This window comes from Chitinophaga alhagiae (genome assembly GCF_003568665.1).
GTDB lineage: Bacteria > Bacteroidota > Bacteroidia > Chitinophagales > Chitinophagaceae > Chitinophaga > Chitinophaga alhagiae.
The window spans coordinates 1,152,908-1,268,250 of record NZ_QXMH01000001.1 but is presented as its reverse complement, the minus strand read 5'-3'; the positions used below and the strand labels follow the sequence as shown (position 1 = coordinate 1,268,250).

Genomic DNA, 115,343 nt, shown 5'->3' with positions numbered 1-115,343 from the left:
CTTCTTTTGAGTTCAGTACATCATATGGCCTTGCGGCTACTTCTTTTGCTAACGCCGGTTGCGGACGCAGCGCCCGGAAAGGTTTGATAATTGCCATGATATAGTATTTTCTGTTAAGAGGGGGTAAAAATAAGAAAAGCAGGTATAAAAAAAGGGACGGTCTTTTCGGCCGGCCCTCATATGAAAAATATTTTGCTACTATGCCTTTTTGAGAGAGAAGAATTTCATGGCTTCCACCATTACTTCCACACTTTCTACGGGCAATGCATTGTACAGGGATGCGCGGAAACCGCCAGACAAGCGGTGGCCTTTGATGCCTACGATGTCTTCTTTTTTGCAGAATTTCAGGAATTCTTCTTCCAGTTCGGGTTTGTCTATGGTAAAGGTAACGTTCATTTTGCTGCGGTCTTCCTTTACCACGTTGCCGCGGAAGAGCGGGTTGTGGTCAATTTCGTCATACAGGAGGGCTGCCTTTTTGGTATTGAGTTTTTCAATAGCGGCAAGGCCTCCCTGGCCTTTGAGCCAGCGCAGGGTGAGCATGGAAATGTATACGGCAAATACCGGCGGGGTGTTAAGCATGGAGCCGTTTTCCACGTGCAGCCGGTAATCCAGGATGCTGGGAATTTTACGGGTTACGCTGCCCAGTATGCTTTTGCGCACGGCTACCATGGTGGTGCCCGCGGCGCCCATGTTCTTCTGTGCGCCGGCATAGATGAGGGCGTACTTGTTGAAATCCATCTGGCGGCTGAGAATGTCGCTGCTCATATCTGCGATCAGGGGCACGTCCGTTTCAGGGGTGTGCTGCCACTGGGTACCATAAATGGTATTGTTGGTGGTGATGTGCAGGTATTTGGCTTGCTGGGGTACCGTAAACTGCCTGGGGATGTGATTGTAATTGCTGTCTTTGGAGCTGGCCACAACGTCTACATAACCAAACAGTTTGGCTTCTTTAATGGCTTTGTTGGACCATACGCCGGTGTCTACATATGCCGCTGTTTCCCCGCTGTCAAGCAGGTTCATGGGCACCTGCATGAACTGGGTGGTAGCCCCTCCCTGCAGGTACAATATCTCGTAATCGTCCTCCAGCTGCATCAGTTCCTTTGCAAGACTGCGTGCTTCCTCCATTACGGCTATAAATGGTTCTGTGCGGTGTCCTATTTCCAGTATAGACATGCCCGTACCGTCAAAGTCAATAAGTGCTTTACTGGCTTTGTACAGTACTTCGTTTGGTAATACAGAAGGACCTGCATTAAAATTGTGCACCTTCATGTTGCGATCTAAGTTGAATACGTTTTCTTGTTCCACGTTCTATGGTTTTTCGAAGGAATTGGTAAAAAATCGCGGTCGCATTAAAAAAACCGGAAGGATTGGTCAGTGAGGACAGGTTAAAAAGATAGATAGAAGGCCAAAGATAAACTTTCTTTTGTTATTTCTTAATGGTCCCTCCCAATTATTTTACCAACCCTCCACAGGCTGTCCAGCCGCGTTGCCGCCGCGTGTTCATCATCTGTAATACCCGCCGTTCCCGGCTTTCCCAGGGGCGGTTGGCCGGCGTTCACCCAGGCGGTATACCAGCAGGCGGCCACGGCCTGTATGGATGCGCGCATCCGCCTTTCCACCATATTGCCCAGCAGCCGGTGGTAGGCCTTGGTATAGGCTGCTGAGTAGCTGCGTACCAGCCGGCCTTTCCGCAGTTCGTAGGCAAACCGCCGGTCTGCCGGGAACCGCTGGCTGAGCGCTTTCTCCAGCCGCAGTACCGTATCGGCCGCGGCGGCGCTTTCCCCTATCACCTGCCACACCAGGCCGCGAAAGTCCCTGATATAGGCGGTGCTTCCTACCCAGTAGTCAAACCGCGCGTCTGCCAGCAGTTCCGGGATGCGGGACTCCCACAACCCGTGGATGCCCTGCTGTTCCGTGAACTGCCCGTTGTGGTTGGAGCAGGCGTGGAGCGGTACATGGGCATCGCCCACATAGTGCCCCAGCTCTGCGGACAGCCGCAGGATACGGGCGGTGTTGCGTTCTTCAAAGGCCGTTGTGAGCTGCCGCATTACCCGTTCCAGGTGCCAGGGCAGTACCCCGTAGCGCTCCAGGGTATCTGCGGAAAACCGCTCCACGGCCTCCTGCCAGCGGCGGGGCAGCCCCGGAAAGGGCGGAAGGCCGTAACGGTCGGCGTCCAGGTAATGGCGGGCGCCTTCTTCAGCTATGATATACCGTCGTTTATCCGGCGCCGTGGATTGTTGTACGATATATTCAATATGAGGCTTATATAAAAGCAACATCTCCGGCGGGAGGGCAAACACCGCCAGGCGGTTAATCCGCTCATGGGCAAAAAAGCCCCAGCCCCGTACGTCCGAAAAGGTAAAGATCAGCAGCAGCACTATCACTGCCGGGCGAAACAATGGATACATAGGCAACAAATTGGGCGCAAAGATCGTGCATCATGCGCCTCCGTCTCTCACACCTGAGAGAATTTATTTTGCCGTTTGCGCTGTTTGCGTTTCTGTGATGTTCGTAACCCCGCCAGACACCGCAAACTTCATGGCCTCGCCGGCTGAAATGTTGGTCAGCGGCCGCACTTTTTCCTGCCGTACAATAAAAACCTTGCCCGTAATGGCATAGGCGTGCGGCACATACACCGCCAGGTACCCTTCCAGGCCCAGGCTCCTCACGTTTTCCTGTGTGATGAATCCCATTTCCCACACATCCTCCCCGTACACGTTTACCAGCACCGGGTGGTCAAACTTCTTCTTTTCCCCCACAAAGGCGTCAAACACGTCTTTTACGGAAGAATAGATGTATTTAATAAATGGCGTGCGCTCCAGGATGTGGTCAAACATGTCTATGAGCCGCCCTACAATGAAGGATGAACTGAGATATCCTACAAATGAAATGATTATCAATACAATAGCAAACCCTACCCCCTTGTATTTCAGGAAGTTCATAGGGTGGTCTACCGGCAGGATGTCACGCGGCAGCAGGTTGTCAATGGTGATAAACCCCCAGTACAGCGTAAAGGCGGTAATACCAATCGGCGCCAGAATGAGCAGACCCTGGAAGAAATAACGCAGTATCCGCGATAATAATAGCCTGAACCTCAGTTTTGGAGACATGTGATGTGTGTTGAAAACGCAAAGTTACTGCTTTCACGCCCATTCCCCCGCGCCAAATGATAAATCGGGTTGGTAAGGGACAAAACTGCTGTTTTTTGCGGGCATGACCCCCAAATACACCTGACAAACCGCATTCATCATAAAATCTAAAAAATTCGTACTGGAAACTTTGGCAGTTTAAATAGTTTCCATAGTTTTGTCCGACTATTTACCAGACCACCCCGTTTTAAAACTGATGGAAGTACAAGAACGAATACTTGATACGGCGTTCAACCTGTTCCGGCAATATGGCACCAGGTCTATTACGATGGACGACATTGCCCTCAAGATGGGCATTTCCAAAAAGACCCTGTATGCCCATTTTGCGGACAAGAGTGACCTGGTGGTGAACGTGATGAGCCGCCACCTGAAGCTGATGGAAGACCAATGCAACGAAAGCCGGGTAAACAGTAAAGACGCAATAGAAGAACTGTTTATGGTGATGAAGATGCTGGAAGACAAGCTCAGGAACATGAACCCCGTGGCCATGATGGACCTGCAGAAGTTCCACGCCAAAGCCTTCCAGCTGTTTGAAACACACCGCAATGTGTTCATGCTCCAGACCATCCGCGAAAACCTGGTGCGGGGCATACGGGAAGGGCTTTACCGCGAAGACCTGGACCTGGACATCCTCAGCCACTTCCGCGCTGCCTCGTCCATGTTCTGCTTCCAGCCCGAGCTGTTCCCCATGAACGGGTACGATATGACGCGGGTGCAGCGGATACTGCTGGAACACTTCCTCTACGGAGTGGCCAGCCCGAAAGGCTACAAGCAAATTGAAAAATACAAGACGAAAGATTATTCGAAATAAACACACGAACTATGCAGTTTAAATGGAAGCTCATCGCCCTTACGGGAACGATGGTGCAATTTTTAACCTACGCTAGTGCCCAGCAGCAGCCCACAACGGAAACGGCCCGCCTTTCCGCACAGGAGGCGGTAGCCTACGCGCTGACGCATCAGTATGCCGTACGCAACGCCAAACTGGAAGAGCTGTACACAATTGCCCGCAACAAGGAAGTGAGCGGGCTGGCGTTGCCGCAGGTGTCTGCCAGCGGTACCTTTCAGGACAACCCGATCATCCAGAAACAGCTGATCGACGCGTCCAACTTTGACCCCAACGTGCCCAAAGGCACCCTGGTGCCCTTTGCCTTCGGCCTCAAATTCAATGCCGCCGGCACGGTGAATATTAACCAGACACTGTTCGACCCCAGCGTACTGGTGGCCCTCCAGGCCCGGAGAACACTGGAAGACCTGGCCAGGAAAGGGGTGCAGAAGTCAGAGATAGATGTGAAGACCGAAGTATATAAAGCCTACTATAACGTGGTGGCGGCAGACAAGGCGCTGGCCATACTGGACGAGACCACGCAGCGCATCCGCAAAACGCTGGACGAAACCAAAGAGATCTACAAGAACGGCCTGGTGGAAAAGCTGGACGTAGATCGGCTGGTGGTGCAGTACAACAACATCCAGTCCGAAGTAGTGCGCATCCGCAACCTGCGCGAAGTGGGCCTGGCCGCCCTGAAATTCCAGATGGGCATGCCTATGAGGCAGCCGCTGGAGCTGGCAGACTCCCTGGGCAACAACGTGCTCAAAGCAGACATACAGGAAACCACCGGTTTCAATTATAATGACCGCATTGAATACCAGTTGATGCAGGCCCAGAAAAAAACACAGGAGTACAACCTGAAAAGGTACCGCATGGAAGCACTGCCTTCCCTCTCCGCCTTCGGGCAGGGGGGAGCCTCCCGGCAAACCAACAGCTTTGACTTCTTCCAGTCTCAAATGTGGTACGGCTACGTATCCTGGGGCCTCAACCTGAACATTCCCATCTTCTCCGGCATGCAGCGCAGAAGGCGGGTAGACCAGGCCATGATCGACCTGAAACAGGCAGACCTGGAAATTGAGAACATCAAGAACGTAATAGACCTGGACCAGGTGAACTCCGCCACCAACCTGCGCAATAACATCACCACCCTGGAAAACCAGGAAGAGAATATGCAGCTGGCCAAGGACGTACATGCCACCACCATGATCAAATACCGTGAGGGCGTAGGTTCCAGCCTGGAAGTGATCACTGCGGAAACGCAGCTGCTCGAAGCGCAGAACAACTATTTCACGGCCCTGTTCAATGTAATTGTGTCCCGCATTGAATACATGAAAGCATATGGCAAACTCTAATTTTAAAAATCAGCACCCGCCTAAAATCTATCATACAATGAACAAAAAATATTTCATACTCCCCCTCGTAACACTTGTACTGGCTGCCTGCGGCGGCGGTGAAGGGAAACCGGAAGAGCAGATACAGAAAAAGAAACAGGAGATAGCCAAACTGCAGCAGGAGATCAAGGAACTGGAGAAAGCGACTAAAGGCTCGGATACCGCGGTGCAAATGAAAACGGTCAGCATCGCTACCGTTGCAGACACTTTATTTGAGCACTTCATTGATGTACAGGGCGCTGTAGACGCCCGCGAGAACGTGAACGTGTCTCCCCAGGTGCCGGGTGTGATAAAAGCCATTTACGTGCGGGAAGGACAGGCCGTATCAAAAGGCCAGACGCTTGCCCAGGTAGACGATGTGGTGGTGCGCGCAGGCATTGCAGAGCTGCAGACGCAGATAGACCTGGCCAAAACGCTCTTTGAAAGGCAGGCCAACCTCTGGAAACAGAAAATAGGTTCGGAAGTGCAATACCTTAATGCCAAAACCAATGTAGAAGGCCTGGAAAGGAAGATGGCCACTATGAAGGAACAACTGGCGCAGACACGCATTGTGTCTCCCATTAATGGCACGGTAGACGCGGTGATCGCCAGATTGGGCGATGCGGGCGCACCGGGCCAGCCGGCCTTCCGCGTGGTAAACAGCTCCAACCTCCGGGTAGTGGCTAACGTGGCGGAATCTTTTGCGGGTAAGGTGAAAACCGGCGATGATGTGATCATCAGCTTCCCGGATATCAACAAAGAGATCAGGACAAAGATCGGGTTTGCCGCCAAGGTAATTGACCCGCTGAGCCGCACCATCAGGGTGGAAGTGCCGCTGAAACCTTCCGGAGACGTACGCCCGAACATGATAGCGCATATAAGGATAGTGGATTATAAAGCCAAGAATGCTATTGTAGTGCCGGTGAGAGTGATCCAGTATTCCATGGGCAACCCCTATGTGCTCACCGTAAAAGGAGATGGCGGCAAATTGCAGGCAGTGCGCAAGGAAATAGAAATGGGCCGTACGTATAACGACCAGGCAGAGATCAAATCAGGTTTACAGGCGGGAGACAGGATCATCACCGCAGGGTTCCAGGGCGTGAACGACAATGACATGGTGAAACTGTAAGCATCCACTTTTAAAAAACTACCCGATGAAGGACTTAGAAAAAGAGTTTAAACCCACCAGTTGGGCAATTGATAACAAGGTCAGCATTTATGTGGCCACGCTTATCATTTGCGTGATGGGTATACTGAAATATAATTCCATGCCGAAGGAGCAGTTTCCCGAGGTGGTGTTCCCGCAGTTCTATATCAGCACTATTAATGACGGCACATCGCCGGAAGATATGGAAACGCTGGTAACAAAGCCGCTGGAGAAAAAACTGAAATCCATTTCCGGTGTGAAGGAAATAAAAAGCACTTCCATACAGGACTTCTCCTCTATCATCATTGAGTTCAACCCGGATAAAGACATGATGGAGGCCAGGATGGAAGTGCGCGAGAAAGTGGATGAAGCGAAGGTTGACCTTCCCCAGAACCTCACGGAAGAACCGCGCATCACAAAAATAGACGTGTCCCAGATACCCATCATGAACGTGAACATGAGCGGTGATTTTGACCTGCAGACGCTGAAGAAGTATGCGGATGAAATGCAGGACAGGATAGAGGCGCTTGGAGAGATCACCCGCGTGGAAATTGTAGGCGCGCTGGACAGGGAGATCCATATTGACCTGGACAAATTCAAGATGGACGCTGCCAGGATCAGTTTTGAAGATGTGATGATGGCAGTGCGGAGTGAAAACAAGACCACCTCCGCCGGCCTTGTGACCATGGACGGGCAGAAACGCTCCCTCAGTGTAAAAGGGGAATATAAAGATCCTCTCAAGCTGAGAGACCTCGTTATTCGCGGCAGTTCCGGCGCGGTAGTGTACCTCCGTGACATCGCGGATGTGAAAGACAGCCATAAAGAACAGGAAAGCTACGCACGCCTGAACGGTAAAAGCGTGATCACGCTGAATGTGATCAAACAGAGCGGGCAGAACCTCATCAACGCGTCTGACAAGATCTTCCAGATCGTGGAAGATATGAAAGCCAATTACCTGCCCAAAGGGCTGGATGTGACCATTACGGCAGACCAGTCAGAGTCTACCCGTGTTACGCTGCATGACCTGATCAACACCATCATCATCGGCTTCCTGCTGGTAACCATTGTGCTCATGTTCTTCATGGGCGCCGTGAACGCCATCTTTGTGGCGTTGTCCGTTCCCATATCCATGTTCATTGCTTTTACCGTATTGCCGGCCTTCGGCTTTACGCTGAACATGATGGTGCTGTTCTCCTTCCTGCTGGCGCTGGGTATTGTGGTGGATGACGCCATTGTGGTGATCGAGAACGTACACCGTATATTCTATGAACGGAAAGACCTTGGGATTGTGAAGGCCGCCAAAATAGCGGCAGGCGAAGTGTTCCTGCCCGTATTGTCTGGTACCATGACGGTGCTGGCGCCCTTCTTCCCGCTGCTTTTCTGGCCCGGCATCATAGGCAGCTTCATGTACTTCCTGCCGGTAACGCTTATCGTAACGCTTACCGCCTCACTGATAGTGGCATACCTCATCAACCCGGTGTTTGCGGTAGACTTTATGGACCGCCATGAAGGGGAACACCACCCCAAACCCAGGTTCGATAAAAAGTTTGCGATGCTCACCGGCCTGTTCGTATTTATTGCACTTATCGGCTATGCATCCGGCAGCGTGGGTACCGGTAACCTGGTAATGTTCATTTACCTGATGATAGCGCTGGAGCGTTTCTGGCTGGGCGGCGTGGCGCGCAAGTTTCAGTCAAACTTCTGGCCCCGCGTGCAGAACCGCTACAAACGGATATTGAGCTGGTGCATTATCGGCTGGAGGCCGGTGTATATACTGTTGGGTACATTCGGGCTGCTGGTATTCAGTATTATGATCACCGGCATGCGGAACCCGAAAGTGATATTCTTCCCCACTTCCGACCCCAACTTTATCTATGCATACATAGAGCTGCCCATTGGTACAGACCAGAAATACACAGACTCTATTACCCATATTATTGAAGAAAGGATCACAAAAGTGGTAGGCGGCGTCAAGAACCCGCTGGTGAAATCCATTATCTCCAACGTGGCCGTAGGCGCCGGAGACCCGTCGCAGATGGATATGAGCGTCAGCTCCAACAAAGGCAAGGTAACGGTAGCTTTCGTGGAGTTTGCCAAACGTAACGGCCAGTCTACCGTAGAATATCTTGACAAGATCCGCGATGCTGTAAAAGGTGTGCCCGGCGCGGATATTGTGGTAGAACAGGAACAAGGTGGGCCTCCCACGGGTAAACCGATCAATATCGAGATCTCGGGAGATGATTTTGAACTGCTGGCCAGCACGTCAGACCGCCTCAAGCGGTACCTGGACAGTTTGCAGATAGGCGGCGTGGAAGAACTGAAAAGCGACTTCCAGAGCAACAAGCCGGAAATTGTACTGAATATAGACCGGGAGCGGGCCAACCGGGAAGGGATCTCTACCGAACAGATCTCCAACTCGCTGCGCGCCGCGCTCTTCGGGCTGGAAGTGTCCAAGTTCCGTGACCCGGATGATGATTATCCCATCATGATCCGTTTCAAGGAAGACCAGAAAAACAACATCAATACGCTCATAAACCTCAACCTCACCTACCGTGACATGAACATGGGTGGACAGATCCGCCAGGTGCCGCTGAGCGCCGTAGCCGATATCCGCTACTCCAACACTTACGCGGGCATCAAACACATTGATGAAAAGAGGGTGGTAACGCTGTATTCCAACGTGCTTACCGGCTACAACGCCAATGAAGTGGTAATGGCCATCAACGCCGCTGTGCTGGAGTTTGCGCCGCCAGACGGCATCACCGTAAAAATGACGGGGGAGCAGGAAGACCAGGCGGAAACCATGAACTTCCTCCTGCTGGCCATGCTGGGGGCCATTGGCCTCATCTTCATGATCATGGTAACGCAGTTCAACTCCGTAGGCCGCGCGCTTGTGATCTTCCTGGAGATACTGTTCAGCATCATCGGTGTGTTCCTGGGCTTCGCCATCTTTGGCATGGATATCTCCATCGTAATGACCGGTGTAGGCATCATGGCGCTGGCAGGTATTGTGGCCAGGAACGGTATCGTACTGGTAGAGTTTACAGACCTGCTGGTAATGCAGGGTACGCCTATGAACGAAGCCGTGGTGGAAGGAGGCAGAACGCGTATGACGCCGGTATTGCTTACCGCCATAGCCGCCATACTTGGTCTCATTCCGCTGGCGGTGGGCCTCAATATCGACTTCTGGAAGATGTTTGATGAGTTTAACCCGCACCTGTTCTTCGGTGGAGACAACGTGGCCTTCTGGGGGCCCCTGGCCTGGACCATGGTGTTCGGCCTCATTTTCGCCACCTTCCTCACCCTGGTGCTGGTGCCGGTCATGTACTATATGAACAAGCGTTGCATAGACGTGCTGGATTATTACGGCTGGCCGCGCGGGCTCAAATATGTGCCGTTCCTCGTGCTGGTCCTGAAATTGTTCACCAAAAGAGAAGTGATCCGGAAACTGCATGACCCGAACTATATTTCTCCCCGCCCCTATAATTTCTTCAACGGCCAGGCCCATGAAGAAGACAAGGAGCAGGCAAAATCCGCCAAAGGAGTAGTAATGCATTAAATCGTACTGTTTTCTGGTAATAATAAAAGCAAACAGTGTAACAGTTGTAGGTTAACTAGTACCGTCCTGATTCTTCAGGACGGTTTTTTTATATTATTTTTCGGCCGCCCATTCCCGGGCCTTTAAAAAAAGAAACCAATATGCGTTATTTACTTTTCCTGTTATTACCGTTTACCTGCGCCTATGGCCAGGAAAAAGACAATGCCCGTTATACGGATGCCCGTTCACTGATGATCATTGGTAAAGGGCTGCCTACTGATCCTGTATACGTACGGCTGGACGTAGAGCAGACCAAACCGCTTACCCCCGCTGTCAAGGGCCTGAGCAAACACAGCGCCGGCATAGCCGTGCTGTTTGAGACCAATTCCCCGTACATCCGCGCCAAATGGTCGCTGCGGGGCAGAAAGTATTATGCCAACATGACGCCCATTGTACATAGCGGGCTTGACCTTTACGCGCGCAACAAAAGCGGCCAGTGGCAATGGGTAAGCGTTGGCCGCCCGGCGGATAAAGACACGCTCAACAACCAGCTGATGGTAGGAAACATGGACAACAGTATGAAACAGTTCATGCTGTACCTGCCTACCTATAATGAACTGGTAGCGCTCGAGATAGGGGTAGCGCCGGAAGCTACGCTGGCCAGCCCTTCCCGGCCCGGCATAGATACAACCAGGCGGGTAGTGATATACGGTTCCAGCATTCTGCAGGGAGCTTCCGCCAGCCGTGCCGGTATGACCTATCCTTCCATCATCAGCCGCCGCACCGGCTGGGAAGTGGTGAACCTCGGCTTCAGCGGCGCCGGCAAAATGGAGTTCCCCGTAGCGGAGCTGCTGGCCACCATGAAAGCGTCTTGCTTTGTGCTGGACTGCATTCCCAACCCTACTGCAGAAGAGATCAGGGAGCGCGGTTACCCCTTTGTAAAACACCTGCTCACCACGCGCCCGGGAGTACCCGTTTTAATGGTGGAAAGCCGCATTCATGAAACGGGCTACTGGAACCAGCAGGTGGGCGCCAGCACCGCGGAAAAGAACAGGCTGTGGAAAGAAGTGTACGGGCAGCTGAAGAAGGAAGGGTATCAACAACTGTATTACCTGCCGGCCACCAACCTCCTGGGGCATGACCATGAAGGCACCATTGACGGCTCCCATCTTACAGACCTTGGTTTTATGCGGCAGGCGGCGGAGGTACAGCCTTTGCTCGAAAAGCTGATGAAAAAATCCAGAGCGGCCAGATAGCCATTTTATGTAACTTGCCACTATTAAAAACAGCAACAACACCTATGCTTAAAAATCATGAGATCGACTACCATATTCATGGTGAGGAGATGCAAATTGTAGAAATAGAACTGGACCCGCAGGAGAGCGCAGTGGCCGAGAGCGGCAGTTTTATGATGATGGACCAGGAAATCAGGATGGAAACGCTCTTCGGTGACGGCTCCGGGGCACAGCAAGGCTTTTTTGGCAAGCTGATGTCTGCCGGCAAACGCCTGATCACAGGGGAGAGCCTTTTTATAACAGCATTTACCAATGTAGGCCATGGCAAAAAGAAAGTGAGCTTTGCGGCCCCTTACCCCGGCAAGATCATTCCGATGGACCTCCGCCTTTTGGGCGGCAAGGTAATTTGTCAGAAAGACGCATTCCTTTGCGCGGCCAAAGGGGTCACCGTAGGCATCGAGTTCCAGCGGAAGCTGGGTACCGGCATCTTTGGCGGGGAAGGGTTCATCATGCAAAAGCTGGAGGGCGACGGGCTGGCGTTTGTGCACGCCGGCGGCTATGTTATAGAAAAGGAACTGCAGCCCGGTGAAGTGCTGAAGGTAGATACCGGCTGTATTGTGGCCTATACCCAGCAGGTAGACTTTGACGTGGAATTTGTACGGGGCATCAAGAATATGGTGTTCGGGGGCGAAGGGCTGTTTTTTGCCGTGCTGCGCGGTCCCGGCAAGGTATGGATGCAGAGCCTTCCCATCAGCCGCCTGGCCAGCCGTGTACTGGCTTACGGTACTGGCGCCCGGAAGGAAGAAGGCAGCATCCTGGGGGGACTGGGTAACCTGCTGGACGGACGGGAATAAAAAATCAGACAGAAGGCCGGCCTGCAGGGCTTTTCAGGCAAGCCGGCCTCCCTATATTTGTCACAAAATCTTCCGTTTATCCTTTTTTTGCAAATTATTAACGAACAGATTGCTAGTATTGTGTTAATATTGCCCGGAGGCTTAACCAGATACACCGGATTTTTTTGTATATTAGAGTCTGAGAACAGCGGCTGGCACTGTGTGGGTGCCACTACAGTATCAACTGGCGCAGGCGAAAGACATATTTATCCTGGTGCTATGAAATATGAATAAGATTGAAAAACTTACTCATGTAGAAATTCAGGTGAATCCGAGGCAAAAATAATTTCCCAGGTCTTCTAACGGTAGCCCTGAACGCATTCCAAAAACGCAATTGTGACTGGCATGCCAGGTTTTAGGATCAGATCCAGTTAACCAACTACCTTAAATGCCTGTCGAGACGATGAGAAAGCGAGTATATTTCCAGACTTTAAAATTTGTAATGCAGGCTACGCTCATTTATTGTGCTCCTGGAAAAAAGAAGTAAAATCAGTATCAGACAACGGAAGCCGGTATAATTTTTATTGAAAAATGATATATCCTGACGTTATGCAAGGATCGCTCCGGCACCTGAGTATTATAAAACCTAAAAAAAGTAGGTGAATTTCATTTTTATGAAATCATTGAAAAATTCCTTCAACACGCTTTAATCAAGTAAGATGAATTTTGAGAGAAACGAACGCCCCCGAAAGTATTCTCCTGGCTACAGCAGAGACCAGCAAGAACCCAACCAAGACCAGGATGGCGGCAATTCCAAGAAACCCGAATTTGGCAAAGACGAAGACCGTCCTTACACTCCACGCTCTGAAGGCGGCTACACTCCCCGCGAAGGTGGCTACCGTCCGCGCAATGAAGGCGGCTACACGCCCCGGGAAAACAATTTTAACCGTGAAGGTGCTTACAACCGCGAAGGCGGCGGCTATACTCCCCGCAACGAAGGCGGCGGGTACCGTGACCGTGACGGCGGCGGCTACAACCGTGACCGCGACTTCAACCGTGATGGCGGGTACGACCGTGGCGGTGGCGGATACGACCGCGGTGGCGGCGGCTACAACCGTGGCGGCGGCGGGTACGACCGCGGCGGCGGTGGCGGTGGTTATGACCGCGGTGGCGGATACGACCGTGGCGGCGGCTATGACCGCGGCGGTGGTGGCGGTGGCTACAACCGTGGCGGTGGTGGATACGACCGCGGCGGTGGCGGCGGTGGTTACGACCGTGGCGGCGGTGGCGGTGGTTACAACCGCGGCGGTGGCGGCGGCTATGACCGCGGCGGCGGTGGCGGTGGCTACAACCGTGGCGGTGGCGGCGGTGGCTATAACCGCGGTGGCGGTGGCGGCGGCTTTAACCGTGGCGGCAGCCAGGGCCGTGGCCAGGGTGGCCCCAGAGGCGGTAATCGCCCCCCGAAAGTGGATAACAAGATCTATTTCATTGCCCTGCTGCCAACAGCAGAAGTAGGCAAGGAGATCATCAAAATAAAACAAGACTTTGCCGAGCAATACGGCCCGGTATATGCGTTGAAAGTGCTCCCGCACATCACCCTGCAAGTGCCGTTCACCGCAGATCCCAGCCTCGAAAGGGCTTTCTGCGAAGAACTGACGGAGTTTGCCAAAACCCAGGCGCCTTTCGAAGTGTCGCTGAACGGTTTCGGTACCTTCCCCAACAAGCAGAACCGCGTACTGTTCATCAACGTGGAAAAGAGCGAGACCATGAGCGCCATGCACAGGCAGCTGATCAACTTCCTCCGCAAGGAATTTGGATTCAGTACCATGCTGGCCCGCACCGGCTTCACCCCCCACGTGACCGTAGCCTTCAAGGATCTTGAAGACGCCGTGTTCGAAAAGGCATGGCCTGAGTACGAAAACAAGGAATACAAAGCATCCTTCAAAGTCAACAACCTTTATTTCCTGCGCCACAACGGCAAATCCTGGGAAGTACTGCAGAAATGCAAACTGGGCGGTGCCTGATAGAAGGAAATCGGATATTAAGAACCCGGGCCTCATCATGAGCCCGGGTTTTTTATTGGAACGTAGCCGGAGAACCCGGTGTTGCTGCGGCCGGTTGTTTCAAGCTGGTCCCGCAATAATGATGCTGCCAGGCAAAGCAAAAGAAAGCCCAGGCCCTCTTTACAGGCCCGGGCTCATCTATCAAAAGCTGGCAATTTACCGGCTGATACGGTACACACCCTCCTCTTCTTCCGTCACTTTTACATCCACCGCTTTCGAGATCACTTCCAGCAGCTCATGCAAGCCCGGGTTCTCGAAAGTACCGTTAAAATCGATGTTTAAAAGACTGCTGTCTGTAACAACAATACGTACGTTAAAATAATCTTCCATGGCTGTGAATGCCTTGTACAGCGGCACTTTATGGAAAGCCAGGCGGTTCTCCTTCCAGGCCATGAAGTTGGGGTCTGTATTCTGCACCTGCTGTGGGGCCTTGTTGGACCGTAAAATGGCGGTATGGCCGGCAGTGAGCACCAGTGCGCCCTGTTCATCCTTTCCGGAAAAGGCCACCTTGCCCGTTACCACATTCAGTTGAACGGTTTTATGCTCGTACGCCTTGATCACAAAAGAAGTACCCAGCACCCGCGTTTGGGAAGCGCCGGCCTTTACGGTAAAGGGCCGGCCGGCATCTGCGGCAACTTCAAAAAAGGCCTCGCCCTCCAGCGTTACCTGGCGGCTGCTTGTAGCAAAATCTTTATTGTAGCTTAACTGGCTGTGGCGGTTCAGGAATACCTTGCTGCCATCCGGCAGCACCACTTCTTTTTTATCCGTGCCGGCCGCCAGGGTAGTAGTGCCTTGCCCTTTCAGCAGGGCAAACGCCAGGCCGGCGGCGGCCACCACTACAACCGCGGCGGCAGAAAGGCGCCACCAGGTATTGCGCCTGGAAACCACCCGCAGGGGAGCGGGCGCATCCAGCGTGCTGCGCGTAAAGCGTTGCCAGTTAGCCTCCACATCAGGTTCCGGTACGGTCTTGTATGCTTCGGCCGCAAGGCCCCAGGTGTCTTTCAGCGCCTCGTAATATTGCCGGTTGGCAACATCCTGCTGCAGCCAGTCTTCCAACTGTGCCCGTTCTGCGGTAGTGATCTCCCCTTCAATTTCACGGGCAATCAGTGTGTCTATGTGATCGTTGTTCAACATGCTCTTTAATTCAATGACGAATGATTTGGATCTGGTTGATGTGACAGGTTATTCCAGGAATTCCCGGAGGGAAACGCGTAATTTTTTGAGCGCGGTCATCATCTGGTTCTCTACTGTTTTCACAGAGATCTGCAGTGTTTGCGCTATTTCTTTGTAGCTCATTTCTTCATACCTGCTGAGTACGAATATTTCCCGGCATTTCTCCGGCAGGGCATCTACTGCCTGCTGGATACGGGCTTTTGTTTCCTTTACGTGTACCACCGGCGCGGTGGCCACCAGCTCTTCCTGCGCCGGGCTGATCTCCTGCGGGGCGCCGCCCCGGCGTTTGTTCTTGTCTATGTGGTCAAGGGCCATGTTTACCGCCGCGCGGTGCAGGTAGGCCTTGAAGTAGACCTCTCCCAACTGCTCCCGGCGGTTCCATATCTTGATAAATACTTCCTGGGCCAGGTCTTCAGCGGTGGCCATGTCTGGCACCAGGCGGTAAATGGCCTTGCATACCAGCGGGAAGTAGGTTTTGAAGAGCGCCTCCATGAACTGGCGCTCGTCTTCCTGCAATAGTTTTTGTAACCAGGCATTTTCGGGCATGGTACAAAAATAACCTTTACTGTGATTGACAGTGTGGGCATTCATGCCTAGTGCAGCGGGTGACAGTATTCCGGTAGCTTTCATGTAAAATCCGTTCTCCTATAACTTAGATACCTTGCCGGAGCCGCTTACGGAAGTGTTGACCGTAGAGGGCGTTCCTTTATATCGAATGTTGCCGCTGCCCTGGATGCGCGCATCCAGTTTTCCGGTAACCCATATCTGCTGCTCGCCGGAGCCATTGATACGGATGCTGGCGTTGACAGATTGAAGGCCTGCGGCCCCAATATTGCCGCTGCCGTTGATCTCGGACACGTAGTCTCCCGCCGTGCCCTCCAGTTCCAGGTTGCCCGAGCCGTTTACCCAGATGTTCACCTCGTTGGCAGCTACCTTCAGGTCCGCATTGGCGCTGCCGTTGATCTCGTAGCTGAACAGGGTGGTTTTGATGGTGTCTGCGCCGTTGCTGTTAAGCGAGCCGGAGCCGGAAAAAACTATTTTGCGGTATTTTTCACTCTCCACATATACGTGAATGGGTTTGATGCGCTTGAGGTTCACATGGTCGCGGATCTTTACCCGGAGAGTAGCGCCGTTCACAGAGGTTTCTATGAACCGCATCACATTGTCTTCCGCCTCAAGGCGGAGGGGAGCATTGAGGCCTTGTTGGAGGTGTACTTCCAGGGGCCCTTCCAGTACCAGGTCTTCAAACCGGGCCACGGTGCGCTCTTCGGTCACCACCTTGCCGGAGCCGTACAGGTTTTCCCGGGCACAGCCGGTAAGAATAAGTCCGAAAATAGCCAGGAGGCAGAGCAGGAGCCCGGTACAAAGCCCGCTGTAGGTAACGATGGTTTCTTTTTTAGCCGTCATTTTCATGTCAAATTGTTTTAGGGGTCAGCCCGCAATGGGTGACTGGTATACATGAATAACGGCAATGGGAACGGCTACCCCTAGAAAGGGGCAAAAAAAATGAGCCGGTTCCCGACTTGGTGTCGGAAACCGGCTCGATTAACCCCTATGAAAACCAACTATTGCGCTAACTTGATTTCGCCAAGATCGGTGCCTTTACCGTCTTCCACTTTCACATCCGTAATGGTAGCGTCTTTGAAAGGTTCCTTGGCGTCAATAACCACGGTGTAAGTGCCGGCCTTGGCATCAGCGAAAGAGAATGCTCCTTCTGCTATGGGCGCTTTCAGCGTGTCTGTACCAGATACGGCCCAGGCTTCGGTTGCGCCGTCTGCAGGTACTACTTTACCAGTGATGGAACCGCCTTGAAATCCTTTGAAGGCGAAGGCGCCGAAAGCTACGGCCGCCAGTGCTAACAGGCTCATTTTTGTCCTTTTCATAGCATACAATTTTAAAAGGTTTAATAATAAAGAAATGGTTCAAGTAGTGTTTTCCCGATAGTGATCAATTTTAAAGTGTGTATGTTGAAATTGGATTCAGTGTAAATTTTACAATTACCATGCCACAAGCGCCACTCAGCGCTATTTAACATTTCTTTAAAGATCCTTTAACATTCAGGCCTGTACTGGATTTGCTGTTTTAACATTTTCGTGTATTCAGCCCCGTAGTAACCGTTCATCCTGAAATGCTGTTCTTCCGTTTTTATTTCAATATGGGGCGCGCAGCGCTTTTTTCTGCGTGGGGTAGCAGCACAAATATTTTGCCAAAAGAAACAACAGTAGGCGTTTAAAAGCGCTGAAAGTATTACTCACAGGGCATTTGCATATATTTTAAGAAAAGTCTACCAAGTTTGTGTACTTTTGCTCCGGGAAGGCAGCGGAAAGTTCCCTGCCGATTTCCTAATTTTACGGACTGTATTAATATTATATGTATTCATTATAAAGAATCCACCAATGTCCAATAAAACGATTCAACAGATAGAGGATGTAGTGATCAAATTTGCGGGAGACAGCGGGGACGGGATGCAGCTCACTGGCACCCAGTTCTCCAATAACACCGCCCTGATCGGGAACGACCTCAGCACCTTCCCTGACTTTCCAGCCGAGATCCGCGCCCCCCAGGGCACCCTGCCCGGTGTGAGCGGCTTCCAGTTACACTTTTCTTCCAACCGCATATTTACCCCCGGAGACGCCTGTGACGTACTGGTGGCCATGAACGCCGCCGCTCTCAAGGCTAACCTGAAGGGGCTGAAAAAAGGAGGGATCATTATTGCCAATACAGACGGGTTTGATTCCAAAAACCTGCGCCTCGCCAACTACCCTGACGGGGTGAACCCCCTGGAAGACGGCTCCCTGGCCAACTACCAGCTGCACACCATGGACGTGACCAAAATGACCCGGGAGGCCCTGAAAGAGTCTACCCTGGGCATGAAGGAAAAAGACCGGGCCAAGAACATGTTCGTACTGGGTTTCCTTTACTGGCTGTATGACCGGGATATGAGCAGCACGGTGAACTTCCTCACGGACAAATTCGGCAAAAAGCCGGAGATCCTGGAGAGCAACCTGAAGGTGCTGCACGCCGGCTACAATTTTGCGGAGACGGTAGAGGCTTTTTCTACCCGCTTCAAGGTAGAAAAGGCCCGCATGGAACCGGGCACTTACCGGAGCATTACGGGTAACACGGCCCTGGCCTACGGGCTGGTGGCGGCCTCCCAGAAGGCAGACCTGCCCATTTTCCTGGGCACCTATCCCATTACCCCGGCCTCAGACATTTTACATGAGCTGAGCCGGTACAAGAACTTTGGCATCCGTACCTTCCAGGCGGAAGACGAAATAGCGGGCATTACCTCCGCCATTGGCGCCTCCTATGGCGGCCATATGGGGGTTACCACCACCTCCGGCCCGGGCATGGCCCTGAAAGGGGAGGCCATGGGCCTGGCCGTGATGCTGGAAATACCGCTCCTGATAGTAGATATTCAGCGCGGCGGGCCCTCTACTGGCCTGCCCACCAAAACAGAACAGTCAGACCTGCTGCAGGCCTATTATGGCCGCAACGGGGAGTGCCCCATGCCAATTGTGTCAGCCTCCACGCCTTCTGATTGTTTTGACGGCATTTACGAAGCCTTCCGCATTGCGGTAAACCATATGACCCCCGTTATTTTCCTGAGTGACGGTTACATTGCCAACGGCGCAGAGCCCTGGCGCTTCCCGAAGAGCGAAGACCTGACGCCCATTACCGTGAAGTTCAAAAGAGGGCTTGACGAAGGGGAAGAGCAGTTTTTGCCCTACCAGCGGGACGAGAACCTGGTGAGGCCCTGGGCAGTGCCCGGCACCCCTGGCCTGGAGCACCGCATTGGCGGCCTGGAGAAGCAGAACATTACGGGCAACGTGAGCTACGACCCTGAAAACCACCAGCTGATGGTGAAGATCAGGGAAGAAAAGGTGAACAAGATAGCTGACCACATTCCCCTGCAGAAAATTGAAGTAGGCCCTGAAAAAGGCAAGGTGCTGGTACTGGGCTGGGGCTCTACCTACGGCGCCATCAAGAGCGCCGTGCTGGAGCTGCTGGCTGAAGGCCACCAGGTGGCCCATGCCCACATCCGCCATCTGCGCCCCTTCCCCAGGAACCTGGCAGAAATACTCCACAGCTATGACCATGTGCTGATCCCCGAGATCAATAATGGCCAGCTCATCAAGATCATCCGTGACCAGTTCCTGATACCGGCGCAGGGATATAATAAAATTATGGGCGTGCCCATTACCAAGGGAGAACTGGTAGCCCGCATCAAGGAGCTGTTATAGTACCGGTTATCGCAATTTATCCGTAACGGGGCGCGTTGAATAGGAAAGCATACATCGCGTTTCGTTACGGATTTTCGTATATTGCTATACGTAACAGCTGCCGATGCATCATACATCATGCATATAACCCGAAAGCCATACCAACTGAAAAGGATATTGTTTATACTGATACTCCCTTTCCTTGCCGCCACGGAGGCCGCCGGGCAATCCCATACTTTCGAGATACTGTTTGGCAATAACGCCGTAGGCCTGCTTGACGTAAAGCAGGAGCCCGCCGGCGCTTCCCGGCGCATCACCATCCGCAGCCGTGTGCAATCTAAACTGCTTTCGCGGATGGAAACGGATATTGAGGTAGTGTACCAGCATAATGTACTGCACCGCGCCCGGGTTACCCGCATACAGGCCCGCCCCAATGACGATAACCGGGAAACGCTCACGGAAAAAGCAGACAGGGGCTACAATGTGACCCGGAAAGGCGTGCGTGCGCCCTTTCCTGTTCCCCAGATCATCTTTTGCGTAAGTGACCTGTACTTTACGGAACCGAAAGAAGTAAAGGAAGTATACTCGGAAACCCTGGGCCGCTTTTTGCCCATCAAACGCCTGGCAGACGGCCGCTACGCCCTGGGCCTGCCCGAAGGCCGGCAGAATTTTTACACCTACTCAAAGGGCCGCCTGGCGCAGGTAGAGGTGAACCATTCCCTGGGCCGCGCCGTTTTCCGGCTGCTGGAGAAAAAATAAAAGCGGGCATCATCTGCTGACGTGCCCGCTGTATAGACCGGTATCTTGCCGTTTTATATTACCTGCTCAACGATCTGCCCTGTTTTCTTGTCTTTCAGTATCAGCTTGCGGCTGCCGAAGTGGGTCACTTCATCTTTGATAAGATAAAACTGTTCGTTATAGCTGGTCAGCGATTTTTCCTTGTCTGCGCCTTCTTTCCCGCGCCACACTTCCAGTTTTACAGGTTCCCACAGTTTGGATTTGGCAGATCTGTAAGCTGCGTCCAGAACGGCGTTCACCACATAACCGTCGTAAAAGGTTTCCTGTGGCGCTTTGCCGGCTTCTACGGCGTTGAACATATCGGCAAACATATGGTTGTAACCCAGTTCGTTCAGCTCGTCTCCTACGGGAAACAGCCAGCCGGTATTGCTTTCTGCTTTTTCCGCCACGTAATCCGCCCCCTTGCCGGTGGTGAACATATCAAAACCGGTACGCAGGAAGCTGTTGAGCCAGATGGTGCCTTCGGAGCCCATTACCTCGTCCCGGAGGTCCAGGCCGCCCCTGAAGGTCCAGCTCACTTCAAACTGCCCGATGGCGCCGTTCTCATATTTCACCAGGCCAATGGCATGGTCTTCCGCGTCAATGGGTTTCACCTGCGTGTCTGCCCAGCACATCACCTCTATGGGTTTAATGTCTTTGCCGATGAAGCTGCGGGAAATTTCCACGCAATGGCAGCCCAGGTCAAGTATACAACCGCCGCCGGCCTGTTCTTTGTCCCAGAACCATTCGCTGTGGGGGCCAGGGTGCGTCTCGCGCGATTTAGCCCAGAGAATACGGCCCAGGGCGCCGCTTTTTACGCTGGCCAGCGCTTTCAGGAATTTGGGCGTATACACCAGGTCTTCCAGGTAACCGTTAAAAATGCCGGCTTTTTCTACCGCGTCCAGCATACGTTTGGCTTCTTCCGCGTTCCTGCCCAGCGGTTTGGTGCACATTACGGCTTTTTTAGCCTTGCAGCAGGCCAGCACAGCGGCTTCGTGCAGGTTGTTGGGGAGGGAAATGCAAACCATGTCCACGTCAGGGTGGTTAATGGCTTCCTCCATGCTGGTAGTCCAGTGCGCGCAATTATAGTCTGCCGCAAACTTTTTAGCGCTTTCCTCGCGGCGTGAATAGATGCTTACTATTTTGTCCCGGCTGCGCTGTCCCTGTAAAGAATCTGCATAGAACCGCCCAATGAACCCGGAACCCAGCATTGCAATTTTTGCCATAGTCAATTTGTGTTTTATAAGTTTCAGACTGGTTTTTTATCTCTGAATGCCAGCATAAAGTAGATCATTACCGCTGCGGCTATATATACGGGCACCATCCAGATGCTTTGCCACTGGCGCGTGCCGTTCAGTATGTAATAATCCGCCACCATGCCGGAGAACAGGGTGCCTATTACCATGCCAAGGCCGTAAGTGGCAAAAGTAAAAAGGCCCTGCGCGGCGCTTTTGATCTTTTCGCCGGCCCTGTTTTCGGTATACATATATCCTGTTACGAAGAAAAAGTCGTAGCAGATGCCGTGCAGGATGATGCCGGTATACAGCATCCACAGGTTGGCGCCAATGTCCCCGTAGGCAAAACAGATGTAGCGCAATACCCATGCCCCCATGCCCACCAGCAGCATCTTTTTTACGCCGATGCGGCGCAGCAGGAAGGGAATGGCGAGTATGAACAGCGCTTCGGAGATCTGCCCGTAGATCATTTTGCCGGCCGCGTTCTCCATACCGGCCTCATTGAGGTAGAGGTTGGCAAAGCTGTAGTAGAAGCTGAGGGGAATGCAGATGAGCACCGCGGAAATGAAGAACACCACGTAAGACCTGTTCCTGAACAGTACAAATGCCTCCGTGCCCAGCACCTGTGCGGCTGAATCTCCCTTTCCTTTTGGCGGTACGTCCGGCAATGAGAAGCAGAAGAGGCCCAGTAGCGCGGAGGCGCCTGCGGCAATGTAAAAGATGTTGGCGGTTTTTTCAATGGCCAGGTAGCCGATGAGCAGGCCGGCAACGATCCACCCCACAGTGCCGAATGTACGAACGCCGGGGAACTGTTTGCCGGGATCGGCCATCTGGCTGAAGGCCACGCTGTTGCTCAGGGCAATGGTGGGCATATACAGTAGCGAGTACACCAGCACAATGCCGATGAACAGGTATGTATTGCTGGTGAGAGAGGCCAGCAGCAAGGCCGCGGCGCCGGCCAGGTGAAGTACGCCCATAATTTTCTGCGCGGAAAAATACCGGTCTGCTATCATGCCCACAATAAACGGGGAGATCATGGTGGCAATGGCCAGGGCCATGTACGCATAGCTTACCTCCTGGCCGGTGGCCTGCAGGTTGGTGACCATGTATGTATTGACGGTAACGTACCATGCTCCCCAAATGAAGTATTCGAGGAACATCATGAAGGATAATTGAAGTCTTATGCTATTGTTCACGTGGCGAAGGGTTTTGTTTTCAAGATAGCGAAAACAATTTATCCTTTCATCCGTCAGCAACTGATTTTTTAATGCTTACGCGCCGGGTTTTACCAGCGTGCGGTAATATTTGCAAACCGGCCGCAGCCCGCACTCGCCGCATTTGGGATTGCGCGCCACGCAGATATAGCGGCCATGGAGTATGAGCCAGTGATGGGCCACATGCACTTTTTCTTCCGGGATGTATTTGAGCAGTTGCTGCTCCGTTTGCAAAGGCGTTTTGGCGTTGGTGGTCAGCCCCAGCCGGGCGGATACCCTGAAAACGTGCGTATCTACCGCCATGTTGGGTTGCTGGTATACCACGCTGGTAATTACGTTGGCCGTTTTGCGGCCCACGCCCGGCAGCTTTACCAGTTCTGGCACCGTAGCGGGAATTTCTCCATGAAAGTCTTCCATCACCATGTTGGCCATGCCGATCAGGTGCCTGGTTTTATTGTTGGGGTAACTGATGCTTTTGATCAGGGGAAAGAGCTCGTCGAAGGTGGCGTGGCTCAGGGCTTCTACGTTCGGGTAGCGTGCAAAAATGGCGGGCGTGGTCATGTTCACCCGCTTGTCCGTACATTGGGCGGACAATATTACGGCCACCAGCAACTGGTACGGATTATCGTAGATAAGTTCTGTTTCTGCATTGGGGGCATGGTGCTCAAAATAGTCGATTACAAACTGGAACCGTTCTTTTTTCGTCATGCCTGCAAAATAGTAAAACTAACGCTGTTCCTCCTGAACATTCCCTGCATGCTCAAAAATGGCTACCAGGGTGCTGGTACGGGGGGCGTACTGCAGCGTGTCCAATATTTGCAATGTTTGCAGCTCTTCACGCGTCATTTCCTGTTTCTCTTGCATAGTTTTCCCTTGAGGGTCAGTTACAGCACAGTTAGGAGTTGAATAGGGGAGTGTAAAATTGCTCATGCGATTGATTTGTTCGTTTAAACGGAATTTATGTAGATATAACACTTAAATAACGACGAATGACGGGATAGTATTGTTAATTTAAGTCAATTTTTTGGAAAATGCAATTTTTTAACAATTTGCATGGACTTATAGCGGGTTGAGAACCAGTTGTTTATTTATTGGGGGAAGGAAGGGGTACAATAAAGAGGTCTTCATCGTCTTTTTTCATGCGGTATTGCTCCCGGGCAAATTTTTCGAGCTTTTCGGGGCTGGAAAGCAGTTCAAACTGGTCTTGCCGGGCGCGGTCTATCTCTTGCCGGTAAAAGGCCTTCTGGGCCTCCAGCTGGTTTACCTCGGAGTAGAGCTGATATTGGGAGAATGAGTTATGGCGGTCCAAAAATACCAGCCAGGCAAGGAAGAGGGCGCCGCATACAATGTATTTGTTGCGGAGGTAAGAGGGGAGAGTAAAGCGCTTCTTCGTTTCCATGCCCTGCGTTTTAAAGATCCGGGTACCGGCAGGCCGGCACCCGGAAAATGTTGTATTGATTGACCACTAAAAGTTGCGTGGTGATTACTTACCAAATTTAATTGAATTTTTCGGATAAAAAGCGCTGCTATCCAGCAGTTCTTCAATCCTCAGCAACTGGTTGTACTTGGCCATGCGGTCTGTACGGCTGGCGGAACCGGTTTTGATCTGGCCACAGTTGAGGGCCACGGCGAGGTCGGCAATGGTGGTATCTTCCGTTTCGCCGGAGCGGTGGCTCATGATGGACGTATAACCTGCCTTGTGCGCCATGTTCACGGCGTTGATGGTTTCGGTAACGGTACCGATCTGGTTTACCTTGATGAGGATGCTGTTGGCAATGTTTTGCTCAATACCCTGTTTCAGGCGTTTTACATTAGTCACGAACAGGTCGTCTCCCACCAGTTGCACGCTGCTGCCAACGGTTTCGGTGAGTTTTTTCCAGCCGTTCCAGTCGTCTTCCGCCATACCGTCTTCAATAGAGAGGATGGGGTATTTTTTGCACCACTCTGCCCAGTAGGCCACCATTTCGTCGCTGCTGATCACTTTCTGGGAGCTTTTGTAGAATTTGTAGGTGCCGTCCTTGTCGTTATACATTTCGCTGCTGGCGGCATCCAGGGCAATGCCGATCTGGGAGCCTGCCTTGTAGCCGGCGGCCTCAATGGCCTGCAGTACGGTCTCGATGGCCTCTTCGTTGCTCTGGATCTCGGGCGCGAAACCGCCTTCATCACCTACGTTGGTGCTGTAGCCTTTTTTCTTCAGTACGGCTTTCAGGTGGTGGAAAATTTCCACACCCCAGCGGAGGCCTTCAGAGAAGCTCTCGGCGCCAACAGGCATGATCATAAATTCCTGGAAATCTATTTTATTGTCAGCGTGCGCGCCGCCGTTCACAATGTTCATCAGGGGAATGGGCAGGGTGGTAGCGTTTACGCCGCCCAGGTAACGGAACAGGGGGAGGCCAAAGGCTTCCGCAGCGGCTTTGGCTACGGCCATGCTCACCGCCAGGGTAGCGTTGGCGCCCAGTTTGCCTTTATTTTCGGTACCATCCAGTTCAATCAGCAGTTTGTCTACACCCGCCTGGTCGCTGATGTCCCAGCCGATCAGTTCGTCAGCGATCACCTCGTTTACGTTGGTCACCGCCTTGATCACGCCTTTGCCCATGTACACACCTTTATCGCCATCGCGCAGTTCTACGGCCTCGTGCTTGCCCGTGGAGGCACCGGAAGGCACCGCGGCCCGGCCTACATGGCCGTCTTCTGTAGTTACATCAACTTCTACCGTGGGGTTGCCGCGGCTGTCTAAAATCTGTCTGGCATGGATCTCTGAAATGATACTCATGGGTAAATTTTTTTATTGTTAAATCTAGAAAAAGTGAATTTTCAGCCGCCGGCGCCTCTCCGGCTGCGTGTACCACTAGTTTGTCAGCTCCCTGAACACCGCTTCGAGCGACTGCGAATTGCTGTGCAAAGAAAGGATGTTCCGGTTATTATTCAAAGAGAATTGAAGCAGGTTTTTCCGTACGGTTTCCGGTTCGCCCGTATATAACCGCCAAACATGCCCTTCCGCCGCCACGGCGCGGGTTACTCCCGGCAGCTGTTCCAGTTCCCCGGCGGGCACCTCCTCGCTGAACTGGACCTGGATGTAAGCCCCGCCGCCCTGCTGTAGGGCGCTGATGGCATCGTCCGCTATGATCCGGCCCTTGTTGATGATGATCACCCGGCTGCACATGGCCTCTACTTCCTGCATGATATGGGTGGAGAGCATCACGGTTTTATCTTCCCCCAGGCTTTTGATAAGGGCCCTTATTTCTGCCAGCTGGTTGGGGTCAAGGCCGGAAGTGGGCTCGTCCAGGATCAGTACCTCCGGGTTGTGCAGCAGCGCCTGGGCCAGGCCCACACGCTGTTTGTACCCTTTGGAAAGGGCGCCGATCTTTTTGTGCTGTTCCGGCCCCAGCCCGGTGAGGCCTATCATTTCCCGGATGCGGGGACCGGTTTGCCGCCCCAGGCGGTGCATGCCGGCCATAAATTCCAGGAACTCCCTCACGTACATATCCGGGTACAGCGGGTTGGCTTCCGGCAAATACCCTACCCGCCGCCGTACCTCCATGGGGTGTTTGGCCACGTCAAACCCGCACACGCTGGCCTGGCCCTCGCTGGGAGGCAGGTAACCGGTGATGATCTTCATGGTGGTAGATTTGCCGGCGCCATTAGGCCCCAAAAAGCCTGCAATACCGCCTTTCTGCAGCTCAAAAGAGATGCCGTCCACTGCTTTTTGCTGGCCGTACAGCTTGGTGATCTGCGATACGATGATAGACATGGATAGTTTTTGCGGAGACTAAAGTAAGACGAAAAAACAGAAAAAACACGGCCCGTGCCCAGGAAGGCACAGGCCGCTCATAAGGCTTCTGTAATGCAATAAACAGTTGTAGGTTGATATCAGCGTTAAGATGCCTTTGTTATTTAATAGGAAATAGCCGGCTCCAGGTCCTTGGCCTGGCTGATCATTCCTGTAATTTCCGCAAGGGAAGGTACCCTGCCGCTCAGGTTCTTCAGGGCGTTCAGCTCCGTTACCTTGGCATGCAGGTTTTCCGGAACGCGGTTGCGCAATTCCTTTACAGTATCCACACCGGCCGCTTCCAGCAGCTCCGCAAACTGGTCTCCCACCCCGTTGATGCGCATCAGGTCCGCATGGTTCACCCACTTCAGCAGCAGGCTTTCGGGAATGCCGGTAGATTCTGCCAGGCGCTGCCTGCCGGTACGTGTATTGCCGTCTTCCAGCAGCTTGGCCACGGTATCAATACCGATGCCTATCAGCTTGCTGGCATAATTAGGACCAATGCCCTGGATTTCGTGAATCGGGTAGCTCATAACTGTTGTTTTGGTGATCGGAAATTAAGGAAACTCCTTCACCTTTAGCTGAAAAATATGTTAAATGATTGTGTTTCATCGTAATTTTAAACCTTCACAGCATATCAATTACTTTTACAGGATGAAAAGACAGCTCGTTTGGTTGCTATTGATGCCCCAGCTGGTGTTGGGGCAGGCTTTGCCGGAACAACAATACCCAAAAGGATATTTCAGGAACCCGCTGAACGTGCCTATTGAACTGGCCGGCAACTTTGGGGAATTGCGCCCCAATCACTTCCATTCCGGGCTCGACCTCAAGACCCAGCAACGGGAGAACCTGCCGGTACATGCCGCCGCGGAAGGGTATGTAAGCCGGGTAGGCGTTTCGCACCTCGGTTTCGGCAACGTGCTGTACATCACTCACCCTAATGGCTATACGACGGTGTATGCCCACCTCAACCGGTTCTACCCGCTGCTGGATGAATATGTGACCCGCAAGCAGTACGAGCAGGAAAGCTGGGCGGCAGACCTCACCATACCGGAAGGCCTGTTCCCGGTCAAAAAAGGCGAATTTGTAGCCTGGAGCGGCAATACCGGCGGCTCCGCGGGGCCGCACCTGCATTTCGAGATACGAAACACGCAATCTGAAAAGCCGCTGAACCCCATGCTGTTCGGCTTCAATATACCTGACACGCGTGCCCCGGAAATATCCCGCATAGTGGTGTATGACCGCAACCGCAGTTTTTATGAACAAACGCCGGTTGTAGTGCCGGTGAAAAGAACGGCCGCAGGCTACGCAGCCACCCGCCCGGTGGTAAGCGTGCCCACAGACAAGGTGGGGCTGGGTATTTCCGCGCTTGACAGGCAAAGCAATTCCCCCAACCCCAACGGCATTTACGAGGCCATGCTGATACAGGACGGGGAGGTAGACTGCGGCTTCCAGCTGGACAATATCGGTTATGACGAAACCCGTTATCTCAATGCCCATATAGACTATAAAATGAAAAAAGGGGGCGGCCCCTATGTGCAACTGTTGTTTGCGCTGCCGGGCAACCAGCTGGGCATTTACAAGGAAATGATAGGAGACGGCACCATAGACCTTTCTGACAAACAACCGCACCCGGTTACCCTGCGTGTAACGGACGCATACGGCAACAAGTCAGACGTGAAGATCACGTTACAGCAGTCCGGCACCCCGCCCGCCGTACCGGTTTGCGCCAACAAGATGTATACAGAATCCCGGAATATTTTTGAAAATAATGCGGTGGAATTTTACCTGGAAGAAGGATCTTTGTATGACGAAATCTGTTTCCGGTATGTTGAAATTCCCAACGCCACGGCGTATTCCAATACTTACCGGTTACATACGGCGCTGGTGCCGGTGCATTATAACTTCGGGCTGCGCATCAAGCCTGTAAGGCCGGTGCCGGCGGAACTGCAAAATAAAATGGTGATTGTACGGAAAGGAGCGGGAGAAAGCATTTCCGCCGCCGTGTATGAAGACGGCTGGTATAAAGGCACTTTCCGGGACCTGGGTGATTTCTATCTCACCGCAGACACGGTACGGCCCAGGATAACGCCGTTGGGTGGGCTGAAACCCGGCATCAACCTGTCAAAGGCAGGAAAGATGTCTTTTTCCATGAGCGATGCCAGCGGCATCCGGTCATACCGCGCGGAGCTGGACGGGAAATGGCTGCGGTTCTCACGGAGAGGAAATGTGCTCAGCTACAGCTTTGACGAGCACTGCCCCCCCGGTAATCACACGCTGAAGCTGACCGTAACGGATATTGCCAATAATGAAACCACATATACTTTGACGTTTAAACGCTAGAAACCGTGAAGCATCTTAAACCCGGGGACGTTGCTCCCGCCTTTACAGCCAAAGACCAGCATGGCCGAGACACATCGCTGGCCGATTTTTCAGGAAAGAAAGTGATCCTCTATTTTTATCCGCACGACATGACCCCCGGATGCACTACCCAGGCCTGTAACCTCCGGGACCACCACGCGCGTCTCCTCCAAAAAGAGTACGCCGTGATAGGCGTCAGTGAAGACGATGAAAAGAGCCACCGTAAGTTTGCGGCAACATATGATCTGCCTTTCCCGATACTGGTAGATGAAAGCCACTCCATCCTGAACGCTTACGGCGTATGGGGCGAAAAAACCTTTATGGGCCGTACCTACGATGGTACGCACCGTACTACTTTCCTCATTGACGAGAACGGTATCATTGCCCACATCATTGAAAAGCCTGACAATGGAGACCATGCCGCGCAAATACTGGCGCTATGGGAGGGAGATGAGGCGGCGGAACCGTTCCGGAGCGCGCCGGTGGAGGAAGCTCCCGCAGAAGCCGTGAACACGCCGGATGCGGAGGCTATTGAGGAAATTCATGATGTAATGAGCAAAGCGAAGGGGATTGCTACGGCTGCTTCTGAAGAGGCGGCTGAACAGGAAAAAGCTGCGGAGGTAGCGGCATCGAAGAAGGCTGCTGCAAAGAAAAAGACGGCGGTTAAACCTGCTCCTGGAAAGGCCGTGGTCAAAAAAGGAGCGGCTAAAGCGAAGCCGGTAGCAAAAGGATCTGCGGCAAAAGCTGCTCCCAAGAAGGCAGCAGCAAAAAAGACAGCTGTGAAAGCAAAACCTGCTGCAAAGAAAGCAGCGCCTAAAAAGGCCGCGTCCAAGAAAGCTGCTCCCAAGAAGCCAGCAGCGAAAAAAGCCACTCCTAAAAAAGCAGCGGCCAAGAAAGTTGCGGCTAAAGCCAAACCTGTAGCGAAGAAGGCAGCAGCAAAGAAAGCCACTCCTAAAAAAGCAGCGGCCAAGAAAGTTGCGGCTAAAGCCAAACCTGTAGCAAAGAAAGCAGCAGCAAAGAAAGCCACTCCTAAAAAAGCAGCGGCCAAGAAAGTTGCGGCTAAAGCCAAACCTGTAGCAAAGAAAGCAGCAGCGAAAAAAGCCACTCCTAAAAAAGCAGCGGCCAAGAAAGTTGCAGCTAAAGCCAAGCCTGCAGCCCGCAAGGCCGTGCCTAAAGCCAGGTCAAAACGCTGATCATACGTTAACAGGCCACAAAAGCAAAACGGGAAAGAAGACCATCTTCTTTCCCGTTTTTTTATACCGATAATTGTATGCTGCTATCTTTTCTGGCGTTGTTTCTTGAACACCTGGCCGGTTTTGAACTTGTTGCCTTCGGGGCTGCCCACGCGGTCCATGGCGCAACGGAAACCAACGGTGTTGGTGGCCATGTCTTCCTGCATGAAGCGGCGGTTGCCGGGAGAAAGCCAGTATGCACGGTCGTTCCAGCTGCCGCCTTTGATCACTCTTGATTTATCGTTGACCAGGGAGGTGATGCCGTAGCCGTATTCCACCAGGGAGAGAGAGTCACCGTCCAGGTAGTTGATTACGTCCCCTTTCTGGTAGTTGAGGCGGCTGGCAGATTCTTCATCTGTTACGTCACGCATTTTAAGCGCGCCCAGGCTGTCTTTTTCAAATTCTTTTTCTGCGTTCTGGTAAACCGTCTGGAATTTGTTACCGCGGAAGTAGTTGAAGTCGTCACCATCAATGGTGGTAAGCGGCCTGTATACGTCCTGTACCCACTCGCTCACGTTGCCAGACATGTTATAGATACCAAAAGTGTTCGGGAAATAGGATTGTACCGGAGCGGGGATAGACGCACGGTCGTTCAGGCCGCCGGCCATACCCATGTTGTCACCGGAGCCGCGCTTGAAGTTAGCGAGGAACTGGCCTTGCCAGTTACCACGGCGGATATCGCGCAGGCCGCTGTTGTTGGTGCCCCAGGAGTAGATCTGTTTGTTGAGGATCAGCTCTTCACCGCGTTTACCTTCTTTTTTGGAAGGGCTCGGGTTCTGGCCTATGTAGCCCAGCGCCGCATATTCCCATTCCGCTTCTGTGGGCAGGCGGTAGTTAGGCAGCATGATGCCGTCTTCAAACTGCGCGCCGCGGGGAGAACCGTCAGGGTTGCTGAATTGTTTCTTTGAGCTTTTGCTCATTTTGCCGGGAGTACCTTCATAGAGGCCGGCCATGTATGATTTGCTGTCAAAAGTATTATCGTCTGCCTGGTTCATGATGTCTGCCTTGGAAAGCAGCCCTGCGTCCATCAGCAACTTTTCGTTCACACGGTTGGAGCGCCATTTGGCATAGTCCGTAGCCTGCTTCCAGGTTACGCCTACAACCGGGTAATCGTTATAGGCCGGGTGGCGGAAGTAATATTCTACCAGCGGCTCGTTATAAGCCAGTTCGCTACGCCATACCAGGGAGTCGGGCAGGGCGTCGCGGTATACGTCCGGGAAAGATTCGCCGTACATGCGGGTAATCCAGTACAGGTACTCGCGGTAGTTCACGTTGGATACTTCCGTTTCGTCTATATAGAACGAAGATACCGTGATACGGCGGGGTATATTGTTCCAGTCAGACATCACGTCTTGCTCGGTGGCGCCCATGGCAAAGGTGCCGCCCTGCACAAACACAAGGCCCGGCCCGGTAAACTGGTCTTTATTTTTGGCAACGGAAAATCCGCCCATTTTAGGGTCGTTATACGTCCACCCGGTAGCGGACGAGGATTCTTTCTTCTTCCCGAAAAGGCCCCCGTTCTTACACGCCGACATGGACAACATCACACCGGTGCCTACAATCAAGGATAAGGAGGTTAATCTGCGCATGCGATAACAGCTTTTGATCGATACAATTTAGGTATTCAATTAGGTAAACGCAAATGTATGCTTTTTTATTTTATAGCAAAAAAAATTAATCTATAAGCAGGTGGTACATCGGCCCTCCCCCGGTTGCGAAATCAATTGAGATACATTAGGTTTGTATTAAATATACAAATCCTGCCGTCCTGATGACCACCGCCCCCTCCGTTCTTTTCGCTTTGACATGCCTGCTTTGCGGGCTGGGCGAGGCTTTCGGGCAACGGACCTACGCACCCCGCTCCGTATTGGCAGACGGGAACTGGTACAAACTGGCGGTCAGGGAGCCGGGGGTATACCGGGTAGACCTGCCCCTCCTGCAGGCTATGGGCATTTCCACCACCAACCTGGCTGCCGGCTCCCTGCGGGTGTATGGCACCGGGGGGCGCATGTTGCCGGAAGACAACGCCCTGCCCCGCCCAGATGACCTCCCGGAAAATGCCGTTTGGGTGGCAGACGGGGGAGACGGGGTGATGAACGGGGGAGACTACCTGCTCTTTTACGCCGAAGGCCCGCATACCTGGGCCTATACCCCGGAGGGTTTCCGTCATAACAGGCATTTGTATGCGGATTCTGTATGTTATTTCCTGCATGTCAACCCGGGCGGCTTCCGCATCGGGGAAGACCCCGCCGCCGCTCCCCCCGGCCCTCCCGTTACTACCTACAATTACCGCGCTTTTTACGAAAATGACCGCTATAACATGCTCTCCAGCGGAAAAGACTGGCTGGGAGAGGAGCTGAACGCTACCCTGCCGGAAAGGAACTTCACCTTGCCCCTGCCTGCGGGGCTGACAGACGCATATATCCGCATACGGGCCGTGGCCCGCAGTACTGGCGGCTCACAGTTCGAGATAGCCGAGCAGCGGCTGGTACCCCGCCCGGTGAGCGGCAATATTTTTGACGAGTATGCCACTGCCGTAGAGGGTTATTTTCCCTATGCCGGCGGCGCCGCTGTTACCCTCCGGTACCAGGGCAATGCCGCGGCTCGTGGCTGGCTGGACTATATGGAGGTACTGGGCCGCAGCCCCCTGGCCATGCCCGCGGCAGGCATGCTGCCGTTCAGGGATACGCGCTGCACCGGCCCCGCCACCTTCGAGATCGCCAATGCCGCCTCTCAAACCCGGGTGTGGGATGTAACGGACCCGTTGCGGCCACTGCAGCTGAACACGCAGCTGACCGGCAGCACCCTGCGTTTTAACCGCAATTGTAGCGGCCTGCGGGAGTATGTGGCCTTTAATCCGGAAGCGCTGCCCAAGCCGCAATATGTGGGCCGGGTGCCTAACCAGGACCTGCATGGCAGCGCCGTATCCGGCATGCTGATAGTGACCGTTGCTGAATTGCGGACGGAAGCGGAAAAGCTGGCCGCCTGGCATCGCGGCGCCGGGCTGAACGTGGGCGTGGCCATCATGGAAGAGATCTATAACGAGTTCGGTTCCGGCCTGCCAGACCCAACCGCCCTGCGGGATTTTGTGAAAATGCACTATGACCGCAGCGGCCTGCGGTACCTGCTCCTCTTCGGCCGCGCCTCCTTCATGTACAAAGACGCGTCCAACATGGTGCCTACCTGGCAAAGCGCTGCCTCGCTGCATGGCATCAATACCCATATGTCTGATGATTATTTCGGTTTTCTTGACGATAATGACCATATTGGCGGCAACCCCCTGCTGGATGTGGCTATAGGCCGCCTGCCGGTACGCAATGCGGCGGAAGCGGCGGCGGTGGTGAACAAGATCATGCAGTACCATTCTCCTGCGGGGTTTGGGCCATGGCGCAATGAAATGACATTTGTAGCGGATGATGAAGATGGCAACCTCCATTTCGAGGATGCGGAAAAAGTAAGCCGCATCATTGAGCAGGAGCAGCCCCGCTATAACGTTGCCAAATATTACCTGGATGCTTTCCCGCAGGTATCTGGCGCCTCCGGCAGCCGCTACCCCGCTGCAAATGAAGCTATTGACCGCCGCATGTTCAACGGCACGCTGGTGTGGAATTATACCGGCCACGGCAGCTTTTCCCGGCTGGCGGAAGAGGCCGTGCTGGATGAGACCTCGCTTAACGCCTGGAACAATGAGCACCGGCTGCCCTTGCTGGTAACGGCCACGTGCGACTTTGCGCCGTTTGACAACCCACAGTTCCACTCCCTGGGAGAACAGTTGCTCACCCGTGAAAAGGGCGGCGCCATTGCGCTGATGACCACCACCCGCGCCGTGTTTGCCAGTTCCAACCTGGTCATGAACGCCAATTATTTCCGGCTGGCCTTTCAGCCCGGTGCAGGGGGGCGCTTGCCTACGCTGGGAGAGGGGGCCATGATGGCGAAAAATGAAACTTATGCGTCACTCGGGGATATTGTGAACAACCGTAAGTTCCAGCTGCTGGGAGACCCCGCGCTGCTGCTGGCTTTTCCGAAATGGACGGTGTATACCGATTCCCTTAACGGCCGCCCCGCCGGTACAGCAGATACACTGCAGGCCCTGGGGCAATATACGGTGGCCGGCAGCGTGAGGGATGGCGCCGGCAATGTACAGGCCGGTTACAACGGTGTGCTGCACATCACTGTTTTTGACAAACCCGCTACCTACCGCACATTGGGTAATGATCCGGGCAGTACGCCGGCAGATTATCAGCTGCAGGACAGGGCCTTGTTCCGCGGCAGCCAGCCGGTACAGAACGGGCGGTTCCGCTTTACATTCGTGGTACCCAAAGACATAGCCGTTACACCCGGTTCCGGCAAGATCAGCTACTACACCAGCAACGATGTGGAAGACGGCAGCGGCACCTACGCTGGCCTGGCCGTTACCGGCACCGCGCCCAATGCGCCGGCAGATAACCAGGGGCCGCTGATCAGGGCCTGGATGAATGACGAGTCTTTCCGGGACGGCGGCCTGACGGCGGAAGATCCCCTCCTGCTGGTATACCTGCAGGACGAGAGCGGCATCAACGCCACCGGCAACGGCATCGGGCACGATATTGTGGCCGTGCTGGATGACAGTACGCAGTTTTACAACATGAACGAATTTTATACCACCACCCCCGGCAACTTCCGGGAAGGCCGGGTTACCTTCCCGCTGGCGGGCCTGGCCCCCGGCCGGCATACGCTCACCATCCGGGCGTGGGACAGCCATAACAATTCTTCTACCATTAACATCTCGTTTACGGTTGTGCCCAAATCCTCGCTGGCAGTGGAAAAAGTATACAATTACCCCAATCCTTTCCGCGGCCAGACCCGTTTTATGTTCAGCCATAACCAACAAAACACTGATCTTGATGTGCTTATACGTATCTTTACAGCCACCGGCAGGCAGGTAAGCACCATCAAAAGCACAATAAACGAAGCAAACGGCCGTTATTCTGGCATTCCGTGGAACGGAAGGAGCGATTCGGGAGTAAGATTGACCCCTGGCATCTACTTTTATCAGGTTGTAGTCAAGAGCACAGGCAAAGAAAAAGTGTTTGGAGGGAAAATGATATTATTGTAAATTATATATTAAAAATTGTGTAGATTTGAAATGTAATTATGATGTGTTTTTTTTGTACCCCCGTCACTTGTTATTCATAAATTAGGCGTTATTTTTACATTTAGCTATTAAACAAATTTTGCATGTTTTCAAGGATTACGACGGTTGCAATATGCGTGTCTGCCCTATTCCTCAGCCAGCAGTCTTTTGCCCAGCAGGACCCTCCAGACAGAAATGAGCTGGATGGGCGTATGAATACCATTAATACAGCCGTACCCTTTCTTCGTATATCCCCAGACGCTAGAAGCGGTGCCATGGGCGATGCCGGCCTTGCCATTTCGCCGGATGCCAATTCCGTTTACTGGAACCTCTCAAAATTGCCTTTTGCCCCCAAAAAATCGGCAGTGGCCGTTACATACACTCCCTGGCTGAAAGAACTGGTGAATGATGTGTTCCTGGCGCAGTTGGCCGGCTATACCCAGCTGGACGAATTGCAGGCCATTGGCGGTTCTCTCCGTTATTTTTCATTGGGAGACATTGAGTTCCGTGATATCGGCGGTGCGGACAACGGCACCTTCCGCCCCCGTGAATTTGCCATAGACGCCGGTTATGCCCGCAAGCTGAGTGACAACTGGTCTCTGGGTGTGGCATTGCGTTACATCCACTCCAGCCTGGCCACCGGCGTTACGCCAGACCAGCAGACCATACGCCCCGGCCGCGCCGTAGCGGCAGACGTCAGCGGTTTTTATACCAAGGATTTTGAAAAGGATAACGGCGTAATAAACAACTGGAGCTTCGGTTTTGCCATCACCAACATCGGTAACCGTATTTCCTACACGCAATCCGCCCAGAAAGACTTTCTGCCTACTAACCTGGGTCTCGGCACCTCTTATACTATTGGTATAGACGAATACAATAAAGTGACCTTTTCACTGGATGTGAACAAGCTGCTGGTGCCTACGCCCCGGCTGGACAGCACGTATCCTGACAAAAGCATGCTGGAAGGCATGTTCTCCTCCTTTGGCGATGCGCCGGGCGGTTTCAAGGAAGAGCTGCATGAGTTGATGTATTCCCTCGGCGGTGAATACTGGTATAACGACCAGTTTGCCGTGCGCGCCGGTTATTACAACGAGCACAAGACGAAAGGCAACCGCCGTTATTTTACAGCGGGCCTGGGTGTGAAATACAACATTTTCGGGCTGAACTTTTCTTACCTCGTGCCTTCAGGAACGGGTATCCAGCGCAACCCGCTGTCTAACACGCTCCGGTTCACCCTTACATTCGACTTGTCGGGAAATGACGAATAGTACAGTATCTTTGCCATAATAATAAATGCAAGCAACAATAAATCCTCCGGTACCAAGGGAGGATTTATTATTTTAACAGATCGTAATATTTTTTTTAGACTACTATGAGCAAGTTAAGGATCGGATTAGGGGTGGATTTTCACCAACTGGTGCCAGACAGGGACTTTTGGCTGGGCGGCGTGCTGGTGCCGCATCACAAGGGAGCGCTGGGCCACAGCGACGCGGACGTATTGCTGCATGCCATTTGCGATGCCATGCTGGGCGCGGCCGGCCTGGGAGACATTGGTGTACATTTCCCGGATACGGACCAGGCATACAAGAACATAGACAGCAAGATACTGCTGGCCCGCTGCAGTGAGCTGATCGGGGAAAAAGGCTACAGCGTGGTGAACGTGGATTCATCGCTGTGCCTGCAGGCGCCTAAAATAAAGCCGTACGTACCGCAAATGCAGGAGGTTATTGCCCGCCTGCTGGGGCTTACGGTGGAAGAAGTGTCTATCAAGGCCACCACTACGGAAAAACTGGGTTTTGTGGGCCGGGAAGAAGGGGTAGTAGCCTATGCTACCGTACTGCTGGAAAAGCAGTAGCGTTTATTTTTAACTGTTTACCTTTGTTTAAATGGCTGATATACAAGTAAAGATCATTAACCGTTCGGAAAATCCGTTACCGTCTTACGCCACGGCAGACGCCGCTGGCATGGACCTGCGCGCCAACCTGGCCGCGCCGCTCACCCTGCAACCGCTGGAGCGCACACTGGTGCCCACCGGCCTGTTTATGGAGCTGCCTTCCGGCTTTGAGGCGCAGGTACGCCCCCGCAGCGGGCTGGCTATCAAGCAGGGGCTTACCCTGCTGAACACGCCCGGCACGATAGATGCTGATTACAGGGGAGAGATCAAGATCATTCTGATCAATTTGTCTAACGAGCCGCAAACCATCCAGCACGGAGACCGCATTGCGCAGATGGTGATTGCGCCCTTTGTACAGGCAACGCTGGCGGAAGTGCCGGAATTGACAGATACCGTAAGGGGCGCGGGTGGTTTTGGCCATACAGGAAAATCCTGAGTATGCGTTTAACCGTTATCGTTATAACAATTGCTGCTGCCCTGGCGGCCGCGGGCTGTGGAAGCAACCGCAAAGTTGCCTCCGTGCCCGCTGCCGTGCAGCAGCAGGTGCTGGAGCAACGGGCAGACAGCCTGTTCTTTGCCGCCCAGCGCTCCAAAATGTTAGGCGATTATAAAACGGCCATCACCCAGTACTCTGATTACATCCGTCTCAACCGCAGCAATCCCACCGTTTATTATGAGCTGAGCCGCCTCTTCATGGAAGTGCGGAACCCGTCTTACTCCCTGGGTTTTGCCCGCAGGGCCGTACAGCTGGACTCTTCCAACAAGTGGTTCCGCATGGCCCTGGCAGACGCGTATACCATGAACGAAATGTTTGACAGCGCCGCTGTGGTATACGGCCAGTTGAGCCGGCAAAACCCGCAAGACGATGACCTGCTCTTCAACAAGGGCATGTCCCTGTCCAAAGGCCGCCATTTTTCAGAAGCGCTGGAGGTGTTTGACACCATTGAAAGCCGCGTGGGCGTGGTGGAAGACCTCGTTTTCCAGAAGCAGCGCATTTTTATGCGGCTGAATATGGTAGACAAGGCCGCCGCCGAAGTGCGCAAACTCACCCGGCAGGAACCGGGAGAGCTGCGTTACTGGGGCCTGCTGGCGGAGATCTACGAAGCGTCTGAACGCATCCCCGAAGCCAAGGCCGTGTATGACACCATTCTGCAGATGGACCCGTACCACCCGCGCGCCCTGATCGCTATTGCCAATTTTGAAAAGAAGAACGGCAATGAGCCCAAATACAGGGCATTCCTGGTGAAGGCATTCCAGAACAAGGAGTACACCATAGACGAGAAAATATCTTTTGTATACCCGTACCTGCAAATGCTGGAAACAGACACTACCAAGCGGGCGGAAGGGCTGCTGCTCACCGGCCTCATTGTGGAGTCCCATCCCCGGGAAGCCAAGGCCTACGCCCTGCGGGCAGACATGTTCTCGCAGGCAGACCAGCCAGACAGTGCCCTGGTGAACTATAAAAAAGCCATTGCCCTGGATTCTACCCGTTTCAGCGTGTGGTACCAGTTGATGTGGGTGTACTCCCGTACGGAACAGACGGATTCCCTGCTGCGTATAAGCGCGCATGTTACCCGCCAGTTCCCGAAAGAGTTCATGGGCTTTTATTTCAATGGCCTGGCCAATTATTTCAGGCAACGGTACGATACCGCCATCCAGTCTCTCAACACGGCGCTGGCCATTGGCGGGGAAAAACGGTTTGTGGCAGATGTATATGCCTTGCTGGGAGATGCCTACCACGCCAGCGGACTGCATGCCCGCAGTGACAGCAGTTACGATATGGTGCTGACGCTCCGGCCCAAAGACCATATCGTGATGAACAACTACAGCTATTACCTTTCTGTACGCGGAGATAACCTGGAGAAGGCCGAGCAGCTCAGCCGCCGCTCGCTGGAGCTGAAACCGGAAAGTCCTACGTATATGGATACCTACGCCTGGATACTTTTCAGGATGGGCAAATACCAGCAGGCCAGAAGCTGGATAGAGAAAGCGATGCAGTATCCCGAGGCGCAGCAGGACCCGGACGTGCTGGAACATTACGGCGATATTCTTTTCAACCTTAATGAAAAGGATAAAGCCGTAGAATACTGGCAGCTGGCCAAGGCCAGGGGCGCCAACTCACAGGGGCTGGCCCGCAAAATAGCAGAGAAGCGTTATATCAAAAGCCTGGACCGCTGACCACACGGGGGCGGGCCACGAAAATATTACACGTATAATGGAGCAAAAAGCAGTACTACAAATTGTTGCATGTTTATTCAGCCTCGTATTATTTTCATGCCGGGCTACTAAAATAACCCGCGCCACCTTTCCTTCAGACACTACCGGCAGTAGCAAGGATGCGCTTAGCCGGGAAAAGGAAGCGGCCCTCGCCAAAAGCATCCTGGAAAAAGTACGCGCCAACCGTATTGAATACAAGACCTTTTCCGCGGAACTGAGAATGGACTATGACGATGACCGGGGCAAACGCATGAACAACCTGGGCGTTAACATCCGCATGGAATATGACAGCGCTATCTGGATAAGGGTAGCCGGCCCCGCTAATATTGAAGGCGCCCGCATACTGGTTACGAAAGACAGCATCAAGATCGTGAACCGCCTGGAAGGCACCGTTACCCTCCGCAATGTGCAGGAAGGCCAGGAAATGCTCAAGCTCAATATGGACCTGACAACGCTGCAAGACCTGATCGTAGGGAACGCCGTGTTCCTGTCAGACTCCATTTCCAATATTGTGACCACCCAGTCCGTGATCTCTTTTGCTTCCATGCAGCCCACGCTGGTGAGCCTCTTTAATGTTTTTGCGGACGATTATGTGATTCAGCAATGCCGCATTACGGACCGGGACAGCACGGCGGCCAATAACCGTGTGGTAGAGCTGACCTATGGCGCGCACAAGGTGGTAGACGGGCGGAAGATAGCTTTTCAACGAAAAATTTACGTGGAAGACAAAAGCGTGGTCAAAGTGGCGCTGGATTTCAAGAGGATGGAGTTCAACAAACCCCAGTCTTTCCCGTTCCCGGTACCTGACAAGTATACGCGCGAGTAATTGGCCCGGCTGGCAATTTCGTAGTATATTTAACGTTATAAATCATCATTGAACATAAAAAATGCTGCAATTGAAGAAGTTTATCCCTGTTTTATTGATGGCGTTGGTGCTGATGCCGGCTATGCTGCAGGCGCAGAACCAGCCGTCCCGGGAAGAACTGGAACGGCAGAAGCGGGCCATACAAAAACAGATGGATGAAGCGCAAAGCCTGCTGAAGGAGACCCAGAAAACCAGCAAGGAGAGCCTGGGGCAATTGCGCGCGCTCCGTAACAAGATAGACCTGCGCGCCCGCATGATCCGCAATATCAATGAAGAACTGAATTTCATCAATGGGGACATCAACACCGCGCTCCGCGATGTAAAGACCCTGGAAAAAGACCTGGATACCCTCAAGCAGCAATATGCACAACTGATCGTAGCCGCCTATAAAAACCGGAGCAGTTATGCCATGCTCAATTTTGTTTTTTCGGCAGACAGTTTTAACGAGGCCATCCGCCGCTACCAATACCTCAAACAATACCGCGAGTTCCGCAAACGGCAGGCAGACAATATTGTTGAAACGCAAGAGCAGTTGAAACTGAAGGTGAAGAACCTGCAGGAGCAGCGGGAGAAACGTTCCACCGCGCTTAAATCTGAAAAGGACCAGAGGGCTACGCTGGAGAAAGACAGGAAGGAGAAAGACGAAGTGGTGGTCAAGCTGAAAGGCCGCGAAAAGGAACTGTTGCAGGATATTAACGAGAAGAAGAAAGCGCAGAAAAAAGTACAGGACGCCATCCGCCTGGCCATCCGTAAAGAAATAGAAGATGCCCGCCGCAAGGCGGAGGCAGAAGCGCTGGCCAAGAAGAAAGCCGCCGAAGCGGAACGCAAGCGCAGGGAAGAAGAGCGGAAGCGTGCCCTGGCCGCCGCCGCGGAGGCCGCCAAAAACAATCCTACGGCCGCGGTTACGCAGCCACCCCCTCCACCGCCGCCGGCCAGGGAGCCGGAAGTGGCGGCAGAGAAACCCAGCAGGGTGCTGAACGTACTGGAGGCCTCACCTGAGGCAGCCGCGCTGTCAGACAACTTTGAGGCCAACCGCGGCAAATTGCCCTGGCCCGTAGAGTCAGGCATGATCGTGAGCTACTTTGGCCGGCAGAAGAATGCGGACATGGAGCGGATCACCGAAGAAAATGACGGCATTGTATTCGGTACCCGGAAGGGAGGGGCAGTAAGAGCGATATTTGAAGGCACCGTGTCTCGCGTGTTCTCCATCCCCGGCGCCGGTTTTGTAATTATGATGAAACACGGGCAGTATTTCACCAACTATGTAGGTATCCAAAGCCCCAGCGTGCGGGCCGGAGACAAGGTACGCACCGGGCAGGTGATAGGTTCCGCCCGCTCCAACGAAGACGAGTCTATGGGAGTAGTGGAAGTGCAGGTGTACAAAGGCGGCGCTTTGCAGAACGCCAATAACTGGATCAAACTGAGATAAACAGCCAAACGGACAATACATAAAACAGGCTGGCCAATTGCAATTGGCCAGCCTGTTTTATGTATTGTTATCGCTGCGGAACTGTTTACGATCTCACCAGGGCCTGCTGCAGCACGGCGTCGTACAGTGCTTCGTAGCGGGGAATGATATTGTCGATGTGGAAGCGGGAGGCCTGTTCCAGGGCGCCCCTTCGCAGGCGGCTGAGCAGGCTTTCATCTTCCAGCACGCGGATGGCGTGGGCCGCCATCTGGTCAACGTCACCCACCGGGCTGCTGAAACCGGTTACGCCGTCTATATTGATCTCGGGCAGGCCGCCGGCATTGGAAGAAACCACCGGCACCTGTGAGGCCATGGCTTCCAGCGCGGCCAGGCCGAAGCTTTCGTATTCCGATGGCAATAAAAAAAGATCGCTGATAGACATCACGTCTTCCAACTGCTCCTGCTTGCCCACAAACCGCACGTCTTCACAAATGCCCAGGTCCCGGCACATGCATTCTATGGTAGGGCGGTCGGGCCCGTCTCCCACCAGCAGCAGCTTGGCCGGCATGGCGTCACGTACCTGCTTGAACACCTTCACTACGTCGGGCACCCTTTTCACCTTGCGGAAGTTAGACACGTGCAGCAGCACCTTTTCATTATTGGGCGCTATGGCCTTGCGGAAATGCGGCAGGTCACGGCGGGCAAAGCGGGCAGTGTCCACAAAATTGTAGATCACCGAAATGTCTTTTTCAATAGGGAAGTACTTGAAGGTTTCTTCCCGCAGATTTTCAGACACGGCGGTGATGGCGTCTGATTCATTGATGGAAAAGGTCACCACCGGGGCATAGGTTTTATCCTTGCCCACCAGGGTAATGTCTGTGCCGTGCAAAGTAGTGATGAACGGTATATAACGGCCCTGCTTGGCTACTATTTGCTGCGCCATGTATGCGGTAGAGGCATGGGGGATGGCGTAGTGCACATGCAGGAGGTCCAGTTTCTGGTTCAGGATCACATCTACCATGGTGCTGCTCAGTGCGCTTTCATAAGGCGGAAAATCAAACAGCGGGTATGTGGGCACCTGTACTTCGTGATAATAAATGTTGGCGTGAAATGCATTCAGGCGCACCGGTTGCTGGTAAGTGATGAAATGTACCATATGACCTTTATCTGCCAGTGCTTTTCCCAGTTCGGTAGCCAACACACCGCTACCCCCGTAAGTAGGGTAGCAAACTATTCCTATGCGCATCCTTCTAGTGGATTTTATGAAGTGCTAAGGTAAGTAATTTCAAAACACCGGGCTCCCGGCTCTGTCATGCCAGCTTCATTTGGGGCCAGCGGCAGGCCTCCGGGAAGAATATGGCTGGCGTTTCGGCATTACCGGATAACAGACAAATAAAACTCGCCGTCAGTGATCTTCATAGGGGTCCTTTCCGGCATGGCGGTAAAAGCAAGCCCGGAAAAGTACCCCCTGACATGCTTGTCCGTTATTTCCGAGAACCGTACTTCCGCCATATCATCAAACTGGTACCAACTGGCGGGCAAAAGCTGTGCAGTATAGGGCTTCCCGTTCTCATTCAGGAGTGATATCATGACCTGCGGCATTACGGCATTCGTTTTCGGCATGTGTATGCCGTTCCGCAAGTGGTAAACGATGCCTGTTTTATATTGTTCCTTATTTACCAGGAAGAGGGAGAGGATGTTCCGTGTGGGAGCGCTGATGTCAAGCGCGGCGGTCAGGTTGCAATGATAAGCGAGGTTTTCCGCATCGTAGTATAAATGAGCCGAGGTAACCTGGCGGTACTCCTGCTGCAGCCCCTCCGCCTTGAAACGCAGGTAATATTCGGCCGGTTCTGCTCCGGCAGGGTCGCCTTTTTTTGAACAGCCCGCCAGCAGAATGGTAATCAGCAATAAATAATATCTGGTCATAGTCATTCCTTTGTTTTATCCCGCTCGGGCAGTTCCTTGAACTTATCCAGCAATTCGGCCCCTGCCTTGCCCGCCTGGGAGGCCAGGCCCGCTATTTTACTACCTGCCCCTGAAAGCAGTTGCTGCAGCCGCTCGCCATCATCCGTTTTGAACTGATGCAGGGAAGCGGTCTCATTCATGCCGGATACATCAAACTGCATATAAGGCGCCTCTGGAAAACCCATGGTTTTGGCAAAGAACACCGTCGGGATTTTGGACCGCCGGGTATTATATTTCTTCACGGCATGGTTGTACCGTTCCCTTGAATCCTGGATGTTCTGTTCGCACTGCTGAATGCTATCTACCAGGCGGTGATATTGCTCATTGGCTTTCAGGTTGGGGAATTTTTCTGCAATGCCCTGTACGGCCGCCATTACCGCTCCCGTTTGCTGGTAAGAACTGGCCAGGTTGGCGGCCGAAGCATCTTGCGATATTTTCAGCTGCACCAGCTGCTCCCCTTCCTGATAATTCTTTACCACGTCTATGAGCTGGTTGATCAGCGCCAGTTTTTTGCTGATGGCCACCTGGGTGTTAGATGCTTTTTCTCTCACATCCTGGCCGAGTTTCTGGAGGGAGTTGTAAGAAGTGACGGCCACAACGGCAGCCGCTATCAGGAGAAATAATAGAAAAAACATATTCTTGGCGTTTACAGATGTGATATTGCTTCAAAAATGCCTGGCAGGCCTTCGTATCTGTCAAAGAAAGAACTTATTTTAAGGCTCCGGAGCATCATTTACCAACTGCCGGGCCCGGACGATTAACTGTATGCATCTGCGTGAAAAGTGTATCTTTTCTTTATCCCAAACCGTACCTCATGATCAGAAGCGTTTTATTGATAGTGACTATATTATTTGCCGGGAGCGCGGTTGCCCAGAAGCCCCTGGTAGATTCGCTCACCGGCGCGCTGGAGCGTCACCGGGCCGAAGACACGCTTCGTCTTCATCTGCTCAACGAGCTTTCATTTGCATATTACCAGGTAGATCCGGCGCAGGGAGCGGCAATTGCGGGCCAGGCCATTGAATTGGCCGGCAGGCTGCGCCATCCGGCCATGCTGGCCGCCGCATACAATAACAAAGGCACCAACCATTGGGCAATGGGAGAAGACTCCCTTGCCAGGGGAGCCACAGAACGGGCTTTGAACATCCATCTTGAGGCTGGCAACAAGCTCGGCGCCGCAAAAGCACTGAACAACCTGGCGCTCAGCTATTACAACATGTCAGATTTCAGGAAGGCGCTTGAATACCATCAGGAGGCACTGTCTTTATTCACCGGGCTTGAGCACTATGCCGGTATTGCAAACACCTATTCAAACATGGGGGTGGTATACCTTGCCTTGTCAGATTATCCGCAGGCGTTGAAGTACTTCCTGGATGTCGCACGGCAATGGCGTGGGAAAGACAGCGCGGCTACTGCCAATACGCTGGTGAATATCGGGCTTGTATATAAGAACATGAAGGATTATCCACGTGCGCTGCAATATGCCGGTGAAGCGCTTTCGCTTTATGCCAGCGCCGGCAACCGGCAGGGTGAGGCCAATGCCTGCGGTAACCTGGGCACGCTTTACAATGAGCATGGAGACCCGCAAACCGCCTTGCAGTATTATAAGAGAGGGCTGGCACTGAATACCTCTATCGGCAACAAACGGCGCATTGCGAGTGATCTTGTTAATATTGGCACCGTATATCAGGGGATGAACGATAACAGCATGGCGCATGATTACCTGGAAAGAGGGCTGCGGTTGTATGAACAGACAAATGACAGGGAAAATACGGTTTATGCCATGATCAAGCTGGCAGAAACAAACATTGACCTCGGAAATACCGCCGGGGCACGCAGTTCACTGCAAAAGGCCATTCAGCTGGCCAGTGAGGCCTCATCCGTGCAGAACCAGAGCTTTGCCTGGGAAGCCATGAGCAAGGTACTGCAGCAGTCCGGGCAGTATAATGAGGCCCTGCAGGCCTACAAGCGGCACATTGCGCTGCGGGACAGTATTTTCAATTCCGCAAAGGCCAGGTCTGTTATGCATATGCAGATCCAGTTTGAGTTTGAGAAAAAGGAAGCGCTGCTAAAAGCGGCACATGAAAGGGACAATGCACTGGCCCGCGCGGAAGCCCGGCGGCGGAAAGCGATTGAAATTGCCGTGCTGACGGGCCTGTTGTTATTGATAGCCGCCGCTGCCGGCGGGTATGCGCTTTACCGGAAAAGAAGGGACGCGGAAATGCGCGTTAAAATGGCTGACACGGAGATGAAGGCCCTACGCGCGCAAATGAACCCGCATTTCATTTTTAATTCCCTGAATGCCATCAGCGCATTTATCAGCCGGAACGAGCCGCTGCAGGCGGATGATTACCTTGTCAGGTTTTCCGCCGTCATTCGCACAATACTGGAAAACTCGGAGTTTAAAGAAATAACTTTATCAGAAGATCTGCAGGTGCTGGAGCACTATATGAAACTGGAAAGAACGCGCCTCAACGGGGCGTTCGATTATACTGTCCGTATTGATGGAACAATTGATCCGCACAATACCCTGGTTCCGCCCCTGCTGCTGCAGCCTTTTGTGGAGAATAGCATCTGGCATGGCCTTTCAGGCATAGACCGGCAGGGAAGGATACTGATAGATATAAGCCTGCAAAATGGAGGCCTGGTGTGTGTGGTGGAAGACAACGGCCGGGGAAGACAAAGCCGGCAGGCAGCCAATGGGAGAAAGTCCATGGGGATACCCATCACCCGCTCCCGGGTGCGCATCTGGAACAATAGCCGTGGCAAAGCGGACAACATCATCTTTACCGACTTGGAACAGGGAACAAAGGTTATGGTGACAATTCAACTAAAACATAAATTCTGATCATGATAAACGCTATCATTGTGGACGATGAGGCGCACTGCGTGGAAAGGCTTCAAATGTTGCTTGCAACGCATTGCGGGGAAAAAGTGCGGTTGCTTGACAGTTGCAGTTCCATTGTACAGGCAGAACAGCGTATCCTGCAGCTTGCCCCTGAACTGGTTTTTCTTGATGTTCAGCTGGAAGGCCGCACCGGCTTTGAGCTGCTTCAGAAGATAAACGCCCCCAGCCTTCGTGTTATTTTCACCACCGCTTATGAACAGTATGCTGTTACCGCCTTCCGGTTCAGCGCGGTTGATTATCTTCTTAAACCGGTTGGGCCTTCGGAGCTGGTAAACAGTGTAGACAAACTGATCAGCAGCCTGGACCAGCAGGAAGCGGCCCTGAAATACGAAGCGTTGTTCCATAACCTGCAGGCAGGCGCCGGCGGAAAGAAGATAGCGCTTCCCACGCAGGAAGGGCTGGAGTTTGTGAATATCAACGAAGTAGTACGCTGTCAGGCCAGCGGGAACTATACGCAGTTCTTTTTGTCAGACGGGCGGCATCTTATGGTATCCAGAACAATGAAAGAGTTTGAAGAATTGCTGGAAAAGCATAATTTTTTCCGGGTACACTATTCTCACCTGGTCAATCTTGACTACGTTAAAAAGTATAACCGGGGAAAAGGAGGCTATGTGTTGCTGGCGGACAATTCCGAGCTGGAAGTGTCTGTACGGCGGAAGGAGGCTTTTTTGAAGAAGATGGCCGGAGGAAGATGAAAATTGTAATTTTACATCATCAACAATCTATCATCCGTATATGAGAAAACCAATTCTGGCGCTGGCCGCCTGCTGCATGGCGCAATTCGCCTTTGCGCAGCAGGAAGACTCCCTGGCCATCCGCCGCCTCAGCGATGAGATGCTGACCGGCAGCAAAGCATATGATAACCTGCGGGTGCTGACCAAAACCATTGGCGGCCGCCTGGCCGGCTCGCCGCAGATGGTGAAAGCTGAAAAATGGGGAGAGGCCGCCCTGAAAGCCGCCGGGGCAGACAGGGTGTTTACGCAGGAGTGCCAGGTGCCCCACTGGGTACGCGGAGAAAAGGAACAGGCCCGCATCATCAGCAACCGGCGGGACCTTGTGCCCCCGCTGAACGTGCTGGCCCTGGGCAACGCTGTGGGCACCGGCCCCCAGGGCGTTACCGCTCCCGTGCTCGAAGTGCGTTCATTTGAGGAACTGGAGCAGAAAAAAGACCAGGTGAAGGGCAAGATCGTGTTCTACAACTATCCTTTCAATAACAGGTTCGTCAAAACCTTCCAGGCTTATGGCGATGCGGTGCGCTTCCGCTCACAGGGCCCCAGCCGGGCTTCCAAATACGGGGCGGTGGCGGTTATTGTGCGTTCCATGAGCCACAGTACGGATAATCATCCTCATACCGGCTCTACCCGGTACAATGATTCCTTTCCCAAAATAGCCGCCGTAGCCATTGGCTTGCAGGATGCGGACCGCCTCAGCAAAAGAATTGCCGGAGACCGCAGCGCCAGGGTATTTTTGCGCACTACCTGCCAGATGCTGCCAGACACGGTTGGCCACAACATTATCGGGGAGCTGAAAGGCAGCGAGTTCCCGGATGAGTACATTACCGTGGGCGGCCACCTGGACTCGTGGGACGTATGCGAAGGCGCGCATGATGATGGCGCCGGCTGTGTACAGTCCATAGAAATACTCCGCGCCTTCAAAGCCGCCGGCATACGCCCCAAACGTACGCTGCGCGTGGTGCTGTTTGCCAATGAAGAGAACGGCGTGCGCGGCGGCTCCAAATATGCGGAGCTGGCCAAAGCCAACCGGGAAAAACACCTCTTTGCGCTGGAAAGCGACGCCGGCGGCTTTACACCCCGCGGCTTCATCATGGAAATGACGGACGCCCAGCGCAGCAAGGTGAAAAGCTGGCTACCCCTGTTCCTGCCCTATGGTCTCTATGATTTTGACGAAGTGGGCGGCGGCGTGGATATTGGCCCGCTCCGCCGGGAGCTGGGCACGCCCGTGGCAGAACTTTCTCCTGACTCCCAGCGTTATTTTGATTATCACCACGCTGCGTCAGACGTGTTTGAGGCCGTGAACAAAAGAGAACTGGAACTGGGTGCGGCAGGAATGGGCGCATTGGTGTATCTTGTAGATAAATACGGTTTGTAAAACCAACAACACCCAAATGAAAAGATTTGTATTCATCCTTGTGAGCATGCTGCTCCTGATTTTTGCGGCCTTTTTCTTTTACCGCTACTACTTTGTGTTCGGGCGCGGCGCCAAGGCCGGGGAGCTGAATTTTTTTGTGCAGAAAGGGTATGTCTGGAAAACCTATGAAGGACGCCTTATACAGACAGGTTTCAAGCCGCAGAACCTGGGCGGCGTACAGTCTAACGAATTTCAGTTTTCCGTTACGGACGAAAGGATCGCGCAAAAGCTGATGAGCAGCAGCGGCAAGTTCCTGGAGCTGCACTACAGGGAATACCTCGGCGCGCTGCCGTGGCGGGGGTATAGCACCTTTATAGTAGACAGTATTATTTCCGTTACTGACCCCGCTACGGGAAAGCGGGTGGCGTTCTAGACGGTTTGAAGATAACAGGAGGCCGGGCGGTGGTGCGTTGCACCGGCAGCCCGGCTTTTTTATGCCCTCGCTACTCCGCGGCCAGCAAGAATATTGCCGGTCTTTTATGAAGGTCAAACGCCTGTTTCCCCCACTGGGCCACGCTTTGCGTGCGGATGTACTCCGTGGGGGCGGTCAGGTCAGCCGCCACGCATACCTGTGTGGACGGTTTGCAGTTGGCCAGTATGTCTTTCAGCAGCTGGTTGTTGCGGTAAGGCGCTTCAATGAATATCTGCGTTTGCCCTTTCCTGGCGGATGCCGCTTCCAGCTCGCGGATGGCTTTGGCGCGCTCCGGAGGTTTTACAGGCAGGTAACCTGCAAACTGGAAGTGCTGCCCGTTCATGCCGGATGCCATCAGGGCTAGCAGCATGGAATTGGGGCCTACCATGGGTATAACGGTAGCGCCTATACTATGCGCGGTTTTGACCACCAGCTGCCCGGGGTCTGCCACGGCCGGGCAACCCGCCTCGCTGATGATGCCGATGGAATGCCCTTCCTGCAACAGTTGCCGGGCCTTTGCCAGGTCTGGCGGCTCATGCTCGTTCATGGGCAGCAGCTGCAGGCTGTCTATGTCAATGCGCTTGTCCAGCGCTTTGAGGAACCTGCGGGCCGTACGTTCATTTTCCACGTAAAAAATGCGCAGGGTGCGCACGGTATCTGTGATGTAGGCGGGCAGGGAAAACAGGGCGTCCGCGCTGAGCACTGTGGGCACCAGGTATACTTTACCGTACATCGGGCAGCTTTTGTTGTTGTAAGTGAATAGTGGCGGCAATCACGGCGTAGCAGGGGGCCAGTATCCAGCCCGCCACGGGAATGAACATGCCCAGGTAAAATACCACCCCGTTGCCAATGGCCATGCCTTTGTGCTGGCCAATGTAGGTGATGCTCTGCCCCATCGTCCACCGGCGGCGCTCAAAACTGTAGTCCATCATCGAAAACCCGAAATAATAACATTCCACCAGCAGGGCTATCAGCGGCGTGAGCCAGCCCAGTATGGGAATGAAGGCGAGGATGGCAATAATGAGCATGAACACCGTCTGGTACAACAGGTTGCGGAACGAGAGCCTGACGCCGCGCACCACGTCTTTCAGCAATTGGGAAAAACTGAAAGGAAAATCCTTGTTTTGCATAATGGCCTCCGTTTTTTCCGAGAGGTAGGCAAAGAGCGGGGAGCCGATGATCAGGAACAGGTATTTGAAAAAAGAAAAATACATGAGCAGGAACACCATGCGCACCGCAAAGCCCACCAGCAGGAAGAGGAAGTTCACCCAGCCGTTCTGCAGCTCTTCTATCCAGGTTTTGAGGGTAAAGAGGTTCAGCACGTAGTCAATAAAAACACCGGAATACTGCCAAACGAAATAGATGCCCGTTACGAACAGGATGCAATAGATAATGCCGGGAATAATGATCCACTTCCACAAGCGGTGGCGGGAAATGAATTGATGCGCTTTGCCGTAGGATTGCACTGCTCCCAGTACTTCTCTTAATGAAAACAAAGGTTTAGCTTTTTATGTATGACAGAAATAAGGTATGCGGGAGTAAACCTGGAACAACGAATGTAACGCAACTAAATTAATAATATTTTGCAGCATGGCTAAACTTGAACTTGCTTTTTATGAACAGAACGATGTGATGAAGGTATCGAAGGCATTGCTTGGTAAGTTGCTGGTAACGGAAATAGATGGTGTGCGCACGTCCGGCCGCATTGTGGAAACCGAGGCTTATGCGGGCGCTACGGACAAGGCATCGCATGCGTACAACAACCGGCGCACCAGCCGCACGGAAATTATCTATGCCCCCGGCGGCGTGGCGTACGTATACCTTTGTTACGGCATTCATCACCTTTTCAACGTGGTAACGCATGGCAGGGACGTGCCGCATGCCGTGTTGGTACGGGCGCTGGAGCCTTTGGAGGGGCTGGAGCGGATGCTGCTCCGCACCGGTAAAACAAAAATAGACTATACACTGACGGCCGGCCCAGGCAGCCTCACCAAAGCGCTCGGCATCACCACCGGCCTTACGGGCCAGAGCCTGCTGGGCAACACGGTGTGGATAGAAGACGCGCCGGCGCTGCCGCCACGGCAGATTGCCATTGGCACGCGTGTGGGCGTGGCCTATGCCATGGAAGACGCATACCGGCCATACCGGTTCTGGGTCAAAGACAGTAAATGGGTGAGCAAGGGGAAAGGGCTGGTGCAGAAATAACAACGGCCGGCCCGTGCGGCCAACCGTTTTTCAATAAGATATGTTTTGAGGCAGGTCAGAACTTGGGGCAAAGCGTGCCGTTCTTCCTGCTGTCTCCTTTCGTCATAATATAGATCAGTGATAACTCCGTACCCCCGCGGTAGTTGGAGGCGGGTTTAAGGGTAGATACGTTCAGGTCATAGCTCAGGCCGGCTTTAAAGCTCTTGAACTCCAGCCCCAGGTAGGGGTTGATGGCGTCTTTCAGGCGGTACCAGGAGCCGATGTAAAAGATGGTGGGCGCATCCTGCATATCATTCAGCATAAAACCGTAAGCCCCGCCAAAGGTGGTTTCTACCGCCTGGTTCTGGCGCATGTAGTGCGCGCTGATGTGGATGCGGTTGCTGCCATTCACCGGGAAAGAGCCGCCGCCGTGTATGGTATAGCGGTAGCTGAGGCGGTTATTGTCTTGCGTCATGAAAGTTTCCGTAGGCTGCGTGAAGTGGTAGTAAGAAACCCCCAGGTACAGGTTGGAAGATTCTCCTATCAACCCGCTGTACAGCAGCCCCACGTTATAGTCCATGTAAGATATTTTCAGGTTGGTCAGCGTTTCGCCGCTGGGCAGGGCGGGGTCATACCCGTTGTCATTGAACTGCGATTCGAACTGCAGCTTGCTGGGGTCTACTCTTTTCTGCACAAAGGCCGCCTGCAGGCCTACGCCCAGGGTGTGGTTGCCTTCCACGTCCAGCCCCTTGTGATACGCCGTGCTGATGCCCACAAAAGAAGAGTTAAGCGCGCCCGCGCCCGTTTTATCATATAAGCCCAGGATGCCTACGCCCCAGGTATCCGTGTAAGAGATCACGTTTTTGAGAATACCGAAGTCTGCGGATACCGTGCCGGTAACGTAGGGTGAAGCAATGCTGCGCCATTGGGAACGGTAATTGCCCGCCAGGCGGAGATCGCCTGAAAAATAGCCGGTAAATGCAGGATTGAGGGTGAGCGGTGAGGCGAAAAACTGTGTAAAATGAGGGTCCTGCGCTTTAACAGGGCTAAAAGCATACATCAATGCCAATATGGTTAATAGGAGTAGTTTTTTTTTCATCACTTTCAACGGTTAAAGCATATAGGGACACTATATAATATGAAGGTACAAAATTACTATTATATTTCAAATTAAATCTATATAACAAATTGCCGCTACTATAACTGGTTCAGTATGAAGGGCAACCCGGTTTTTCCTGCCTGTGGTAAATAGCGCCTTGCTGATGATAACTATAAAACGTAAAAAAATGGTATTTGTTACTGCTGCACCTTGGTGCCGAAGGCCAGGTCCCCGGCGTCTCCCAGGCCGGGTACAATGTAGCCCTTGGCCGTCAGCTCATCGTCTATGTCTCCCGCCCAGATGCTGATGTTGGCGTCTGCATGGCGCTGTACGTATTCAATGCCGATGGTGCAGGCAATAGCGGTAACAATGTGGATGTGTGCGGGCTTGCCAAATTCCACCAGGTGGTCTATGGTCTTGACCATGGAAGCGCCCGTGGCCAGCATGGGATCAGAGAGGATCAGCACCTGCTCGTCAAGCGGCGGGCAGCTTACATATTCCAGGCTGATCTCGAAAGTACCGTCCCGGTTGTGTTTACGGTAAGCGGAAATGTAGGCATGGTCTGCTTTGTCAAAGTAGTTCACCAATCCCTGGTGGAGGGCCAGGCCGGCGCGCAGTATGGTGGCCAGTATGGGCTGTTGCCTGATTACCCGGCAATTGGCGGTGCCCAGCGGTGTTTGTACTTCGTTATCAACATAAGTGAGCGTTTTGCTGATCTCATAGGCCGCCACTTCCCCCAACCGTTCGAGGTTGCGGCGAAAGCGCATCCTGTCTGTCTGCACTTCAGCATCGCGGATCTCGCTCATCCAGTCGCCCACCAGCGAATTGGTTTCACTTAAGTTGATTATCATAGCCCGGTTACGTTTGTTGCTGCCAAAATAGCATTTTTTCAATTAGGAACGCCCAAATATGCAGTACGATTTGATTACAGCAGTAGTTGCCTTCCCCGCAATTCATTCTATATTTGTTGCATGGTATACAATGTTATAGGTTTAATGTCAGGCAGCTCGCTAGACGGGCTGGACATTGCGTTTGTGGAGCTGAGTGAAGTAGGCGGCGCGTGGACGTACGTGATACGCCAGGCGGAGTGCCGCCCTTATTCCGCAGAGTGGGTGCAGGCGCTGAAGGGGGCTGTAGACCTCCCGGCGCGGGAGTACCAGCTGCTGCATACGGACTACGGCCGCTACATCGGCACGGAGGTAAAGGATTTTATTGCCCGGCACGGGCTGGAACATAAAGTGCATTTCATTTCTTCCCACGGCCATACCACGTTCCACATGCCGGAGCGGCATATGACGGCGCAACTGGGAGACGGCGCGGCCATTGCGGCCGCGGCGGGCCTGCCCGTGATCAGTGACCTGCGGGCCATGGACGTGGCTCTGGGCGGCCAGGGAGCGCCCATTGTGCCCATTGGCGAAAAGCTGCTGCTGGGCGGGTATGACTACTGGCTGAACCTCGGCGGCATTGCCAACCTCTCCGCCAAAGAGAGCGATACCTTCCGCGCCTTTGACGTATGCCCGGCCAACCGGGTGCTGGACGCGCTGGCCGCCGCCCTGGGAAAACCTTACGATGAGAACGGCGCCCTGGCCGCCGGCGGTGTAGCAGACCCGGCGCTGCTGCAGGAGCTGAACGGCCAGCCGTATTATGCCCAGCCCTATCCCAAATCGCTCGCCAACGACTTCGGCACCGAAGTACTGCTGCCGCTGATAAGCCGCTACAGCCTGTCTGTACAAGGCAAGCTCCGCACCTACGTTACCCATATTGCCACCCAGGTAGCCGCTGCCGCGCAGGCCCTGAGCGTATCCAAAGAAGGAGAAAAGAAGCTGCTGGTAACGGGCGGCGGGGCGTTCAACGCGTTTATGGTGCAGTGCATCAGCGAGCAGCTGGCCCCGCTGGGCATTACGGTACTGGTGCCCGATGCGCAGACCGCGGCCTATAAGGAAGCGTTGATCATGGCATTGATAGGCGCCCTCCGCTGGCGCCAGCAGGTGAACGTGCTGGCTTCCGTAACCGGCGCCTCCCGGGATAGTGTGAACGGTACGCTGTGGTTAGGAGAGAGTTAGGTTTTCGAACGTAAACGTATCGCCGTTAAACAATCCCTTGTCGCTGAGCTTGAGGTGAGGGATTACCAGCAGCGCCATAAAAGATAGTGTCATAAAAGGAGCGTCCAGGGTGCTGCCCAGCGCCTTGGCCGCTTTGTCCAGCTCACTGTAGCGGCGCGCGGTGGCATAACCGTCTTCCGCGCTCATCAGGCCCGCTACCGGCAGCGGCAGTACCTCGCTGCCCCGCTGCCCCGTTACGCAAATGCCGCCCTGGCAGCGTATCAGCTCATTAACGGCTTCGCATATACGCTCATCGTTTATGCCCACTGCAATAATATTGTGACTGTCATGCGCCACGGTAGAGGCAATGGCGCCCTGTTTCAAGCCGAAATGCCTGATGAACCCGGTGGCGGGCGCTTCGTTGCGGTACCGGTTCACCACTACTATTTTCAGCACGTCCTGCGCGGGGTCTGCCGCCAGCTGCCCGTTTTGCACCGGCAGCACGGCGGTACTGCTGTTGGTAATGAGCTGCCCTTCCAGTGCTTCGATCACCCGCACAGTAGCGGATGTGCCGCCGGCGGGCACCCGGAAGTCCCCGGGTTTTTTCAGCTCGCAGCTGAACCGGTTCACCGCTGTTACCGGAACAGGTGTTATCAGCGTTTTTCCTGACTCCGCCACCAACTGGCCGTTCACGTAGGTGGCCAGCACGCTGAACGCCTGCAGGTTGTTCACTATTATGAAGTCTGCGGGGTGGCCTGGTTGCAGCAGGCCCACGGGCATGTTGTAATGTTGTACGGGGTTGATGCAGGCGGCCTGCAGTATGTTGTAAAGATCGTAGCCTTTGGCCAGCGCCCGTTTCACCAGCTGGTCAATATGGCCTTCCACCAGGTTGTCCGGATGTTTATCGTCACTGCAGAACATCACCATCTGCGGGTGGCTTTGCAGCAGGGGCGCCAGCGCTTCAAAGTTGCGGGCGGCGCTGCCTTCCCTGACAAGGATGCGCATGCCGTGCTGCAGCTTGTCCAGCGCTTCTTCCAGCGTAAAACACTCATGGTCTGTGCTGATGCCGGCGGCAATATACGCGGCCGCATCAGCGCCGCGGAGGCCGGGGGCATGGCCGTCTACCGGTTTCCCCGCCTGCCGGGCGGCGGCTATTTTGGCCATCACCTCCGCGTCTTTATGCAGCACGCCGGGATAATTCATCATTTCTGACAGGTAATAGATATCCGGCCGTTGCAGCAGTGCCGCCACCTGTGCCGCGTCAATAGCGGCCCCGGCCGTTTCGAACACGGTAGCCGGTACGCAGGAGGGCGCGCCGAAACAGCATTTGAAGGGCACCTGCGCCGCATTCCGCAGCATATACTCCACCCCGGCCGTGCCCAGCACATTGGCTATTTCATGCGGGTCTGAAATGGTGCCTACCGTACCGTGCACCACGGCCAGCCGCGCAAATTCCGAAGGCACCAGCATGGCGCTTTCAATATGTACGTGGGCGTCTATAAAACCGGGCAGTATATATTGCTGCGGCACTTCCGGTGCGGTGGCCGGCCTGATGCCGGCAATGCGGCCGCCGGCAACGGTTACCACGGCGGGGTAGGTGCGTTTGCCGGGAATGTCCACCAGGTGGCCGGCTACCTCAAACTGATTCATGGCTGTAAATCTAAATGGATTTTGCCATTTTCATTAAAAGGATACATTTGTAGCATAATTTGACACGATCACTAAAAACTTTTTTATGAGAACATTACGCGCGTTAACCCTAACCCTCGCCCTTGCCGGCGCCGTGGTCAGCAGCCAGGCACAGACCGCTGACGAAGTGGTGAGCAAACACGTAGCCGCGCTTGGCGGCGCAGACAAGGTGACATCACTGCAGACACAGATCATGGAAGGCACCATGAGCATACAGGGCATGGATATACCGCTGAAAGTGTCTACCAAGCACAAAAAAGGCGTAAGAGTGGAATTTGAAATAATGGGTACCAACAACGTTACGGTCATGACACCTACCTCCGGGTGGATGTTTATGCCCATACAGCAACAGACCGCACCGGTAGATGCGGATGAGGCTGCCGTGAAAGAAGGCGCTATTGATCTGGACCTCACCGGCGAACTGTTCGACTACAAGAACAAGGGCTTTAAATTGGAAATGAACGGCAAGGAAACGCTGAACGGCGAAGAGCTGTACAAGCTGAAACTGACCCGTGCAGACGGCTCCAGTAGTGATTATTACCTGGATGCCAATACTTACTACATCTCGAAAAGGGTCACCAAAAAAGCGGTGCAGGGCCAGGAGATAGAGGTGGTGGAAACATTCACCAACTATAAGAAAACGCCGGAAGGGTATGTGTATGCGGAAACTTCGGAGCAGCAGCCAATGGGCATGAAGATGAGCTTCAGTAAAGTGCAGAGCAACCCCGCGGTAGACGACAAGATATTCGAGAAACCCGCACAGCCATAATTTTTCTTAAAAAACCGGGCGAACGGCCCGGTTTTTTTATGCATATCTTTTTGTGATCTCCCTGGCTTCTTCCGCAATCCTATCTGCCAGGTGCTGCGGCTGTATCACCTTCACGCGCCCGCCCGCGCTCAGCAGCAGCATGATCAGTTCATGATTGACCACGATCTTTAGCCCGATGCGGCACTCTTCGTCATCATCTTTCAGAATGGTCTGGGAATGATGCAGGGGTTGTGTTTTCACGTATTTACCCTGCAGCGGGGTATAGGAAAGAATGATGTCTTCCGGTGTTTCGGAAGATACGGTGATGCCGATGGCGTGCTGGAAATAGCTGGCGTCATCGAAATTCTTTTCGTCAAAATGTTTGTTGGTGGGCCAGGTATTCACTATGCGGTCCAGCGCAAAAGTAAGCACGGTGCCGCCTTTGGCTTTCTGGCTTTTGCCGATGAGGTAGAAGCGGTGGTTGTATTCCCGCAGGTGGTACGGCTCTACCCAGTGTTCTTTGGGCTCTTTGCGGTCAAAGCTCTGGTACGCAATGCGGATCACTTCCCGTTCTTTGATGGCGTCCACAATTTCCGGTATCAGCTCTGCGCCTTTATACTGGCTGGCCCTGCTGAATTTGATGAGGCCCTGGTTTTCCAGTTGCTGGCGGTTCATTTTCAGGCTGGCCGCAATTTTCAGGATGGCGTCTTCAAAACGTTGTATCACCGGCAGGCTGCGGAACTGTTCCAGTATGCCGATGGCCACTTCGAGGCCTTGCAGGTCCGCCTCGTCTATGGGGCTGTTGCTGATGGAATACGTGTCGTCTTCGTAATGATAGGCCTTTGAGCTGCGGTTGTATTTGATGGGCGCAAAATAGTTCAGTTCAGGATCGTTGCGCATGTCTTCCAGGTCTTTCTGGATGGTGCGCACCGCAATGGATTTGTCCAGCTTGCCAGATACGAACTCCACGAGCGCGTCCAGCGTAGGCTTGGGCAGGCGTTTGTTGCGTAATCTTTCGTCTATCCACCGATACCGGGAGAGGGCATCTTTATTTTTGGGCATGTAACCAGTTTTTTTCCGGGGTAAAAGTAAAACAATTTTACTACGCAGTTCCCCTGCGCAGTGCATGGATATTTTTGTATCGTTATTAAATCAGCTACTATGAAAAAGGTATCCGTAAACATTGCACAGACAGAGGAAGCAACAGCCATCAAAGTAGGCCAGATCATACTGGATGATTCCCATTACCTGACCTGCTGGGGTTACCTGCAAACAGAGACCGGCTGGCGCAAGTGTGATTTTGTAACGAATTACGAAGTGCTCAACACCATGCTGCGTGCTATTGAAGACAAGAGCGAAGCGGTGCAGATGGCTATTGTGCAGAAACTGGAGAATATGGAGCAGATCCCGGAAATGATTGATTTTGAGGCGCAACTGGGTAAAGCGGTGACTTTTGACAATCTCCGTTTCTACTTGTCCCGCCCGCAGTTCCAGCCCGGGAGTGACTACTTGGAGTATACCGGAGACAGCTGTTATTACATCCGCAAGGCGGAATACTGCAGCTCCGCGGAACTGTATGCCGGCCGCATAGACCAGTGTATGCTGACGCTACACAAAAATTACGAGCTGTACCTGGGCTACCTGGAACTGGAATTTGAGGAGAACGAGGCCCGTGCCGCCGCCAACCTGGACGATGACATGAAATATACCCTGGCCTATTACGCCTGGAAACAGGCTAACGGCCGTTAACCCCGAAATTGACCCCAAAGTTTCCCATAGGGGGCAGTGGCGCCGCTCAACAAGACCCCAAAAGGCCATTGCCCCCGCTTTCCGCCCCTTGATTCCTCCTACTGGCAGAAACCGTCCGGAAATATTGCCGCAACCTGTGCTTCCCCGTATCCGGGTCCCCCCGGCGGCCGCCACCCCGGAACGCCCGTCCAGGGCCATTGCCCCCCGCTTTCCGCCTCATCCTCCAACAAACCGGAAAAAAAATCCTTTAAGTCTATAAAATTTGTAGGAAATTAGTATTTTTGATTCCAATAAACTGGTGAAATATGAGTTTAAGATTAGGCGATACGGCTCCCAACTTCCAGGCGAAAACAACCGCTGGCGAAATTGATTTTTACGAATACCTTGGCGATGGCTGGGGCGTATTATTCTCCCACCCGGCAGATTTCACGCCCGTTTGTACAACAGAACTGGGTAAAACAGCCCTGTTGAACGGCGAATTTGCCAAACGTAACGTAAAAGTACTGGCGCTCAGCGTAGACCCGCTTGATAAACATAAGAGCTGGATCAACGATATTAATGAAACCCAGCAGTGTAATGTGGACTTCCCCATCATTGCTGACGAAGATAAAACCGTGGCTAACCTTTACGGCATGATCCACCCGAACGCGTCTGAAACCTTTACGGTGCGTTCCCTGTTCGTGATCGGGCCTGACAAGAAGGTGAAGCTCACTATTACGTACCCCGCGTCTACCGGCAGAAACTTCTTTGAAGTGCTGCGGGTGATCGATTCCCTCCAGTTAACGGCCAACTACAGCGTGGCTACGCCGGCAGACTGGAAAGACGGTGAAGACGTAATTGTAACGGGCGCCGTTAAAACGGAAGATATTCCGGCCAAGTTCCCCAAAGGGCACAAGATCATCAAGCCTTACCTGAGAACTACGCCGCAGCCGAACAAATAATCCCGCAAGGGTGAACATATTACAGGAGGCACGCCCTCCTCACCGATTTTTTTAATGGTTGGTTTTTGATTTTACGAAACGGGGATTTTTCCCCGTTTTTTTATGCCCTTTATGGCATATCTGGCCAGTTTTCCGGGTTGCCGAATCACTAGGCTACTATAGCGCAGCCATGGACCCTTCATAGCCAAGGTCATGGGCAGCTATGGAGAAGCCCTGGTAATGGGTTGGTTATCAGCTGGTAATGACATGCTTTTGCCGGACAAAAAAAGCCGCAAGCTCATTTGAGTCTGCGGCTTGATTATTTTAGGGAAAGGCTTACTGCAATATTGCCCGCCCGCCAGACAGGTTTGCTTTGCGGTTATTTTATAGGCGCGGCTTACTTCAGCACCCGCCGGTCTTCTACCATACCGGTAAACCCTTCCGCGCCGGCGGCCTGCATTTGCAGGGCCTCCACCGGGGCTGCGGTGCGGGCGTTAGACAGCAGTAACTGGTCACGGCCGGTTACCACGCCGGTATTGATGTAGGAGAGCGCCTTGGAGAGGGAGGTTTCTTCCGGGTCGCCAAAGTCACGCGTAAAATCATCAAAAGTGAGGTAGTCAGGCGGGAAACCGGCAAAATAGTCCCCTTTGTCTTGCGCGTTCACGCTGGAGAACTGGCTCATGTACACCGTGTATTTGTCTATGCCGATGCCGAAGAAACCTACGGGCTTGCCATAGGTAGTATCTCCCATGATCTTCACGTTCATATGCGGTTTCAGGCTGTTAATGGTCAGCTCGCTGGCAGAGGCGGAAGAGCCCGTTACAATGAACACCACGTTGGTGATAGCGCCCAGCGCCCCTTCTTTCTTGAATTTGAAGGTGTTGCGGGTGGGGGTAAAGTCTACATTGGCGTAGGTAAGCGGGTTGCCGTTGCCGTCTTTTTTCTGCTGCAGGTTCTCGTCCAGCAGGGGAATGGCTTTGAGGATGGGGGCGTTGCCTTCCTGTAACAGCTTGTTAAAAATTTCCTTGTACATCACCTGGCCGGTGAGGCTGGCCGGGGCTATCAGGTTGGCCAGGTACTGGAAGGTTTCCACGTACCCGCCGCCGTTATAGCGGAGGTCTATCACCAGGTTGTTCACGCCTTTATTGGCAAACTCGTTGAATGCGTTCTGCAGGCTGGTTTTGGCTACGGAAAGACGGCTGAACCGGCCCAGGTTAATGTACCCGGTTACTTTGCTGCCGCTGGTAAATACCTTCCAGGTATACACGGGGTCGTTGGTGTAAGCGGCCTTGGAGATGGTAACTGTTGTAAAGTCCGTGGCGCCCGGTTTCCTGAATTTCAGTTTTAAGGTACTGCTGTTCAGCGCCGCGGTTACCGCGCTCTGGTTCAGCACTACGGGAGCGTCATTAATTTCAGTGATCTCGCAGCCCCGGGTAATGCCGGCATTGTCAGCCGGGGAACCTCTTTCCACCAGCCGCACGTACAGCCATTTGGCAGGCCCGCCTGCGGTCTGGCTTACCAAAAAGGTGCCGATGCCCAGGTCATTGCCCTTTCCTTCCAGGTCTACCGTGCCTTGTATGCCCCGGGCGGCATTGCCCTTTTCCACAAAAGAATATTTGGGGGAACTGCCGCCGGTATATTCGTAAGGTTTGCCTGTGGCGGTGTTGATCTTGTACTGTGAGATCTTGAACAGTTCGCTTTGCAGGCTGGCATATTCGTCACTTCCTTCAAAGGAGCGGGGGTTGAAGGTGTTATAGTCTGGCAATGCATCGTACCAGAGATAGGTTTCTTTGGCATAGAGGTAAAGGGAATCAAGACTTAGCTGGGTGCGGGTGCCGGTGGCGGGAGGCCCGTCAGGCCCCGGGTCTTGTTTGGAGCCTTTTTTACAGGCAGGTGCAGCGGCCACTATCAGTAAGCTGAATATGGCAATCCGTGTTCTTCTCATACAAGGGGATGATTTACGATGAAATTTACTATAATTCGATCAGATTTTGCGGCCCTAACCGGCCAGTAACCCAAATTTCACGGTGAACGGGCTTTTTTGCCGCCTGTCTGATATAAACGGTGAAAGCGCCGGTTAGTTGCCCTTCCCGTCAAATAAAAAAGAGGCCCCGGGGCCTCTTTCGTTTATGCTTTCTTGTGTTTTCTCAGTTGTTGCAATACGGCTGTCATATCCTTGGGCAGGGGCGCTTCCAGCTCATGACGCACGCCATGGCTGTCTGTAAACTTCAGTTGCCAGGCATGCAGCGCCAGCCGGGCCAGCAGCGGCGTTTCCTCTTCCGTGAATTTGCCCAGCCTGAATTTCTTTTTGATGGCAGACAGCTTCACCGGTTCCTTGCTGCCGTACAGCTCGTCTACCGCAATAGGGTGGCCCAGGTGTTTCATGTGAACGCGTATCTGGTGGGTGCGGCCGGTGTGGATGCGGAGTTTTACAAGGCTGAAAATACCGAAGGCTTCCTGCACTTCATAGTCTGTCAGCGAAGGGCGGCCCTTGGCATTGGTCACCATTTTGCCGCGCTGCACCGGGTGCTCCATGATGGGCGCATTGATACTGCCCGCAGGGGCAGGCAATTCTCCGTTCACAATACCGAGGTAGTATTTCTCCACCTCGCGGGACTCAAATAACTGCGAGAGATATTTATGCGCCGCTTCGTGTTTGGCAAAGAGCACGGTGCCACTGGTATCCCTGTCAAGCCGGTGTACGGTGAATATTTCGCCGTAGTGTCTTTTCAACCGGGTGGAGAGAGCGTCCAGCGCATTGTCGTGCCGGTCCGGGATGGTCAGCAAACCGGAAGGTTTGTTCACCGCTACAAAATCGTTGTTCTCGAATATGATGAGCTGTTCTGTGCGCATATGCTGAAAACGGGCCGTACCACAGATACGGCCCGGTGAAGGAAATTATTTGAAATGTTTGAGCAGGATCACTTCCTTGTCTGTCAGGAAGCGCCATTTGCCGCGGTTCAGGTTCTTTTTGGTAAGGCCGGCGTACATCACCCTGTCCAGCTTCTCCACTGAATATTGCAGGTGTTCGAAGATGCGGCGCACAATGCGGTTTTTACCGCTGTGGATCTCGATGCCGATCTGTTTTTTATCCTTACTGTCCACGTACCCCAGCGCGTCTACAAAGGCGGCCCCGTCTTCCAGGGTAACGCCGCCCAGTATCTTTTCGAAGTCTGCCTTGGTAAGGGGCTTGTCAAGCTCTACGTGGTATATCTTTTTGATGTTGTGTTTGGGGTGTGCCAGTTTCTGCGCCAGCTCCCCATCGTTGGTGAGCAGCAGCAGGCCGGAGGTATTGCGGTCAAGGCGGCCTACGGGGTAGAGCCTTTCTTCCGCCGCATCTTCCACCAGTTCCATAACGGTTTGCCGGCCTTCGGGATCGTCTGTGGTGGTGATGTAGCCTTTCGGTTTGTTGAGCAATACGTATACCAGGTTCTTTTGCAGGAGGATGCGTTTATCGTCCAGCTTCACGGCGTCTTTGCCGGTTACCTTGAACGCGGGCTCTATTATTTTTTCACCGTTAACGGTTACACGCCCTTCCTTGATATAGTCTACCGCCTTGCGCCGGCTGCAGATGCCGCAATGGGCAATGAACTTGTTCAGCGGCATTTCCGCGGTGTCTGCTTCCGCAGGGGCCTCAATGGCTATGCGTTTGCGGGTGCTTTTCGGTTTGTTGGACTTGGTGCCGTGTACAGCGGCTTTGCGTTCGCTCTTTTTCTTCGGCCTGTCATTATCTTTTGCAAAGCGCTTTTTAGGGCGGTCTTCACCGTCACCGAAACTTTTCTTCGGCCGGTCATCGTCTTTCGCAAAGCGCTTTTTAGGGCGGTCTTCACCGTCACCGAAACTTCTCTTCGGCCGGTCATCATCTTTCGCAAAGCGCTTTTTGGGCCGGTCTTCACTGTCACCGAAACTTCTCTTCGGCCGGTCATCGTCTTTCGCAAAGCGTTTTTTGGGGCGGTCTTCACTGTCACGGAAACTTCTCTTCGGCCGGTCAGTATCTTTCGCAAAGCGTTTTTTTGGGCGGTCTTCCCCGTCACCGAAACTTCTCTTCGGCCGGTCATCGTCTTTCGCAAAGCGTTTTTTGGGGCGGTCTTCCCCGTCACCGAAACTTCTCTTCGGCCGGTCATCGTCTTTCGCAAAGCGCTTTTTGGGCCGGTCTTCACTGTCACGGAAAGTTCTCTTCGGTTTGTCATCGTCACCACCAAAGCGCTTTTTAGGCCGGTCTTCCCCATCTCCGAAACCACTTTTCGGGCCACGTTGAAATGCCGGTTTGTTGCTGGATTTATTTTCTTTGAAAGGTGTAAACCCCTTTTTGGCGGGCTTGCTTTTTTTCATGCTGTTTATTTAAAGTTGCTGCATTCCTGCAGTAATATGCTTTATGCTTTGTTGGCCAGTTGCCCGCAGGCGGCGTCTATGTCCTTTCCCCGGCTGCGCCGCAAACGCGCGTTCACCTTGTGTTTGCCAAGGTACGCCATAAACTCGTCTGCCGCCTCCGGGGAAGGTTTCTGGAACCGCGCGTTGTCAATAGGGTTGTATTCGATAATGTTCACCAGGTCTACCGGTACCTGCCGGTATATTTTGATCAGCTCGTCAGCATCCTGCACGGCGTCATTAAAATCCTTGAAAAGAATGTATTCGAAAGATATTTCGTTCTGCGTAGCCTTGTAAAAATAGTTCAGCGCTTCCACCAATACCTTCAGGTTATTGGTTTCATTGATGGGCATAATTTCGCTCCGCTTCCTGTCATTGGCCGCATGAAGGCTCAGCGCCAGGTTGAAGCGCACCTCATCGTCTCCCAGCTGTTTGATCATTTTGGCCACCCCGGCGGTAGATACGGTAATGCGTTTGGGGCTCATGCCCAGGCCTTCCGGGGAGGTAATGCGCTCTATGGACCGGAGCACGTTCTTATAATTCAGCAGGGGTTCGCCCATGCCCATGTATACGATGTTGGTCAGTTTTTTACCGGACTGCTCCAGGGCTTGTTTGTTAATGAGGGCCACTTCGTCAAAGATCTCGTCAAATTCCAGGTTCCGCTTGCGGTCCATGTACCCTGTGGCGCAGAACTTGCAGCTCAGGCTGCAGCCTACCTGGGAGGAAACGCAGGCCGTCTGCCGGGTGGCGGTGGGGATCAGCACCCCTTCCACCAGGTGGCCGTCGTGCAGCCGGAAGCGGCTTTTAATGGTGCCGTCCGTGCTATGCTGGGTGGCGTCCACTTTAATGGATGGCAGGGAGAACCGCTCTTCCAGGGCGGCCCGCAGAGGTTTGCTCAGGTTGGTCATGGCCTCAAATTCCGGGGCCTGCTTTGCCCACAGCCACTCATACACCTGTTTGGCCCGGAACGGCTTTTCACCCATCTCCGCAAATACGTCCTGTATCTCCGGAAGGCTCAAATGCCGTATGTTCTGCTTCTGCATCATCCCGCAAAGGTACGTGCATATTTCGGATTTGGAATTGCGGGGCCGCGGGTAATGCCGAATACTTGCAATAAATTCGCAACTTTAACAAAACACCCACATGCAAGCAGCTTACATCACAGATGCCGTCAGGAGCCCCATAGGCCGCTACGGCGGTGCTTTAAGAACGGTGCGGCCAGACGATCTGCTGGCCCTCATGCTCCGCTCGCTGTTGAAACGCAATCCTGCGCTGGACCCCGCCGCCATTGAGGACGTAATTGCCGGGGCTACCAACCAGGCCGGGGAAGACAACCGGGACGTGGCCCGCATGGCCGTGCTGCTGGCAGGGCTGCCCGTTTCCGTAGCGGGCAACACCGTAAACCGCCTTTGCGCCTCCGGCCTGCAGGCCATTATGGACGCCGCCCGCGCTGTGATGTGCGGCGAGGGCGATGTGTACATGGCCGGCGGGGTGGAAAGCATGACCCGGGCCCCGCTCGTGATGCCCAAGGCAGACGGGGCCTTCAGCCGCAAAACCGAAATTTACGACTCTACCATAGGCTGGCGCTTCACCAACGAAAAGCTGGCCGCCCTGTACCACCCCTTTTCCATGGGTGAAACAGCGGAGAACGTGGCCCGGGAGTGGAAGATTAGCCGGGAAGACCAGGACCGGTTTGCCTTTGACAGCCAGCTGAAATACAAACAGGCCCAGGCCGCCGGTGTCTGGGCAGACGAGATCATACCCGTAGAAATTACGCCCAATAAAGAAGAGCAGGTGGTGTTCTCGAAAGATGAGCCGCCCCGGGAGACCAGCCTCGAAAAGCTGGCCGGCCTCAAGCCCGCTTTCGTCAAGAACGGCACCGTAACGGCCGGCAACTCCTCCGGCATTAACGACGGGGCTTCCGCCGTGCTGGTGGTATCCGAAAGCGCGCTCAAACAGTTCAACCTGCGGCCCATAGCCCGCATTTGCGCCATGGCCGTGGCCGGGGTAGACCCCGCCATCATGGGCATTGGCCCGGTGCCCGCCACCGCCAAAGCCCTGCAACGCGCCGGCCTCCGGGTGGCAGACCTGGACGTGATAGAGCTGAACGAAGCCTTTGCTTCCCAGTCGCTGGCCTGCATCCGCGAGCTGGGGCTTGACCCGCAGAAAGTCAATTTTAACGGCGGCTCCATTGCCATTGGCCACCCGCTGGGCTGCAGCGGCGCCCGTATTACCACTACCCTGATGCATGAAATGAAGCGGCGGGCCGGTACCCGGTACGGGCTGGCCACCATGTGCGTGGGAGTGGGGCAGGGGGCGGCCATCGTGTTCGAGAAGATGTAGCAGCGGCAGTTTGCCGGGCATGTGCGCAAGGCGGCCGCATAAAAGGTGGTTTTGCCGCGCCACTGCTATGCAATACACGTCCTCCCGCAATGTTATTCATCATTCCGTTGCTGAAATTGCCGCCAGATGCCCGATCTTTGCGGCATCATGCCATGAAAAGATCCAGCTTTGCCCTTGGGTTTACCATGGCCCTGGTGGGGGCCATGATGTTTTCCGCCAAGGCTATTTACGTAAAATTGGTATACCGGTCGGAACCTGCTATTGATGCCATTTCCATGCTGGCGCTGAGAATGCTGTTTTCCCTCCCTTTTTACCTGGTCACCGCCTGGCTGCTGGCCCGGCGGTCGGACAATGTGAAACTCACGCCCCGCCAGTGGGGCGCCATTGCCATATTGGGCCTGCTGGGGTATTATATGAGCAGCCTGCTGGACTTTATGGGCCTGGCCTACATTTCCGCCGGGCTGGAGCGGCTTATCCTCTTCCTGTACCCCACTTTTGCCCTCCTTATTGGCGCCCTGGCCTTTAAAAAGAAGATCACCCGCACCCAGTGGCTGGCCCTGCTGATCGCCTATGTGGGCATGGTGATCGCTTTCCTCGGAGACGTGCAGGAGCGGTGGGATGCTACCGTGCTCACCGGCAGCTTGCTGGTGCTTGGTTGCGCGGTTACCTACGCCTTTTACATTGTGGGCGGCGGGGAGGTGATCCCCAAAGTGGGCTCTATGAAATTTACCGCCTATGCCCTGGGTTTTTCCTCCCTGGGGGTGTTCACCCAGTACCTTGTCAAACACGGGGTGCAGCCGCAGCAGTTTTCCGGGCATACCTACTGGCTGTGTTTCCAGATGGCCATTATATCTACCGTGGTCCCCACCTTCCTGACCAGCGAAGGCATCCGCAAAATAGGCTCCGGCAATACGGCCATCATTACCAGTGTGGGGCCGGTGGCTACTATTGTGCAGGCTTACATTTTCCTGGGGGAGCCTATTACCTGGCCGCAGCTGCTGGGCACGGCGCTGGTGCTGGCGGGTATCCTGATGATCGGGAAAAAGGGGAAGCAGCAGGCCCCAAAGCCGCTGCAGGAGCGGTAAAATTCATGGCAGGCCCGCTCAGCATACCAGCCCCCCGCGGGCATAAAAAAAACGAGCGGTAGACATTACATCCCACCGCCCGTTCATGGCAAGCAAAAAAGGGTACTCACAAACAAATCTGCTTCTCCGTCATCATTTTCCGGAGATTGATCAGGCCATAGCGCATACGGCCCAATGCAGTATTGATGCTCACATTTGTGAGGTCGGCAATTTCCTTGAAGCTCAGTTCAGCGTAATGCCGGAGAATGATCACCTCCCGCTGCTCTTCGGGCAGCAGGTCCAGCATCTTGCGCACACTGTTGTGGCTTTGCCGGGTGATCATTTTTTCCTCCGCGCTCGGTTCGCTGAAACCCAGCACATTGAAAATATCTTTATCATCGCTGGTTTTGATCACCGGCGTACGTTTGATCTTGCGGAAGTGGTCAACACAAAGGTTGTGCGCTATGCGCATGGCCCAGGGGAGGAACTTTCCCTTCTCGGTATACCGTTCCGCACGGATGGTATCAATGATCTTGATGAATGTATCCTGGAAGATATCTTCGGCGAGAAAGGCGTCTTTAACGAGCAATACGATGGAAGTATAGAGTTTATCCTTATGGCGGTAAACCAGCTCCTCCAGGGCGGAAGAGTGCCCCTTCTTGAACAGCGTGATCAGTTGTTCGTCATTCAGTTTGTACATTACTTGCATATACGACTACCAATAGCGGTTAGTAAATAATACGGACTTCAACAGTCAGTAGGTTGTGTGATAGCGTAAAGTTTAGACTATAATGTACAATTTTTAAGTTCAGAATGTTAACCGCGGTTCCAGGTATAAGATGGCGGTTATTGCAAATATAAAGGAATACTTCAATAAAACAACACCCCGCCGGAAATTTGGCTGGAAAGACGCAGGGCCCGCCCGCATTCCGGGGTTTGGGGAAACTTATACCCCTTCAGAAAGCGCCCAAACCCTTAAATTTGTGTTCCTATGTGCGCAAAAGAAAGAACCAGGAAAGTAACCGTTGAACCTGAACCAGTTAGCGCTCCGGACCAGATCTTTATCAAAGGGGCCCGGGTGCATAATCTCAAGAACGTCAGCGTTTCCATACCCAGAAATAAGCTGGTGGTAGTTACCGGGGTAAGCGGCTCGGGCAAGAGCAGCCTCACCATGGACACCCTGTACGCCGAAGGCCAGCGCCGCTACGCGGAAAGCCTCAGCGCCTACGCCCGCCAGTTCCTCATGCGGATGAACAAGCCGGATGTGGACTACATCAAGGGCATTTGCCCGGCCATTGCCATTGAGCAGAAGGTAGTTACGCGTACCCCCCGCTCCACCGTAGGGTCTATGACGGAGCTGTACGACTATTTCCGCCTGCTGTTTGCCCGGGCCGGCCAAACCTTTTCCCCTGTTTCCGGCCAGCTGGTCAAAAAACATGAGGTGAGCGATGTGGTAGACGCTATTGCCAACCTGCCCAAAGGCAGCAAGGTGCAGATACTGGTGCCCTTCCGCCAGCACCCCAACCGCAAAAGCGGGGAAGAGCTGGGCATCCTCATGCAGAAAGGTTTTTCCCGCCTGTACGTAAAAGGCGCCCTGGTGCGTATTGAGGAACTGCTGGAAGAAAAAAGCCCTAAAATACCCGCCGGCGCCTACGTGCTGGTAGACCGTATTGTGGTGAAAGACTTTGAGGAAGATGACAGGCACCGCATTGCGGATTCCGTGCAAACCGCCTTTTACGAAAGTGAAGGAGACTGCTTCCTGGAAGTAGACGGCGAGATCTCGCAGCATTTCTCCAACCGTTTTGAGCTGGACGGCATCCAGTTTGAAGAACCGGTGCCCAACCTCTTCTCTTTCAACAACCCCTACGGCGCCTGCCCCACCTGCGAAGGTTTTGGCCAGGTGCTGGGCATAGACGCGGACCTGGTGATACCAGACCGCCGCCTCAGTGTTTTTGAAGGGGCCATTGCGCCCTGGCGCGGGGAAAAAATGGGAGAGTACAAGGAAGCGCTCATCAAAAGCGCCCGCAAGTTCAACTTTCCTGTACATAAACCCGTGGCAGACCTTACAGACGAGCAGCTGCAGCTGCTGTGGACGGGCAACGAGCACTTCTACGGCCTGAACGAGTTCTTCAAAATGGTGGAGCAGAACCTCTACAAGGTGCAATACCGCGTGATGCAGGCCCGCTACCGCGGCCGCACCACCTGCCCCACCTGCAACGGCGCCCGGCTCCGCAAAGAGGCGCTATACGTCAAAGTAGGCGGCGCCGGCATTGCAGACCTCGTGAACATGCCGGTAGAAAAGCTGAAAACCTGGTTCGATGACCTGGAGCTGAACGAATACCAGCAGCAGGTATCGAAAAGGATCATGATAGAGATCAATCATCGTATAAAAACCCTGCTGGATGTGGGTTTGAGCTATCTTACCCTCAACCGCGTGGCCAATACCCTGAGCGGCGGCGAAAGCCAGCGCATACAGCTCACCCGCACCCTGGGCAGCAACCTCACCAACTCCCTCTACATCCTTGACGAGCCCAGCATAGGCCTGCACGCGCGGGATACCCACCGCCTCATACACGTGCTGCACGAGCTGCGGGACCTGGGTAACACGGTAGTGGTGGTAGAGCACGATGAGCAGATGATGGAAAAGGCAGACCACATCATAGACATGGGCCCGCTGGCCAGCCACCTCGGCGGTGAAGTGATCTTCTCCGGCTCCTATCCCGAGATACTGAAAGACGGGAAAAGCCTTACCGGCAAATACCTCAGCGGCCACCTGCGCATTGAGCCGCCCGCCCACCTGCGCAAGTGGAAACGCTCCATTGTGCTGGAAGGCTGCCGGCAGAACAACCTGAAGAACATAGACGTGGAATTTCCCCTGGGCATCCTCACCGTGGTAAGCGGCGTGAGCGGCTCCGGCAAAACCACGCTCATCAAACAGATATTGTACCCCGCGCTGATGAAGCTGAAAGGGGAGTTTACAGACAGGGTGGGCCACCACCGCCTGATGCGCGGAGACCTGGAGTACGTTACGCAAATAGAGATGATAGACCAGAACCCCATCGGCAAATCTTCCCGCTCCAACCCGGTTACCTACATCAAGGCGTACGACGAGATACGCGACCTATTTTCCAAACAGCCCCTCAGCAAGATGCGCGGCTTTCAGCCCAAACATTTTTCTTTCAATGTAGACGGCGGCCGTTGCGATACCTGCAAGGGAGAAGGCGAAGTGGTAGTGGAAATGCAGTTCCTCGCGGACGTACACCTTACCTGCGAGACCTGCGGCGGCAAACGGTTTAAAGATGAAGTGCTGGAAGTGACCTACAAGGGGAAGAGCATCTACGAGATACTGGAAATGGGCGTGGATGAGGCCATCGAGTTCTTTAAGGATGAAAAGGATGTAGTGAGCAAGATCCGCCCGCTGAGCGATGTAGGGCTGGGGTATGTGAAGCTCGGTCAGTCTTCAGACACCCTGAGCGGCGGCGAAGCCCAGCGCGTGAAGCTGGCTTCCTTCCTGGGCAAAGGCAAGGCACAGGGCCACATCCTCTTTATTTTTGACGAACCTACCACCGGCCTGCATTTCCATGATATCAAAAAACTGCTGGCCTCTTTCAACGCATTGATAGACCAGGGCCACAGCGTACTGGTGATAGAGCATAACCTTGACGTGATCCGCTCCGCGGACTGGGCCATAGACCTGGGCCCGGAAGGCGGAGAAGGCGGCGGCAGCCTGCTGTACGCGGGCGTGCCGGAAGGGTTGAAGAAGGTGAAGGAGAGTTATACCGGCAAATTTTTGTAAGGTGCTGGCTCAGTAGCAGCAATTGTTTTTACAATTGGTACCAGACTGCTACAGATAGTGCGTCCGGTCTTGCAGGCCAGTTGCCTGAAAGACCTCTTGCAATAGACAAATGGTACGGGTAGACAATGCTGCATAAACAAAAGCGGATGTTCCTTTCCGGAGCATCCGCTTTTGTTATCGTTTATTGCCGCTGTTACCGCAACCGGTCCAGCGACTTGATCAGTTTCTCGTCTTTATAAATACCCCGCGCCGCCAGGAACAGGCATACGATCATCACAATAGGCAGGAAGGCGGGCAGCAGGTAGGTGGCGGAAATAATGGTGGCCCCTTCGTTCTGGAGGGCATTGGCCTTGTCCTGCACCTTGAAATAGATGAGCGCCAGCACGGCAACGGCCAGGAGTATGTTCAGCACCGTTAAACGGAACTGGAGCTTGCGTTTTTTGTACAGGAAAATGCACACAAAAGCCAGTATGGTGCTCACCATCAATACAATAAATATCAGATAGCTGGAGGTGGCGTTGAAATAGTCTTCAGTGGCCACGTTCCCTTTGGTCAGCTTTGCTTTCCAGAGGTTAAAGCTGCCCATGGCGCCTCCCGCAATGGCCGCGAGCAATAAAAAGAGGCTTTGGATACGTTGTATCATGATATTTGTAAATGTTTAACGCCATAAAAGTAAATAATTATTGCGAACCTGCACGAACGTATTAGGCCCCGTTCCTCCATTACTTCGTATATTGCACGCCCAATAACGATCTTATATGGCCAGAAAAATCAATAAACAGGATGCGCTGGACTATCATGCCATGGGCAGGCCCGGTAAAATAGAGGTGGTGCCCACCAAAGACACCAAAACCCAATGGGACCTTTCCCTGGCCTACTCCCCCGGTGTGGCGGAGCCCTGCAAGGAGATAGAACGCGATGTGGAGAATGTTTACAAGTATACCGCCAAGGGCAACCTGGTGGCCGTGATCAGCAATGGTACCGCGGTGCTGGGGCTGGGAGACATTGGCCCCGAGGCCGGCAAACCCGTGATGGAAGGAAAGGGCGTGCTGTTCAAGATATTTGCGGATATAGATGTGTTCGACATTGAGCTGAACACCAAAAACGTAGACGAGTTTGTACAGGTGGTGAAAGCCATGGAACCTACCTTTGGCGGCATCAACCTGGAAGATATCAAAAGCCCCGAATGTTTTGCCATTGAGGAGCGCCTCCGCAAGGAGCTGAAGATCCCGGTTATGCACGATGACCAGCATGGTACCGCCATCATTTCCAGCGCGGCCCTGTTGAACGCCCTGTACCTGGTAAAGAAAAAAATAGACAAGGTGAAATTTGTGGTGAACGGCGCAGGCGCCGCCGCCATGGCCTGCGTGAGGCTGTATGCATCGCTGGGCGCCAGGCCGGAGAACTTCATCATGTTTGATAAAGACGGAGTGCTGAACAAGCAGCGGGCAGACCTGGACGCCATGAAGCAGCAGTTTGCCACATCTTCCAAAGTGACCACCCTGGCCGAAGCCCTTAAAGGAGCGGACGTATTTGTGGGCCTGTCTGTAGGCAACGTGGTAACGGCGGAAATGGTGAAAAGCATGGCCAAAAATCCCGTGGTGTTCGCCATGGCCAACCCTGACCCCGAGATAACCTGGGAAACCGCCGTGGAAGCCAGGAAAGATGTGATCATGGCCACCGGCCGCTCGGACTATCCCAACCAGGTCAACAACGTACTGGGCTTCCCGTATATATTCCGCGGCGCGCTGGACGTACGCGCCACCCAGATCAATGAGGCCATGAAACTGGCGGCCGTGCATGCCCTGGCAGACCTCACCAAATCTCCCGTGCCGGACATTGTGAACCTGGCCTACAACGAACGCAACCTTGTATTTGGCCCACATTACATCATACCCAAACCGCTGGACCCGCGCCTGCTCAGCACAGTGGCGCCCGCCGTGGCCAAAGCGGCCATGGACAGCGGCGTGGCGCTGGCCCCCATCACTGATTGGGACGCCTACCGCGAAGAGCTGAACAACCGCCTGGGCCTGGATAACCAGCTGTTCCGCGTAATAGGCTCCAAAGCCCGCAAAGACCCGCGCCGCGTAGTGTTTGCGGAAGCAGACAACCTGAAGATTTTGAAGGCCGCGCAGGTAGTGGAGGAAGAAGGTATTGCCATCCCCATTCTGCTGGGCAACGAAAAACGCATCCGCAGCCTCATGGCAGAAAACGGTATCGAAATAGACAACGCGCAGATCGTAGACCCGAAGAGCGATGAAATGTCTGCCACCCGCCACCGCTTTGGCGAACTGTTTTTTCATAAACGCCAGCGCAAAGGTTTCAACCTGTACGAAGCCAAAAAGATCATGCGCGAGCGCAACTATTTTGGCTGCATGATGGTGGAAACAGGCGAAGCGGACGCCCTTATCTCCGGCCTCACCCGCAAGTATCCGGACACCATCCGCCCCGCGCTGCAGGTGATAGGCATGGAAGAAGGCGCCAAACGCGTGGCCGGCATGTACATCATCAATACCAAACGCGGCCCCCTCTTTTTGGCAGACACTACCGTGAACTTCAACCCCACGGCCGAAGAACTGGCAGACATCACCATGCTGGTAGCCAAGGAAGTACGCCAGTTCAACATCACGCCGCGCATTGCCATGGTATCTTACTCCAACTTCGGCTCCAGCCAAACGCCCGAGGCACAACTGGTCAGCCGCGCCCGTGAAATTGTAAAGCGCATGGACCCCACGCTGACGGTAGACGGGGAAATACAGGCGGCCATGGCCTTCAACAAGGAAATACTGAAAGACAACTACCCCTTCTCCGAGCTGATAGATGAGGATGTGAACACCCTCATCTTCCCCAACCTCGCCGCAGGCAACGTAGCTTATAACCTGCTGCAGGAAGTGGCGGGCTTTGACTCCATAGGCCCCATTCTGCTGGGCATGAAAAAACCGGTACACATCCTGCAGCTGGGCTCTACCGTAAGGCAGATCGTGAACGTGGTGCTCATTGCCGTGGTAGACGCGCAAACCAAGTGCTGCCGCGAGGAGGAAGCGAAGAACGGGAAGAAGAAATAACTGAGCGGGCGGCGCTGAGGAGGCGCCGCTTTTTTTTACATCATGATCCCGACACTGCCGCCAGTCTTGTTTTGTGAAATTTGAAACTTCAACTTTCAAATTTCACGATTTTGACAAACAAGGCAGTTTAACGATTCTTCATTAATTTAGCCTGGTCAGATAAGATCCGCCATGCAGTCCATCTCCCGAAAGAAAATATTTTTCCCGCTCAACCCGGCTTTCAGAAAATACCTGAAGCTCTACGAGCGCGAGGTGAAGCTGCCCGTTTCTTACGAGGAGCTGAAGTATTACGATTACGGCATCCCGCTGTACGATAAAGCCGGCAAAGATACCCTCTGGGAATCCGTGCTCTACCCGCAAAGCATGACGCCCTCCCTCCATGCCGGCCTCAAACGGATCTATTCCATCATGAAGGCCGGGGGAGACCAGGCGGCGGAAGAGCACCTGCACATTGAGCGCATAGACTACTGCACCTTCGGCAACTCCCACCCGTTCCGGATCAAGATCGTCAATAACTACAACGAGGTATACGACTATTTCTACATCAAGATAGCCGATGCCTCCCGCATTTACGGGCTGGAACTGGAACACATCCTGTCTCCCTACTGGATGAACTTTCTGGTAGACGGCAACACCCTGGTGGAGGAGCATATTGCCGGCGTGCCGGGAGACCAGTTTGCCAAAGACTACCTCAACCGGCCGGAGTTCAACCCGCGGCGCATTGCCAAAGAGTTCGTCAAGTTCAACGAGCGCTGCTTTGTGCGCCTGCTGGGAGACATGCGCTCCTATAACTTCATTTTCGACATCACCCCGGACTTTGACGATGTGCAGTTCCGCATCAGGGCCATAGACTTTGACCAGCAGTTCTACGAAGGCAAAAAAACGCTGTACATGCCGCAGTTCTTCAAGGAGAACCGCGTGTTCGTGGAGCTGGCCATGAAACACCTGAACGCGGAGGTGGTGAAACAGTACCAGCAGGAGGAGCGTTCCCTCATTGCCCGGCGCATCAAGGCGCAGCGGCACCGCATCAAAGACCTGCGGGACGTGATCATGACAGACCGTGTATCCTTCCCCGAAAAGATCGCCCAGCTGGGGGAGGAACTGGCGCAACATTATCATGATCCCGTTTTTGCCCGGTGCAGCACCATGGGAGAGATCATAGAAAGAAGCCTGAAACGCCTCCTGGTAAGCAGCTTGCGATAAATATAAATAACTATCTTTGACAGGTTATGGAGTTCAAATTGTTTTACCATTTCGGCAGGTACCTGCTGATGCTGAAAGGGATGTTCTCCCGCCCGGAGAACTTCAGGATGTACTGGAAAGAATTTATGCATCAATGCGTGGAGATCGGCATCGGTTCCCTCGGCATTGTGGTGATCATCTCCCTCTTCCTGGGCGCGGTAACCACCGTGCAAACAGCTTACCAGCTGGTAAGCGGCTTCATCCCCAAATCAGTGATAGCGCAGGTAGTGCGCGATACCATCATAATAGAACTGGCCCCCACCATGGTATGTATCGTGCTGGGCGGCGTAGTGGGCTCCAAAATAGCCTCCGAGCTGGGCAACATGCGCATATCCGAACAGATAGACGCGCAGGAGATCATGGGCATCAACACCAAGGCCTATCTCATTCTTCCCAAAATACTGGCCGCCATGGTCACCATTCCCTGCCTGGTGGTGATTGCCGCTTTCCTGGGCATCTTCGGCGGCCTGGAAGCGGGCAAGCTGAGCGGCATCATCTCTCATGATCAGTTCATGGAAGGCCTGCGGGCCTCTTTTGACGGGTACAATGTATTTTTCGCCCTCAGCAAAGCCTATACGTATTCTTTCATCATATCCAGCATACCGGCCTATTACGGCTATAACGTAACCGGCGGCGCACTGGAAATAGGACGGGCCAGCACCACCGCCGTAGTGGTGAGCTGCGTGCTTATCCTCTTTGCAGACTACGTGCTGGCGGCCATTTTGCTCTAATACCAAATTTTCAGACCGAGTTATGATAGAATTGAAAAATATCCGGAAAAGCTTTGGAGAAAAGGAGATACTGAAGGACGTGTCTTTAAAGATGGAAGCAGGGAAAACGAATCTCATCATAGGCGCCAGCGGCAGCGGTAAAACGGTGCTGATGAAGTGCATGGTAGGGCTGATGAACGTAGACAGCGGGCAGGTGATCTACAACAATGAAGACTTCACCGCCATGACGGACAAGGAAAAGAAACCCATCCGCCAGGAAATAGGCATGCTGTTCCAGGGCTCCGCCCTCTTTGACAGCATGACGGTGGAGCAGAACGTGATGTTCCCGCTGGACATGTTTTCCAACAAAAGCTACAAGGAACGCAAAAAGCGCGTGCAGGAAGTGCTGGACCGCGTACAGCTGAAAGATGCCAACAACAAGTTCCCCGCGGAGATCAGCGGCGGGATGAAAAAACGCGTGGGCATTGCCCGCGCCATAGTGCTCAACCCCAAGTACCTGTTTGTTGACGAGCCCAACTCCGGCCTGGACCCGCAAACGTCCCTGGTGATAGACAAGCTCATCAAAGACATTACGGTAGATTTCAACATCACCACCGTGGTGAACACCCACGATATGAACACCGTCATGGAAAGCGGCGATCATATCATCTACATGCACCAGGGCAAAAAACAGTGGGAAGGGAGCAATGAAGACATCATCTTTTCGGAAGACAAGCTGCTGAACGACTTCATTTTTGCCTCCGAGTTTTTCCAGGACATCAAGGAAATGCGGAAAATGGAGGTATTCCGGGACAAGGCCTGGCGGAAAAAAGGCGGCACGCCTTCATCAAATAGTTAATATTCTTCAACTATTAGGGCTATCCTTTTCTTTTTAGCCATTATCTGTTATTTTTGCCCCACCTTAACGTAAATTAATTAAATCAAGCGCGATGAGTGTTTTAGTAAATAAGCATAGTAAAGTGATTGTGCAGGGATTTACCGGTACCGAAGGTACTTTCCATGCCACCCAAATGATCGAGTACGGCACCAACGTGGTAGGTGGCGTAACGCCCGGTAAAGGCGGCGGCTCCCACCTGGACCGCCCGGTATTCAATACCGTGGCAGATGCCGTAAAGGCCACCGGTGCGGATGTGTCCATCATTTTTGTGCCCCCGGCATTTGCTGCGGACGCCATTATGGAAGCCGCAGACGCGGGCATCGCGCTGGTAGTTTGTATTACGGAAGGCATTCCTGTACAGGACATGGTGAAAGCTAAAAACTACCTCAAAGCATACAACACCCGCCTGGTAGGGCCTAACTGTCCCGGTGTGATCACCGCGGAAGAGGCCAAAGTAGGCATCATGCCCGGCTTTATCTTCAAGAAAGGCAGCGTGGGCATCGTTTCCAAATCCGGTACCCTCACTTACGAAGCGGCAGACCAGGTGGTGAAAGCCGGCCTGGGCGTATCTACCGCCATCGGTATAGGTGGAGACCCCATCATTGGCACCCCCACCCGCGATGCCGTAGAACTGCTGATGAACGATCCCGAGACCGATGCCATCATCATGATCGGCGAGATCGGCGGGAGCATGGAAGCTGAAGCCGCCCTGTGGATCAAGGAAAACGGTACCAAACCCGTGGTAGGCTTCATTGCCGGCCAAACAGCGCCTCCGGGCCGCCGTATGGGCCACGCCGGCGCCATCATTGGCGGTGCGGACGATACCGCCGCCGCTAAAATGAAGATCATGCGCGAATGCGGTGTTCACGTGGTAGACAGCCCCGCGGACATTGGCAAAAAAATGGCAGAAGTACTGAAAGGCAAGGCTGTGCCCGCCTGATAACATATTGCTGAAAAAGAGCGGGGCTGACCAAAAGCAATGGTCAGCCCCGTTTTGTTTTGCGCGCCATGGCAGCGCCTCCGGCCGGTGTTTTGAACAGCCTCACGGCGCTGCGGTTATCCCCTTGCCCCATCCACCCCGCCGCCGCAAGTCAGCGGGGACGTTTTGTTTTGCGCGCAGCGGCCGGGGAGGGAACATGCCCGCCGGTGCTGTCAGCTGCCGTGGTTGCTGTTTAACAGCAGAATGCTACTTTTGAGCCTTCAAACAATGCATCAATACGACTATATCATCATAGGGCAGGGCATTGCCGGCACGGTGCTCAGCTGGCGCCTGGTGCAGGCCGGGCAGCGGGTGCTGGTATATGACAACGGGCGCCCCGGTACCGCCTCCCGCACGGCCGCAGGCATCATCAACCCCGTATCGGGCCGGCGCTTTGAACTGGCCTGGCTGTATGATATTATTTACCCCGAAGCGGTGCGCTGTTACCGGGCCATGGAAAACGAACTGGGCATAAGCTGCTTTCATGAGCGGGATATCTGGAACGTGTGGCCGTCTGCACAGATGCGGGACGCTTTTGAGCGGGCGGTGAAGGAGTTTGAGAGCAACCGGGGCGGCGCTGAAGCTCCGCACTTTGATGAGGCAGCGGCAGGCGCTGACCCGCAGCCCGTCATCCCCTCTGCTGGCGCTGTGCCGCCCACCGGCGGTGATACACCACGATCTGCATCCTATATGTTCAAACCCGCCGCCTCCCGGTACGAAGGCCTGCTGCACCAGCCCCATGGCGCGGGCATCATCAAAGGCGCCAACGTACACCTCCACCGCCTGCTGCCAGCCTGGCGTACCTGGCTGCTGCACCGGGACATGCTGCGCGAAGAACAGTTTGACATCACAGCGCTGGCCATGCAGGAAGAAGGTGTGCAGTATAAAGACGTTACCGCCCGGGCGGCAATTTGCTGCGAAGGCGTGGAAAGCCCCGCCAACCCTTACTTTGCCGGGCTAAGGTTTTTACCCAACAAGGGAGAGGCCTTGCTGGTGGAAGTGCCCGGGCTGGTCACCGCAGACATCATCAAAAAAAGCATTACCCTGGTACCGCAGGAGGCGGGTACTTATTGGGCCGGCGCTACGTTCTCCTGGGAGTATGCAAACGCCCTGCCCGGCGCAGACGCCCGCGCCTCCCTGGAAAGCGGCCTGCAACAGTTGTTGCGCATCCCCTACACCGTCAAAGACCATATAGCGGCCGTACGCCCCTCCGGCATGGACCGGCGCCCCTTTGTGGGCATGCACCCCAGGTACCCGCAATTGGGTATCTTCAACGGCATGGGCTCCAAAGGCTGTTCACTGGCTCCCTGGGCCGCGGGGCAGTTCTGCAGGCACCTGCTGCAAGGCCAGCCCCTGCGGCCCGAAATAGATATTAAGCGGTATTTTAATGCTTTGAGGTAGAATTTCAGGCATTCATATCTTATCTTTGACCTCCTTTATTAAAAGAATCAGAACAAATGTACAGATCGCACACATGTGGTGAATTGCGCATGGAACATGCAGGCCAGCCCGTGACGCTGGCGGGTTGGGTGCAAACCGTCCGCAAGTTTGGAAGCATTACGTTTATAGACCTGCGTGACCGCTACGGTATTACGCAACTGCTGCTCGGCGAGTCGCTGAACGCACTGCTGGACCAGCAGCCCCTGGGCCGGGAATTTGTGCTGCAGGTGAAAGGTACGGTGACCGAGCGTACCAATAAAAACCCCAACATCCCCACCGGCGATGTGGAGATCACCGTATCGGAATTTACCGTGCTGAACGGCTCCAAAACACCCCCCTTCACCATCCAGGACGATACGGACGGCGGGGACGAACTGCGCATGAAATACCGCTATCTCGATCTGCGCCGCAACCTCGTGAAACAGAACCTCACCCTGCGCTACCGCGTGAACCGCTCCGTGCGGAACTTCCTGGACAGCCGCGGGTTTATGGACATAGAAACGCCTTACCTCATCAAATCCACACCGGAAGGGGCGCGGGACTTTGTAGTGCCCAGCCGTATGAACCCTAACCAGTTCTACGCCCTGCCCCAGTCTCCCCAAACCTTCAAGCAACTGCTGATGGTGAGCGGGTATGACCGGTATTACCAGATCGTGAAGTGCTTCCGGGACGAAGACCTGCGGGCAGACCGCCAGCCGGAGTTCACCCAGATAGACTGTGAAATGAGCTTCGTGGAGCAGGAAGACATCCTCAACACCTTTGAGGAAATGACCAAACACGTGTTCCGCGAGATCAAGGGGATCGAGTTCAACGAGCCCTTCCCCCGCATGACCTGGGACGATGCCATGAAGTTTTACGGTAACGACAAGCCGGACATCCGTTTTGAAATGAAGCTGACAGACCTGGGCGAGGCCGCCCGCGGCAACGGTTTCAAAATATTTGACGAGGCCGAGCTGGTAGTAGGCATCAATGCCGCCGGCTGTGCGGAATACACCCGCAAACAGCTGGATGAGCTGACGGAGTGGGTAAAACGCCCGCAGATCGGTATGAGCGGCCTCATTTATGTGAAGTATAATACAGACGGTTCCCTGAAAAGCTCGGTAGACAAGTTCTTCAACGAGCGCGGCCTGCAGCTGTTCGCCGAACAGTGCAACGCCAACCCCGGAGACCTGATACTGATCCTGGCCGGCAAGGAAGAACGTACCCGCAAGGCCATGAGCGAACTGCGCCTCGAAATGGGCGAACGCCTGGGCCTCCGCAATAACAACGAATACAAGCCCCTGTGGGTGATCGACTTCCCGCTGTTTGAGTACGCGGAAGAAGAAAACCGCTGGGTAGCCCGCCACCACCCCTTCACCGCGCCCAAACCAGAACAGCTCCACCTCATGGACGAGCCTGCCAAATTCGGGCAGATCAAGGCCAATGCCTATGACATTGTGCTGAACGGTACGGAAATAGGCGGCGGCTCCATCCGTATTTTCCAGAAAGACCTCCAGGAGAAAATGTTCGGGGCGCTGGGCATGAGCAAGGAAGAAGCGCAGCACAAGTTCGGCTTCCTGCTGGGCGCTTTCGAGTACGGCGCTCCGCCTCACGGCGGCATTGCCTTCGGTTTTGACCGCTTCTGCTCCCTGCTGGGCGGCAGCGAAACCATCCGGGATTTCATTGCCTTCCCCAAAAATAACTCCGGCAGAGACGTAATGCTGGACGCGCCGAGCGAAATTGACCAGGTACAGCTGGATGAACTGAAATTGTCCCTGCTGAAATAGGCGGGAAAGAATACTATAAAGGGCCGGCCCGGAGCAACAAATAGCTTCGGGCCGGTTTTTTTAGTCTTAACCAGGTTTAATCTGGGTAGGAACTAGTTCTGAACTAGGTGTGAACTAGGTAGGAACTAGGTAGGAACTAGGTAGGAACTAGGTCTAATATAGGTGTGATATAGGTCTAATATAGGTCTGATATAGGTAGGATATAGGTAGGATATAGGTCTGTGTACATCGGTCAGGGTCTAGTCCTGAAATAGGTTTACCCCCATTGTGCCTTATCCAGGCCCCACGCTGCCCCGTGGTCCCTTCCAGTCTCCTCCGTAGTAACCCCCACCTTACTTCCAGGATACTCCCACCATAGTGCATGGGAAGTGCATGTTTTAAGCATAAACGCAAAAAAGGGAAATAGTCAACTATCACATTATCAATTGATTAGGCCCATTTTTTCGCAAAATGACCCTTATTTTAACGCACTCCGGTACCGGAAACAGGACTGTACCGGTTATCCACAATATAACTTTTCCACTTTATAATGACTTGTAACGGAATATCATCATTTTCATGATAAAATAGTATCGTTATTTCAATAAATGATAAGTTATTAACATATCAATTACAATCCATGTATCCATTTTGTCTTAATATTGCCCCGTGAATCCGTACCGGTGCAGATAGGTAGATTTAAAAGAACAGCATGTTTTTAGTTAAAAGAAGAAACCTGTTGCTGAGCGGTTTGCTGGTATCCAGCCTGGCCGCCCCGGCACAGAAAACACCCCAAAAGTATTTAGCGCAATATGAGCCCATTGCAGTTAACCTCATGAAAGAAACCGGTGTTCCGGCCAGTGTGATACTGGGAGTGGCCATGCTTGAATCAGGCATGGGCACCAGCAAAAACGCCCGCCTGCTGCGTAACCATTTTGGGATAGTAGGCAAAAACAGCCTGGCAAAAACGGGCGGCACCTACCGCTCTGTATACCGTGAGTTTGCGTCAGACACGGCTTCTTACCGGCAGTTCGTGAAACTGGTCATGAAACGTAAATGGTACCCTGGCATGAAGGGGAACGAGGATTATATGGTCTGGCTCGCCAAACTGATCCAGTCCGGCTACTCTTCAGCCGGGCAGGTATGGATCAACCGGGTGTCTGCCATGATCAGGCGGTACAAATTATATGAACTGGATGATGAATTAAAGCTGGCAAAACAATAGCTTTGCAGCTTAACTGTTACGGTTACACGTAACAGGCAGCAATATGCCTACTTATGCCCTCCGGAAACAAACATCCCTACCCGTTCCTGATTACCCTTGGCACTCTGGGCTGCCTGGGGCTGTTGTCGTTTTTCAATAATTCCTTTTCAATAGCGGGCCATACCCTGCGCCCGCTGGATGTATTGGCGGACCTGCGGCCCGTGGAGGCGGCAGCGCCGGCAGACAGCGTAGCGGTGGCGGCAGTGCCCGATTCTGCCGTTAGCCCCCTGGAGCGGCCGGTGGATTATACCAGCTATACCGGCATCCTGGATTATGGTTATAACACCGGGCGGCAGGGCACCGGCATGAAAGGTTTCATAGATGCGCTCAGGGCCCTCCGGGCGGGGCATCGCAAAAAAGTACGCATTGCCTATTTCGGGGATTCCATGATAGAGGGAGACCTCATTACGCAAGACCTTCGTGACAGCCTGCAGGCCAACTTCGGCGGCAAGGGGGTGGGATATGTGCCCGCCACCTCCGTGGTATCGGGATTCCGCACTACCATTGCCCACAGTTTTTCCGGTGACTGGATGGATTATCATTTCAAGAACACACCGCCCGCGGGCACAGAGCTGGGCATTTCCGGCCATGTGTTTGTACCTGCCCCCCAAAGCTGGGTGCGTTACCAGCCGGTGAGGCGCAAACGGCTCAACGAGTTTAACGAGGTAAGCCTCCTGTACGGCCGCGGCCGCGGGGATGTGAGCATCAACGCCCGCCACATCAAACTGCAGGGGCAGGCGCGCATCAACGCCTATACCTTTGTGACAGACAGCACGGAAAGGGCCGTCACCCTGCGTTTCAACAGCGAGGTAGCGGCGCCGTTTTACGGGGCCTGCTTTGAAAGCAGCAACGGCGTGTTCCTGGACAACTATTCTTTTCGCGGTATCAGCGGCATAGAGCTGGGCAAACTGAGCCGCCGCATGTGGAAAGACATGCAGGCCGTGCGCCCGTATGACCTGATAGTGCTGCATTACGGCGCCAACGTGCTGTTCCTGCCGGAAAACACCCGCTTTGACTGGTACGAAAAACCCATGGTGAAAGTGGTAGACTCGCTGCGCCGCCTGTTCCCGGAAACGTCCATTCTCATTGTAGGTACGGCAGACAAGGCATACAAGAAAAAAGGGAAGTACATCACGGCGCCCGGCGTAAAAGCGCTCATGAAAATACAGCACAACTTTGCAGAATCAAGAGGCATGGCCTACTGGAACCTGTTTTCCGCCATGGGCGGGGAAGGGGCCATGGCGCGCTGGGTAGAGGGAGACACGGCGCTGGCCAACCGGGACTATACGCATTTCAACTTCAGGGGCGCGTCAAGGATAGGGGCGTTGCTGTACAAAGCTATTATGGATGAATATGAGGAAGGGCAGTTATAAGGCGGCCGTTCTGGTATTATTGTTCACCGCGGTTTGCGGCGGCGCGCAGGCGCAGCGCAAATTCCTGTATAACGATACGGCGCTGCACCGCTTTTACGCGTTGCTGCGGCAGGCAGACAGCCAGGTGGTGAGCATTCTCCACCTGGGAGACTCCCACGTGCAGGCCGGTTTTTTACCGGCCGCCGTGGCAACGCCGCTGAAAGCGCAGTTCGGGAACGCGGGCCCCGGCTGGGTGTTCCCCTACAACCTGGCGGGCACCAACGGGCCTGACGGTTACCGGTGGAGCAGCAACATACGCTGGGAGGCGGAGCGGGTGGTGGAAAGAGGGAACAGTTTTATGGAAAGCCCTGCCGGTATGCTCATCCGCACCAGCCACAGCGCGCCCGTGCTGACCTTCAGCAGCAAGCCCGCCATGCCCCTGCGCAGCGCCACCTGTTTTTACAAGGGGCCTGCGGTAGAGGTGAACGGCGCGGGGATAATAGCGGGAGAAGATGCTGCGGCCGTAGAAAAAATGGCCGGCGCAACGGTTGGCGAAACAAGCGGCCCCTTCACGGAAAACCAGGCCCGCATAGAATGGGATACCGCCATCACCACCTTCACCCTCCGCTGGCCGGGGGCGGTAATGTTTTACGGGGCGGTGCTGGCCAACGGAGAGCCGGGCATTTTATACCATGGCATTGGCGTGAACGGGGCGCAGTTTGCGCACTACAATAAACCGGGCAACGCAGTGGCGGCGCAAATGAAAGCACTGGCGCCGCAACTGGTCATCTTGTCTTTAGGTACTAACGAGGCTTTTGGCGGTGTGAGCGCCGCGCAGCTGCGGCAGGAAATGGAAACTACCGTGGCGGCCATACGGCAAAACGCCCCGGAAGCCTGCCTCCTGTTCACCACGCCGCCTTCCGGCATGATGAAAAAGCGGCAGGTGCCTTACCGGAAAAAGGGTTCCCGCAGGGTGTACTACCGCACCACGTACGCCCGTAACCCGCAGGTGGCCGTTATCCGGGAGGCCATGGTGCAATACTGTAAAGAAAATGGCTTTGCCTGGTGGGACCTGTACCAGGCCATGCCGCAAGATAAAAGGTTTGCCTGCGCCTGGAGCGGGGACCGTGTACATTTCAACGCCTATGGATATACCCTGCAGGGCACGCTGCTGTACGAAGCGCTGGAAGCAGGCTATTCAGCTTTTAACCATTAACAGATGTCTTTTGTAGAGAACCTGGCCCAACAACTGCTGTACAACCCGGAAGAGCCCATCCTCTTCAACAGTGCGTTCTTCCTGTACTTTTTCGCGGCCTTCCTGCTGTGCTACCAGCTGGTGCGCAACCATGAGCGCGGCCGCGTGTGGGTGTTCACCCTGTTTTCCCTGTATTTCTTTTACAAGGCCTGCGGTGCATTTGTAGGCCTGGTGGTGCTCAGCGCCATTGTGGATTTTTATCTCAGCAACCGCATTTACCGGGAGGAGAACGAGCGTACCCGGCGGGGCCTGCTCTGGTTCAGCATTGTGATCAACCTGGGCATGCTGTTCTATTTCAAGTACACCAACTTCTTTATAGACATCATCAACGGCATCAGCAGCGGCCACATCAGTCCCGTCAACATCCTGTTGCCCATCGGTATTTCGTTCTATACTTTCGAGAACCTCAGCTACACCATAGACGTGTACCGCCGGGAAATAAAGCCGGTAGAGCGTTTCCTGGACTACCTCTTTTTCCTGTCTTTTTTTCCGAAACTGATGATGGGCCCCATTGTACGGGCGGCAGACTTCATTCCGCAGATATACAAACCTTACGTGCTCACGCGGGAAGATGTAGGCAAAGGGCTGTTGCTCATCATGGGCGGCCTGTTCAAAAAAGTGGTGATCTCCGATTTCATTTACCAGAACTTTGTACAATATATTTTTGATGACCCCACCCGCTACACCGGCATTGAATGCCTCTTTGGCGTGTACGGCTACGCCCTGGTGATCTACTGCGATTTTTCAGGGTATTCGGATATGGCCATCGGCATTGCCCGGTGGATGGGCTTTGTGATCCCGCCCAACTTTGACAAACCGTACAAAAGCAGCTCCATCACAGAATTTTGGCGCCGCTGGCATATCTCCCTCTCTTCCTGGCTGCGGGATTATGTGTACATCCCCCTGGGCGGCAGCCGCAAGGGCAAATGGCGGCAGCATCTGAACCTGATGCTCACCATGCTCATCGGCGGCTTCTGGCATGGGGCCAGCTGGAACTTCATTTTCTGGGGCGGCGTGCATGGCGCGGCGCTGGGGCTTGACAAGCAGTGGAAGAAGCTGGGCCTGCTCAAAAATGCCGGCGGCCTCAAGGCCCGGCTCTGGAAAATTGGCGGCGTGCTCTTCACTTTCCACCTGGTATGTTTCTGCTGGGTGTTCTTTAAGTGCGAGACCTTTGGCGGCGCCCGGGACCTGCTGCACCAGGTGGCCTTCAACTTCCAGGGAGGCCTGGGGCTGCAGTTGCTGCAGGCATATCCAAAGGTGTTTGTGGTGATGGGCCTCGGTTACCTGCTTCATTTTATACCTGAAAAAGCGGAGCGGCAGGTGGAAACAGGCCTTGTAAAGCTGCCGCTGTGGGGCAGTATAGCGGTATTGACCCTCTTTGTATGGTTCCTCAACGAAGTAAAGACCCAGGAACCGATGCTGCCCATCTACCTGCAATTTTAAAACGGCCTGTATAAATCCAAAGTGCATGCTAAAATAATTACATGTGTATGCATTTTACTGATAATAAGTGACTAACTTTGCGTCCTAACTTTTGTCATTCAAAGTAAAACTTATGCGTACTGTTACACTGAGGAGAGTAGTGATCACCGGAATGGGAGCAATCACACCGATTGGTAATGATGTAAACACGTTCTGGAATAACATGAAAGCCGGGATGAGCGGCGCGGGCCCTATTACCAAATTCGATACAACGGAATTTAAGACGAAATTTGCCTGTGAACTGAAGGGGCTTGATATAGATGCGTTCATAGAAAAGAAGGAGGCCCGCAAAATGGACACCTTCACGCAGTACGCCATGGTGGTGGCCCAGGAAGCCATCCAGAACAGCGGGGTAGACCTGGAGAAGATAGACCGCAGCCGTTTTGGCGTGATCTGGGCATCCGGTAACGGCGGCATGCAAACCTTCGAAGACCAGATCGTGGAGTTTACGCAGGCCAACTTTGTGCCCAAATTCAGCCCTTTCTTCATTCCCCGCCTTATTTCAGATATTGCTGCCGGCCAGATCGCTATTAAATATGGCCTGATGGGCATCAACTATTGCACCGTATCCGCCTGCGCTTCTTCCAACAGCGCGCTGGTAGATGCGTTCAACTATATCCGCCTGGGCAAGGCCAACATGATCATGGCCGGCGGCTCCGAAGGCCCCATTACCCGCGCAGGCATTGCCGGGTTCAATGCCCTCAAGGCCCTCTCTACCCGTAACGACGATGCCGTGCATGCTTCCCGCCCGTTTGACAAAGACCGGGACGGTTTTGTGATGGGAGAAGGCGCCGGCGCCATTATACTGGAAGACTACGATCACGCCATTGCCCGCGGCGCCACCATCTATGGAGAAATGGTAGGCGGCGCCATGAGCTGCGATGCGTACCACCTCACCGCCACCCACCCTGAAGGCCTGGGCGCGCAGCTGGGCATGAAAGAAGCCCTGGCTGATGCCGGCCTGCAACTGGAAGACGTAGACTACATCAACGCGCACGCCACTTCCACGCCCCTGGGTGATGTGAGCGAGCTGAAAGCCATCAATGCCCTCTTTGGCGAGCACGCTTCCAAACTGAACATCAGCGCCACCAAATCCATGACCGGCCACCTGCTGGGTGCCGCCGGCGCTATTGAGGCCATTGCCTGCATCAAAGCTATACAGGACGATGTGGTGCCTCCCACCATCAACACCGCCGAGCTGGGAGAAGACATCCCCGCCGGGCTGAACCTGACCATTGGCAAGGCACAGCAACGGGTGATCAATGTAGCGCTGAGCAATACCTTCGGCTTTGGCGGGCACAATGCCATTGCCGCTTTTGCAAAGTTCAAGGGATAGTTTTTATCCTCACAGATATCGTGAAACGGAGGCCGCAGCGCCTCCGTTTTTTTATGCTCCTTTCGTGTGATTGCTTTGTTGGCCGGATGTATTACCTTCGATTGCTGTTAACTCATACACCCCACTTTTTCACGGATAACCCAAAAGTTTACATCCGGTCTTTAATTTGTTCACCATTAAACCTACCCTTTATGAAATGGATTAATCCCATCAAACGCTTGCTGCTGCCCGCAGTAGTGCTCACCCTTGCGTCCTGCAGAAAACACGACCCCGTTTGTATCGGCTGCCCGCCGGTGCCGGACTGCCGCGCCGTATCGTTAACGAACGTGCTGGAACCTGTTGAGATCTACTCTGTAGTAACAGGCCCGGGCAACGTACCAGTAACGCTCAATTGCCGCACCAACCTGACACATACCGTGCCCCACACACTGGATGTCAGGTACGTGGGCCGGAACCTGTACCTGATCGAAACGGGCACTACGGATACCCTGCTGAGTGCCAAACTGGACGAATGCGGCCGCCCTGTTTCATCCGTCTACATTGAGCAGCCGGGCTTTGAACCGCTGCATACACGGTATTATTACAACATCCAGGGGCGTTTGACCAAATATGTATGGGCAGGCTGGCCGGGAGGAACGCACACCCTCGCGTACGATCACCGCGGTAACGTGCTGAGCATCACCGGTGAGTCAGCCGGCCTGGAGTATAAGTATACCTATGATTACACCCAACCTGTTTCAAAAGGGATCATGTACGCCATGGAAATGAGAGGATGGGCCACGGAGCCGCTGTCACTGCTGGAGTGGCTGGGGCATATTGACCTGAAGCCCCGTAACCTGCGTACAACCTCGGAAAGCTGGTCAGGCACCTATCACATGCAAACCATCAATTTTAGCAACTACACGTTTAACGGCGGCAGGGTGCATAGCTATGAAACAGATGGCGGTGTGGGCAAATATGTGATCGGGTGGGATTGCAATAACGCCGGCGCCAAATAGGCTGCTGGCCGTTCCGCAAGCCCCAGCCGCATACGTATGTCAAAAAATAATATCCCGCGGGCCTTCACTGCTGCCAACCTGCTGCCATTCTGCTGTTCCGGCGTTTCCGGCCCGTTTTTATTTTTCATTCAACCCACAAAAGCGTAGTTTAGTATCTTGAATTTCGTGTTCGGGAACTATATGGCAAAGCAAAAGCAACAAACAACAGGAAAACCCGCTCCAGTGGCCGCTCAGGAAGAAATGATAGAGGTATACGGCGCCCGGGAGCATAATCTTAAAAATCTAGACATCCGCATCCCCAAGAACAGCCTGGTGGTAATTACCGGTATCAGCGGCAGCGGCAAGTCTTCACTGGCCTTTGATACCATCTATGCCGAAGGGCAGCGCCGGTATATGGAAAGTTTTTCCGCCTATGCGCGCCAGTTTATCGGGGATATGGAACGGCCGGATGTGGACAAGATCATGGGCCTTTCTCCCGTGATCTCCATAGAACAGAAAACCACTAATAAAAACCCGCGGTCTACCGTAGGCACCATTACCGAGATATATGACTTCCTGCGCCTGCTTTACGCCCGCGTGGGAGAAGCCTTTTCCTACAATACCGGCAAACGCATGACGCGTTTTTCCGAAGAGGAAATACTGGCGCACCTGTATTCCCACTACCCGAAAAAGAAACTGGTGATACTGGCGCCCCTGGTGCGCGGCCGCAAAGGGCATTACCGGGAGCTGTTTGAGCAGGTGAGAAAACAGGGTTACCTCAAAGTAAGGGTAGACGGAGAGGTGCTGGACCTTAAGGAGCGCATGCAGGTAGACCGGTACAAGATCCATGACATTGAGTTGGTGATAGACCGCGTGCAGGTGCAGGAAGACGCCCGCACCCGCATCAGCCAGAGCCTGCAGAAAGCCTTGCAGATGGGCAAGGGGCTGATGTTCGTGATGGACCATGATACGGGAAAGGTATCCCAGTACAGCCGCCAGCTGATGTGTGAGGATACGGGCATTTCTTACGAAGAACCGTCTCCCAACACGTTTTCTTTCAACTCTCCCTACGGCGCCTGCCCCCGTTGCAAAGGGCTGGGCACCATTTACCAGATCAATATGGACGAGGTGCTGCCTGACCGCAGCAAATCCATCAACGAAGGCGGGCTGGTGCCCCTCGGTGAAGCCAGGGATACGTTTACCTTCAAACAGATACAGCAGCTCGCCAGAAAATACAAGTTCTCGCTGTCCGCCCCCATCGAAAAAATACCGGAAAAGGCCATGAACGTGCTGCTCTTCGGTGACGAGAACGGTAAGCTGGAAGTAGACATGGGCTTTGACGAGAATGGCGGGGAAATGTACGCTACGGAATATGAAGGGGTGGTGAACATGGTACGCCGCTATTTTAACGATACGTCTTCAGACGCGGTACGCAACTGGGCGGAAGGTTTCATGCAGTTGTCTACCTGCCCGGAATGCAACGGCAGCCGCCTGAAAAAGGAAAGCCTGATGTTCAAGGTAGACAGGAAGAATATTTCCGAGCTGGGCGAGATGAACCTCAGCGCCCTGGCGGCCTGGTTTGCGGACATAGAAAAAAGGCTTGACAACAAGCAGAACGTGATTGCCAAAGACGTGCTGAAAGAAATACGGGAACGCCTGGGCTTTTTGCTGGACGTGGGGTTGACCTATCTCACCCTCAACCGCCCCACGCGCACGCTGAGCGGCGGGGAGTCCCAGCGTATCAGGCTGGCCACGCAAATAGGCTCCCAACTGATGGGCATCACCTACATTCTTGACGAGCCCAGCATTGGCCTGCACCAGCGGGACAACATGCGCCTGATAGAGGCCCTGCGCAATCTCAAGACCATGGGCAACACCGTGATAGTAGTGGAGCACGATAAAGACATTATGCTTAGTGCAGACCACCTGATAGATATCGGGCCGGGCGCCGGCATACACGGCGGCAGCGTGGTGGCCCAGGGCCGCCCCGCGGACATGCTGAAGCTGGGTACCGCCACGGCCGGCTACCTCAACGGGCGGCGCGAAATACCCGTGCCGGCTACCCGCCGCAAGGGCAACGGCAAGTTCCTGGAGCTGAAAGGCGCCAACGGCAACAACCTCAAGAACGTAAACCTGAAGCTGCCGCTGGGCGCGTTTATTTGCGTAACCGGCGTATCCGGCAGCGGCAAGTCAACGCTCATCAATGAAACGCTGTACCCCATCCTTTCCCGCCATGCGTATGATTCCAAGCTGGTGCCCATGCCTTACAAAAGCATCAAGGGGCTGGAGGAAATAGACAAGGTGATCGAGATCGACCAGTCGCCTATAGGCCGCACCCCGCGCAGCAATCCCGCTACCTACTGCGGCTTTTTTACGGAGATCAGGCAGCTGTTTGCCGCCGTGCCGGAGGCCAAAATAAGGGGCTACAACGCCGGCCGGTTCTCTTTTAACGTAAAGGGAGGCCGCTGCGATGTATGTGAAGGCGCCGGGGTACGGGTGATAGAAATGAACTTCCTGCCTGATGTATACGTGCATTGTGAAAAATGCAACGGTCGCCGCTACAACCGCGAAACGCTGGAGATCCGCTATAAAGGAAAGTCTATCTCTGACGTGCTGGACATGACGGTGGAAGAAGCCGTTGAGTTCTTCCAGCCGGTGCCCTATCTTTACCGCAAAATAAAGACCCTGCAGGATGTAGGGCTGGGGTACATCACCCTGGGGCAGAGCGCGGTAACCCTTTCCGGCGGGGAGGCCCAGCGGGTGAAGGTGGCCACGGAACTGTCCAAGAAAGATACCGGGAAAACCATTTATATACTGGACGAGCCCACCACCGGCCTGCATTTCCAGGACATCCAGCTGCTGCTCAACGTACTGAACAAACTGGTGGAAAGAGGCAATACCGTGCTGGTGATAGAACATAATCTCGATGTGGTAAAAGTGGCGGACCATGTAGTAGACCTGGGGCCGGAAGGCGGCGAAGGCGGCGGCCGCATACTGTGTACCGGCACGCCGGAAGAAGTAAGCAATTGCAAGGAAAGCCATACCGCCGTATTTTTGAAAAAAGAACTGAAGAAATAGACCGCTGTGCCAACAATGCGCCATATGAAATATTTTCTGCTGATTGCCGGCCTCCTGCTGGCGGGCCTTACGGCATGCGATGACGATACCAAGGTATGTGATACGGACACGCGCACGGCACTGCGGGCCGCATTTGTGTATTTCCGGGATTCTACAGACATGGAACGGGATACCATTTTCCCCAAGGTGACCTTTGGCGCGCTGAATAAAGATACCATATACCGGCGTACCCAGGGCCTTACCGGCCTGCAGTTCCAGCTGGACAGGGTGGCGGACAGCAGCCGCTTTTACCTGCAAACGGACTCTACCGCCGCTATAGACACGATCACCTTCCGCTACCGCCGCCAGCCCAAGTTTGTATCTGCCGGTTGCGGCGTAGTGATGCATTATATACTTGACACTGTTTTTTCTACCCGGAAAGTGATCAAAAGCATACAGATCGATCAGCCGGCCATAACCACTGCCAATGAAAAGAATGTCACGTTCCATTTTTAGCGCCCTGCTGCTGTTACTGGCCCTTGGCTCTGCCGCGCAGGATGCGCAAAAGCCCAAAAAGGACACGGCAAAGCCGGTGACTATGATGGTGCCCGCAGGGTTGCGCCTGGGGCTGGATATTTCCAGGCTGGCCGTGCATTATTTTCAACCCTACCGTACAGACGTTACCGTTAACCTGGACGCGCGCTATAATGACCGGTTGTACTTTGCCTCAGACCTCAGTTACAACCGCACCGCCCATGAAGACGAGAATTATACCTACCGCAGCAGTGGCTTCGCTGTTACGCTGGGCGCCAATTACAACTTCCTGAAAAAACAGGTGCCCAAAGAAAATTTCATGATCTATGGCGGCGCGCGCTACGGCCTGGCCGTTTACAGTTACGAAGTGCCGGAGTACCATGTTGCCAGCGAGTATTGGGGCAACTACACCGGCAGCGTGCCCAAAACCAGCCAGCTGGCGCACTGGTTTGAGCTGACGGTAGGCATCAAGGTGGAAGTGCTTAAAAATTTCTACCTCGGCTGGAGCCTGCATGAGCGGCTGCTGATAAGCCGTAATGTATCCAAGCAGGACTTTCCGCCCCTGGTAATACCCGGCTACGGCAAGGGCTATAAAAACAACAGCTTCGATATGCAATACTCCGTTGCATACCTCATCCCCCTCTACAAAGTAAAGCAGGCCGTTAAATTATAGGCGCTGTAGTTGGCGAATAAAAAAACGCCGGGGGCTGGCCCCGGCGTTGTGTAGTATGTTTATTGGTCAGATATTATTCCTGGTCAAAATTTTCAGCGCCTGTGCTGCCGCTGTCCTGCCCGCCGCCATCGTTATATCCGCCGCGTTCAGGCCCACGGTCGTACCCGCCGCGTCCGCCACGGTCATAGCCGCCACCGCCGCCGCGGTCGTATCCACCACCACCACGGTCATAGCCGCCACCACCGCCGCCACGGTCATATCCTCCTCCGCCACCGCGGTCGTATCCCCGGCCGCCGCCACGGTCATAACCACCGCCGCCACCGCCGCGGTTATAGCCTCCGCCACCGCCGCCACGGTCATACCCGCCGCCACGGCTGCCGCCGCCACCGCCACGGTTGAAGCCTCCGCCTCCTCCGCCGCGGTTAAAGCCACCACCGCCTCCGCGGTTGAAGCCTCCTCCTCCGCCGCGGTTAAAGCCTCCGCCAAAACCGCCGCGCTGCTGCCTCTTTTCAATGCCCCAGAGGTAACCTTCGCGGAAACGTATAATGCTGCGCGGGTCCGTGCTGAACTTGCCCCAGGCAAAACCGGAGCCTACCGGCTGGTTCCGCAGGTCGCCAATATAATAGTTATAAGGCAGTTGCTCCGCAAAAGCACGCAGCTCCTCATCTTCAGCATGACGGGCTTCATCGCGGGGGATGAGGCCGTCTTCCCGGTCCCAGATATCGTTCACCACTATTTCATGCACCATGCCAATGCTCGATTTACGGGTTTCTTTCCCGTATTCGTGCAGCTGCTGCAGAAATTCCGTGAGGTTTTCAGATTGTTTGACAATAACGGCAGGGTCTGAGCACACGTAGAACACATTGCCCCAGTTGCCCTGGCTGTCTACGTCCAGTACCCAGTAATTGCCATAACCGTCCCCAGCAATACGGATAGAATTGGGGATAAGGTTGTAGATCTCAAAATCCCGGGTGCCGTCAAAGGTGATGGCATCCAGGCCATAGAAGAGAAAGCCGCTGCTGAATTGTAACAGTTCCCGTATGTCTTCGGGAATATGTTTGGTGCGCAGATGTTTCGCTATGATATCAATTTCCTGGTCTGATAAACCCGGCATCAGTTCTACGGTATATTCTTCCTGTTTGTTGGTTTGATACTTCTCATGCAGCATCGTATTCAACTGTTCGAGTGGCCTCATTGTATATGTAATATATTTTAAAAATTGTCTTTTACGCCGGAGTCCTGATCATTTCTATATGCGGGATGTCATCCTCCATGTACATTTCACTACTTTTTACAAAACCAAGGGATTCATAAAATTGTTGCAGGTACAGTTGTGCGCCTATCTTAATTGGTATTTTACCCCATCGCGTCTCAAGCGTTGAAATGGAAAACTGCATCAAGATACGCCCAATTCCTTTATTTCTTGCAAAAGGTGCTGTAACCACCCTCCCGATTGCCGCCATATCGAACTTGATACCGGCCGCAAACAACCTTGTGTAGGCCGCCAGCCCGCCGTCCGTCCAGCCCATCACATGGATGGCCAGCTGGTCTGCATTATCCATATCAAGATACGCACACTTTTGCTCCACTACAAATACTTCGCTTCTCAACCGCAGCACCTGGTATAGCTCTTCCGTGCTTAATTCGCTGAATTGCTTGATTTTCCAATCAATATGCATGCATTCATTTTTTGGGGGAAGCCCACACTTTTAATATAAATTTATACTGTTGCTGTTATGATTTATGAAAGAGGTTGCCGAAATTGGGCACGGAAACCACTTTTTTTGAATTTAATCAACTGCATGCTACCATTTTTGACGCTGGAGCACGTTACCGTGCGCCATCTTGATAAAACCCTCTTCCGGGACCTCTCCTGGCAGATCAATACCGGGGAGCACTGGGCCATCACAGGTGCCAGTGGTTCCGGCAAAACCAGCCTTCTGCATACAATTCTCGGCAAAAATAATGTTATCAATGGCAGTATCCGACATTATTTTTACGACCGCTACCGGCAAACGCATGAAATTACGGACCCGTACTTCAATTATCGCCGCCTGATTGCCATGGTAGGGCATCATCACGACTTCCGCAATTTATCCCATACCACGGATTTTTACTATCAGCAGCGTTTCAACAGCATGGATTCCGGAGACGCGCCTACCGTGAACGAGTACCTGGAAGGCCGCGCCGCGGACCCGGAGCTGGCGCCCCTGCAGGTGGCCGGCCTGGCGCATAAGGAACTGATCAAATTGTCTAACGGAGAAACCCGCCGTGTGCGCATTGCGCAGGCCCTGCTCCAGAAACCCGCCCTGCTCCTGCTGGACAACCCCTTTATTGGCCTTGACGTACAGGCCCGCAAAGCCTTTCATGGCATTGTAGACCACGTGATCCGGTCAGGCGCCACCGTGGTGCTGGTAACGTCTCCCGCCGAGGTCCCGCCCGGCATTACCCACGTGCTGCACCTGGAAGAGGGCCGCATTGCCGGCACCTTCACGCGGGAAGCCTTTCTGGCGCAATACCGGGAAGAGGCGCCGCCGGCCGCCGGCCTGCAAATAGACCCCGCCCTGCTGGCAGGCCTCATTGCAGACGCGCCCGCCGCCAGTTATGAGCATGTGGTGCGTATGGAAAATATTTTTGTGAAATACGGGGAGAACGTGATACTGGACGGTATCAACTGGACCATCCGCCCCCACGAGCAGTGGGCGCTCCTGGGGCCGAACGGTTCCGGCAAATCTACCCTGCTGAGCCTTATCAATGCAGACAATCCCCAGGCCTACGCCAACAAGATCGAGTTGTTTGACCGCCGGCGCGGCAGCGGGGAAAGTATCTGGGACATCAAAAAGAAAATAGGCTTCGTATCTCCCGAACTGCACCAGTATTTCAAATCAGACGCTACCTGCCTGCAGGTGGCCGGCTCCGGTTTTTTTGATACCATCGGTTACCTGCGCACCTGTACGCCGGAACAGTTGCAGAAAGCGGAAGGCTGGCTGAAGGTGCTCGAAACAGACCGGTTTGCCGGGGAAAAGTTCCAGCAAGTGCCGGAAAGCGTGCAGCGCCTGGTATTGCTGGCGCGGGCGCTGGTGAAAAACCCGCCTCTCCTCATCTTTGATGAGCCCTGCCAGGGGCTGGACGCGCACCAGAAAAACCATTTCAAGGCCGTGGTGGAAGCACTTTGCCGCCACCTGCCCGTCACCCTCATTTATGTGACCCATTATGAAGAAGAACTGCCTGCCGGTGTGCAGCATTTTTTACGGATACGGAACGGTAAAATGATTTAATGCGATATCTTTATCTATATTCTTAAAACCTCATATATTATGTACCCTCAAAAGTGGCGCATTGCCCTGGCCGCCGTGTTCGTTTGCGGCGCCCTGGCCGTAGCAATATCTGCCTGCAACACCAAAGCAAAAGAAATGAACCCCGCGTTTGCGAAGTACATTGAAGCGTTTACTTCCGGCGTGATCTCCAAACAAAGCGCCATCCGCATACAACTGGCCGGAGAAGTGAATGTGACCCACGCACAGAACGAGCCCCTGGCGGAAGATGTTTTTTCCTTCAGCCCCTCCATCAAAGGCAAGGCCTATTGGGTAGACGCCACTACCATAGAGTTCAGGCCGGAGAAAAACCTGGAGCCGGGCCGGTCTTATAAAGCTACATTCAGGCTGGGCAAGGTAATGAGCGTACCGTCAGACCTGAAAACATTTGAGTTCGATTTCCAGGTGATCAAACCTTCCTTTGAAGTAGAATTGTACGGCCTCAGGTCTGCCGGCAACAGCGGGGAGAAAATGGTGCTCACCGGCGCCGTATACACGGCAGACGCGGAAGAAGTGCAGGCCGTGGAAAAACTGGTTACCGCGCAGTACGCCGGTTCCAGCATCACCTGGCAGCACGATGCGGCCAACAGGCAATACCGGTTTACCGTTAACAATATTGCCCGGAAAACCGCCGAGGCTACCCTGAAAGTGGCCTGGAACGGCCAGCCTATTGGCGCGGCTGATGTGAAAGACGAAAGAGAGATCAAAGTGCCGGCCGTGGGTGATTTTAAAGTGCTGGACATCAGGCCCATGTATGACCCGGAAGATTATGTGCTGGTGCAGTTCAGCGACCCCGTTAACCAGGGCCAGAGCCTTGACGGCCTGATAGGCATCAGCGGCGCAAGCGACCTGCGGTATACCGTAGAAGGCAGCGAAGTGAAAGTGTTTGCCGCCCAGCGCCTGGAAGGCAATTACACCGTAGCGGTGAACGAAGGCATTCTCAACGCCTTTGACAAACGCCTGGAAAAGTCTTTCACCGGCAGCGTCAACTTCGAGAACCGCCTGCCCTCCGTGAGCATTCCCGGCAAAGGCGTCATCATGCCGCAAAGCGGCAAACTGGTGATGCCGTTTGACGCCGTAGGTCTCAAGGCGGTAGACGTGATGGTGATCAAGATATACGAGAACAACATTCCCCAATACCTGCAGCGCAATAACCTCAACGGCGATAATGAAATACGGCGTGTAGGCAGGCCCGTAGCCGTAAAGACCATCCGCCTGGATGCGGACAGGTCTGTGAACCTGCACAAGCGCACCCGCTTCAGCCTTGACCTGGAGCAACTGGTAAAAGCGGAACCGGGCGCCATTTACAGGGTGACCATCGGTTTCCGTAAAGAATATGCGGTGTATGCCTGCAAGGGAACGGCCGGTCAGGAAGGGGAAGACGAAGGAAGCGAGGATGACGGCGAATATTACGGCGAAAAGATAGATGAAGAAGATGCTTTCTGGCAACGGTATGACAGCTATTATCCCTACGGCTACCGCTGGTCTGACCGGGACAATCCCTGTACCAATTCCTATTATAACAAAGAACGATGGGCTTCCCGCAACATCATTTCTTCCAACATAGGCCTCATAGCCAAACGCGGTAATGACAACAGCATGCTGGTGGCCGTTACGGACATCCGCGATGCCAAGCCCCTTTCCGGCGTGGAGCTGGACCTGCTGGACTACCAGCAGCAGGTGATATTTTCCACTAAAAGCGATGGGGACGGTTTTGCGAAGTTTGAGCTGAAACGCAAGCCTTACCTGCTGGTGGCTAAACGAGACGGTGAACGCGGCTACCTCAAGCTGGACGATGGCAGCTCCCTGCCCCTGAGCCGCTTTGACGTAAAGGGAGAAGAAGTGCAGGAAGGCATGAAAGGGTTTATTTACGGCGAGCGCGGCGTATGGCGCCCGGGAGATTCCATTTACCTCACGTTCATGCTGGAAGACAAAGACAAAAAACTGCCGGCCAACCACCCGGTGATGCTGGAGCTGTACAACCCCAAAGGGCAGTTGTACAAACGCATCAACCAGCACCAGTCCCTGAACGGTTTTTACAACTTCCACACCGTTACAGAACCGGAGGCGCCCACAGGCAGCTGGCTGGCCAAAGTAAAAGTAGGCGGCGCGGAGTTCAGGAAAAATGTGCGCATAGAGACCGTAAAGCCCAACCGCCTGAAAGTAAAGCTGGACTTTGGCAACAAAGACTACCTGGTGAAAGAGGAAGGCCCCAGGGGCACGCTCACGGCGGCCTGGTTGTTCGGCGCCCCGGCGCAGAGCCTCAAGGCCAAGGTAGACGTTTCGCTCACCGCTTCCACTACTGCTTTCCCCAAACTGAGCGGGTATCATTTTGATGACCCCACGGAACGGTTCAGCGCGGAGAACAAAACTATTTTTGACGGCAGCCTCAGCGCAGACGGCAACGCCCCCGTAGCGGCCAGCATACCGGTGGGAGAACGCGCTCCCGGCGTGCTGAAGGCCAATTTTGAAGTGAAGGTGTTTGAGCCCGGCGGAGATTTCAGCATAGACCACTTCTCCATGCCCTACCATGTGTTTGACTCCTACGTAGGCGTGGCCGCGCCGGAGGGAGACCGCCTTACCGGCATGCTGGTAACCGGCAAAACACACCAGGTAAGCATCGTGAACGTAGACCCTTCCGGCAAGGCCATTGCCGGCAGCCGTAACGTGCAGGTACAGTTGTACAAAGTGCGCTGGCGGTGGTGGTGGGACGAAAGCGAGAATGATTACAGCAACTTTACAGATGATAACTACAACCAGCTGCTGCAAACCAAAACCGTTACCCTGCAGAGCGGCAAAGGCACCTGGCCGCTGCGTATAGACCAGCCCGAATGGGGGCGCTACCTCATCCGCGTGAAAGACCTGGAAAGCGGGCACATCACCGGCCAGAGCGTTTACATAGACTGGCCTGACTATGCGGAACGCCTGCAGAAGGAGAACCCTGAAGAGGCGGCCATGCTGGTATTTACGTCAGACAAAAACAAATACAACGTAGGGGACGAAGTAACCCTCACCATTCCCAGCAGCGAAGGCGGCCGCGGCCTCATCAGCATAGAGTCCGGCAGCAAGGTGCTGAAAACCGACTGGATAGGCACGCAGAAAGGCCAAACGGTATACAAGTTCAAGGCAGACAAGAACATGGCGCCCAATATATACGTGAACGTGAGCCTGCTGCAGCCGCATGCGCAAACAGCTAACGACCTGCCCATCCGCATGTACGGCACCATTCCCATACTGGTAGAAGACCCCTCCACTATTCTCAAGCCGCAGGTAAGCCTGCCCGCTACCCTGCGGCCGGAAACAGAAGCGGCCATCTCCGTATCGGAAACGTCCGGCAAGGCCATGACCTACACCATTGCGCTGGTAGATGAAGGCCTGCTGGACCTGACCCGCTTCAGAACGCCCGACCCGCACAGCGCGTTCTACGCCCGCGAAGCCCTGGGCGTAAAAACCTGGGACCTTTTCGACTATGTGCTGGGCGCATGGGGTGGAGACCTGGAGCGGATACTGAGCATTGGTGGTGATGAAGGGCTGAACAAGGATGCCAGCACTGCCAAGGCCAACCGTTTCAAGCCCGTTGTGAAATTCATGGGCCCCTATTATCTGAAGAAGGGGGGCAAAGCTACCCATAAAGTGCAGCTGCCGCCTTACATAGGTTCGGTAAAAGCCATGGTGGTAGCCGGGCAAGACGGTGCCTACGGCTTTGCGGACAAAACCGCCGCAGTTAAAAAACCGCTGATGCTGCTGGCCACCGTACCAAGGGTGCTGGGCCCCGGGGAAACCATACAATTGCCGGTAACCGTATTCGGACTGGAACCGCATGTACGGCAGGCCAATGTAACACTCACCTCCAACCCCTACTTTGAGGTGGTGGGAGAAACCACCAAACAGGTGAGTTTCCCCAAACCCGGTGAGCAAATGGTATACTTTGATGTGAAGATCCGCCAGCAGGTCGGCATCGGTAAATTCAAGGTGGTAGCTACCAGCGGCAAGGAAAGGGCGGAAGAGAACGTGGAGCTGGATGTGCGCAATCCCAACCCGTACCTCGCCAATGTAATGGAGCAAACGCTGGAGCCCGGCGCATCTTGGAATACCGCCTTTAACGCGGTGGGCATGGCCGGCACCAATACCGGCGTGCTCGAAGTATCTACCATACCCGCCATGAACCTGGGCAAACGGCTGGAGTACCTTATTCAATACCCGCACGGCTGCCTGGAACAAACTACGTCTTCCGTGTTCCCGCAGCTGGCCCTGTCTCAACTGATGGACCTCAGCGAGCGCCAGGCCGCGGAAGTAGACCGCAACATCAAGGCGGGCATTAACCGCCTGAAGGGCTACCAGCTTACAGACGGCGGCATGGGCTACTGGCCCGGCGCATCGGAAGCCAACGAATGGAGCACCAACTACGCCGGTCATTTCATGCTGGAAGCGCAGGCGCGCGGCTACACGCTGCCGCCCGGTTTCCTTGACCTGTGGAAGAAATACCAGCGCAACAAAGCCGTAAGCTGGTCTCCCTCCAGCTACACCTATTACGGCGGGGACCTGGTGCAGGCGTACCGCCTCTACCTGCTGGCTATGGCCAAAACACCGGAGCTGGGCGCCATGAACCGGCTGAAAGAGTTCCAGCATTTGTCCGCACCCGCCAAATGGCGGCTGGCCGCCGCTTACCGGATGGCCGGGCAGGTAGAAGCGGCCAACGCGCTGGCCAAAGGCCTGAGCACCGCCGTGCAGCCATATTCGCAACTCAGCGGCACCTTCGGCTCAGACCTCAGGGACAAAGCTATGATATTGGAAACGCTCACTATACTCGGCCAGCGCACCGAGGCCAACAACCTGGTGAAACAGATCGCCGCCGAGTTGGGCCGGGATTACTGGTACAGCACCCAATCTACCGCCTACAGCCTGATCGCCATTGCCAAATATTGCGGAGAGAACAAAGCTGCCGGTAAAATGACCTACAGCTACCGGCTGAATGGCACATCCGGCAATATCAACAGCGGTTCTTACATCACACAAACGCCTGTCAGCTTCAATACCCTCAACGGCAATGTAAGCCTGGAGAACAAAGGGCAGAACGTGCTGTACGCACGCCTCATACTGCGCGGCCAGCCGGAAGCAGGCCAGGACCCGTATGCGGACAACAACCCGGAAGTGCTTGACATGCATGTGCAGTACGCCAGCCGCAACGGGCAGCCGGTAAATCCGGAGCAGTTGCGGCAGGGTACGGACTTTGTGGCCACGGTAACGCTGAAGAACCCCGGCAAGCGCGGGTTCTATGAGAATATGGCTTTAACGCAGGTATTCCCCTCCGGCTGGGAGATCATCAATACCCGCCTCATCGGCAACGACAGTACCATGCGCTCATCTCCCTATACTTACCGCGATATCAGGGACGACCGGGTGTATACTTATTTCAATCTCGAAGAGACCAAAACAGTTACCTACCAGGTGCTGCTGAACGCCGCTTACCTGGGCCGGTACTACCTCCCTGCGGCATCCTGCGAGGCTATGTATGATAACAACATTCATGCGTTTGTGCCCGGCAGGTGGGTGGAAGTAACGAAGTAGATGGGCGCATGCTGCAAACGGCGTACTGGTGTAAGGTAGCTTTAAAGGTATGCCAGCGCCATGCGGCGGTTTAGTTTACAGTGTATTTTTTGTGTGTATTCAATGTTGAGGCGGTTTACATATTGGGCGGTTAAACGAAAATGGTGGCTGGCTGCAGCGAGCGTGCTGCTGGTGGTGTACTATTTCATGCTGCCCCGCCAGTTGTTTACCGCGCCTACTTCTTACGTGATCGAAGATGTAAAGGGCGAGCTGCTGAATGCTGCTATTGCGGCAGACGGGCAATGGCGTTTTCCGGCAGACAAAACCGTGCCGGACAAATTTGCGAAATGCATCGTAGCGTATGAAGACAAACGTTTTTATTATCACTGGGGCATAGACCCGCTGGCCGTTGGGCGCGCGCTGAAGCAGAACCTGGGCGGCGGCAGGGTGGTAAGTGGCGCCAGCACCATCACCATGCAGGTCATACGCCTGTACCGCAACAAGCCGCGCACGCTCTGGCAGAAGCTGGTGGAAATGGTGCTGGCCACACGGCTGGAGTTCAGGCACTCCAAAAAAGCCATCCTGGGCCTGTACGCCGGCAACGCCCCTTTCGGCGGCAACGTGGTGGGGCTGGAAGCCGCATCGTGGCGGTACTACGGCCGCAAGCCGGACCAGCTCTCCTGGGCGGAAATGGCCACCCTGGCCGTATTGCCCAACAGTCCTGCCCTGATACACCCCGGCCGCAACCGCCAGGTATTGTTTGAGAAAAGGAACGCGCTGCTGGAAAAGCTGTGGCGCAACGGTACCATAGACAGCGCTACCTGCGCCCTTTCCTCCGCGGAACCGCTGCCAGACAAGCCGCACGCCCTGCCGCAGGAAGCGCCGCATCTGCTCTACCGCTTCCGGCAGGAAAGAAAAAGCGGCAGCACCCGCCTGCGCACGTCGGTAGAAGGCGCGCTGCAACGGAATGTGAATGACATCCTGTACCGCCATCATCTTCAGCTCAAGGCCAACGGCATCAACAACGCCGCCGCGCTGGTGCTGGACGTGGAAACCGGCCATGCACTGGCCTACGTGGGTAACGTGTACAATCCTGACAACCCCGAACTGGAAAGTTATGTAGACATCATACAAGCGCCCCGGAGCCCCGGCAGTACGCTGAAACCCTTGCTATACGCCGGTATGCTCAATGATGGCCTGGTATTGCCACACACCCTGCTGCCGGATGTGCCCACGCAGATTGCCGGGTATACGCCGCAGAACTTTGACCGCAACTATGACGGCGGCGTGCCCGCTTCCCGCGCACTGGCCCGCTCGCTGAACATCCCCGCTGTGCGCATGCTGCAGCAATACCGCGCGGAGCGCTTCCTGGTGCTGCTGAAACGCCTGGGCATTACCACCATGAACAAACCCGTGGCCCACTACGGCCTGTCAATGATCCTGGGCGGCGGTGAAACCACGCTGTGGGAACTGACCGGCGTATACGCCAGCCTGGCGCGTACCTTGCTGCACCAGGACCAGTACGCCGGAAAGTATGATGCGGACGATTATCACGCCCCCGGTTACCGCCCGGATGAAACATTGCCCTCCCGGCACGCTCGTGAAAAATTCGGTGTGCTGGACGCGGGCGCCATCTGGTATGCCTTCCAGGCCATGGAAGAAGTGATGCGCCCCGGTGAGGAATTTATCTGGCAGCACTTTGCTTCCTCCCGCCCCATAGCCTGGAAAACCGGCACCAGCTTTGGTTTCAGGGACGGGTGGGCTATTGGCGTAACCCCGCAGCATGTAGTGGGCGTATGGGTGGGCAATGCGGACGGCGAAGGCCGCCCCGGTCTCACTGGCGTTTCTACCGCCGCGCCGGTGATGTTCGATATTTTTCGTTTGCTCCACACCGTTAGCTCATTTGCCACACCCGCCGGCAAGCTGCACAACATTGCCGTATGCCGCCAGAGCGGCTACCGCGCGGGGCAGTATTGCATGGAGAAAGACAGCCTGGCCGTTCCCGCCGCCGGGCTTCGTTCTGCCGTGTGCCCCTACCACCAGCTGATACACCTGGACGCCGCCGGCCGCTACCGCGTAACGGCAGACTGTGAGCGCCCGGAACTGATGCAGCACCGGCCATGGTTTGTGCTGCCGCCCGCCATGGAATATTTTTACAAGACCACGCATACCTATGAGCCCCTGCCGCCCTTTAAACCAGGCTGCATTTCCGCCCCGGAAACCCGCTCCATGGAACTGATCTACCCCCGGGCAAATGCGCGCATCTACGTACCCATAGAGCTGGACGGCAGCCTCGGCGAAACGGTGTTCAAGGCCACGCACCGGCAACAGGGCGCAAAGATCTTCTGGCACCTGGACAACAAGTTTGCAGGCACAACATCTGATTTTCATCAACTGTCACTGCGGCCGCAGCCGGGGAAACATACCATTACGCTGGTAGATGAGGAAGGGGAGCAGATCGTGCAGGCGTTTGAGATTTTGGGGAAGGAGAAATAGTAAGTAGCCGTGAAGTTATGAAGGAAAATTAATTGCAATTAATTTCACCCGTCTCCCAGACAATTTTCATCTACAATTACGGCAACCATTGGTCGTCTAAAAAATGAAAATTATGGCCAGGAGAAGAGAAATAACAGTAAACAACACCGTTATCTGCGTAGTTGACCACAATAATGATGACTATATCTCACTTACGGATATGGTGCGTGACATGCCATCCAGCAATGTTATTATCGGCAACTGGTTGAGGAAAAAAGACACTATTGAGTATTTGGGCCTATGGGAGCAACTGTATAATCCAGATTTTAAACTCATCGAATTCGATAAGTTTAAAAATGCGGCAGGAACGAACAGATTTCTGGAAAGCCTGAACGCCACGCTGATCCGGAAAGGGACCGAAAAGAAAGAACGGTATGATTTAATGCGTGAAGCCGCTATCAGTCAACTGGAATCTCTAAAAAAAGCAATAATTGATCCCAAAACTATTGAAAGCCCAAACAAAAGAACTCCTCAATAACTATACTTCTCCTTCCACAACGCCTTCAGGTACTTCCGCAATTCATCCTCCCGCGCGTTTTTCCCCGGGTCATAGAATTTCATGCCGCTGATCTCTTTCGGCAGGTATTCCTGCGGGGAAAAGTTGTTGTCATAGCTGTGGGAGTATTCATAACCTTTGCCATAACCTTGCTGTTTCATCAGCTTGGTGGGCGCATTGCGGATGTGAAGCGGTACCGGCAGATCGCCGGTTTGCGATACCACGCTTTGCGCATTGCCAATGGCCATGTAGGAAGCGTTGCTTTTGGGGGAAGATGCCAGGTAGGTGGCGCATTGGGAAAGAATGATGCGGCCTTCGGGGTGGCCTATCATGTTCACGGCCTGGAAGCAGCTGGTAGCCAGCAGCAGGGCGTTGGGGTTGGCGTTGCCAATGTCTTCAGAGGCCAGTATCACCAAACGGCGGGCAATGAACTTTACGTCTTCACCGCCGGCCAGCATGCGGGCCAGCCAGTACACGGCGCCGTTGGGGTCACTGCCGCGGATGGATTTGATGAAGGCGGAAATAATGTCGTAGTGCTGTTCTCCAGCTTTGTCGTAAATGGCTACTCTTTGCTGGGCAATGTCCATTACTTGTTGATTGGTGATCACTACGGGATGTTCATCCTGCAAGGTATCTACTACCAGTTCAAAGAGGTTGAGCAGTTTGCGTGCGTCGCCGCCGGAAATATTGAAAAGGGCTTCTGTTTCGTTCAGCTCAATAGTTTTGGTGGCCAGCCATTCGTCTTTTGCCATGGCCTGCTCCAGCAGTTGTTTAAGCTGCGGCTCGTCAAGCGGCTTCAGCACGTATACCTGGCAGCGGGAGAGCAAGGCCGCGTTCACTTCAAACGAAGGGTTTTCCGTGGTGGCGCCAATGAGGGTAATGATGCCTTTCTCCACAGCGCCCAGCAGCGCATCCTGCTGGGATTTGTTGAAGCGGTGAATCTCGTCTATGAACAGTACGGCGTGCCTTGACCTGGCAAGGTCTATCACTTCGCGGATGTCTTTTACACCGGAAGAAATGGCGCTGAGCGTATAGAAAGGCACCTGCAGGGTGTGCGCAATAATATTGGCGATGGTAGTTTTACCTACGCCCGGCGGGCCCCAGAGTATCATGGAAGGCACTTTGCCTTGTGCCAGGGCCTTCTGCAGGATGCTGCCCTGCCCCGTAAGATGTTCCTGCCCTACAAGATCGTTCAGTGTGGCGGGCCTGAGTCTTTCTGCTAATGGTGCTCGCATGATGCTGGTTATTCTTCAGGAAATGAATCGATGTCCGTGTTGTCTGCATATAGCTTTTTCCACCTGTTGAGGAATACGCTGCTCAACACACAGTTTGCTGCAATTGCCAGGCCATGTATGAAAGCCAGCACGGTCACAAACCGCCGGATGGCATTGACCAGCTCCAGCGGGGGCTGCTGGCCGCCCAGGGAGTTCTGGTTCACCATCTTCATAAACTCGTTATCGGAAATGCCCATGAGGAACATAACATTGCGGAATACCAGCATAGCGTAGATAAAACTCAACACGCTGATCACCATCAGCAGTGTGGGGAAATTACGCGGCAGCGGTATGGTAGGCCTTATCAGTGATCTTTGCAGCCGGAGGCAGAGAATGTTGTGGTACAGCACGGCGCCCAGCACCAGCAGGGAGATCAGTACGGAAGACATAGACGGTGCTACTATCATGGCCATCGCTACAAAAAGCATAAAAAATCCCACTACAACCAGGTTTCCATAGGTCAGAAAGCGGAAAAGTCCGAATGAAAAAGCCATACTTGAATTGTTTTGTCCCTGCAAACCTACGAATTATCCCCCTACACCAGGTTAAAAATCAGCGGGTCCCGCACGGGGGCGGCCCCTTTTTTAGGCCGTTTATCCATCACTTTTAGCTGTAAGTGCCAAATGTTCAATAAATTTAAGCTGCTAAACCTGATTTATATGTACAACCAACGTTCCGCAGGCCGCGCAGTGGTAGCGGGCATTCTGCTGGCGGCAACGGCCGCAGGCAGTGCCATGGCTCAATCTGCCAGAGTACCTGCATTCGATGTTTCTTCCATAGACCGCCAAATTCAGCCCTGTGCGGATTTTGACGGCTTTGCCAACGAGAACTGGAAAAAGGCCAACCCCATACCCGGTACAGACAGCCGCTGGGGCGCATTCAACATTCTTGACAAGGAAAACAAGGAAGTGCGCATAAAAGGCATTATTGCGGCCATTGCCAAAAAACAGGGACTGGCAAAAGGCACGGAAGAGCAGCAGATAGCTGACTACTACGCCTCTTTCCTGGACACCGGTACCATTGAAAAAAGAGGCATCAGCCCCCTGAAGCCGTACCTGGACAAACTGAACAGCGTGAAAGACCTGGCATCTTACGCCAGTGTGACCGGCGAGCTGCAGAACCTGGGTGTTAGCACCTGGGCGGGTTTTGCCGTGGAGGCGGATGCGCGCAACAGCAAGATGAATGTGCTGTATGGCGGGCAAGACGGCCTGAGCCTTGGCGAACGCAGTTATTATGACCGCGAAGATGAAAGCACCAAAAACGTACGGAAAGAATTTGTGGAGCATGTCAATAAAATGTTCGCCATGGCCGGTTTTCCTGAAAAAGACCCCGGGCAGACCATCCTGGCCTTTGAAACGGCCCTGGCCAAGCTGCAGCTCACCAACGTAGAACTGCGGGACCCTGTGAAAACCTACAACAAGGTAGGCTTCCGCGAACTGAGCGCACTGGCCCCGGAGTTTGACTGGACAGGCTTTACCCGTACGCAGGGCATTGTATCAGACTCGGTGGTGCTGCAAGACAAACCGTACATCACCAATGCCGCCAAACTGCTGAAGAGCACACCCATCCAGACCCTGAAAACATACTCCAAATTCCAGTTGCTGACCACCTTTGCAGGTTACCTGCCAAAGCAGTTCGATGATGAGAATTTCCGCTTTTTCGGTACCGTTATGACCGGCCGCAAGGCGCAGCGTACCCGGCAAGACAGGGCCATCCGCTCTACAGATGGTACGCTGGGCATGCCTTTGGGCAAACTGTTCGTGAAACAGTATTTCCCTGAAAGCAGCAAGCAGAAAGTGTCTGCCATGATAGAAAATGTGCGTACGGTGTATGGGGAGAGAATTGACAAACTGAGCTGGATGAGCCCTGCCACCAAACAGATGGCGCATAAGAAACTGACGGCATTCACGTACAAGATCGGCTACCCTGATAAATGGAAAGATTATTCTTCCATCAACATACAGAAAGACAAGCTGGTGGAAAACATCATCAGCGCCGCGGCTTACCGCATAGCGGAGCGCAACAAAAAGATAGGGAAGGAAGTAGACCGCTCCGAATGGTACATGACGCCGCAAACAGTGAATGCTTATTACAACCCGCTTAACAACGAGGTGGTATTCCCCGCCGGCATTTTGCAGCCGCCTTTCTTCAATCCTGATGCGGACGATGCCATTAACTACGGTGGCATTATTGCCGTGATAGGCCACGAGTTCACCCACGGGTTTGATGATCAGGGCTCCCAGTTTGATGCGGAAGGCAACCTGCAGAACTGGTGGACGGAAGACGACCGTAAAAACTTTGAAGGCCTTGCCAAAAAGTATATCGACTATTTCAGCGGGCTGGAACCGCTGCCTGGTTTCAAGATCAATGGCGCCCTCACCATTGGTGAAAATATTGCAGACCTCGGCGGCCTCACGCTGGCCTATCATGCCCTGGAAAAGTCGCTGGAGGGCAAGCCAGAGCCGGCGCCCATAGACGGGTTTAACTGGAAGCAACGCTTCTTCCTGGGCTGGGCGCAGGTTTGGCACGCCAATATAACGGATGCTGGCCTTCGCAACCAGATACAGACAGACCCGCATAGCCCCGCCCGTTACCGTATCAACGGGCCGTTGCCGCATATGACGGAGTTTTCCAACGCATGGGACTGCGGGAACGGCGGCAAAATGGTGTTACCGGCCGCGGAACGCGTGGTGATCTGGTAAACAACCGGTTAGAAAGATCTGTAAGGGTTGAAGGCTGCGGCTTTCAGCCCTTTTTTGCGTAGTTCTACGATTGCAATTTCCAGTAGTATTACGCTTTCACAAGTAAGCTGAATAACGGAAATTTGGGTAGGATCAAAGAAGATGGTCCAGCGCCGGTTGTGATGCGCGATTATCCCGGATGAAATTATACTGAATTTGCACAACCGGCCAAGCCGTCCGGCCTGTCCGCCGTTGTGACCCCAATTCCAAAGGAGCCGGTGCAGGTTCCGTACAACCTGTGCCGGCTACCAACGGTGCCCCTTTTAGCGTTATTTTTGCAGAAGATATGACCCCTACGCAACAACCGATACTCCTGCTGGGCGGCACCGGCCACCTTGGCCGTGAAATTGCCGCCACCCTGTATGCGCACGGGTATGAAACACATGCCCTTGTGCGTAATATGGCCCGTGCCGGCTCCATCCGGGGGCTGGCCAAACATATTACCAAAGTACAGGCATTGCAACCGGCTCACTTCCGTGGTATGGACACCGTTATATCCGCCCTGGGCAAAAGCATCAGCCCGCTTGACAGGGGGCGTTTTTCATTTGCGCAGGTAGATGAGGCCATAAACCTGGCTGCCATCAAAATTGCGGCAGAGGCCGGGGTGCGGAAATTTATCTACGTATCCGTATACAACGCGGAGCGGCAGGTCCACCTGGAGTATTGCCGCGTACATGCCAGCGTTGAAAAGGCGTTGGCCGCCAGCGGGCTGGAATACACCATCATAAAACCTGTGGCGCTCTTCAGCGCCTTCCGGGACCTGTATGACATGGCCCTGAAAGGCCGCCTGGTCACCCTGGGGAAAGGCACCTGCAGGACCAATCCCATTCATGAAAAAGATGTGGCGCGCCTTTGCGTGCAGGCCATTAACGGCCACCGCAAGAGCATTAGCGCAGGCGGCCCCGTGGTATACACCCGCGCCAGGATCAACGAAATAATTGCGGCAGGCGCGGGCCGGCAAAAGCTGCGCAGCGTGCCCGTATGGCCCGTAAAAGCGGCCCTGCCCGTGTTGCGCCTGGCAGACGCCAACCTGTACCATAAAATGAAATTCTTCGTCAAAATGATGGAAGAGGATGCCATAGCCCCCGTAGAAGGGCATATGCGCCTGGAAGCCTATATAGACGTTCTGTCAAGGTCTGTCCGGCGGTTCTGGGACCTGCCCTCAGGCGCCTGATCCTTTTACAGCGCTTACTACCCGGGGCAAGTCACTGCCACAGATCACGGGACTGTTTAGCAACTATAGAGACCTGGGCATCATCCGGTTTGACACGCCGGGTAATATGAGCAAGGAAGAATCTGCCGCCTGCCGCAGATCAGTGTTGAACCGGTAGAATGATCATTTTTTGTGGGAGCTGTGCGAGGGTTGCATCATAAGGGTGAGCAAGCCAAGTAAAATGTAGATCATACCTGAAACGTAAGCCTCCAGGCGCAGGTAATACCTGTTACCTTTCAGCCATTTACCAAGGCGGCCCGCGGCCAGCGCGTAAGAACCATCTGTCATGAATGCCAGCAGGGTAAACAGCAATCCGAAAAACAACACTTGCCCCGTCACGTTGCCAGTGGCGGGGTTTATAAATTGAGGGAGAAAAGCGAAGAAAAACAGCGCGCACTTCGGGTTAAGCACATTCACAACCATGCCTTGCCAGAAAATGGCCTTCATGCTTTGCGGCGGGAGCACTGTTTTGTTTTCTTCCGTTTTCTTTTTGCCGAATATCTTTTTGCAGCCCAGGTAGATCAGGTAAGCGGCGCCTGCGTATTTCAGCAGTGCAAACGCCATGGCGGAGGCCATCAATATGGCGGATACACCAAAAGCCGCAGCTACCGCATGCACCACGGTACCGGCCTGTATGCCGCATACGGAAACAAGTCCTGCTTTGGTGCCCTGTTCGGTGCTGCGGGTAATGATGTACAGTACAGCGGGGCCGGGAATTACCAGCAGGATGACAGCCGCGGTAACAAAGGCCAGTATGGCTGAAAACTCGGGCATGATATGAATGTTTTTGTGAATTTAATGAAAAGGCGCTTTGCTGTTGTTTTTTTATTGCCTGCCCTATAAAAAAGCAGGCCGCTTTTGGAAAATTGCAAATAATTCCTATTTTTGCAGCCCTGCAAGAGTAGGTGAGGTGCCTGAGAGGCCGAAAGGAGCAGTTTGCTAAACTGTCGTACGGGTAACACTGTACCGCGGGTTCGAATCCCGCCCTCACCGCTAGCTTTAACTATAAAGTGTTTGAGGTTCGGGGTGTAGCGTAGCCCGGTTATCGCGCCTGCTTTGGGAGCAGGAGGTCGCAAGTTCGAATCTTGCCACCCCGACAAAAATGAAAAACCCGCTCTCAGAGCGGTTTTTTTCGTTTAAAGGCATTTTGCAGATTTTCAGATGTTATTGATCAACAATTGGTTTGGGCTCGAATCAAGTTACACCCAACAGTCTAATTTATATATGCCAAATATTCATTATCGCTTTATCGGAAGTCACAAAATATAATTTATTCCCACCCACAGTATGGTTTCCGATTTTAAGCTTCAATTCTTTTTTCGTCATTATGGTTTAAACTTTTCAAATGTCTTTCCATTAAATTTATATGCACCATTTTCGTGTGTTCCAAGCCAAAGGTCGCCATTGTTATCCTTGTAAATGCTGAATAGCGTAATGTCTTTTGATTTTTCTTGAACCAGATAGTGCGTAATTTTTGTTCCATCATATTTCCAAACACCATCACGATAAGTTACAAACCACAAATTATTCTCGTTGTCTCTTACCGTTGAAAGATACTCATTTAGACCTTTTGTATTTTTTTCGTCTAAACTGCCTATGCTTTCGTGTCTTGTATAAAACTTACTGCTTTTTAAAGTTGTGCTGTCGTAAACACTATAACGGTTTTCGGTATTAAACCAAAAGTCGCCATTTTTGTCTTCCGTAATTGAACGCACTCCATTTGCCCCTCCGTTGCGAAATTCTGTCACATCTTCTTCTGTAATCCATTCGAATGATTTTCCATCGTATCGGCAAACTCCAACTGGATTTGTGCCAAACCAAATGTTACCTTTTCTGTCTTTATAAATGCTATAAACATCAAATGGATTGGGCAAATTTGGTGGCTTTGGAAGTGTCAATTCATAAAAGGTATTTCCATCGAAGCGGTAAACTTTTTGTTTGGATTGATAAGCATTTATCAGCCACAAATCATTCGCTTCAAGTTTCCATTCATTACTTGGGGTTGCTATAATATTGGTAAATGATTTTCCGTCAAACTTTGTTATTGTAGAATTTGGGTTCATACCTGTGAAATATATGTTGCCCGTTCTATCTTCTTTTATATCATCAACTCTATCGTCATACAAACCGTGTTTTGTTGTGTAATTTATTAAAGTTTTACCGTCATATTTGTACAGCCCTGTTTTCCAACTACCAAACCAAAATGTATTTTTCTTGTCTTGGTAAATCACCTTAATACTGCTTCCAATTTCTTTTACAGTATCACCTATTACATTAATTTCTTTTAAAAGTACAGAATCGTTCTTCGAATTAGAAGCCTGCCCATTGCACGAAATAAAGATGGATAGAATACTAAAAAATAAGAGTGTTGTTAATTTCATTTCTGTCTGTTTAGTGCTGTCTGTTATAGAATAGCCGATAACGTTTTGCGGCTTTGCGTAGTGGCGGATTTTTAGCACAAAAGTTCCATCTAAGAACTGCACTTGGACCTGCCAGAAAACTGTTTAACGAAGCACTGCGCCCGGCATTGCGCAAAACTGCTGTTGTGCGTTCGTGTTTTTAAAATTGTTTATCAAATGTTTTCCCGTTGAATTTATAAACCCCACCTTCTGACATGCCAAAAAGCAAGTTTTTGTTTTGGTCTTCATAAATGCTCCAAATCATTTGAGTGTTCAATTTTGAGTCAATTTTGTAGTTTGTCAACGTTTTACCGTCATATTTCCAGGCTCCTGTATCTCGATCCCCAAACCAAATATTGCCTTCTGAATCTTCTTCAATAGCAAAAACGTGTTCAAGTGTACCTGGTTGTGATTTATCTCCTCTTCTTGTGCTTGTTGGATGAATTAAATTATTCTTTTCAGAAAAATTTATGATTGAATTACCTTCCATTAGCAACACGCCAATTCCATTATTTCCTATCCAAATCCGACCTTTTGAATCTGCTAATACACTTCTTATATGCAAAAGCTCATTGTCTTTAAGTTTTAAAGTTTTATGGTCAAAAATGGTTGCCATTTTACCATCATACTTGAACAGTGCTGCATAGGTTGCAATCCAAACTTTACCGTCTTGCCCCATTGATACGTCTGTTACACCATAAGAATTATCCAGGTTTTCATTTTTAGGTTTTGGAAAAATCAGATAGTTCATATTCTTTCCATCAAAACGATTTATTCCATCTTCTTCGCCAGCATAAAACCATAGATCCCCATTGGTTTTATGCCATTCATATTTTGGTTCGTTGGTTTTTGTCGAATAATTAGTTAAAGTTCCTTTGTCATACACACTTGCTCCTTTTGAAGTTCCAATCCAGATTTTGCCATTATTGTCTTCCTGAATTGAACGGATTTGATTGTCTGATAAACCTTCATCGGTAGTAAAGTATTCAAATGATATCCCATTATACACACTTACACCTTCATTATGACTTCCAAACCAATAATTACCTTTACTGTCTTGAAAGATAGCACGTATCCCCGAAATAAATTTCAAGGTGTCGGTTTTTGAAGTCGCTACCAATTCTGGCTTGTTTGTTTCCTTTTTTGTTGATTTATTTTCAAAACAAGAAAAGTTCAGTGTCAATATGAGTATTAGGAAAATCAATTTCATTCTTTTGCTCTTTTCGGGTTTTTATAATATGACGCACAACTCAAAAATAGGCACAATAATATACGGTTAAAAAAATATTTATATTATAATGTAATTAGCTTGTCTGCCAACTAAGTGTACCGGCCTGCAAAAGCCCCCTTTTGCCAAGTTTAGAAAACACATTAGGATAGTGGTATTATTTTTGGGTTGCATAAAAACAAACGTTACTTAAATTAAAAGAGCAATATGGATAGACAGATATATAACAAGACTATAGAAATAGATGGAGTAAATATTTTTTACAGAGAAGCAGGTGACAGTAAAAATCCATCTCTTTTACTTTTACACGGATTTCCGACTTCTTCCTTAATGTTTAAGAATCTGATGATCGCACTTGCTGACAAGTTTCACCTCATTGCGCCTGACTATCCGAGCTTTGGATTCAGCGATGTCCCTTCAATAAAAGATTTCGAATATTCGTTTGAAAATATTGCTGCCTATATAGACAAATTTACCCAAGCTGTAAAGCTAAAATCATTTACTATTTACCTTCACGATTACGGGAGTTACATCGGAGCGCGCATCTTTCTTAAAAATCCCGATAAAATAGAGGCAATCATCGTACAGAATGGCAACAACTATTTAGAAGGCCATGGACCACAATGGGATGAAACTAAAGAATATTGGAAAAATCCGACAGAAGAAAAAAAGAAGAAGGTATATGCCTTTTTAAGTAAAGAAGGAACAAAGGAACAATATTTTGCAGGCGTACCTGAAAGGCTTCACCAAAATATAAGCCCGGAAAGTTGGATCATTGACTGGCAAAGACTAAGCAGACCCGGAAACCTTGATATTCAATTTAAACTAAATTGTACCTACCCGACAAATTTTGAACTTTTTCCAGATATCCAGAAATATTTTCGTGAACATCAACCACCCGCACTTATTATTTGGGGAAAACATGATGTCTACTTTGATGTGGCGGAAGCATATTGCTACAAAAGAGATTTACCCAATGCACAAACCCATGTTTTGGAAGGCGGGCATATGGCTTTAGAGACGAACTTTGAAGAAGTTTTACATCTAATTGAAAAATTTCTGGGCAGACCATAAAAACTGGTTGCATACAACGGATATTTTGAGAAGAATCCACCTGAAGGATATAGATCAAAACAATTTCTATGAACGGCTATATCTCCTTCAAATATTTCTTCGCATAAGCCTTGGCCGTAAGCCCTGTAATAAGCCTGAACTGCCGGTTGAAATGCGAAAGATTATTGTAGCCTGATTCGAAAGATATTTCCGAGATGGTCATGTCACTTTTGATCAGCAGCTTGCAGGCGTTAAGTACCCTGATCTCGTTCAGCACCTGGAAACAGGTTTTGTTGGTGCGCGACTTGAAGTACCGGCAGAATGAGGCTTTGCTCAGGTTTACCAGTGCCGCCACTTCCTCTATTGTTACATCGCGGTTGAAATTTTTCATGAGGTAGTTCATCACCTTGTTGATGCGTTCCGTATCAATGGTGTTGACGGAGTTGGCGTAGCCGGG

At 53.4% G+C, this 115,343-nt stretch carries 93 protein-coding genes and 2 tRNA genes (2 of these 95 running past the window's edge); 55 read left to right on the top strand and 40 right to left on the bottom strand.

Annotation, left to right across the window (positions count from 1 at the left end):
- The 4 genes from D3A97_RS04965 to D3A97_RS04950 form a co-directional block, all read right to left on the bottom strand.
- Positions 1 to 97 carry the beginning of a DUF1015 domain-containing protein gene (locus D3A97_RS04965; protein ID WP_119077277.1) on the bottom strand. Its footprint begins 1,139 nt before the window's first position, so the window shows 97 of its 1,236 coding nt (coding positions 1-97); it begins with the start codon at positions 95 to 97; the stop codon falls past the left edge of the window.
- Positions 98 to 198: 101 nt separating this feature from the next.
- Entirely contained in the window at positions 199 to 1,269 is a 1,071-nt protein-coding gene (gene serC, locus D3A97_RS04960) for a 3-phosphoserine/phosphohydroxythreonine transaminase (RefSeq protein ID WP_119078429.1), read from the bottom strand.
- 164 nt (positions 1,270 to 1,433) lie between these two features.
- Entirely contained in the window at positions 1,434 to 2,408 is a 975-nt protein-coding gene (locus D3A97_RS04955) for a zinc dependent phospholipase C family protein (RefSeq protein ID WP_232825849.1), read from the bottom strand.
- A 63-nt stretch (positions 2,409 to 2,471) separates the two neighbouring features.
- Positions 2,472 to 3,110: a DUF502 domain-containing protein gene (locus tag D3A97_RS04950; RefSeq protein ID WP_119077274.1), complete on the bottom strand. Its 639-nt coding sequence runs from the start codon at positions 3,108 to 3,110 to the stop codon at positions 2,472 to 2,474.
- A gap of 235 nt (positions 3,111 to 3,345) precedes the next feature.
- Between D3A97_RS04950 and D3A97_RS04945 the strand changes: the two genes are divergently transcribed.
- The 7 genes from D3A97_RS04945 (at position 3,346) to D3A97_RS25090 (ending at position 14,125) form a co-directional block, all read left to right on the top strand.
- Positions 3,346 to 3,960 (top strand): TetR/AcrR family transcriptional regulator, encoded by a 615-nt coding sequence (locus D3A97_RS04945; RefSeq protein ID WP_119077273.1) that lies wholly within the window; start codon positions 3,346 to 3,348, stop codon positions 3,958 to 3,960.
- 11 nt (positions 3,961 to 3,971) lie between these two features.
- On the top strand, positions 3,972 to 5,330 hold the full coding sequence (locus D3A97_RS04940; protein WP_119077272.1) for a TolC family protein: 1,359 nt from the start codon (positions 3,972 to 3,974) through the stop codon (positions 5,328 to 5,330).
- Between the two features lie 37 nt (positions 5,331 to 5,367).
- Positions 5,368 to 6,477 (top strand): efflux RND transporter periplasmic adaptor subunit, encoded by a 1,110-nt coding sequence (locus tag D3A97_RS04935; protein WP_119077271.1) that lies wholly within the window; start codon positions 5,368 to 5,370, stop codon positions 6,475 to 6,477.
- Positions 6,478 to 6,502: 25 nt separating this feature from the next.
- On the top strand, positions 6,503 to 10,054 hold the full coding sequence (locus D3A97_RS04930) for an efflux RND transporter permease subunit (protein WP_119077270.1): 3,552 nt from the start codon (positions 6,503 to 6,505) through the stop codon (positions 10,052 to 10,054).
- Between the two features lie 140 nt (positions 10,055 to 10,194).
- Positions 10,195 to 11,289: an SGNH/GDSL hydrolase family protein gene (locus tag D3A97_RS04925; protein ID WP_119077269.1), complete on the top strand. Its 1,095-nt coding sequence runs from the start codon at positions 10,195 to 10,197 to the stop codon at positions 11,287 to 11,289.
- Between the two features lie 44 nt (positions 11,290 to 11,333).
- Positions 11,334 to 12,122, top strand: a complete 789-nt coding sequence (locus tag D3A97_RS04920) for a TIGR00266 family protein (RefSeq protein ID WP_119077266.1) — start codon at positions 11,334 to 11,336, stop codon at positions 12,120 to 12,122.
- Positions 12,123 to 12,820: 698 nt separating this feature from the next.
- Positions 12,821 to 14,125 (top strand): 2'-5' RNA ligase family protein, encoded by a 1,305-nt coding sequence (locus tag D3A97_RS25090; RefSeq protein WP_232825848.1) that lies wholly within the window; start codon positions 12,821 to 12,823, stop codon positions 14,123 to 14,125.
- A 195-nt stretch (positions 14,126 to 14,320) separates the two neighbouring features.
- Here D3A97_RS25090 and D3A97_RS04900 read toward each other — a convergent pair whose 3' ends face one another.
- The 4 genes from D3A97_RS04900 to D3A97_RS04885 all read right to left on the bottom strand — a co-directional run bounded on the left by D3A97_RS04900 (position 14,321) and on the right by D3A97_RS04885 (position 17,220).
- Positions 14,321 to 15,298 carry a FecR domain-containing protein gene (locus tag D3A97_RS04900; protein WP_119077264.1) on the bottom strand — a complete coding sequence of 326 codons (978 nt, stop codon included), beginning with the start codon at positions 15,296 to 15,298 and terminating at the stop codon, positions 14,321 to 14,323.
- Positions 15,299 to 15,346: 48 nt separating this feature from the next.
- Positions 15,347 to 15,883 carry an RNA polymerase sigma factor gene (locus tag D3A97_RS04895; RefSeq protein ID WP_157986359.1) on the bottom strand — a complete coding sequence of 179 codons (537 nt, stop codon included), beginning with the start codon at positions 15,881 to 15,883 and terminating at the stop codon, positions 15,347 to 15,349.
- 99 nt (positions 15,884 to 15,982) lie between these two features.
- A complete protein-coding gene (locus tag D3A97_RS04890) occupies positions 15,983 to 16,750 on the bottom strand; it encodes a head GIN domain-containing protein (RefSeq protein ID WP_119077259.1) in 768 nt (255 codons plus the stop codon).
- 152 nt (positions 16,751 to 16,902) lie between these two features.
- A complete protein-coding gene (locus tag D3A97_RS04885; protein WP_119077257.1) occupies positions 16,903 to 17,220 on the bottom strand; it encodes a peptidase associated/transthyretin-like domain-containing protein in 318 nt (105 codons plus the stop codon).
- Positions 17,221 to 17,733: 513 nt separating this feature from the next.
- Here D3A97_RS04885 and D3A97_RS04880 point away from each other — a divergent pair.
- Positions 17,734 to 19,581, top strand: a complete 1,848-nt coding sequence (locus tag D3A97_RS04880) for a 2-oxoacid:acceptor oxidoreductase subunit alpha (RefSeq protein ID WP_119077255.1) — start codon at positions 17,734 to 17,736, stop codon at positions 19,579 to 19,581.
- Positions 19,582 to 19,698: 117 nt separating this feature from the next.
- A complete protein-coding gene (locus D3A97_RS04875) occupies positions 19,699 to 20,319 on the top strand; it encodes a DUF6134 family protein (protein WP_119077253.1) in 621 nt (206 codons plus the stop codon).
- A gap of 53 nt (positions 20,320 to 20,372) precedes the next feature.
- Here the strand turns inward: D3A97_RS04875 and D3A97_RS04870 are convergent, their stop codons facing one another.
- The 8 genes from D3A97_RS04870 to D3A97_RS04840 form a co-directional block, all read right to left on the bottom strand.
- Positions 20,373 to 21,563, bottom strand: coding sequence for a Gfo/Idh/MocA family protein (locus tag D3A97_RS04870; RefSeq protein WP_119077251.1), 1,191 nt, complete (start codon positions 21,561 to 21,563; stop codon positions 20,373 to 20,375).
- A gap of 23 nt (positions 21,564 to 21,586) precedes the next feature.
- Positions 21,587 to 22,768, bottom strand: coding sequence for a nucleoside permease (locus tag D3A97_RS04865; protein WP_119077249.1), 1,182 nt, complete (start codon positions 22,766 to 22,768; stop codon positions 21,587 to 21,589).
- Positions 22,769 to 22,843: 75 nt separating this feature from the next.
- On the bottom strand, positions 22,844 to 23,494 hold the full coding sequence (gene nth / locus D3A97_RS04860; protein ID WP_119077246.1) for an endonuclease III: 651 nt from the start codon (positions 23,492 to 23,494) through the stop codon (positions 22,844 to 22,846).
- Positions 23,495 to 23,512: 18 nt separating this feature from the next.
- Positions 23,513 to 23,650 carry a hypothetical protein gene (locus D3A97_RS24785; protein WP_157986358.1) on the bottom strand — a complete coding sequence of 46 codons (138 nt, stop codon included), beginning with the start codon at positions 23,648 to 23,650 and terminating at the stop codon, positions 23,513 to 23,515.
- 220 nt (positions 23,651 to 23,870) lie between these two features.
- Entirely contained in the window at positions 23,871 to 24,185 is a 315-nt protein-coding gene (locus tag D3A97_RS04855; protein WP_119077244.1) for an FtsB family cell division protein, read from the bottom strand.
- 84 nt (positions 24,186 to 24,269) lie between these two features.
- Positions 24,270 to 25,559 (bottom strand): phosphopyruvate hydratase, encoded by a 1,290-nt coding sequence (gene eno, locus D3A97_RS04850; RefSeq protein ID WP_119077241.1) that lies wholly within the window; start codon positions 25,557 to 25,559, stop codon positions 24,270 to 24,272.
- Positions 25,560 to 25,634: 75 nt separating this feature from the next.
- A complete protein-coding gene (gldA, locus tag D3A97_RS04845; protein ID WP_119077239.1) occupies positions 25,635 to 26,537 on the bottom strand; it encodes a gliding motility-associated ABC transporter ATP-binding subunit GldA in 903 nt (300 codons plus the stop codon).
- Positions 26,538 to 26,680: 143 nt separating this feature from the next.
- Positions 26,681 to 27,088, bottom strand: coding sequence for a DUF4332 domain-containing protein (locus tag D3A97_RS04840; protein WP_119077237.1), 408 nt, complete (start codon positions 27,086 to 27,088; stop codon positions 26,681 to 26,683).
- A gap of 121 nt (positions 27,089 to 27,209) precedes the next feature.
- Between D3A97_RS04840 and D3A97_RS04835 the strand changes: the two genes are divergently transcribed.
- Both D3A97_RS04835 and bcp read left to right on the top strand, forming a co-directional pair.
- Positions 27,210 to 28,898: a M23 family metallopeptidase gene (locus tag D3A97_RS04835; RefSeq protein WP_157986357.1), complete on the top strand. Its 1,689-nt coding sequence runs from the start codon at positions 27,210 to 27,212 to the stop codon at positions 28,896 to 28,898.
- Positions 28,899 to 28,903: 5 nt separating this feature from the next.
- Positions 28,904 to 30,109, top strand: a complete 1,206-nt coding sequence (bcp, locus tag D3A97_RS25010) for a thioredoxin-dependent thiol peroxidase (RefSeq protein ID WP_198673866.1) — start codon at positions 28,904 to 28,906, stop codon at positions 30,107 to 30,109.
- Between the two features lie 83 nt (positions 30,110 to 30,192).
- Here bcp and D3A97_RS04820 read toward each other — a convergent pair whose 3' ends face one another.
- Positions 30,193 to 31,737, bottom strand: coding sequence for an SUMF1/EgtB/PvdO family nonheme iron enzyme (locus tag D3A97_RS04820; RefSeq protein WP_119077233.1), 1,545 nt, complete (start codon positions 31,735 to 31,737; stop codon positions 30,193 to 30,195).
- A 182-nt stretch (positions 31,738 to 31,919) separates the two neighbouring features.
- Between D3A97_RS04820 and porU the strand changes: the two genes are divergently transcribed.
- From porU to D3A97_RS04785, 7 genes are all read left to right on the top strand, one after another.
- Positions 31,920 to 35,243, top strand: a complete 3,324-nt coding sequence (porU, locus tag D3A97_RS04815; RefSeq protein WP_119077231.1) for a type IX secretion system sortase PorU — start codon at positions 31,920 to 31,922, stop codon at positions 35,241 to 35,243.
- A 155-nt stretch (positions 35,244 to 35,398) separates the two neighbouring features.
- Positions 35,399 to 36,529 (top strand): type IX secretion system outer membrane channel protein PorV, encoded by a 1,131-nt coding sequence (gene porV / locus D3A97_RS04810; RefSeq protein WP_232825846.1) that lies wholly within the window; start codon positions 35,399 to 35,401, stop codon positions 36,527 to 36,529.
- 104 nt (positions 36,530 to 36,633) lie between these two features.
- Positions 36,634 to 37,116 (top strand): 2-C-methyl-D-erythritol 2,4-cyclodiphosphate synthase, encoded by a 483-nt coding sequence (gene ispF / locus D3A97_RS04805; protein ID WP_119077226.1) that lies wholly within the window; start codon positions 36,634 to 36,636, stop codon positions 37,114 to 37,116.
- Between the two features lie 31 nt (positions 37,117 to 37,147).
- Entirely contained in the window at positions 37,148 to 37,591 is a 444-nt protein-coding gene (gene dut / locus D3A97_RS04800; protein WP_198673865.1) for a dUTP diphosphatase, read from the top strand.
- A 2-nt stretch (positions 37,592 to 37,593) separates the two neighbouring features.
- Complete coding sequence (locus D3A97_RS04795) at positions 37,594 to 39,333, top strand: tetratricopeptide repeat protein (protein WP_119077223.1); 1,740 nt, start codon at positions 37,594 to 37,596, stop codon at positions 39,331 to 39,333.
- A gap of 37 nt (positions 39,334 to 39,370) precedes the next feature.
- Entirely contained in the window at positions 39,371 to 40,198 is an 828-nt protein-coding gene (lolB1, locus tag D3A97_RS04790; protein ID WP_119077221.1) for a lipoprotein insertase outer membrane protein LolB1, read from the top strand.
- A 70-nt stretch (positions 40,199 to 40,268) separates the two neighbouring features.
- Entirely contained in the window at positions 40,269 to 41,666 is a 1,398-nt protein-coding gene (locus tag D3A97_RS04785; protein WP_157986355.1) for a murein hydrolase activator EnvC family protein, read from the top strand.
- Between the two features lie 85 nt (positions 41,667 to 41,751).
- Here the strand turns inward: D3A97_RS04785 and bshA are convergent, their stop codons facing one another.
- From bshA to D3A97_RS04770, 3 genes are all read right to left on the bottom strand, one after another.
- Positions 41,752 to 42,891, bottom strand: a complete 1,140-nt coding sequence (bshA, locus tag D3A97_RS04780; RefSeq protein ID WP_119077216.1) for an N-acetyl-alpha-D-glucosaminyl L-malate synthase BshA — start codon at positions 42,889 to 42,891, stop codon at positions 41,752 to 41,754.
- Positions 42,892 to 43,019: 128 nt separating this feature from the next.
- A complete protein-coding gene (locus D3A97_RS04775; RefSeq protein ID WP_157986354.1) occupies positions 43,020 to 43,571 on the bottom strand; it encodes a hypothetical protein in 552 nt (183 codons plus the stop codon).
- 2 nt (positions 43,572 to 43,573) lie between these two features.
- On the bottom strand, positions 43,574 to 44,245 hold the full coding sequence (locus D3A97_RS04770; RefSeq protein WP_119077212.1) for a LemA family protein: 672 nt from the start codon (positions 44,243 to 44,245) through the stop codon (positions 43,574 to 43,576).
- Positions 44,246 to 44,424: 179 nt separating this feature from the next.
- On the opposite strand from D3A97_RS04770, the gene D3A97_RS04765 reads away from it, so the two are divergent.
- From D3A97_RS04765 to D3A97_RS04750, 4 genes are read left to right on the top strand one after another with little or no spacing between them, the layout of a single operon-like run.
- Positions 44,425 to 46,455, top strand: a complete 2,031-nt coding sequence (locus tag D3A97_RS04765; RefSeq protein WP_119077210.1) for a tetratricopeptide repeat-containing sensor histidine kinase — start codon at positions 44,425 to 44,427, stop codon at positions 46,453 to 46,455.
- Positions 46,456 to 46,457: 2 nt separating this feature from the next.
- The gene (locus D3A97_RS04760) at positions 46,458 to 47,210 is read left to right on the top strand and encodes a LytR/AlgR family response regulator transcription factor (RefSeq protein ID WP_119077208.1); all 753 of its coding nucleotides are present in this window, start codon (positions 46,458 to 46,460) and stop codon (positions 47,208 to 47,210) included.
- Positions 47,211 to 47,250: 40 nt separating this feature from the next.
- Entirely contained in the window at positions 47,251 to 48,624 is a 1,374-nt protein-coding gene (locus D3A97_RS04755) for a M20/M25/M40 family metallo-hydrolase (RefSeq protein ID WP_119077206.1), read from the top strand.
- Positions 48,625 to 48,640: 16 nt separating this feature from the next.
- Entirely contained in the window at positions 48,641 to 49,036 is a 396-nt protein-coding gene (locus D3A97_RS04750) for a hypothetical protein (protein ID WP_119077204.1), read from the top strand.
- Positions 49,037 to 49,106: 70 nt separating this feature from the next.
- On the opposite strand, the gene D3A97_RS04745 is transcribed toward D3A97_RS04750, so the two are convergent.
- A complete protein-coding gene (locus D3A97_RS04745; protein ID WP_119077202.1) occupies positions 49,107 to 49,808 on the bottom strand; it encodes an SAM-dependent methyltransferase in 702 nt (233 codons plus the stop codon).
- The gene (locus D3A97_RS04740; protein WP_119077200.1) at positions 49,798 to 50,571 is read right to left on the bottom strand and encodes an EI24 domain-containing protein; all 774 of its coding nucleotides are present in this window, start codon (positions 50,569 to 50,571) and stop codon (positions 49,798 to 49,800) included. The genes D3A97_RS04745 and D3A97_RS04740 overlap by 11 nt, the downstream gene beginning before the upstream one ends.
- 94 nt (positions 50,572 to 50,665) lie before the next feature.
- On the opposite strand from D3A97_RS04740, the gene D3A97_RS04735 reads away from it, so the two are divergent.
- Positions 50,666 to 51,280, top strand: coding sequence for a DNA-3-methyladenine glycosylase (locus D3A97_RS04735; RefSeq protein WP_119077197.1), 615 nt, complete (start codon positions 50,666 to 50,668; stop codon positions 51,278 to 51,280).
- A gap of 55 nt (positions 51,281 to 51,335) precedes the next feature.
- On the opposite strand, the gene D3A97_RS04730 is transcribed toward D3A97_RS04735, so the two are convergent.
- Positions 51,336 to 52,358: a PorP/SprF family type IX secretion system membrane protein gene (locus tag D3A97_RS04730; RefSeq protein WP_119077195.1), complete on the bottom strand. Its 1,023-nt coding sequence runs from the start codon at positions 52,356 to 52,358 to the stop codon at positions 51,336 to 51,338.
- 197 nt (positions 52,359 to 52,555) lie between these two features.
- Positions 52,556 to 53,209 carry a uracil phosphoribosyltransferase gene (upp, locus tag D3A97_RS04725; RefSeq protein WP_119078425.1) on the bottom strand — a complete coding sequence of 218 codons (654 nt, stop codon included), beginning with the start codon at positions 53,207 to 53,209 and terminating at the stop codon, positions 52,556 to 52,558.
- Positions 53,210 to 53,329: 120 nt separating this feature from the next.
- On the opposite strand from upp, the gene D3A97_RS04720 reads away from it, so the two are divergent.
- Complete coding sequence (locus D3A97_RS04720) at positions 53,330 to 54,421, top strand: anhydro-N-acetylmuramic acid kinase (protein ID WP_119077193.1); 1,092 nt, start codon at positions 53,330 to 53,332, stop codon at positions 54,419 to 54,421.
- Here the strand turns inward: D3A97_RS04720 and ade are convergent.
- On the bottom strand, positions 54,407 to 56,050 hold the full coding sequence (gene ade / locus D3A97_RS04715; RefSeq protein ID WP_119077191.1) for an adenine deaminase: 1,644 nt from the start codon (positions 56,048 to 56,050) through the stop codon (positions 54,407 to 54,409). The genes D3A97_RS04720 and ade overlap by 15 nt on opposite strands.
- Before the next feature lie 85 nt (positions 56,051 to 56,135).
- Here ade and D3A97_RS04710 point away from each other — a divergent pair, with 85 nt between their 5' ends.
- Positions 56,136 to 56,858 (top strand): LolA-like protein, encoded by a 723-nt coding sequence (locus D3A97_RS04710; protein WP_119077189.1) that lies wholly within the window; start codon positions 56,136 to 56,138, stop codon positions 56,856 to 56,858.
- A 36-nt stretch (positions 56,859 to 56,894) separates the two neighbouring features.
- Here D3A97_RS04710 and D3A97_RS04705 read toward each other — a convergent pair whose 3' ends face one another.
- Positions 56,895 to 57,899 carry a helix-turn-helix transcriptional regulator gene (locus tag D3A97_RS04705; RefSeq protein WP_157986353.1) on the bottom strand — a complete coding sequence of 335 codons (1,005 nt, stop codon included), beginning with the start codon at positions 57,897 to 57,899 and terminating at the stop codon, positions 56,895 to 56,897.
- A gap of 99 nt (positions 57,900 to 57,998) precedes the next feature.
- Here D3A97_RS04705 and D3A97_RS04700 point away from each other — a divergent pair, with 99 nt between their 5' ends.
- Together D3A97_RS04700 and D3A97_RS04695 are read left to right on the top strand one after the other, a co-directional pair.
- A complete protein-coding gene (locus D3A97_RS04700) occupies positions 57,999 to 58,586 on the top strand; it encodes a hypothetical protein (protein WP_119077184.1) in 588 nt (195 codons plus the stop codon).
- Positions 58,587 to 58,891: 305 nt separating this feature from the next.
- Positions 58,892 to 59,527: a peroxiredoxin gene (locus D3A97_RS04695; protein WP_119077181.1), complete on the top strand. Its 636-nt coding sequence runs from the start codon at positions 58,892 to 58,894 to the stop codon at positions 59,525 to 59,527.
- Positions 59,528 to 59,903: 376 nt separating this feature from the next.
- Here D3A97_RS04695 and D3A97_RS04690 read toward each other — a convergent pair whose 3' ends face one another.
- The 4 genes from D3A97_RS04690 to rlmN form a co-directional block, all read right to left on the bottom strand.
- Positions 59,904 to 61,451 (bottom strand): S41 family peptidase, encoded by a 1,548-nt coding sequence (locus D3A97_RS04690; protein ID WP_119077179.1) that lies wholly within the window; start codon positions 61,449 to 61,451, stop codon positions 59,904 to 59,906.
- A gap of 182 nt (positions 61,452 to 61,633) precedes the next feature.
- Entirely contained in the window at positions 61,634 to 62,359 is a 726-nt protein-coding gene (locus D3A97_RS04685) for an RluA family pseudouridine synthase (RefSeq protein ID WP_119077177.1), read from the bottom strand.
- 45 nt (positions 62,360 to 62,404) lie between these two features.
- A complete protein-coding gene (locus tag D3A97_RS04680; protein WP_119077175.1) occupies positions 62,405 to 63,838 on the bottom strand; it encodes a pseudouridine synthase in 1,434 nt (477 codons plus the stop codon).
- 41 nt (positions 63,839 to 63,879) lie between these two features.
- A complete protein-coding gene (gene rlmN, locus D3A97_RS04675; protein WP_119077172.1) occupies positions 63,880 to 64,920 on the bottom strand; it encodes a dual-specificity RNA methyltransferase RlmN in 1,041 nt (346 codons plus the stop codon).
- 97 nt (positions 64,921 to 65,017) lie between these two features.
- On the opposite strand from rlmN, the gene D3A97_RS04670 reads away from it, so the two are divergent.
- Positions 65,018 to 66,217: an acetyl-CoA C-acyltransferase gene (locus tag D3A97_RS04670; RefSeq protein ID WP_119077169.1), complete on the top strand. Its 1,200-nt coding sequence runs from the start codon at positions 65,018 to 65,020 to the stop codon at positions 66,215 to 66,217.
- Between the two features lie 152 nt (positions 66,218 to 66,369).
- Positions 66,370 to 67,302 carry a DMT family transporter gene (locus tag D3A97_RS04665; RefSeq protein WP_119077167.1) on the top strand — a complete coding sequence of 311 codons (933 nt, stop codon included), beginning with the start codon at positions 66,370 to 66,372 and terminating at the stop codon, positions 67,300 to 67,302.
- Between the two features lie 106 nt (positions 67,303 to 67,408).
- On the opposite strand, the gene D3A97_RS04660 is transcribed toward D3A97_RS04665, so the two are convergent.
- The gene (locus D3A97_RS04660) at positions 67,409 to 67,981 is read right to left on the bottom strand and encodes an RNA polymerase sigma factor (RefSeq protein ID WP_119077165.1); all 573 of its coding nucleotides are present in this window, start codon (positions 67,979 to 67,981) and stop codon (positions 67,409 to 67,411) included.
- 291 nt (positions 67,982 to 68,272) lie between these two features.
- Between D3A97_RS04660 and uvrA (D3A97_RS04650) the strand changes: the two genes are divergently transcribed.
- Positions 68,273 to 71,077, top strand: coding sequence for an excinuclease ABC subunit UvrA (uvrA, locus tag D3A97_RS04650; RefSeq protein WP_119077152.1), 2,805 nt, complete (start codon positions 68,273 to 68,275; stop codon positions 71,075 to 71,077).
- Positions 71,078 to 71,270: 193 nt separating this feature from the next.
- Here uvrA (D3A97_RS04650) and D3A97_RS04645 read toward each other — a convergent pair whose 3' ends face one another.
- On the bottom strand, positions 71,271 to 71,720 hold the full coding sequence (locus D3A97_RS04645; RefSeq protein WP_119077149.1) for a DUF4293 domain-containing protein: 450 nt from the start codon (positions 71,718 to 71,720) through the stop codon (positions 71,271 to 71,273).
- 115 nt (positions 71,721 to 71,835) lie between these two features.
- On the opposite strand from D3A97_RS04645, the gene D3A97_RS04640 reads away from it, so the two are divergent.
- The 16 genes from D3A97_RS04640 to D3A97_RS04565 all read left to right on the top strand — a co-directional run bounded on the left by D3A97_RS04640 (position 71,836) and on the right by D3A97_RS04565 (position 93,086).
- On the top strand, positions 71,836 to 74,142 hold the full coding sequence (locus D3A97_RS04640) for an NADP-dependent malic enzyme (protein ID WP_119077146.1): 2,307 nt from the start codon (positions 71,836 to 71,838) through the stop codon (positions 74,140 to 74,142).
- A gap of 171 nt (positions 74,143 to 74,313) precedes the next feature.
- The gene (locus D3A97_RS04635; protein ID WP_119077144.1) at positions 74,314 to 75,345 is read left to right on the top strand and encodes a hypothetical protein; all 1,032 of its coding nucleotides are present in this window, start codon (positions 74,314 to 74,316) and stop codon (positions 75,343 to 75,345) included.
- A 26-nt stretch (positions 75,346 to 75,371) separates the two neighbouring features.
- Complete coding sequence (locus D3A97_RS04630) at positions 75,372 to 76,115, top strand: MlaE family ABC transporter permease (RefSeq protein ID WP_119077142.1); 744 nt, start codon at positions 75,372 to 75,374, stop codon at positions 76,113 to 76,115.
- Positions 76,116 to 76,137: 22 nt separating this feature from the next.
- Complete coding sequence (locus D3A97_RS04625) at positions 76,138 to 76,953, top strand: ABC transporter ATP-binding protein (RefSeq protein WP_119077140.1); 816 nt, start codon at positions 76,138 to 76,140, stop codon at positions 76,951 to 76,953.
- 91 nt (positions 76,954 to 77,044) lie between these two features.
- Positions 77,045 to 77,932, top strand: a complete 888-nt coding sequence (gene sucD / locus D3A97_RS04620; protein WP_119077138.1) for a succinate--CoA ligase subunit alpha — start codon at positions 77,045 to 77,047, stop codon at positions 77,930 to 77,932.
- 252 nt (positions 77,933 to 78,184) lie between these two features.
- Complete coding sequence (locus D3A97_RS04615; protein ID WP_198673864.1) at positions 78,185 to 79,372, top strand: NAD(P)/FAD-dependent oxidoreductase; 1,188 nt, start codon at positions 78,185 to 78,187, stop codon at positions 79,370 to 79,372.
- Between the two features lie 56 nt (positions 79,373 to 79,428).
- Entirely contained in the window at positions 79,429 to 81,177 is a 1,749-nt protein-coding gene (aspS, locus tag D3A97_RS04610) for an aspartate--tRNA ligase (protein ID WP_119077134.1), read from the top strand.
- A 691-nt stretch (positions 81,178 to 81,868) separates the two neighbouring features.
- Positions 81,869 to 82,381, top strand: coding sequence for a glucosaminidase domain-containing protein (locus D3A97_RS04605; RefSeq protein WP_119077132.1), 513 nt, complete (start codon positions 81,869 to 81,871; stop codon positions 82,379 to 82,381).
- 53 nt (positions 82,382 to 82,434) lie between these two features.
- A complete protein-coding gene (locus tag D3A97_RS04600) occupies positions 82,435 to 83,793 on the top strand; it encodes an SGNH/GDSL hydrolase family protein (protein WP_119077129.1) in 1,359 nt (452 codons plus the stop codon).
- On the top strand, positions 83,774 to 84,988 hold the full coding sequence (locus D3A97_RS04595) for a GDSL-type esterase/lipase family protein (RefSeq protein WP_198673863.1): 1,215 nt from the start codon (positions 83,774 to 83,776) through the stop codon (positions 84,986 to 84,988). The genes D3A97_RS04600 and D3A97_RS04595 overlap by 20 nt, the downstream gene beginning before the upstream one ends.
- Before the next feature lie 3 nt (positions 84,989 to 84,991).
- Positions 84,992 to 86,470, top strand: a complete 1,479-nt coding sequence (locus D3A97_RS04590; RefSeq protein WP_119077125.1) for an MBOAT family O-acyltransferase — start codon at positions 84,992 to 84,994, stop codon at positions 86,468 to 86,470.
- A 112-nt stretch (positions 86,471 to 86,582) separates the two neighbouring features.
- Positions 86,583 to 87,845 carry a beta-ketoacyl-ACP synthase II gene (gene fabF, locus D3A97_RS04585; RefSeq protein ID WP_119077123.1) on the top strand — a complete coding sequence of 421 codons (1,263 nt, stop codon included), beginning with the start codon at positions 86,583 to 86,585 and terminating at the stop codon, positions 87,843 to 87,845.
- Between the two features lie 191 nt (positions 87,846 to 88,036).
- Entirely contained in the window at positions 88,037 to 88,843 is an 807-nt protein-coding gene (locus tag D3A97_RS04580) for a hypothetical protein (protein WP_119077120.1), read from the top strand.
- A gap of 180 nt (positions 88,844 to 89,023) precedes the next feature.
- Entirely contained in the window at positions 89,024 to 91,900 is a 2,877-nt protein-coding gene (gene uvrA, locus D3A97_RS04575) for an excinuclease ABC subunit UvrA (protein ID WP_119078424.1), read from the top strand.
- A gap of 24 nt (positions 91,901 to 91,924) precedes the next feature.
- The gene (locus D3A97_RS04570) at positions 91,925 to 92,395 is read left to right on the top strand and encodes a DUF6452 family protein (protein ID WP_119077118.1); all 471 of its coding nucleotides are present in this window, start codon (positions 91,925 to 91,927) and stop codon (positions 92,393 to 92,395) included.
- Positions 92,367 to 93,086 carry a DUF6048 family protein gene (locus D3A97_RS04565; protein WP_157986351.1) on the top strand — a complete coding sequence of 240 codons (720 nt, stop codon included), beginning with the start codon at positions 92,367 to 92,369 and terminating at the stop codon, positions 93,084 to 93,086. Before D3A97_RS04570 ends, D3A97_RS04565 begins: the two co-directional genes overlap by 29 nt.
- 73 nt (positions 93,087 to 93,159) lie before the next feature.
- Here the strand turns inward: D3A97_RS04565 and D3A97_RS25225 are convergent, their stop codons facing one another.
- A complete protein-coding gene (locus D3A97_RS25225; protein WP_198673862.1) occupies positions 93,160 to 94,281 on the bottom strand; it encodes an SMI1/KNR4 family protein in 1,122 nt (373 codons plus the stop codon).
- A gap of 31 nt (positions 94,282 to 94,312) precedes the next feature.
- The gene (locus D3A97_RS04550) at positions 94,313 to 94,765 is read right to left on the bottom strand and encodes a GNAT family N-acetyltransferase (RefSeq protein ID WP_119077113.1); all 453 of its coding nucleotides are present in this window, start codon (positions 94,763 to 94,765) and stop codon (positions 94,313 to 94,315) included.
- Positions 94,766 to 94,888: 123 nt separating this feature from the next.
- Between D3A97_RS04550 and D3A97_RS04545 the strand changes: the two genes are divergently transcribed.
- The 4 genes from D3A97_RS04545 (at position 94,889) to D3A97_RS04530 (ending at position 104,960) form a co-directional block, all read left to right on the top strand.
- On the top strand, positions 94,889 to 96,364 hold the full coding sequence (locus D3A97_RS04545; protein WP_119077110.1) for an ATP-binding cassette domain-containing protein: 1,476 nt from the start codon (positions 94,889 to 94,891) through the stop codon (positions 96,362 to 96,364).
- A 39-nt stretch (positions 96,365 to 96,403) separates the two neighbouring features.
- Positions 96,404 to 101,968: an alpha-2-macroglobulin family protein gene (locus tag D3A97_RS04540; protein WP_119077107.1), complete on the top strand. Its 5,565-nt coding sequence runs from the start codon at positions 96,404 to 96,406 to the stop codon at positions 101,966 to 101,968.
- 102 nt (positions 101,969 to 102,070) lie between these two features.
- The gene (gene pbpC, locus D3A97_RS04535; RefSeq protein ID WP_119077104.1) at positions 102,071 to 104,443 is read left to right on the top strand and encodes a penicillin-binding protein 1C; all 2,373 of its coding nucleotides are present in this window, start codon (positions 102,071 to 102,073) and stop codon (positions 104,441 to 104,443) included.
- Positions 104,444 to 104,555: 112 nt separating this feature from the next.
- Positions 104,556 to 104,960 carry a KilA-N domain-containing protein gene (locus D3A97_RS04530; RefSeq protein ID WP_119078423.1) on the top strand — a complete coding sequence of 135 codons (405 nt, stop codon included), beginning with the start codon at positions 104,556 to 104,558 and terminating at the stop codon, positions 104,958 to 104,960.
- Here the strand turns inward: D3A97_RS04530 and D3A97_RS04525 are convergent.
- Positions 104,954 to 106,213: a replication-associated recombination protein A gene (locus D3A97_RS04525; RefSeq protein WP_119077102.1), complete on the bottom strand. Its 1,260-nt coding sequence runs from the start codon at positions 106,211 to 106,213 to the stop codon at positions 104,954 to 104,956. The genes D3A97_RS04530 and D3A97_RS04525 overlap by 7 nt on opposite strands.
- 8 nt (positions 106,214 to 106,221) lie before the next feature.
- On the bottom strand, positions 106,222 to 106,746 hold the full coding sequence (locus D3A97_RS04520) for a hypothetical protein (protein WP_157986350.1): 525 nt from the start codon (positions 106,744 to 106,746) through the stop codon (positions 106,222 to 106,224).
- 165 nt (positions 106,747 to 106,911) lie between these two features.
- Here D3A97_RS04520 and D3A97_RS04515 point away from each other — a divergent pair, with 165 nt between their 5' ends.
- On the top strand, positions 106,912 to 108,954 hold the full coding sequence (locus D3A97_RS04515) for a M13 family metallopeptidase (protein ID WP_119078422.1): 2,043 nt from the start codon (positions 106,912 to 106,914) through the stop codon (positions 108,952 to 108,954).
- 325 nt (positions 108,955 to 109,279) lie between these two features.
- Complete coding sequence (locus D3A97_RS04510) at positions 109,280 to 110,167, top strand: SDR family oxidoreductase (protein WP_119077098.1); 888 nt, start codon at positions 109,280 to 109,282, stop codon at positions 110,165 to 110,167.
- Positions 110,168 to 110,329: 162 nt separating this feature from the next.
- Here D3A97_RS04510 and D3A97_RS04505 read toward each other — a convergent pair whose 3' ends face one another.
- The gene (locus D3A97_RS04505) at positions 110,330 to 110,980 is read right to left on the bottom strand and encodes a LysE family translocator (protein WP_119077096.1); all 651 of its coding nucleotides are present in this window, start codon (positions 110,978 to 110,980) and stop codon (positions 110,330 to 110,332) included.
- A gap of 130 nt (positions 110,981 to 111,110) precedes the next feature.
- Here D3A97_RS04505 and D3A97_RS04500 point away from each other — a divergent pair.
- Positions 111,111 to 111,199: transfer RNA gene (locus D3A97_RS04500), tRNA-Ser, on the top strand.
- 29 nt (positions 111,200 to 111,228) lie between these two features.
- Positions 111,229 to 111,303 (top strand) — tRNA-Pro (locus D3A97_RS04495).
- Between the two features lie 228 nt (positions 111,304 to 111,531).
- Here the strand turns inward: D3A97_RS04495 and D3A97_RS04490 are convergent.
- Positions 111,532 to 112,587 (bottom strand): ligand-binding sensor domain-containing protein, encoded by a 1,056-nt coding sequence (locus D3A97_RS04490; protein ID WP_157986474.1) that lies wholly within the window; start codon positions 112,585 to 112,587, stop codon positions 111,532 to 111,534.
- A gap of 178 nt (positions 112,588 to 112,765) precedes the next feature.
- Entirely contained in the window at positions 112,766 to 113,815 is a 1,050-nt protein-coding gene (locus tag D3A97_RS04485; RefSeq protein WP_119077091.1) for a ligand-binding sensor domain-containing protein, read from the bottom strand.
- 225 nt (positions 113,816 to 114,040) lie between these two features.
- On the opposite strand from D3A97_RS04485, the gene D3A97_RS04480 reads away from it, so the two are divergent.
- Complete coding sequence (locus D3A97_RS04480; RefSeq protein WP_119077089.1) at positions 114,041 to 114,907, top strand: alpha/beta fold hydrolase; 867 nt, start codon at positions 114,041 to 114,043, stop codon at positions 114,905 to 114,907.
- 76 nt (positions 114,908 to 114,983) lie between these two features.
- On the opposite strand, the gene D3A97_RS04475 is transcribed toward D3A97_RS04480, so the two are convergent.
- A protein-coding gene (locus D3A97_RS04475) for an AraC family transcriptional regulator (RefSeq protein ID WP_119077086.1) crosses the window boundary here: on the bottom strand, positions 114,984 to 115,343 show its final stretch. 513 nt of this gene lie beyond the right edge of the window; 360 of the gene's 873 nt are visible here — the last part of the coding sequence; the start codon falls outside the window, past its right edge — the gene reads right to left on this strand; the stop codon is at positions 114,984 to 114,986.

Bases quoted from the DNA above. Each gene is read 5' to 3' on its own strand.
- D3A97_RS04885 (WP_119077257.1), bottom strand. From the start codon at position 17,220: ATGAAAAGGACAAAAATGAGCCTGTTAGCACTGGCGGCCGTAGCTTTC.
- eno (WP_119077241.1), bottom strand. From the start codon at position 25,559: ATGAGTATCATTTCAGAGATCCATGCCAGACAGATTTTAGACAGCCGC.
- D3A97_RS04930 (WP_119077270.1), top strand. From the start codon at position 6,503: ATGAAGGACTTAGAAAAAGAGTTTAAACCCACCAGTTGGGCAATTGAT.
- D3A97_RS25225 (WP_198673862.1), bottom strand. From the start codon at position 94,281: ATGAGGCCACTCGAACAGTTGAATACGATGCTGCATGAGAAGTATCAA.
- ade (WP_119077191.1), bottom strand. From the start codon at position 56,050: ATGAATCAGTTTGAGGTAGCCGGCCACCTGGTGGACATTCCCGGCAAA.
- D3A97_RS04605 (WP_119077132.1), top strand. From the start codon at position 81,869: ATGTTTTTAGTTAAAAGAAGAAACCTGTTGCTGAGCGGTTTGCTGGTA.
- D3A97_RS04705 (WP_157986353.1), bottom strand. From the start codon at position 57,899: ATGCCCAAAAATAAAGATGCCCTCTCCCGGTATCGGTGGATAGACGAA.
- D3A97_RS04765 (WP_119077210.1), top strand. From the start codon at position 44,425: ATGATCAGAAGCGTTTTATTGATAGTGACTATATTATTTGCCGGGAGC.
- rlmN (WP_119077172.1), bottom strand. From the start codon at position 64,920: ATGATGCAGAAGCAGAACATACGGCATTTGAGCCTTCCGGAGATACAG.
- D3A97_RS04880 (WP_119077255.1), top strand. From the start codon at position 17,734: ATGTCCAATAAAACGATTCAACAGATAGAGGATGTAGTGATCAAATTT.
- D3A97_RS04490 (WP_157986474.1), bottom strand. From the start codon at position 112,587: ATGAAATTAACAACACTCTTATTTTTTAGTATTCTATCCATCTTTATT.
- D3A97_RS04925 (WP_119077269.1), top strand. From the start codon at position 10,195: ATGCGTTATTTACTTTTCCTGTTATTACCGTTTACCTGCGCCTATGGC.
- D3A97_RS04630 (WP_119077142.1), top strand. From the start codon at position 75,372: ATGGAGTTCAAATTGTTTTACCATTTCGGCAGGTACCTGCTGATGCTG.
- D3A97_RS04875 (WP_119077253.1), top strand. From the start codon at position 19,699: ATGCATATAACCCGAAAGCCATACCAACTGAAAAGGATATTGTTTATA.
- D3A97_RS04840 (WP_119077237.1), bottom strand. From the start codon at position 27,088: ATGAGCTACCCGATTCACGAAATCCAGGGCATTGGTCCTAATTATGCC.
- D3A97_RS24785 (WP_157986358.1), bottom strand. From the start codon at position 23,650: ATGCAAGAGAAACAGGAAATGACGCGTGAAGAGCTGCAAACATTGCAA.
- D3A97_RS04695 (WP_119077181.1), top strand. From the start codon at position 58,892: ATGAGTTTAAGATTAGGCGATACGGCTCCCAACTTCCAGGCGAAAACA.
- nth (WP_119077246.1), bottom strand. From the start codon at position 23,494: ATGACGAAAAAAGAACGGTTCCAGTTTGTAATCGACTATTTTGAGCAC.
- D3A97_RS04680 (WP_119077175.1), bottom strand. From the start codon at position 63,838: ATGAAAAAAAGCAAGCCCGCCAAAAAGGGGTTTACACCTTTCAAAGAA.
- D3A97_RS04770 (WP_119077212.1), bottom strand. From the start codon at position 44,245: ATGTTTTTTCTATTATTTCTCCTGATAGCGGCTGCCGTTGTGGCCGTC.
- D3A97_RS04820 (WP_119077233.1), bottom strand. From the start codon at position 31,737: ATGCGCAGATTAACCTCCTTATCCTTGATTGTAGGCACCGGTGTGATG.
- D3A97_RS04935 (WP_119077271.1), top strand. From the start codon at position 5,368: ATGAACAAAAAATATTTCATACTCCCCCTCGTAACACTTGTACTGGCT.
- D3A97_RS04595 (WP_198673863.1), top strand. From the start codon at position 83,774: ATGAGGAAGGGCAGTTATAAGGCGGCCGTTCTGGTATTATTGTTCACC.
- D3A97_RS04700 (WP_119077184.1), top strand. From the start codon at position 57,999: ATGAAAAAGGTATCCGTAAACATTGCACAGACAGAGGAAGCAACAGCC.
- D3A97_RS04920 (WP_119077266.1), top strand. From the start codon at position 11,334: ATGCTTAAAAATCATGAGATCGACTACCATATTCATGGTGAGGAGATG.
- D3A97_RS04760 (WP_119077208.1), top strand. From the start codon at position 46,458: ATGATAAACGCTATCATTGTGGACGATGAGGCGCACTGCGTGGAAAGG.
- D3A97_RS04590 (WP_119077125.1), top strand. From the start codon at position 84,992: ATGTCTTTTGTAGAGAACCTGGCCCAACAACTGCTGTACAACCCGGAA.
- D3A97_RS04685 (WP_119077177.1), bottom strand. From the start codon at position 62,359: ATGCGCACAGAACAGCTCATCATATTCGAGAACAACGATTTTGTAGCG.
- D3A97_RS04515 (WP_119078422.1), top strand. From the start codon at position 106,912: ATGTACAACCAACGTTCCGCAGGCCGCGCAGTGGTAGCGGGCATTCTG.
- D3A97_RS04855 (WP_119077244.1), bottom strand. From the start codon at position 24,185: ATGGAAACGAAGAAGCGCTTTACTCTCCCCTCTTACCTCCGCAACAAA.
- D3A97_RS04645 (WP_119077149.1), bottom strand. From the start codon at position 71,720: ATGATACAACGTATCCAAAGCCTCTTTTTATTGCTCGCGGCCATTGCG.
- D3A97_RS04600 (WP_119077129.1), top strand. From the start codon at position 82,435: ATGCCCTCCGGAAACAAACATCCCTACCCGTTCCTGATTACCCTTGGC.
- D3A97_RS04795 (WP_119077223.1), top strand. From the start codon at position 37,594: ATGCGTTTAACCGTTATCGTTATAACAATTGCTGCTGCCCTGGCGGCC.
- aspS (WP_119077134.1), top strand. From the start codon at position 79,429: ATGTACAGATCGCACACATGTGGTGAATTGCGCATGGAACATGCAGGC.
- D3A97_RS04530 (WP_119078423.1), top strand. From the start codon at position 104,556: ATGGCCAGGAGAAGAGAAATAACAGTAAACAACACCGTTATCTGCGTA.
- D3A97_RS04580 (WP_119077120.1), top strand. From the start codon at position 88,037: ATGAAATGGATTAATCCCATCAAACGCTTGCTGCTGCCCGCAGTAGTG.
- D3A97_RS04890 (WP_119077259.1), bottom strand. From the start codon at position 16,750: ATGAAAATGACGGCTAAAAAAGAAACCATCGTTACCTACAGCGGGCTT.
- D3A97_RS04895 (WP_157986359.1), bottom strand. From the start codon at position 15,883: ATGCCCGAAAATGCCTGGTTACAAAAACTATTGCAGGAAGACGAGCGC.
- D3A97_RS04750 (WP_119077204.1), top strand. From the start codon at position 48,641: ATGAAAAGATTTGTATTCATCCTTGTGAGCATGCTGCTCCTGATTTTT.
- D3A97_RS04835 (WP_157986357.1), top strand. From the start codon at position 27,210: ATGAAAAGACAGCTCGTTTGGTTGCTATTGATGCCCCAGCTGGTGTTG.
- bshA (WP_119077216.1), bottom strand. From the start codon at position 42,891: ATGCGCATAGGAATAGTTTGCTACCCTACTTACGGGGGTAGCGGTGTG.
- D3A97_RS04545 (WP_119077110.1), top strand. From the start codon at position 94,889: ATGCTACCATTTTTGACGCTGGAGCACGTTACCGTGCGCCATCTTGAT.
- D3A97_RS04710 (WP_119077189.1), top strand. From the start codon at position 56,136: ATGAGAACATTACGCGCGTTAACCCTAACCCTCGCCCTTGCCGGCGCC.
- D3A97_RS04550 (WP_119077113.1), bottom strand. From the start codon at position 94,765: ATGCATATTGATTGGAAAATCAAGCAATTCAGCGAATTAAGCACGGAA.
- D3A97_RS04565 (WP_157986351.1), top strand. From the start codon at position 92,367: ATGAAAAGAATGTCACGTTCCATTTTTAGCGCCCTGCTGCTGTTACTG.
- D3A97_RS04755 (WP_119077206.1), top strand. From the start codon at position 47,251: ATGAGAAAACCAATTCTGGCGCTGGCCGCCTGCTGCATGGCGCAATTC.
- D3A97_RS04520 (WP_157986350.1), bottom strand. From the start codon at position 106,746: ATGGCTTTTTCATTCGGACTTTTCCGCTTTCTGACCTATGGAAACCTG.
- sucD (WP_119077138.1), top strand. From the start codon at position 77,045: ATGAGTGTTTTAGTAAATAAGCATAGTAAAGTGATTGTGCAGGGATTT.
- pbpC (WP_119077104.1), top strand. From the start codon at position 102,071: ATGTTGAGGCGGTTTACATATTGGGCGGTTAAACGAAAATGGTGGCTG.
- D3A97_RS04670 (WP_119077169.1), top strand. From the start codon at position 65,018: ATGCAAGCAGCTTACATCACAGATGCCGTCAGGAGCCCCATAGGCCGC.
- D3A97_RS04690 (WP_119077179.1), bottom strand. From the start codon at position 61,451: ATGAGAAGAACACGGATTGCCATATTCAGCTTACTGATAGTGGCCGCT.
- D3A97_RS04730 (WP_119077195.1), bottom strand. From the start codon at position 52,358: ATGAAAAAAAAACTACTCCTATTAACCATATTGGCATTGATGTATGCT.
- D3A97_RS04955 (WP_232825849.1), bottom strand. From the start codon at position 2,408: ATGTATCCATTGTTTCGCCCGGCAGTGATAGTGCTGCTGCTGATCTTT.
- D3A97_RS04720 (WP_119077193.1), top strand. From the start codon at position 53,330: ATGGTATACAATGTTATAGGTTTAATGTCAGGCAGCTCGCTAGACGGG.
- lolB1 (WP_119077221.1), top strand. From the start codon at position 39,371: ATGGAGCAAAAAGCAGTACTACAAATTGTTGCATGTTTATTCAGCCTC.
- D3A97_RS04510 (WP_119077098.1), top strand. From the start codon at position 109,280: ATGACCCCTACGCAACAACCGATACTCCTGCTGGGCGGCACCGGCCAC.
- D3A97_RS25090 (WP_232825848.1), top strand. From the start codon at position 12,821: ATGAATTTTGAGAGAAACGAACGCCCCCGAAAGTATTCTCCTGGCTAC.
- D3A97_RS04640 (WP_119077146.1), top strand. From the start codon at position 71,836: ATGGCCAGAAAAATCAATAAACAGGATGCGCTGGACTATCATGCCATG.
- uvrA (WP_119077152.1), top strand. From the start codon at position 68,273: ATGTGCGCAAAAGAAAGAACCAGGAAAGTAACCGTTGAACCTGAACCA.
- upp (WP_119078425.1), bottom strand. From the start codon at position 53,209: ATGATAATCAACTTAAGTGAAACCAATTCGCTGGTGGGCGACTGGATG.
- serC (WP_119078429.1), bottom strand. From the start codon at position 1,269: ATGAAGGTGCACAATTTTAATGCAGGTCCTTCTGTATTACCAAACGAA.
- D3A97_RS04485 (WP_119077091.1), bottom strand. From the start codon at position 113,815: ATGAAATTGATTTTCCTAATACTCATATTGACACTGAACTTTTCTTGT.
- D3A97_RS04665 (WP_119077167.1), top strand. From the start codon at position 66,370: ATGAAAAGATCCAGCTTTGCCCTTGGGTTTACCATGGCCCTGGTGGGG.
- D3A97_RS04950 (WP_119077274.1), bottom strand. From the start codon at position 3,110: ATGTCTCCAAAACTGAGGTTCAGGCTATTATTATCGCGGATACTGCGT.
- D3A97_RS04900 (WP_119077264.1), bottom strand. From the start codon at position 15,298: ATGTTGAACAACGATCACATAGACACACTGATTGCCCGTGAAATTGAA.
- dut (WP_198673865.1), top strand. From the start codon at position 37,148: ATGGCTGATATACAAGTAAAGATCATTAACCGTTCGGAAAATCCGTTA.
- fabF (WP_119077123.1), top strand. From the start codon at position 86,583: ATGCGTACTGTTACACTGAGGAGAGTAGTGATCACCGGAATGGGAGCA.
- D3A97_RS04635 (WP_119077144.1), top strand. From the start codon at position 74,314: ATGCAGTCCATCTCCCGAAAGAAAATATTTTTCCCGCTCAACCCGGCT.
- D3A97_RS04525 (WP_119077102.1), bottom strand. From the start codon at position 106,213: ATGCGAGCACCATTAGCAGAAAGACTCAGGCCCGCCACACTGAACGAT.
- D3A97_RS04735 (WP_119077197.1), top strand. From the start codon at position 50,666: ATGGCTAAACTTGAACTTGCTTTTTATGAACAGAACGATGTGATGAAG.
- D3A97_RS04625 (WP_119077140.1), top strand. From the start codon at position 76,138: ATGATAGAATTGAAAAATATCCGGAAAAGCTTTGGAGAAAAGGAGATA.
- D3A97_RS04570 (WP_119077118.1), top strand. From the start codon at position 91,925: ATGAAATATTTTCTGCTGATTGCCGGCCTCCTGCTGGCGGGCCTTACG.
- D3A97_RS04540 (WP_119077107.1), top strand. From the start codon at position 96,404: ATGTACCCTCAAAAGTGGCGCATTGCCCTGGCCGCCGTGTTCGTTTGC.
- D3A97_RS04660 (WP_119077165.1), bottom strand. From the start codon at position 67,981: ATGTACAAACTGAATGACGAACAACTGATCACGCTGTTCAAGAAGGGG.
- D3A97_RS04775 (WP_157986354.1), bottom strand. From the start codon at position 43,571: ATGACCAGATATTATTTATTGCTGATTACCATTCTGCTGGCGGGCTGT.
- uvrA (WP_119078424.1), top strand. From the start codon at position 89,024: ATGGCAAAGCAAAAGCAACAAACAACAGGAAAACCCGCTCCAGTGGCC.
- gldA (WP_119077239.1), bottom strand. From the start codon at position 26,537: ATGTCTATCATCGTATCGCAGATCACCAAGCTGTACGGCCAGCAAAAA.
- D3A97_RS04945 (WP_119077273.1), top strand. From the start codon at position 3,346: ATGGAAGTACAAGAACGAATACTTGATACGGCGTTCAACCTGTTCCGG.
- porU (WP_119077231.1), top strand. From the start codon at position 31,920: ATGACCACCGCCCCCTCCGTTCTTTTCGCTTTGACATGCCTGCTTTGC.
- ispF (WP_119077226.1), top strand. From the start codon at position 36,634: ATGAGCAAGTTAAGGATCGGATTAGGGGTGGATTTTCACCAACTGGTG.
- D3A97_RS04870 (WP_119077251.1), bottom strand. From the start codon at position 21,563: ATGGCAAAAATTGCAATGCTGGGTTCCGGGTTCATTGGGCGGTTCTAT.
- D3A97_RS04940 (WP_119077272.1), top strand. From the start codon at position 3,972: ATGCAGTTTAAATGGAAGCTCATCGCCCTTACGGGAACGATGGTGCAA.
- D3A97_RS04480 (WP_119077089.1), top strand. From the start codon at position 114,041: ATGGATAGACAGATATATAACAAGACTATAGAAATAGATGGAGTAAAT.
- D3A97_RS04745 (WP_119077202.1), bottom strand. From the start codon at position 49,808: ATGTACGGTAAAGTATACCTGGTGCCCACAGTGCTCAGCGCGGACGCC.
- D3A97_RS04505 (WP_119077096.1), bottom strand. From the start codon at position 110,980: ATGCCCGAGTTTTCAGCCATACTGGCCTTTGTTACCGCGGCTGTCATC.